At 71.3% G+C, this 112,354-nt stretch carries 106 protein-coding genes, 1 tRNA gene and 3 pseudogenes (2 of these 110 only partly in view); 62 read left to right on the top strand and 48 right to left on the bottom strand.

The genetic code is table 11. The annotated features are described in order from the left end of the window. Positions 1–845 carry the 5' portion of a chemotaxis protein gene (locus ACIQM0_RS20080; RefSeq protein WP_401288376.1) on the bottom strand. It extends 271 nt beyond the left edge of the window, so only the first 845 of its 1,116 coding nucleotides appear in the window; its start codon is at positions 843–845; the stop codon falls past the left edge of the window. Between the two features lie 221 nt (positions 846–1,066). Here ACIQM0_RS20080 and ACIQM0_RS20075 point away from each other — a divergent pair, with 221 nt between their 5' ends. Both ACIQM0_RS20075 and glsA read left to right on the top strand, forming a co-directional pair. Continuing rightward, entirely contained in the window at positions 1,067–1,633 is a 567-nt protein-coding gene (locus ACIQM0_RS20075) for a hypothetical protein (RefSeq protein WP_401288374.1), read from the top strand. 10 nt (positions 1,634–1,643) lie between these two features. Further along, positions 1,644–2,978, top strand: a complete 1,335-nt coding sequence (gene glsA, locus ACIQM0_RS20070; protein ID WP_401288371.1) for a glutaminase A — start codon at positions 1,644–1,646, stop codon at positions 2,976–2,978. A gap of 48 nt (positions 2,979–3,026) precedes the next feature. Here glsA and ACIQM0_RS20065 read toward each other — a convergent pair whose 3' ends face one another. After that, on the bottom strand, positions 3,027–3,848 hold the full coding sequence (locus tag ACIQM0_RS20065) for an endonuclease I family protein (protein ID WP_401288368.1): 822 nt from the start codon (positions 3,846–3,848) through the stop codon (positions 3,027–3,029). A gap of 252 nt (positions 3,849–4,100) precedes the next feature. Here ACIQM0_RS20065 and ACIQM0_RS20060 point away from each other — a divergent pair, with 252 nt between their 5' ends. From ACIQM0_RS20060 to ACIQM0_RS20000, 13 genes are all read left to right on the top strand, one after another. Next, entirely contained in the window at positions 4,101–4,295 is a 195-nt protein-coding gene (locus tag ACIQM0_RS20060; RefSeq protein ID WP_363021845.1) for a hypothetical protein, read from the top strand. Positions 4,296–4,398: 103 nt separating this feature from the next. Next, positions 4,399–5,556 carry a methyltransferase gene (locus tag ACIQM0_RS20055; protein ID WP_401288366.1) on the top strand — a complete coding sequence of 386 codons (1,158 nt, stop codon included), beginning with the start codon at positions 4,399–4,401 and terminating at the stop codon, positions 5,554–5,556. A gap of 104 nt (positions 5,557–5,660) precedes the next feature. After that, positions 5,661–6,839, top strand: a complete 1,179-nt coding sequence (locus tag ACIQM0_RS20050; RefSeq protein ID WP_401288363.1) for an acyl-CoA dehydrogenase family protein — start codon at positions 5,661–5,663, stop codon at positions 6,837–6,839. 150 nt (positions 6,840–6,989) lie between these two features. After that, positions 6,990–7,859 carry a helix-turn-helix domain-containing protein gene (locus ACIQM0_RS20045; RefSeq protein WP_401288360.1) on the top strand — a complete coding sequence of 290 codons (870 nt, stop codon included), beginning with the start codon at positions 6,990–6,992 and terminating at the stop codon, positions 7,857–7,859. 165 nt (positions 7,860–8,024) lie between these two features. Beyond that, on the top strand, positions 8,025–8,894 hold the full coding sequence (locus tag ACIQM0_RS20040) for an ABC transporter ATP-binding protein (RefSeq protein ID WP_401288357.1): 870 nt from the start codon (positions 8,025–8,027) through the stop codon (positions 8,892–8,894). A gap of 120 nt (positions 8,895–9,014) precedes the next feature. Further along, on the top strand, positions 9,015–10,079 hold the full coding sequence (locus ACIQM0_RS20035; RefSeq protein ID WP_401288354.1) for an iron-siderophore ABC transporter substrate-binding protein: 1,065 nt from the start codon (positions 9,015–9,017) through the stop codon (positions 10,077–10,079). Then, entirely contained in the window at positions 10,076–12,181 is a 2,106-nt protein-coding gene (locus ACIQM0_RS20030) for an iron ABC transporter permease (RefSeq protein WP_401288351.1), read from the top strand. Before ACIQM0_RS20035 ends, ACIQM0_RS20030 begins: the two co-directional genes overlap by 4 nt. A gap of 93 nt (positions 12,182–12,274) precedes the next feature. Next, complete coding sequence (locus tag ACIQM0_RS20025) at positions 12,275–13,399, top strand: peptidase C39 family protein (protein WP_401288348.1); 1,125 nt, start codon at positions 12,275–12,277, stop codon at positions 13,397–13,399. A 50-nt stretch (positions 13,400–13,449) separates the two neighbouring features. Then, complete coding sequence (locus tag ACIQM0_RS20020; protein WP_401288345.1) at positions 13,450–14,682, top strand: GNAT family N-acetyltransferase; 1,233 nt, start codon at positions 13,450–13,452, stop codon at positions 14,680–14,682. A gap of 183 nt (positions 14,683–14,865) precedes the next feature. After that, positions 14,866–15,471, top strand: a complete 606-nt coding sequence (locus ACIQM0_RS20015) for a GPP34 family phosphoprotein (protein ID WP_401288343.1) — start codon at positions 14,866–14,868, stop codon at positions 15,469–15,471. 71 nt (positions 15,472–15,542) lie between these two features. After that, on the top strand, positions 15,543–16,442 hold the full coding sequence (locus tag ACIQM0_RS20010) for an oxygenase MpaB family protein (protein ID WP_401288340.1): 900 nt from the start codon (positions 15,543–15,545) through the stop codon (positions 16,440–16,442). A gap of 17 nt (positions 16,443–16,459) precedes the next feature. Further along, positions 16,460–18,721: a tetratricopeptide repeat protein gene (locus ACIQM0_RS20005; protein WP_401288337.1), complete on the top strand. Its 2,262-nt coding sequence runs from the start codon at positions 16,460–16,462 to the stop codon at positions 18,719–18,721. Between the two features lie 57 nt (positions 18,722–18,778). Next, positions 18,779–20,323, top strand: a complete 1,545-nt coding sequence (locus tag ACIQM0_RS20000) for a phytoene desaturase family protein (RefSeq protein WP_401288334.1) — start codon at positions 18,779–18,781, stop codon at positions 20,321–20,323. Between the two features lie 9 nt (positions 20,324–20,332). On the opposite strand, the gene ACIQM0_RS19995 is transcribed toward ACIQM0_RS20000, so the two are convergent. From ACIQM0_RS19995 to ACIQM0_RS19945, 11 genes are all read right to left on the bottom strand, one after another. Then, entirely contained in the window at positions 20,333–21,307 is a 975-nt protein-coding gene (locus tag ACIQM0_RS19995) for an acetylxylan esterase (protein ID WP_401288331.1), read from the bottom strand. A 4-nt stretch (positions 21,308–21,311) separates the two neighbouring features. Further along, complete coding sequence (locus ACIQM0_RS19990; RefSeq protein ID WP_401288328.1) at positions 21,312–23,744, bottom strand: polysaccharide lyase 8 family protein; 2,433 nt, start codon at positions 23,742–23,744, stop codon at positions 21,312–21,314. 10 nt (positions 23,745–23,754) lie between these two features. Further along, on the bottom strand, positions 23,755–24,915 hold the full coding sequence (locus tag ACIQM0_RS19985; protein ID WP_401288326.1) for an SGNH/GDSL hydrolase family protein: 1,161 nt from the start codon (positions 24,913–24,915) through the stop codon (positions 23,755–23,757). Beyond that, on the bottom strand, positions 24,903–25,982 hold the full coding sequence (locus tag ACIQM0_RS19980) for a DUF1565 domain-containing protein (RefSeq protein ID WP_401288323.1): 1,080 nt from the start codon (positions 25,980–25,982) through the stop codon (positions 24,903–24,905). Before ACIQM0_RS19980 ends, ACIQM0_RS19985 begins: the two co-directional genes overlap by 13 nt. After that, positions 25,979–26,575, bottom strand: a complete 597-nt coding sequence (locus ACIQM0_RS19975; protein ID WP_401288320.1) for a hypothetical protein — start codon at positions 26,573–26,575, stop codon at positions 25,979–25,981. The genes ACIQM0_RS19980 and ACIQM0_RS19975 overlap by 4 nt, the downstream gene beginning before the upstream one ends. Positions 26,576–26,577: 2 nt before the next feature. Continuing rightward, positions 26,578–28,557 carry a hypothetical protein gene (locus ACIQM0_RS19970; protein ID WP_401288317.1) on the bottom strand — a complete coding sequence of 660 codons (1,980 nt, stop codon included), beginning with the start codon at positions 28,555–28,557 and terminating at the stop codon, positions 26,578–26,580. A gap of 3 nt (positions 28,558–28,560) precedes the next feature. Continuing rightward, positions 28,561–30,348 (bottom strand): heparinase II/III family protein, encoded by a 1,788-nt coding sequence (locus tag ACIQM0_RS19965; RefSeq protein ID WP_401288314.1) that lies wholly within the window; start codon positions 30,346–30,348, stop codon positions 28,561–28,563. Next, entirely contained in the window at positions 30,336–31,100 is a 765-nt protein-coding gene (locus ACIQM0_RS19960) for an SDR family NAD(P)-dependent oxidoreductase (RefSeq protein WP_401288311.1), read from the bottom strand. Before ACIQM0_RS19960 ends, ACIQM0_RS19965 begins: the two co-directional genes overlap by 13 nt. 45 nt (positions 31,101–31,145) lie before the next feature. Beyond that, entirely contained in the window at positions 31,146–32,069 is a 924-nt protein-coding gene (locus ACIQM0_RS19955) for a carbohydrate ABC transporter permease (RefSeq protein WP_401288308.1), read from the bottom strand. Next, entirely contained in the window at positions 32,056–32,898 is an 843-nt protein-coding gene (locus ACIQM0_RS19950) for a carbohydrate ABC transporter permease (RefSeq protein WP_401288305.1), read from the bottom strand. Before ACIQM0_RS19950 ends, ACIQM0_RS19955 begins: the two co-directional genes overlap by 14 nt. A gap of 138 nt (positions 32,899–33,036) precedes the next feature. Continuing rightward, positions 33,037–34,308: an ABC transporter substrate-binding protein gene (locus ACIQM0_RS19945; RefSeq protein WP_401288302.1), complete on the bottom strand. Its 1,272-nt coding sequence runs from the start codon at positions 34,306–34,308 to the stop codon at positions 33,037–33,039. Between the two features lie 225 nt (positions 34,309–34,533). Between ACIQM0_RS19945 and ACIQM0_RS19940 the strand changes: the two genes are divergently transcribed. Beyond that, entirely contained in the window at positions 34,534–35,646 is a 1,113-nt protein-coding gene (locus ACIQM0_RS19940) for a LacI family DNA-binding transcriptional regulator (RefSeq protein ID WP_363021890.1), read from the top strand. Between the two features lie 170 nt (positions 35,647–35,816). Beyond that, positions 35,817–36,463, top strand: a pseudogene (locus ACIQM0_RS19935) (aldo/keto reductase); the annotation flags it as partial. Between the two features lie 57 nt (positions 36,464–36,520). Here ACIQM0_RS19935 and ACIQM0_RS19930 read toward each other — a convergent pair. Beyond that, entirely contained in the window at positions 36,521–38,371 is a 1,851-nt protein-coding gene (locus tag ACIQM0_RS19930) for a serine hydrolase (RefSeq protein WP_401288298.1), read from the bottom strand. 182 nt (positions 38,372–38,553) lie between these two features. Between ACIQM0_RS19930 and ACIQM0_RS19925 the strand changes: the two genes are divergently transcribed. From ACIQM0_RS19925 to ACIQM0_RS19905, 5 genes and pseudogenes are all read left to right on the top strand, one after another. Continuing rightward, the gene (locus ACIQM0_RS19925) at positions 38,554–39,663 is read left to right on the top strand and encodes an NAD(P)H-dependent flavin oxidoreductase (RefSeq protein WP_401288295.1); all 1,110 of its coding nucleotides are present in this window, start codon (positions 38,554–38,556) and stop codon (positions 39,661–39,663) included. Further along, complete coding sequence (locus tag ACIQM0_RS19920; protein ID WP_401288293.1) at positions 39,660–41,201, top strand: acyl-CoA synthetase; 1,542 nt, start codon at positions 39,660–39,662, stop codon at positions 41,199–41,201. Before ACIQM0_RS19925 ends, ACIQM0_RS19920 begins: the two co-directional genes overlap by 4 nt. Before the next feature lie 60 nt (positions 41,202–41,261). Then, positions 41,262–41,540, top strand: a complete 279-nt coding sequence (locus ACIQM0_RS19915; protein ID WP_401288291.1) for a hypothetical protein — start codon at positions 41,262–41,264, stop codon at positions 41,538–41,540. Continuing rightward, positions 41,462–41,739, top strand: a pseudogene (locus ACIQM0_RS19910) (ionic transporter y4hA); the annotation flags it as partial. The gene ACIQM0_RS19915 and the pseudogene ACIQM0_RS19910, both read left to right, overlap by 79 nt. A gap of 91 nt (positions 41,740–41,830) precedes the next feature. Then, complete coding sequence (locus ACIQM0_RS19905; RefSeq protein ID WP_401288289.1) at positions 41,831–43,330, top strand: acyl-CoA synthetase; 1,500 nt, start codon at positions 41,831–41,833, stop codon at positions 43,328–43,330. A 5-nt stretch (positions 43,331–43,335) separates the two neighbouring features. Here the strand turns inward: ACIQM0_RS19905 and ACIQM0_RS19900 are convergent, their stop codons facing one another. Further along, complete coding sequence (locus tag ACIQM0_RS19900; RefSeq protein WP_401288286.1) at positions 43,336–44,130, bottom strand: SAM-dependent methyltransferase; 795 nt, start codon at positions 44,128–44,130, stop codon at positions 43,336–43,338. A 181-nt stretch (positions 44,131–44,311) separates the two neighbouring features. Continuing rightward, the gene (gene paaK / locus ACIQM0_RS19895) at positions 44,312–45,607 is read right to left on the bottom strand and encodes a phenylacetate--CoA ligase PaaK (RefSeq protein ID WP_401288283.1); all 1,296 of its coding nucleotides are present in this window, start codon (positions 45,605–45,607) and stop codon (positions 44,312–44,314) included. A 238-nt stretch (positions 45,608–45,845) separates the two neighbouring features. Here paaK and ACIQM0_RS19890 point away from each other — a divergent pair, with 238 nt between their 5' ends. Further along, a complete protein-coding gene (locus ACIQM0_RS19890) occupies positions 45,846–47,369 on the top strand; it encodes an alpha/beta fold hydrolase (RefSeq protein ID WP_401288280.1) in 1,524 nt (507 codons plus the stop codon). A 27-nt stretch (positions 47,370–47,396) separates the two neighbouring features. Here ACIQM0_RS19890 and ACIQM0_RS19885 read toward each other — a convergent pair whose 3' ends face one another. Continuing rightward, the gene (locus ACIQM0_RS19885) at positions 47,397–49,031 is read right to left on the bottom strand and encodes an FAD-dependent oxidoreductase (RefSeq protein ID WP_401288277.1); all 1,635 of its coding nucleotides are present in this window, start codon (positions 49,029–49,031) and stop codon (positions 47,397–47,399) included. Positions 49,032–49,295: 264 nt separating this feature from the next. Between ACIQM0_RS19885 and ACIQM0_RS19880 the strand changes: the two genes are divergently transcribed. From ACIQM0_RS19880 to ACIQM0_RS19850, 7 genes are all read left to right on the top strand, one after another. Then, on the top strand, positions 49,296–50,417 hold the full coding sequence (locus ACIQM0_RS19880; RefSeq protein ID WP_401288274.1) for a SchA/CurD-like domain-containing protein: 1,122 nt from the start codon (positions 49,296–49,298) through the stop codon (positions 50,415–50,417). A 76-nt stretch (positions 50,418–50,493) separates the two neighbouring features. After that, positions 50,494–50,928 carry a cupin domain-containing protein gene (locus tag ACIQM0_RS19875; RefSeq protein ID WP_363021907.1) on the top strand — a complete coding sequence of 145 codons (435 nt, stop codon included), beginning with the start codon at positions 50,494–50,496 and terminating at the stop codon, positions 50,926–50,928. Next, positions 50,925–52,193 carry a beta-ketoacyl-[acyl-carrier-protein] synthase family protein gene (locus ACIQM0_RS19870; RefSeq protein ID WP_401288271.1) on the top strand — a complete coding sequence of 423 codons (1,269 nt, stop codon included), beginning with the start codon at positions 50,925–50,927 and terminating at the stop codon, positions 52,191–52,193. The genes ACIQM0_RS19875 and ACIQM0_RS19870 overlap by 4 nt, the downstream gene beginning before the upstream one ends. Further along, a complete protein-coding gene (locus ACIQM0_RS19865; protein WP_401288269.1) occupies positions 52,190–53,440 on the top strand; it encodes a ketosynthase chain-length factor in 1,251 nt (416 codons plus the stop codon). The genes ACIQM0_RS19870 and ACIQM0_RS19865 overlap by 4 nt, the downstream gene beginning before the upstream one ends. 40 nt (positions 53,441–53,480) lie before the next feature. Beyond that, a complete protein-coding gene (locus ACIQM0_RS19860; protein WP_401288266.1) occupies positions 53,481–53,738 on the top strand; it encodes an acyl carrier protein in 258 nt (85 codons plus the stop codon). Between the two features lies 1 nt (position 53,739). Then, positions 53,740–54,219, top strand: a complete 480-nt coding sequence (locus ACIQM0_RS19855; protein ID WP_363021913.1) for an SRPBCC family protein — start codon at positions 53,740–53,742, stop codon at positions 54,217–54,219. Between the two features lie 76 nt (positions 54,220–54,295). Beyond that, the gene (locus tag ACIQM0_RS19850) at positions 54,296–54,628 is read left to right on the top strand and encodes a TcmI family type II polyketide cyclase (RefSeq protein ID WP_362959280.1); all 333 of its coding nucleotides are present in this window, start codon (positions 54,296–54,298) and stop codon (positions 54,626–54,628) included. Between the two features lie 73 nt (positions 54,629–54,701). Here the strand turns inward: ACIQM0_RS19850 and ACIQM0_RS19845 are convergent, their stop codons facing one another. From ACIQM0_RS19845 to ACIQM0_RS19835, 3 genes are all read right to left on the bottom strand, one after another. Continuing rightward, a complete protein-coding gene (locus ACIQM0_RS19845; protein ID WP_401288261.1) occupies positions 54,702–55,769 on the bottom strand; it encodes a methyltransferase in 1,068 nt (355 codons plus the stop codon). A 35-nt stretch (positions 55,770–55,804) separates the two neighbouring features. Then, on the bottom strand, positions 55,805–56,878 hold the full coding sequence (locus ACIQM0_RS19840) for a nitrous oxide reductase family maturation protein NosD (RefSeq protein ID WP_401288259.1): 1,074 nt from the start codon (positions 56,876–56,878) through the stop codon (positions 55,805–55,807). 158 nt (positions 56,879–57,036) lie between these two features. Then, on the bottom strand, positions 57,037–58,665 hold the full coding sequence (locus ACIQM0_RS19835) for an acyl-CoA synthetase (protein WP_401288256.1): 1,629 nt from the start codon (positions 58,663–58,665) through the stop codon (positions 57,037–57,039). A 234-nt stretch (positions 58,666–58,899) separates the two neighbouring features. Here ACIQM0_RS19835 and ACIQM0_RS19830 point away from each other — a divergent pair, with 234 nt between their 5' ends. From ACIQM0_RS19830 to ACIQM0_RS19790, 9 genes are all read left to right on the top strand, one after another. Next, a complete protein-coding gene (locus ACIQM0_RS19830) occupies positions 58,900–59,700 on the top strand; it encodes a crotonase/enoyl-CoA hydratase family protein (RefSeq protein ID WP_363021919.1) in 801 nt (266 codons plus the stop codon). A 15-nt stretch (positions 59,701–59,715) separates the two neighbouring features. Continuing rightward, the gene (locus ACIQM0_RS19825) at positions 59,716–60,666 is read left to right on the top strand and encodes a Zn-ribbon domain-containing OB-fold protein (protein WP_401288253.1); all 951 of its coding nucleotides are present in this window, start codon (positions 59,716–59,718) and stop codon (positions 60,664–60,666) included. Then, positions 60,667–61,719 (top strand): thiolase domain-containing protein, encoded by a 1,053-nt coding sequence (locus tag ACIQM0_RS19820; RefSeq protein WP_363021923.1) that lies wholly within the window; start codon positions 60,667–60,669, stop codon positions 61,717–61,719. It begins immediately after the preceding gene. Continuing rightward, complete coding sequence (locus tag ACIQM0_RS19815) at positions 61,712–62,878, top strand: thiolase domain-containing protein (protein WP_363021924.1); 1,167 nt, start codon at positions 61,712–61,714, stop codon at positions 62,876–62,878. The genes ACIQM0_RS19820 and ACIQM0_RS19815 overlap by 8 nt, the downstream gene beginning before the upstream one ends. Continuing rightward, positions 62,845–63,261: a CGNR zinc finger domain-containing protein gene (locus ACIQM0_RS19810; protein ID WP_401288250.1), complete on the top strand. Its 417-nt coding sequence runs from the start codon at positions 62,845–62,847 to the stop codon at positions 63,259–63,261. Before ACIQM0_RS19815 ends, ACIQM0_RS19810 begins: the two co-directional genes overlap by 34 nt. Positions 63,262–63,275: 14 nt before the next feature. Further along, positions 63,276–63,683, top strand: a complete 408-nt coding sequence (locus tag ACIQM0_RS19805; protein WP_401288247.1) for an ACT domain-containing protein — start codon at positions 63,276–63,278, stop codon at positions 63,681–63,683. A gap of 137 nt (positions 63,684–63,820) precedes the next feature. Next, entirely contained in the window at positions 63,821–64,321 is a 501-nt protein-coding gene (locus ACIQM0_RS19800; RefSeq protein WP_401288244.1) for a hypothetical protein, read from the top strand. Positions 64,322–64,597: 276 nt separating this feature from the next. Next, positions 64,598–64,789: a glycoside hydrolase N-terminal domain-containing protein gene (locus tag ACIQM0_RS19795; protein ID WP_401288242.1), complete on the top strand. Its 192-nt coding sequence runs from the start codon at positions 64,598–64,600 to the stop codon at positions 64,787–64,789. After that, positions 64,756–65,916 (top strand): glycosyl hydrolase family 95 catalytic domain-containing protein, encoded by a 1,161-nt coding sequence (locus tag ACIQM0_RS19790; protein ID WP_401288240.1) that lies wholly within the window; start codon positions 64,756–64,758, stop codon positions 65,914–65,916. Before ACIQM0_RS19795 ends, ACIQM0_RS19790 begins: the two co-directional genes overlap by 34 nt. Here the strand turns inward: ACIQM0_RS19790 and ACIQM0_RS19785 are convergent. Then, positions 65,892–68,105, bottom strand: a complete 2,214-nt coding sequence (locus tag ACIQM0_RS19785; protein ID WP_401288238.1) for a germacradienol/geosmin synthase — start codon at positions 68,103–68,105, stop codon at positions 65,892–65,894. The two genes, ACIQM0_RS19790 and ACIQM0_RS19785, sit on opposite strands and share 25 nt — an antisense overlap. Before the next feature lie 403 nt (positions 68,106–68,508). On the opposite strand from ACIQM0_RS19785, the gene ACIQM0_RS19780 reads away from it, so the two are divergent. Continuing rightward, positions 68,509–69,840: an N-acetylmuramoyl-L-alanine amidase gene (locus ACIQM0_RS19780; RefSeq protein WP_401288235.1), complete on the top strand. Its 1,332-nt coding sequence runs from the start codon at positions 68,509–68,511 to the stop codon at positions 69,838–69,840. A gap of 94 nt (positions 69,841–69,934) precedes the next feature. Here the strand turns inward: ACIQM0_RS19780 and ACIQM0_RS19775 are convergent, their stop codons facing one another. Then, positions 69,935–71,071, bottom strand: coding sequence for an aminoglycoside phosphotransferase family protein (locus tag ACIQM0_RS19775; protein ID WP_401288232.1), 1,137 nt, complete (start codon positions 71,069–71,071; stop codon positions 69,935–69,937). A 231-nt stretch (positions 71,072–71,302) separates the two neighbouring features. On the opposite strand from ACIQM0_RS19775, the gene ACIQM0_RS19770 reads away from it, so the two are divergent. Next, positions 71,303–72,802 (top strand): hypothetical protein, encoded by a 1,500-nt coding sequence (locus tag ACIQM0_RS19770; RefSeq protein WP_401288229.1) that lies wholly within the window; start codon positions 71,303–71,305, stop codon positions 72,800–72,802. Positions 72,803–72,911: 109 nt separating this feature from the next. Here ACIQM0_RS19770 and ACIQM0_RS19765 read toward each other — a convergent pair whose 3' ends face one another. Then, complete coding sequence (locus tag ACIQM0_RS19765; RefSeq protein ID WP_401288226.1) at positions 72,912–74,369, bottom strand: PP2C family protein-serine/threonine phosphatase; 1,458 nt, start codon at positions 74,367–74,369, stop codon at positions 72,912–72,914. Positions 74,370–74,887: 518 nt separating this feature from the next. On the opposite strand from ACIQM0_RS19765, the gene rpmG reads away from it, so the two are divergent. Next, complete coding sequence (gene rpmG / locus ACIQM0_RS19760; protein WP_362959235.1) at positions 74,888–75,052, top strand: 50S ribosomal protein L33; 165 nt, start codon at positions 74,888–74,890, stop codon at positions 75,050–75,052. Between the two features lie 83 nt (positions 75,053–75,135). Next, the gene (locus ACIQM0_RS19755; RefSeq protein ID WP_401288223.1) at positions 75,136–75,399 is read left to right on the top strand and encodes a type B 50S ribosomal protein L31; all 264 of its coding nucleotides are present in this window, start codon (positions 75,136–75,138) and stop codon (positions 75,397–75,399) included. Between the two features lie 207 nt (positions 75,400–75,606). Here the strand turns inward: ACIQM0_RS19755 and ACIQM0_RS19750 are convergent, their stop codons facing one another. The 4 genes from ACIQM0_RS19750 to ACIQM0_RS19735 all read right to left on the bottom strand — a co-directional run bounded on the left by ACIQM0_RS19750 (position 75,607) and on the right by ACIQM0_RS19735 (position 80,062). Further along, on the bottom strand, positions 75,607–76,275 hold the full coding sequence (locus ACIQM0_RS19750; protein WP_401288221.1) for a YoaK family protein: 669 nt from the start codon (positions 76,273–76,275) through the stop codon (positions 75,607–75,609). A gap of 95 nt (positions 76,276–76,370) precedes the next feature. After that, positions 76,371–77,744 (bottom strand): cryptochrome/photolyase family protein, encoded by a 1,374-nt coding sequence (locus ACIQM0_RS19745; RefSeq protein ID WP_401288218.1) that lies wholly within the window; start codon positions 77,742–77,744, stop codon positions 76,371–76,373. A gap of 69 nt (positions 77,745–77,813) precedes the next feature. Beyond that, positions 77,814–79,349: an SDR family oxidoreductase gene (locus ACIQM0_RS19740; protein WP_401288215.1), complete on the bottom strand. Its 1,536-nt coding sequence runs from the start codon at positions 79,347–79,349 to the stop codon at positions 77,814–77,816. Between the two features lie 95 nt (positions 79,350–79,444). After that, positions 79,445–80,062, bottom strand: a complete 618-nt coding sequence (locus ACIQM0_RS19735) for a sigma-70 family RNA polymerase sigma factor (RefSeq protein ID WP_401288213.1) — start codon at positions 80,060–80,062, stop codon at positions 79,445–79,447. 172 nt (positions 80,063–80,234) lie between these two features. On the opposite strand from ACIQM0_RS19735, the gene ACIQM0_RS19730 reads away from it, so the two are divergent. The 9 genes from ACIQM0_RS19730 (at position 80,235) to ACIQM0_RS19690 (ending at position 87,285) form a co-directional block, all read left to right on the top strand. Then, positions 80,235–81,206: a MerR family transcriptional regulator gene (locus tag ACIQM0_RS19730; RefSeq protein WP_401288211.1), complete on the top strand. Its 972-nt coding sequence runs from the start codon at positions 80,235–80,237 to the stop codon at positions 81,204–81,206. Between the two features lie 90 nt (positions 81,207–81,296). Next, positions 81,297–82,196: a VanZ family protein gene (locus ACIQM0_RS19725; RefSeq protein WP_401288209.1), complete on the top strand. Its 900-nt coding sequence runs from the start codon at positions 81,297–81,299 to the stop codon at positions 82,194–82,196. A 217-nt stretch (positions 82,197–82,413) separates the two neighbouring features. After that, positions 82,414–83,241, top strand: coding sequence for a DUF4389 domain-containing protein (locus tag ACIQM0_RS19720; protein WP_401288206.1), 828 nt, complete (start codon positions 82,414–82,416; stop codon positions 83,239–83,241). Next, a complete protein-coding gene (locus ACIQM0_RS19715; RefSeq protein WP_401288203.1) occupies positions 83,238–83,753 on the top strand; it encodes a DinB family protein in 516 nt (171 codons plus the stop codon). Before ACIQM0_RS19720 ends, ACIQM0_RS19715 begins: the two co-directional genes overlap by 4 nt. Positions 83,754–83,867: 114 nt before the next feature. After that, positions 83,868–84,590, top strand: coding sequence for a DUF4230 domain-containing protein (locus tag ACIQM0_RS19710; protein WP_401288201.1), 723 nt, complete (start codon positions 83,868–83,870; stop codon positions 84,588–84,590). Between the two features lie 293 nt (positions 84,591–84,883). Beyond that, positions 84,884–85,399, top strand: coding sequence for a lytic polysaccharide monooxygenase auxiliary activity family 9 protein (locus ACIQM0_RS19705; protein WP_363021953.1), 516 nt, complete (start codon positions 84,884–84,886; stop codon positions 85,397–85,399). A gap of 242 nt (positions 85,400–85,641) precedes the next feature. Continuing rightward, positions 85,642–86,025 carry a hypothetical protein gene (locus ACIQM0_RS19700; RefSeq protein ID WP_401288198.1) on the top strand — a complete coding sequence of 128 codons (384 nt, stop codon included), beginning with the start codon at positions 85,642–85,644 and terminating at the stop codon, positions 86,023–86,025. Between the two features lie 131 nt (positions 86,026–86,156). Next, on the top strand, positions 86,157–86,603 hold the full coding sequence (locus ACIQM0_RS19695; RefSeq protein ID WP_401288196.1) for a nitroreductase family deazaflavin-dependent oxidoreductase: 447 nt from the start codon (positions 86,157–86,159) through the stop codon (positions 86,601–86,603). A 283-nt stretch (positions 86,604–86,886) separates the two neighbouring features. After that, positions 86,887–87,285 (top strand): DUF6221 family protein, encoded by a 399-nt coding sequence (locus tag ACIQM0_RS19690; RefSeq protein WP_363021958.1) that lies wholly within the window; start codon positions 86,887–86,889, stop codon positions 87,283–87,285. A gap of 81 nt (positions 87,286–87,366) precedes the next feature. On the opposite strand, the gene ACIQM0_RS19685 is transcribed toward ACIQM0_RS19690, so the two are convergent. Further along, positions 87,367–87,555, bottom strand: coding sequence for a DUF6381 family protein (locus tag ACIQM0_RS19685; protein ID WP_073738889.1), 189 nt, complete (start codon positions 87,553–87,555; stop codon positions 87,367–87,369). A 236-nt stretch (positions 87,556–87,791) separates the two neighbouring features. On the opposite strand from ACIQM0_RS19685, the gene ACIQM0_RS19680 reads away from it, so the two are divergent. Beyond that, a tRNA-Met gene (locus ACIQM0_RS19680) sits at positions 87,792–87,865 on the top strand. Positions 87,866–87,968: 103 nt separating this feature from the next. Here ACIQM0_RS19680 and ACIQM0_RS19675 read toward each other — a convergent pair. The 3 genes from ACIQM0_RS19675 to ACIQM0_RS19665 form a co-directional block, all read right to left on the bottom strand. Further along, entirely contained in the window at positions 87,969–88,811 is an 843-nt protein-coding gene (locus ACIQM0_RS19675) for a helix-turn-helix transcriptional regulator (RefSeq protein ID WP_401288192.1), read from the bottom strand. A 178-nt stretch (positions 88,812–88,989) separates the two neighbouring features. After that, positions 88,990–89,751, bottom strand: a complete 762-nt coding sequence (locus tag ACIQM0_RS19670) for an SDR family NAD(P)-dependent oxidoreductase (protein ID WP_401288190.1) — start codon at positions 89,749–89,751, stop codon at positions 88,990–88,992. A gap of 258 nt (positions 89,752–90,009) precedes the next feature. After that, on the bottom strand, positions 90,010–90,456 hold the full coding sequence (locus ACIQM0_RS19665; RefSeq protein ID WP_401288187.1) for an anthrone oxygenase family protein: 447 nt from the start codon (positions 90,454–90,456) through the stop codon (positions 90,010–90,012). Positions 90,457–90,546: 90 nt separating this feature from the next. Between ACIQM0_RS19665 and ACIQM0_RS19660 the strand changes: the two genes are divergently transcribed. Continuing rightward, the gene (locus ACIQM0_RS19660; protein ID WP_401288184.1) at positions 90,547–91,125 is read left to right on the top strand and encodes a TetR/AcrR family transcriptional regulator; all 579 of its coding nucleotides are present in this window, start codon (positions 90,547–90,549) and stop codon (positions 91,123–91,125) included. A gap of 26 nt (positions 91,126–91,151) precedes the next feature. Here ACIQM0_RS19660 and ACIQM0_RS19655 read toward each other — a convergent pair whose 3' ends face one another. Then, on the bottom strand, positions 91,152–91,532 hold the full coding sequence (locus tag ACIQM0_RS19655) for a MerR family transcriptional regulator (protein ID WP_401288791.1): 381 nt from the start codon (positions 91,530–91,532) through the stop codon (positions 91,152–91,154). A gap of 63 nt (positions 91,533–91,595) precedes the next feature. Between ACIQM0_RS19655 and ACIQM0_RS19650 the strand changes: the two genes are divergently transcribed. Continuing rightward, complete coding sequence (locus ACIQM0_RS19650; protein WP_401288181.1) at positions 91,596–92,708, top strand: alkene reductase; 1,113 nt, start codon at positions 91,596–91,598, stop codon at positions 92,706–92,708. A gap of 74 nt (positions 92,709–92,782) precedes the next feature. Here ACIQM0_RS19650 and ACIQM0_RS19645 read toward each other — a convergent pair whose 3' ends face one another. Next, positions 92,783–93,355: a GNAT family N-acetyltransferase gene (locus tag ACIQM0_RS19645; protein ID WP_401288178.1), complete on the bottom strand. Its 573-nt coding sequence runs from the start codon at positions 93,353–93,355 to the stop codon at positions 92,783–92,785. Positions 93,356–93,443: 88 nt separating this feature from the next. Between ACIQM0_RS19645 and ACIQM0_RS19640 the strand changes: the two are divergent. Next, positions 93,444–93,737 (top strand): annotated as a pseudogene (locus ACIQM0_RS19640) (MFS transporter); the annotation flags it as partial. 15 nt (positions 93,738–93,752) lie between these two features. On the opposite strand, the gene ACIQM0_RS19635 reads toward ACIQM0_RS19640, so the two are convergent. Beyond that, positions 93,753–94,544 (bottom strand): AraC family transcriptional regulator, encoded by a 792-nt coding sequence (locus tag ACIQM0_RS19635; RefSeq protein WP_401288176.1) that lies wholly within the window; start codon positions 94,542–94,544, stop codon positions 93,753–93,755. 85 nt (positions 94,545–94,629) lie between these two features. Between ACIQM0_RS19635 and ACIQM0_RS19630 the strand changes: the two genes are divergently transcribed. Further along, positions 94,630–95,433 carry a sulfite exporter TauE/SafE family protein gene (locus tag ACIQM0_RS19630; protein ID WP_401288174.1) on the top strand — a complete coding sequence of 268 codons (804 nt, stop codon included), beginning with the start codon at positions 94,630–94,632 and terminating at the stop codon, positions 95,431–95,433. A 96-nt stretch (positions 95,434–95,529) separates the two neighbouring features. After that, entirely contained in the window at positions 95,530–96,228 is a 699-nt protein-coding gene (locus tag ACIQM0_RS19625) for an alpha/beta hydrolase (protein WP_401288172.1), read from the top strand. Between the two features lie 38 nt (positions 96,229–96,266). Here ACIQM0_RS19625 and ACIQM0_RS19620 read toward each other — a convergent pair whose 3' ends face one another. The 12 genes from ACIQM0_RS19620 to ACIQM0_RS19565 form a co-directional block, all read right to left on the bottom strand. Then, entirely contained in the window at positions 96,267–96,518 is a 252-nt protein-coding gene (locus ACIQM0_RS19620) for a hypothetical protein (protein ID WP_401288169.1), read from the bottom strand. A gap of 169 nt (positions 96,519–96,687) precedes the next feature. Further along, on the bottom strand, positions 96,688–97,479 hold the full coding sequence (locus ACIQM0_RS19615; RefSeq protein WP_401288166.1) for a class I SAM-dependent methyltransferase: 792 nt from the start codon (positions 97,477–97,479) through the stop codon (positions 96,688–96,690). 191 nt (positions 97,480–97,670) lie between these two features. Further along, the gene (locus tag ACIQM0_RS19610) at positions 97,671–98,912 is read right to left on the bottom strand and encodes a phosphopentomutase (protein WP_401288163.1); all 1,242 of its coding nucleotides are present in this window, start codon (positions 98,910–98,912) and stop codon (positions 97,671–97,673) included. A 10-nt stretch (positions 98,913–98,922) separates the two neighbouring features. After that, a complete protein-coding gene (locus ACIQM0_RS19605) occupies positions 98,923–100,086 on the bottom strand; it encodes a YhfX family PLP-dependent enzyme (protein WP_401288162.1) in 1,164 nt (387 codons plus the stop codon). A gap of 2 nt (positions 100,087–100,088) precedes the next feature. After that, on the bottom strand, positions 100,089–101,204 hold the full coding sequence (locus tag ACIQM0_RS19600) for an aminotransferase class V-fold PLP-dependent enzyme (protein ID WP_401288159.1): 1,116 nt from the start codon (positions 101,202–101,204) through the stop codon (positions 100,089–100,091). Position 101,205: 1 nt separating this feature from the next. Beyond that, positions 101,206–102,162, bottom strand: coding sequence for a phosphotriesterase (locus ACIQM0_RS19595; protein WP_401288156.1), 957 nt, complete (start codon positions 102,160–102,162; stop codon positions 101,206–101,208). A gap of 95 nt (positions 102,163–102,257) precedes the next feature. Further along, positions 102,258–103,592, bottom strand: coding sequence for a YhfT family protein (locus tag ACIQM0_RS19590; RefSeq protein ID WP_363021993.1), 1,335 nt, complete (start codon positions 103,590–103,592; stop codon positions 102,258–102,260). Positions 103,593–103,634: 42 nt separating this feature from the next. After that, positions 103,635–103,991, bottom strand: a complete 357-nt coding sequence (locus ACIQM0_RS19585) for a DUF2620 domain-containing protein (protein ID WP_207317689.1) — start codon at positions 103,989–103,991, stop codon at positions 103,635–103,637. Between the two features lie 97 nt (positions 103,992–104,088). Beyond that, positions 104,089–104,475 carry a transcriptional antiterminator gene (locus ACIQM0_RS19580; protein ID WP_385037002.1) on the bottom strand — a complete coding sequence of 129 codons (387 nt, stop codon included), beginning with the start codon at positions 104,473–104,475 and terminating at the stop codon, positions 104,089–104,091. A 96-nt stretch (positions 104,476–104,571) separates the two neighbouring features. Beyond that, a complete protein-coding gene (gene yhfZ, locus ACIQM0_RS19575) occupies positions 104,572–105,510 on the bottom strand; it encodes a GntR family transcriptional regulator YhfZ (RefSeq protein WP_401288152.1) in 939 nt (312 codons plus the stop codon). 3 nt (positions 105,511–105,513) lie between these two features. Beyond that, positions 105,514–106,242, bottom strand: coding sequence for a class I SAM-dependent methyltransferase (locus tag ACIQM0_RS19570; RefSeq protein WP_401288150.1), 729 nt, complete (start codon positions 106,240–106,242; stop codon positions 105,514–105,516). A gap of 107 nt (positions 106,243–106,349) precedes the next feature. Next, complete coding sequence (locus ACIQM0_RS19565; protein WP_401288149.1) at positions 106,350–107,879, bottom strand: FG-GAP-like repeat-containing protein; 1,530 nt, start codon at positions 107,877–107,879, stop codon at positions 106,350–106,352. Between the two features lie 457 nt (positions 107,880–108,336). Here ACIQM0_RS19565 and ACIQM0_RS19560 point away from each other — a divergent pair, with 457 nt between their 5' ends. From ACIQM0_RS19560 to ACIQM0_RS19550, 3 genes are read left to right on the top strand one after another with little or no spacing between them, the layout of a single operon-like run. Then, positions 108,337–108,498 (top strand): hypothetical protein, encoded by a 162-nt coding sequence (locus ACIQM0_RS19560; RefSeq protein WP_363031318.1) that lies wholly within the window; start codon positions 108,337–108,339, stop codon positions 108,496–108,498. After that, entirely contained in the window at positions 108,495–109,064 is a 570-nt protein-coding gene (locus ACIQM0_RS19555; protein WP_363031317.1) for a sigma-70 family RNA polymerase sigma factor, read from the top strand. Before ACIQM0_RS19560 ends, ACIQM0_RS19555 begins: the two co-directional genes overlap by 4 nt. Then, complete coding sequence (locus tag ACIQM0_RS19550) at positions 109,061–109,927, top strand: hypothetical protein (RefSeq protein ID WP_401288148.1); 867 nt, start codon at positions 109,061–109,063, stop codon at positions 109,925–109,927. The genes ACIQM0_RS19555 and ACIQM0_RS19550 overlap by 4 nt, the downstream gene beginning before the upstream one ends. A gap of 149 nt (positions 109,928–110,076) precedes the next feature. Here ACIQM0_RS19550 and ACIQM0_RS19545 read toward each other — a convergent pair whose 3' ends face one another. Beyond that, positions 110,077–111,249 carry an epoxide hydrolase gene (locus ACIQM0_RS19545; protein ID WP_401288147.1) on the bottom strand — a complete coding sequence of 391 codons (1,173 nt, stop codon included), beginning with the start codon at positions 111,247–111,249 and terminating at the stop codon, positions 110,077–110,079. 81 nt (positions 111,250–111,330) lie between these two features. Here ACIQM0_RS19545 and ACIQM0_RS19540 point away from each other — a divergent pair, with 81 nt between their 5' ends. After that, positions 111,331–111,906, top strand: a complete 576-nt coding sequence (locus tag ACIQM0_RS19540; protein ID WP_401288146.1) for a CGNR zinc finger domain-containing protein — start codon at positions 111,331–111,333, stop codon at positions 111,904–111,906. 290 nt (positions 111,907–112,196) lie between these two features. Here the strand turns inward: ACIQM0_RS19540 and ACIQM0_RS19535 are convergent, their stop codons facing one another. Continuing rightward, positions 112,197–112,354, bottom strand: partial view of an alpha/beta fold hydrolase gene (locus tag ACIQM0_RS19535; RefSeq protein ID WP_401288144.1) — the 3' portion only. It continues 145 nt past the right edge of the window; only the last 158 of its 303 coding nucleotides appear in the window; its start codon lies off the right edge, out of view; its stop codon occupies positions 112,197–112,199.

The raw sequence follows: 112,354 nt of genomic DNA, 5'->3' as shown, positions 1-112,354 counted from the left end.
GCGAAGGCGCGACGGCCGCGCGCCTCGTCCAGCTTGCCCTCGATCTCGGCGGCGAACCGCTTCTGGCGGGCCTCCAGCGCGGGCCGCAGCTCGGTGAGCAGATCGCTGGGCGTCGTGTCGGCCGGCGCGCCCTTGGTGACCCGCCCGACGGCCACGTCCGCGCTCTCGCCGACCTCGTCCAGCAGCGCCAGGGCGGGGGCGAGACCGACCAGGTACAGCGGCCGCGGATCCGTGGCCAGGACCGCGCGCAGCTTCTCGTCCACCGTGCGCAGGAACTGACGGGTCTCCTCGTCGGTGAAGGTGCTCGGGGTGTCGCCGATCCGCTCCTCGCGCTGCGGGTTGGGCGCCTCGTGCGGAGCCGTCAGCGGGAAGCCGCCGATGTGCTCCTCGTGCGTGGTGTCCGCCGTGCCGCTGAACAGCGACGCGTGGTCGGCGGAGACGGTGAGCGCCCAGAACGGCCGGGCCTGGGCCTTCGCGGCGACCAGGTTGCGGGTGAGGTAGCTGTCGCTGAGCACCACTCGTTCGGGTGCGGTGCGGGGGAGCTGCCAGATCTGGTACTCGTCCGCCGTCGCGAGGACGACCAGGGAGTCGAGGGCCCGGCGCGGATCGATCTCGTCGACCGCCCGGTCGAGCTGCTGCTTGATAGCGGCCCGGGTCTCGCGGTCGACCCGGGGGTCGGCATCGAGCCGATTGCCCGCCGCGGCGACGAGATTGCGCAGCCGGACGGCGTCCTGCGCGTTGTCGGGTGCGCGACGGTGGGTCGGCATGGTCAGGGACAGGGCGGGATAGGGCTTGGCCGCCCGGAGCTCCTGCAAGAGGCCGGCGGTCAGGGCATCCGTGTCCATCTGTTCCCTCCCGGGGACTTGGCGTACAGCCGCGCGAAGCGGGTGATTCGACGAGTCAATTCATACCTTTTGAACCTAATATGGGCGAGTTGGTGCTCCCGGCTCCAGGAGGCATGTGCGATGCCCGCGCCCACCGTGCGGAAACGGGGGCTTCGGCGCTCTTCTCCTCCCTTTCCCTCGTACCCCCGATTCCTTCGTACTTCCGAGCAGACGGAGCGTCCGTGAACCAGACCAGCCCCGTGCGGCGCGCCATCGGCGGCCGCACGGCCCGCAGCCTGACCCCCGCCGTCCTGGCCGCGGTGATCGTCGCCGGTTCCGCCGCCTGCGACAGCTCCGACACCTCCTCGCAGGGCACGGCCAGCAGCACCCGCACGGTGTCCGCGGAACCGGCCGCGTCCCCGAAGGCCTCGGAGAGCCGGCGCACCCAGCAGGAGTTCGCGGCCTCGGTCTCCGCGGAGGCGGAGCGCAACCGGCAGAAGGCCGTCTCCACGCTCAAGGATGTGGAGGGTAAGGGCGACGCGGTCCAGGACGTCTCCGTCAGCGGCATCGCGGTCGAGCCCTCCGAGCAGTTCCGCAGCGCCCTGGTGCGGGTGACCAACCCCAGCGGCAAGGCGGCCTTCTACGCGGTCAAGGTGGAGTTCGTCGACTCCTCGGACAAGGTCCTGGACTCCGTGGTCCTCGGCTTCGCCGATGCCCCGCCCGGCCGCACGGTCAGCCAGCACGCCAACAGCCGCAAGGCCGCGGGCGTCAAGACGTTCCCGCGGATCGCCCAGGCCGAGCGCGGCTGACGGCCGGTCGTTGAACGCCGCCGACGCGGTCACGGACGCCCTGCGCGAACTGCACACCCGGTTCGTCGGCCGGCGCGACGGGCGGCTCGCGGACTACATCCCGCAGCTGGCCCTGGCCGACCCCGAGGCGTTCGGTCTTGCCCTGGTCAGCATGGACGGCCACCGCTACAGCACCGGTGATGCCGAGGTGCCGTTCACCGTCCAGTCCGTGTCGAAACCGTTCGTCTACGCCCTGTCCCTGTCCGTCCTCGGGCTCGACGAGGTGGGCCGCTGGGTCGGCGCCGAGCCCAGCGGCGAGGCGTTCAACGCCATCAGCCTGGAGCCGGGCACCGGGCGTCCCGCCAACGCCATGGTCAACGCCGGTGCCATCGTCACCACCGCCCTGGTCCCCGACACCCGGGACGCCCCGAGGTTCGACCGGATCCTCGACTTCCTGAGCCGCTTCGCCGGCCGGCGGCTGGACGTCGACGAGCAGGTGTACGCCTCCGAGGCGCTCACCGGCGACCGCAACCGCGCCCTGGCCTACCTGATCCGCAGCGCGGGGCCGCTGCCCGTGGACCCGGTGGCGGCCGTGGAGACGTACTTCCGCCAGTGCTCGGTACGGGTCACGGCGCTGGACCTCGCCGCGATGGCGGCGACCCTGGCCAACGGAGGGGTCAACCCGGTCACCGGGGACGCGGTGGTGCCGGAACCCGTCGCCGCCCACGTCCTCGCCGTGATGGCGACCTGCGGGATGTACGACGCCTCTGGCGACTGGCTGCTCCGGGTGGGTCTGCCGGCCAAGAGCGGGGTGTCCGGCGGACTGATCGCCGCCGGACCCGCCCGGTTCGGGCTGGCGACGTACAGCCCGCTCCTCGACCCGGCCGGGACCTCCGTGCGGGGGCACCTCGCGCTGGGCGCGCTGTCGGAACGGTTCGGGCTGCACCTCATGCACAACCCGGCCCTGGCGGGTTCCACCGTCACCCTGGTCACCACGGCCGACGATCTGCCCTCCGCGCCGACCGGGGAGCGGGAACGCGCCCGCCGTGAGCGGGTGGCGGTGGTCGCGGCCCAGGGCGCCCTGGACTTCACCGCGGCCGAACGGGTGCTGTACGCCCTGGACGAGGCGGGCGTCCGGGAAACGGTCGCCGTGGTGCTGGACCTGGAGCGGGTGACGGACATCGACAGGGCGGCGCGAGCGATGCTGAACCGGGGGCTGGCCCGGCTCACGAGCGGCGGCCGGCGCGCCGCCGTGGCCGACCCGGCGGGCCGCCTCGCGGAGCGGGACGCCGCCGCCGGCGCTCCCCGGAACTTCGCCTCCCGCGACGACGCCGTGGACTGGTGCGCGACGGGGCGGACCGGCTGAGGCGCGCCGCACGGGCCGGAGGGTCGCACCGGCCCGTGCCCGGCCCGCCTACCAGATGGCGGCCACCCATTCGGGGTGGTCGACGAACGGATTCCGGTTGTGCTGGTACTGGTCGAATATGACGTCGTTGCGCCGCTTCTCGAAGGTGTCCGGCGGGTCCTCCTGGCTCCATGTCTTCAGCACGGAGAGCCGGCCGATGTTGGGGGCGGAGCCGTTGGACACCTTGTCGTTGGGTTCGAGATCGGCGAAGGAGTCGTCGCCCTCGTACCGCACCGCCATGTACAGGATCATGCGGGCGACGTCACCCTTGACGGCGTCGCGCGGTTCGAAGGAGTCGCTGTCGGTGTAGTTGCCGGGCGCCCCGCTTACCTCGCTGCCGCCGTCGTCGAAGTCCTTGTTGCCGCGGACGGAGTTCACCGACACGTCCTCCGGGCGCAGATGGTGGATGTCGGTGCCCGGTCCGGTGGCCGTGCCGAAGTCGCCGTGGGACTTGGCCCAGACGTGCTCCCGGTTCCACTGTCCGCTGCCGCCGCCGTTGTCGCTCTTGGGCTCGGAGAGGCCGGAGTAGAGAAGGATCACGTTCGAGGAGTTCGCCGGGTCCTCGTCCGTGTCCTTGAGCGCGTCCCAGACCTGGCTGTAGGTGAGGGTGGACTGGTCGCTGATGATCGTGTGCAGGGCGCCCTTGAGCGCGGTGCCGGTCTTGCCGAGCGCGTCCTGGTAGTACGTGTCGTCCAGCGCGCCGAGCGGGGTGGTGGCCACCGGGGCCCGCGGGGTGTCGGCCGGTGCGGCGGCCGCGGTGCCGGTGAGCACCGCGAAGGCGGCGAGAGTGGCCAGCAACGGGCGCCGGTAGGGAAGGTGACGACGGGACATGTGGGGTGTCCTCTCCGGAAATACGGGCACCGCGGCGCCGGCGCAGGGTGGGGGGCGGCTCCGCGGTGGTCGTGTGACAAGTGGTCAGCGGGAGCCTTCCACACGCACCGTGACCGGTGTGTGAACGCTGCGTACCTATCATGTGCAGGTCAAGTGAGGGGCCGGTCCGGGGTCGCCCGGACGGCGCTGCCGGGCATCGGATGCGCCTCCGTCGGCGAGGGGCGAGAATTGCCGCAAGGACGAGGAGGCGGCATGAGCGACGAAACCGTATCCGCATCGCGGGGAGTGACCCCCGACAGCCTCTTGCACACCGGCGCGAGCGACGATCCGTCGCCCGAGGACCTGGTGCTCGCCTCCGGGCGGGACCTGACGCCGCAGACCCTTGAGTGGGCGCGGCGCAGGCTGGCCAGGGAGGGCCGGGCGGCCATCGACAAGCAACTGCCGTAGCCGCCGTCGGGCGCCGCGCGAGGGGGAGCGCGGCCGCTCCTCGCCGTCACCGCGGCCGGAAGTGTTCGGGTGTCTCCCGCTGCTCGGTTAGCCTGAACGCACAATGAACCGTTTGACGACGTCAGGGGCCGGTTACGACCTCGCCCGATTCCCCGAGGACCCCCGCGACCCGTTCCGCGCCTGGGACGCGGCCGACGAATACCTGCTGCGGCACCTGGAGGGGATCGACGGAGCGAAACCGGTCGACCTGTCCGGCAGTGTCGTCGTGGTGGGCGACCGCTGGGGCGCCCTGAGCACGGTGCTGGCCGGCCACCGCCCCGTACAGATCACCGACTCCTACCTCGCGCAGCGGGCGACGGCGGCGAATCTGGAACGCAACGGCGCCGACGCGGACGCCGTACGCCTGCTCTCCGTGCGCGACACCCCGCCGGAACGGGTCGACGTCCTGATCGTACGGGTGCCCAAGAGCCTCGCGCTCCTGGAGGACCAGCTGTACCGGCTCGCGCCCGCCGTCCACCCCGGAACCGTCGTCATCGGCACCGGGATGGTGAAGGAGATCCACACCTCCACCCTCAAGCTGTTCGAGCGGATCCTCGGCCCGACCCGCACTTCGCTCGCGGTCAAGAAGGCCCGGCTCATCCACTGCACACCGGACCAGGCCCCGGTCCGCACGCCCAGCCCCTGGCCCCACCGCTACGAGCTCCCCGACGACGTCGGGGCCGTCGCGGGGCGGACCGTCACCAACCACGCCGGGATCTTCTGCGCGGAGCGGCTCGACATCGGCACCCGCTTCTTCCTGAAGCACCTGCCGGTGCGCGGCGGCCCCGAGCGGGTCGTCGACCTCGGCTGCGGGAACGGGGTCCTCGGGCTGTCCGCCGCACTCGCCAACCCCGAGGCCGAGGTCACCTTCATCGACGAGTCGTACCAGGCGGTCGCCTCGGCAGAGGCGACTTTCCGCGCCAATGCCGACGCCGGTGCCCAGGCCCGCTTCGTGGTCGGCGACGGCATGGCCGGCACCGAGCCGGCGAGCGTCGACCTGGTCCTCAACAATCCGCCGTTCCACTCGCACCAGGCCACCACCGACGCGACCGCCCGGAACATGTTCCACGCCGCGCGTGCCGCCCTGCGCCAGGGCGGCGAGCTGTGGGTCGTGGGCAACCGGCATCTCGGCTACCACACCCAGCTGCGCCGTACGTTCGGCAACTGCACCACGGTGGCGGGCGACCCCAAGTTCGTGGTGCTGCGCGCCGTCAAACGCTGACCCCGGCCACCGGAGCTCCGTGCCCCTTCCGGATTCTTGCAACACGTTCTACTGTGTGCGCCGCCGCACACGGGCGACGCGACCGCGAGACTCCTGGAGGGGCCGTGCACCTCGAATACACGCCTGAGCAGCAGCAGTTGCGTGCCGAACTGCGCACCTACTTCGCCACCCTGGTCCCCGACAACGCCTATGCGCGCTACGCCGACCCCGCGGCACAGAAGCGCTTCTACCGGGAGACCATCCGGCGCCTGGGCACCGACGGCTGGCTCGGCGTCGGCTGGCCCACGGAGTACGGCGGACGCGGCCTGTCGCCGATGGAGCAGTTCATCTTCTTCGACGAGGCCGCGCAGGCCGGCGTGCCGCTGCCGCTGATGGCCCTCAACACCGTCGGGCCGACGATCATGCAGTTCGGCACCGACGAACAGAAGGCCTACTTCCTGCCCAAGGTCCTCGCCGGGGAGATCGACTTCGCGATCGGCTACAGCGAGCCCGACGCGGGCACCGACCTCGCCGCCCTGAAGACCCGGGCGGTGCGCGACGGCGACACCTACGTCGTCAACGGACAGAAGATCTGGACGACCAACGGTGACACCGCCGACTGGGTCTGGCTCGCCGCCCGCACCGACCCGGACGCCCCGCCGCACAAGGGCATCACCATGCTCCTGGTCCCGACCTCCGACCCCGGCTACTCCTGCACCCTGATCAACACCCTCGCCTCGCACGACACCACCGCCAGCTACTACGAGGACATCCGTGTCCCCGTCTCCCGCCGGGTCGGCGAGGAGAACAAGGGCTGGCGGCTCATCACCAACCAGCTCAACCACGAACGCGTCACCCTCGCCGCCCACGGCACCATGGCCATCCGCGCCCTGCACAACGTCCGCCGCTGGGCCGCCGACACCACGCTCGCCGACGGCCGCCGCGTCATCGACCTCGGCTGGGTCCGCGCCCGCCTCGCCCGCACCCACACCCGGCTCGACGCCATGAAACTCCTCAACTGGCAGATGGTGTCCGCCGTCCAGCACAACACCCTCACCCCGCAGGACGCCTCCGCCGTCAAGGTCTACGGCTCCGAGGCGCGACGCGACGCCTACGCCTGGCTGATGGAGGTCGTCGGCTCGGCCGGACCGCTCAAGGAGGGCTCGGTCGGCGCGGTCCTGCACGGTGAACTCGAACGCGGATACCGGTCCGCCGTCATCTTCACGTTCGGCGGCGGGAACAACGAGATCCAGCGGGAGATCATCTCGTGGATCGGCCTCGGAATGCCGCGCGTACGGCGCTGAGCGGGTGGGGCGGCGGGGTTTCAGCTGTCACGGACCGGGGCCGGTCGGCATCTGAGACCGTTCCGCTTCGGCGGACACCGGGGTGTGTGTCCCGCCACGTGGGCCATGGCCCGGGATCCGGCGTGGGCCCGCACCGATAGACTCCTCGCCATGGTTCGAGTGTCCCGTGGTGCGGTGACTCCCGGGATGTGGCGGCGCGAGGCGGGCACTGTGGTGCGGCCGGCCGAGCCGCTCCCGGAGCCGGCGACGGGTGCCATCCTGGCCGGGTCCCGGATCGTTCCCGGCCCCACGGAGTGGTCGCCGCACTCGCATCCCCTGCACGAACTGGTCTGGGTGCGCGGGGGAACGCTGACGTCCCGCGTGGGGGACCGCGTTCTGACCGTGGTCGAGGGGCACGGGCTCTGGATGCCCGCGGGAATGGTCCACGGGGGCCGGGCTACGGCGGGCGCGGAGTTCTTCGACGCCTTCTTCGCTCCCGATCGCACACCGTTCGCGTTCGCGGACCCCATGGCGATCGCGATGACGCCGTTGCTGGAGTCACTGCTGACCCATCTGTCCTGCGCCGGCCTCGACGCGGAGGCCAGGGCGCGGGCGGAATCGGTCGTCTTCGACGTGATCCGGCCCTCGGAGCGTCAGTTCGCACTGCAGTTGCCGGGCGATCCGCGGATCGACGCCATCGCCGAAGCCTTGCTGGACGACCCCTCCGACGCACGCTCGCTGGAGGACTGGGCACAGCTGCTGGGGACCAGCGACCGCACGATCACCCGCGCCTTCCGTCAGACGACGGGTCTTTCCTTCGCGCAGTGGCGCCGGATGCTGCGTGTGCACCGGGCGCTGATGCTCCTCGCCGAGGGCTTCGAGGTGACCACGGTCTCCGAGGTGCTCGGCTACGCGCAGCCCAGTTCCTTCATCGTCGCCTTCCGGCGGGTCACGGGAATCACGCCGGGTGCGTTCTTCGACGCGGCGGCGGGCCCGTCGGGCGATGTCCGGAATTCCGTATCGCGTGACCAGAACTCCTGATTGTCCACGCGGCAAGCGGAATGCTACCTTCACGGAGTTAGGTAACCCTTAGTTGTTGCTCGCCGCGCACGGCGCTGTCCGTGCGTGGGCGAGCGCGCGCCCTGGCCGGTCGAACCGGACGGAGGTTACCGCGGCCCCCGTCCCTCCGATCGTCCGGACATCTTCATGTTCACACGCCCTTTCCGGTCTGCCGGAGAACCCATGGCCGCCCCGGCCGCCGTCGCCCCGGTGGCCGCGCTCATCGGGCACGACCTGGTGCTGCACTACAGCGGCAAGCCCGTCGTCCACGGTGTCTCTGTCGCCCTGGAACCCGGCCGTGCGACCGCCCTGGTGGGGCCGAACGGCAGCGGGAAATCCACTCTGCTGCGCGCGCTCTCCCGACTGCACAGGCTGGACGGCGGCCGGGTGACGCTCGGCACCCCCGATGGAGAACCCGAACGTGACGCGGCCCTGCTCAGCTCCCGTCGGTTCGCCCGGGAGGTCACGCTGTTCTCCCAGTCGAGGCCCGCTCCCCAAGGCCTGACGGTCGCGGAGGTCGTCGCGTTCGGGCGCCATCCCTACCGGCGTGGCTTCGCCGGACCGACCGCAGAGGACCGGGCCGCCGTCGACCACGCCCTGGGGGTCACCGGAGTGCGCGACATGGCCGGGCGGCAGGTCGGAGAACTCTCCGGCGGGGAGATGCAGCGTGTATGGCTCGCGGCCTGCCTGGCCCAGGACACCGGCGTCGTGCTGCTGGACGAGCCGACCAACCACCTCGACCTGCGTTACCAGTTCGAGACGCTCGACCTGGTACGGGATCTCGTCGAGGAACACGGCATCGCGGTCGGGATCGTGCTGCACGACCTCGACCAGGCCTCCCGCGTCGCGGACACACTCGTCCTCATGCGCTCGGGCCGGGTGTACGCGGCCGGCGCACCCGCCGACGTCCTCACCGCCGAGAACATCGGCGAGGTCTACGACATTCGCGTCGAGGTGGGCGCCGACCCCCGAACGGGGCGGCTCCGCATCGATCCACTCGGGCGCCACCTCTCCTGAACACGGCGGCACATCTCCCGGAGCGCCACATGGGCCGTTCCGTCGGTGATGGGCCGACTCGAAAACGCCGACGCACCGTCCCCGCGTCGCACACACATCACCTGTGAAAGAGGAACCTTCATGAACCGTGCCCGTCGCCTGGCGGCGTCAGCCACGACCGGGCTCGCCCTGCTCGCCGCAACGGCCTGCGGAACGACCGACGTCGACAAGGCAACGGCCGGCAGCAGCGCCGAAGCGTCCCCCGCGTCGAAGGACTGCGCCCAGGACACCACGGCCCCCTCGACGGGGGCCGTCTCCTTCAAGGACGGCGTCGGCCGACAGGTGAAGCTCGACAAGCCCGCCCAGCGGATCGCGGTCCTCGAATGGCAGCAGGTCGAAGACGCGCTGACGCTGTGCGTCACCCCCACCGCCGTCTCCGACGCCAAGGGATACCGCACCTGGACCAGCGCGGAGAAGCTGCCCAGTGGCGTGACGGACATCGGCACCCGCGAGGAGCCCGACCTCGACACCCTCTACGCGGCCAAGCCCGATCTCATCGTCGTGGAGGCCTTCGACGCCAAGGACGAGATGATCAAGAAGCTGGAGAAGAGGGGCGTCCCCGTGATGGCCACGCGCGGGGCGGACCCGAAGGACCCGATCGGGAACATGCGGAAGGTGTTCAGCATGATCGGCGAGGCGACGGGACGCACGGACCGGGCGGACCAGGTGCTCAAGGAGTTCGACCAGCACCTCGCGACGGCGAAACAGCAGGTCACCGACGCAGGCCTGCCGACGAAGGACTTCGTGTTCTTCGACGGCTGGCTCGAGGGCGGCAACCTGACCGTACGCCCCTACGCGAACGGCGCCCTGTTCACCGAGATAGGCAAGGAACTCGGCATGACCCCGGCGTGGACCAACGACGTCAACAAGAAGCACGGTGACGGAGGCGTGGACGCCGCCTACGGCCTCGCGCAGACCGACGTCGAGGGACTCACCGCGGTGGGCGACGCCAACCTCTTCTACGCGAACGACGACGGCGCCGGCGGGTACGTCGCGGCACTGGACAAGAACCCGATCTGGAAGAAGCTCCCGGCCGTGAAGGAAGGCCGCGCCCACGCGTTCCCGGCGCGGGTCTGGGGCGCCGGCGGTCCGCGCTCCTGCGCACAGGCGATCGACGCGTACGTCGACGTACTCGACAAGAAGTGAGCACTGTACGTACCGCGGCACCCGAGGCGGGGCCGCTGCCGGGCGCGGGGCGCGGCAGCGGCCCCGCTGCCGGGGCGGCCGTCCTGGCGCTCCTCCTCGTCGCCACCGTCCTGGTCGGCCTGTGGCACCTGACCCAGGGGACGTCGGGCGTCGGTGTCGGCGATCTGGTGCGCCATCTCGCCGGGGAACGCGAGAACGCCCGCGGGGCGCCCGTCGGCGAGATCCTCACCGGCTCGCGCCTGCCGCGCCTGTTCGCGGGCGTCGCGGTGGGCTTCGCCCTCGGCTGCGCCGGCGCACTGCTCCAGTCCGTCACCCACAACACGCTCGCCTCACCGGACACCCTCGCGGTCACGGCCGGGGCCTACTTCACCCTCACGCTCGTCGCCGCCTTCGGCCTTGCCGTCCCGCTGTGGGCGTCGGGCGCCGTCGCCTTCGCCGGCGGCCTCGTCGCGGCGGCACTCGTGCTGCTCCTCGCGGGCCGTGCCGCGGGCACCGCGGGCACCCGCCTCATCCTCGCCGGAACGGCGACGGCGATGGCGCTGGACGCGGCGACCGGCATGCTCCTCATCCTGTTCAACCAGAACACGACCGGCCTCTTCGCCTGGGGGAGCGGCTCCCTGGCGCAGCTGAACATCGACGCGTCGGTACGCGCCGTCCCCCTCGTCGTCGTGCTGCTGTGCGTCGCTCTGGCGCTGTCCCGGCGGCTGGACGTGATGAACCTCGGCGACGATGCCGCGTCCACCCTCGGCGTGCCGATCCGGACCACCCGCGTGACCGCCGTGCTCTGCGCGGTACTGCTGACCAGCACGGCGGTGACCCTCGCCGGCCCGATCGGCTTCGTCGGTCTCGGCGCGCCCGTAGTGGCCCGCCTGATCGCGGGGCGGGTTCCCGCGCTGCGCCGGCACCTGCTCCTGATCCCCGCGGCCGGACTGCTCGGCGCGCTGCTCGTCCTGTTGGCGGACGCGTCCCTGCGCGCCGTGCAGGGGGCGGACGGGGCCGCCGCCATCCCCACCGGCGTACCGACCGCGCTGCTCGGCTCCGTCGTGATCGTGGTCCTCGCACTGCGGCTGCGCGACACGGGCGGTGTCCGGAAGCCACCGCGCGCGCGGGTCGCCGTACGCTCACGCCGCGCCTTCCTCCTCGTCACGTCCGGCGCGGTGGCACTGCTGGCCGGAGCCGCCCTCATGGCGATCCTGGCGGGAAGCCTCTGGCTGCGGACCGGGGACATCGTGCTGTGGCTCCAGGGCGCCGCCCCGGACCTGATAGGCCAGGCACTCGACGACCGGGTCCCACGCGTGACCGCCGCGATCCTCGCCGGCGCGGCGCTCGGACTGGCCGGATGCGCCGTACAGAGCTCGGTGCGCAACCCGTTGGCGGAGCCCGGGGTGCTCGGCATCACGGCCGGGGCCGGCCTCGGTGCGGCGAGCGTCGCCACCTCTGGCCTGCCCGGTGGCCGGCCCGTGCTCATCGCGGTAGCGGTCACGGCGGGGCTGGCCACGTTCGCGGTGATCGTCCTGCTGGCCCGGCGCGGCGGCTTCCTGCCCGACCGGTTCGTACTGATCGGCATCGGCACGGGGTACGGCCTCAGCGCCGTCACCACCTTCCTCCTGCTGCGCGCGGACCCGTACAACACGCCCCGGATCTTCACCTGGCTCTCCGGCACGACCTACGGCCGCACGTTCCCCGATGTCGTCCCGGTCGCGGTGGCCCTGGCTCTCGCCCTGCCCGCACTGCTGTTCATGCGCCACCGGCTCGACCTGCTCGCCGTCGACGAGGACACCCCGCGCATCGTCGGTGTCCGGGTGGAACGCACCCGCTTCACCGCCCTGTCGATCGCAGCGGTGCTCGCGGCCCTCAGCGTGATCGCCGTCGGCGTCGTCGGTTTCGTGGGGCTAGTAGCCCCGCACCTCGCCCGTTCCCTGGTGGGCGCCCGGCACGCCCGCGCGATCCCGGTCTCGATGGTGCTCGGCGGACTGCTGGTGTGCGTGGCGGACGCGCTCGGCCGCACGCTCGTCGCCCCCGCCCAGGTGCCGGCGGGCCTCATGATCGCGCTGGTCGGCGCACCGTACTTCGTGTGGGTGCTCCGGAAGTCCCGCGCATGACCCCGGGGAGGGGCTGGGGTCCACGCCCACAGGTTCGGACTCCAGCCCCTCTCCCCTTCCCCTCGTCCTCTCCGACCCGCCAGGAGCACCGGAATGCTGCCCCGTCAGGAAACGCCCGCGCGGCCCGCCGAGCCCTTGCGGCCCGCGAAGAGCATCGTCGTCCCCTATGAGCCCGACACCCCGCCCGCTCAGCTGGCGGGCCTCGTCGGCCACGACGTGTCGGAGCGCTGGCGTGCGGTCGACCGCTCCGCCCACGCCCCTCACCTCGTGGCCGTTCCCGGAGACGACGGCGAGGGCTGGACCGCCGCGGCGCTCGTGACGGCACGCCCGAACACGGCCTATCTGAAAATCGTCGATGCCGTCGGCGACGTGCGCGCGGCCGTCAGGGCCGTCGTCGCCCACGCGGACAGCCGGGAGCTCGTGCAGGTCAAGTGGGAAGGATGGACGGCACACCCCGACGACGTCGCTGCCACCGGCTTCGCCGCCCTGCGCCCTCCGCTCACGCGGCCGGAGGGCGCGGCCGGGCCGGCTGCCGGTCACATCCGCTGGCTGCGCGACGGCGTCACGAGCGCACCCGCGTACTACGGGCAGACCACGCACTTCACCTGCGGCGCCGTCACCGCTCTGGTCGCACAGGCGCACGCGGGCGCACTGGCGTGGGAGGCACTCGACCGGCAGCGGGAGCTGACGCTGTGGCGCGACGCCACCAACTTCCTCGCGTGCGAGCCCGTCGGGCTGGGCGTGGCCGTGCGCCGGGCCTGGCCCTCGTCCCCGGTCACGATCCATCTGGACAACGACCGGCCGGTGTTGCTCGACCACCTCCCTTCGAGCGACCAGGAGTGGCGTGCCCTGCTCCAGCGGGCCTCCCGGACGGAGGCGGAGCGCACCGGTGTCCCCATTGACCCGAGCCGCCTCTCCCTGACCGCGATCCGGGACGCGATCGGCCGACACGAACACGTGCTGCTCCTGCTCTCGCTCGCCGGGATGCAGGGATTCGACGTGCCGCACTGGGTGCTCTGCCACGGCGCCGTACCCGGCGCCGTCGTGATCGAGGATCCCTGGACCAACGCGACTACAGGGGACACCTGGGTCGACGCCCACCTCCTGCCGGTCTCCGACCCGTCGCTCGACACGATGTCGGTCATCTCGCCGGAGGGCTTCCGCGGCGCGGTGACCATCGGCCGCCCACAAGGGCGGGACGCGGCGCCATCCTTGTGAACGAACACCATGACTCACCGTGCCGGTACTTCGAGAGGGAAGCGACAGCGATGGAGATTCGACCCACGACCGATGAGGACCTGGACGTCTTCGTCGACACGGTCCACACCGCGTTCGGGCACTTTCCGGAACCCCCGGTCGCGGGGGGCGGACGCTGGTGGTCCGCGCTCGAAATGGACCGCGGCCTGCTCGCCCTGACAGCGGACGGCCGGCCCGTGGGCACCGCCGCCGCGTACTCCTTCGAACTCACCCTGCCCGGCCAGGTCCTCGCACCGGTCGCCGGGGTGACTGCGGTCGGCGTCCTGCCCTCGCACCGGCGGCGCGGTGTGCTCAGCGAGATGATGCGACGGCAGCTCTCCGAGGTGCGGTCCCGGGGTGAGTTCCTCTCGGTGCTGCTGGCTTCCGAGTCCTCGATCTACGGCAGGTTCGGCTACGGACCGGCGACCTTCACCACCCGGCTGACCGTGCCGCGCCACCGGGCCGCCCTCGCGGTTCCCCGGGCTCGTGCGACGGCCGGCGCACCGGTGACCGGAGCGGACAGCGGAACGGTCGAGGTCCTGCGGCGTGCCGACTGCGGCAAGATCCTCGAAGAGGTCTACGACCGGTACCGCCGCGCCCAGCCCGGCGCGCTGTCCCGGCCGCACCGCTGGTGGGCCCTGGGAGCAGGGCAGTCGCCGGTCTCCTCCGCACCGCGCTACGTCGCCGTCCACCGGGACGCCGACGGAGCGGCGGACGGGTACGCCAGCTACTCGCTCGGCGAGGCCGGCACCCTGACGGTCGACGAGACCATCGCCACCGACGACGCGGTCTTCATGGCCCTCGCCCGGTTCGCACTCGGACACGACCTGGTCTCACAGGTCGTGTTCCGGCACGTCCCGCCCGAGCACCCGCTGCGCTGGCACCTCGCCGACATCCGCGCCGGCGAGGTCGGCGGACACGCCGACTGGCTGTGGGTGCGTCTCCTCGACGTCCCGCGCGCCCTGACCGCACGCCGCTGGTTCGCGGACGGTGAGCTGGTCCTCGACGTGGACGACCCGTTCCTCGGCGAGCACGGCCGCTACCTGCTGACCGTCCGCGACGGCGCGGCCGGCTGCGTCCCCACGGACCGGCACCCCGACCTGTCGCTGGACGTCCGCGATCTGAGCTCGCTCTACCTGGGAGGCGTCGCCCCGAGCACGCTCGTGCGCGCGGGACACATCCGGGCCTGCCGTCCGGGCGCCGCCGCCCTCGCGGACGCGCTTTTCCGCACAGAGCGCGCCCCGCACTGCCTGCACTGGTTCTAGCGGCGCTTCGTCACCTTGGGTGCGACGTCGAGGCGGAATCTGACACCGCCCCGCGAAAGAGGTCCGGATCGCGAGGGCGGGAGCGATACTGATCGTGACAGCCGCTCCGCTGCCGGGCCGGTCCCGGACGCGGGCCGGCCCGGTGGGGCGCACCACCGGCCATGTCTCCGAGAGGAGCCGTTCATGACCACGGCGAAGGACCTGTTCACGATCGCCACGGACCCTGGGGCGAAGAACTCCGTGGGACAGGGGGACCTCTCGCTCGCGCTCGCGGGAGCCGAGCTGATCGATCTCATCGGGGCGGAGGCGGTCGGTGTGGACGGCGACCGCATCGTGCCGGGTGTGCCGCCGGCGCAGGACGACCAGCTCATGGGAGCGGCCACCGCGGCGCTCGTTCGACAGGCGCCCTACGAGCGGATCGAGGACTGGCTGTGGCGCCGGGGCCGAGACCTCTCGGCCGCGTACCAGAGCGCCCTGGAGGAGGCCGGTGAGCTGACGCCGAAGCGCGGCGGTCGCCTGTCCTTCGGCTCCGAGCGCGTGGAACCGGCTGATACGCCCGCGCGCCGCCGGGCAGCCGAGCGCTGGGAGCGGAAGGAACCCGTCCTGACCGCCCTCGCCTCCGTCGTGGGCATCGACGGCGAATACCCCGACGACGAGCCCGGCTTCGACGACGAGGCGGTGACGACCGTCGTGGCCATCGTCCACGACGCGGTGATGGAGCTGGAAGCCGTACGCCAGCGGAGGTCCATCGAGAACGCGGCGTTCGCCAACGTCTGGCGGGGACCGTGAGCCGAGCGGTGGCGGGCGCCCGGTAGAACCTGGTGGCGAGGGGCGAAGGGCCGAGCGGGAGGCAGGACGAGATGACGGAAGCCGACCCCGGGCTCTTCGGGCCCGAATCGGTCACCTGGCAGATACACGGCGACCCGATGATGTGGGTGGCGGGCGTGCGCGCCCTGTACCTCCAGGCGCTGCACCCGCGCGCCGTGCGCGGCGTCATGCAGAACTCCGACTTCCGCAAGGACGCCTGGGGCCGGCTGATGCGCACAGCCGGCTTCGTCGGAACCATCACCTACGGCACCACAGAGGCCGCCGAGAAGGCGGGCGCCCGGGTCCGCAGGATCCACCGGCTCCTCAAGGTCACCGACCCGCGCACCGGCGAGACGTACGGCGTCGACGACCCCGCGCTGCTGCTCTGGGTCCACTGTGCCGAGGCCGACTCCTACCTCCAGGTCGAACGGCGCTCCGGCTTCCCCCTCACCGACGCGCAGGCCGACCGGTACATCGACGAACACCGCCGCGGCGCCCGGCTCGTCGGCCTCGACCCGGCCGACGTACCCGCCACCACCGCACAGCTGGCCGCCTACTTCGAGCGGGTGCGGCCCCAACTGGCCTCCTCAGACGATGCGCTGGACGTCGACGACTTCCTGCGGAAGCCACCGGTCCACCCCCTGCTGGTGCCTGCCCGCGCCCTGCTGTGGCGGCGCGTCGCGACGCTCGCCTACCAGTCGCTGCCCCCGTACGCCCACGAGCTGTACGGCAGACCCGCACCACCGGCGGCCACCGTCGACCGCCGGCTGCGCACCGCCGGAACCCTCCTGCGGGCTGTCCCGTCGCGGCTGCGCTGGCAGCTCCCGCCGGGTCATATCCTGAAGGCGATGGCGCGTCTGGGGCCCGGCAGCCGCCCCACCCCGTACAAACTGAAGAGGCAGGCGGCCATACTGGAAGGGCCGGGGAGGGCGCAGCAACAGCAGGCGGAATAACGGGGGCGACAGCAGGGATGGCGGAAACCAGGCTGATCCAGAGCCGGTACCGACTGCTCGATCTGATCGGGCGCGGCGGCATGGGCGAGGTGTGGCGTGCCCGCGATGAATCTCTCGGCCGCCAGGTCGCCGTCAAGTGCCTGAAGCCGATGGGTCCCCAGCACGACCCGGACTTCACCCGCATCCTGCGCGAACGCTTCCGCCGGGAGGCCCGGGTCGCGGCCGCGCTCCAGCACCGCGGCGTCACCGTCGTCCACGACTTCGGCGAGCACGAGGGCGTGCTCTACCTGGTGATGGAGCTGCTGGACGGCCGCAATCTCAGCCAGCTCCTGGAGGACAACGAGCAGCATCCGCTGCCCGTCGACGACGTCGTCGACATCGCGGAACAGGTCGCCGACGCGCTCGGGTACACCCACCAGCAGGGCATCGTCCACCGTGACCTCAAGCCCGCCAACATCATGAGGCTGGCCGACGGGACGGTGAAGATCTGCGACTTCGGCATCGCCAGGCTCGGCCACGACATCAGCGTCACCTCACGCCTCACCGGTGTCGGCATCGCCATGGGCACCCCCCACTACATGTCGCCCGAGCAGATCAGCGGCGGCCAGATCGACCACCGCAGCGACCTCTACTCGCTGGGCTGCGTGCTGTACGAGATCGCCACCGGAGCGCCGCCGTTCGACCTCGACGACGCCTGGGGCGTCCTCGTCGGACACCGGGACACCCAGCCGGAGCCACTCCGTTCCCACCGGGCCGAACTCCCCGGATTCTTCGACCGCGTCGTCCTGGAACTGCTCGCCAAGACCCCGGAGCAGCGGCCCGCCGACGCGGGTGACCTGCGCCGCCGCATCGCCGTCGGCCGCACCGGCGCGCAGCCGCACCTGGAGCCGACCGGCCGGGTACTGCTCGCGCCCCCCGTCCCGGTCGAGCGCCCCGGCGGACACACCGGATCCGGACCGCGGCTGCCCGACTGGACCCACGGGATGACGAGCGGAATCAAGGCGACGGGCGCCGCGACGCCGGGACTCCCGCCGCCCGACCACTCGGCGGGCCTGACCGGCCAGTGGACCACCGGCACCGACCCGCGGGCCGGATCCGCGCCGCCCGCCGGGTCCGGACGGCCCACGCCCTCGCCCGAACTCCTCGCGATACTCGCCAGCCGCCACAGCGCCGGCCTCAACCTGAGCCGCCTCGGCCACTGGGACGAGGCGGGCGAGGTGCACCGGGCGGTCGCCGCCGAACGCGAGCACGCGCTGGGCCCCGACCACCCCGACACGCTCTCCAGCCGCTACGAGGTCGGGTTCACCCTCAGCCGCACCGGGCGCGCGGCGGACGCGCTGCGGGAGTTCGGCCGGGTCGCGGAGGGCCGCGAGAGGACCCTGGGCCCCGACCACGCGGAGACCCTCGCGGCCCGCCAGGAAGTGGCGTACGTACTGGGCCGGCTCGGCCGCCACTTCGAGGCCCACCAGGTCTACGCCGCCGTCCTCGCCTCCCGGGAACGCTCGATGGGCCCCGATCACCCCGACACCCTGCGCTGCCGCCACAACCTGGCGTTCAACCTCAGCCGGCTCGGGCGCCTGGAGGACTCGTACCGCATGGCCAGTGACGTGGCGTCGGCCCGCGCCCGGCTGCTGGGCGCCGCCCACCCCGACACCCTGGTCACCCGCTACGAGGTCGGCTACACCCTCGGCCGGCTCGGCCGGTGGACGGAGGCCCTGCAGACCTACCGGGAGATCGTCCAGGCCCGGTCGCACGTGCTGGGCGCCGACCACCCCGACACCCTCGCGGCCCGCTACGAGGTCGGCATCAGCCTCGGCCGGCTGGGCCGCAGCACCGAGGCGCTGGAGCTGTACCGGCTGCTCGTCGACGACCGGACCCGGGTCAGCGGCCCCGCCGACCCCGAGACCCTCCGCGCCCGCCACGGACTGGGCGTCAACCTGGGCCGGCTGGCCCGCTGGGAGGAGGCGCTGGCCGAGTCGCGCGAGGTGTGCGCGACCCGCGAACGCGTCCTGGGCGCCGACCACGCCGACACCCTCGTCAGCCGCCGCGAGGTCGCCGTCGGCCTCGGCTGGCTCGGCCGCTGGGCCGAGGCGCTCACCGTCTACCGCAAGGTCGCCGAGGTACGGACCAGGCTGCTCGGCGCCGATCACCCCGACGCACTCGCCAGCCGCAACGACGAGGCGCACTGCCTCGAACAGCTCGGCCGGGGGACGGAAGCGGTCGAGCTGTACCGGCAGGTCGCGGCGCTGCGACAGCAACGGGGCATCCCGTCGTCCTGACCGGCGCACCCCGGCACCGGCTCTGGCCAGGGGCCGCCGTCCGTGTTACCAAGAGCCATGCCCGTACCCGACAGCTATGACGCAGTCATCGTGGGCGGCGGCCACAACGGACTCGTCGCCGCCGCCTACCTCGCCCGAGCCGGGCAGTCCGTCCTGGTCCTGGAACGCCTGGGCACCACCGGGGGAGCGGCCGTCTCGACCCGGCCCTTCGCCGGCGTCGACGCCCGGCTCTCGCGCTACTCGTACCTGGTGTCCCTGCTGCCGCACAAGATCGTCCGGGAACTCGGCCTCGACTTCGCCGTACGCAAGCGGACCGTCTCCTCGTACACCCCGGCGGTGCGCGACGGGCGCGCCACCGGGCTGCTCGTCGGCGGCGACGGCACCCGCGCCTCCTTCGCCGCGCTCACCGGCTCGGACCGGGAGTACGAGGCCTGGCAGCGCTTCTACCGCCGTACCGGGAAGGTCGCCGAGCGGGTCTTCCCCACCCTCACAGAGCCCCTGCCCACGCGCGAGGCGCTGCGCGAGCGGATCGGTGACACGGACGCCTGGCGGATGCTCTTCGAGGAGCCCATCGGCGTCGCCGTCGAGGAGAACTTCGACGACGACCTCGTACGCGGCGTCGTGCTCACCGACGCGCTGATCGGCACCTTCGCCGACGCGCACGATCCCTCGCTGCTCCAGAACCGCTGTTTCCTCTACCACGTCATCGGCGGCGGCACCGGCGACTGGGACGTGCCGGTCGGCGGGATGGGCGCGCTCACCGACGCCCTCGCCGGGGCCGCGCGTGCGGCCGGTGCGCACATCCGCACCGGGCACGAGGCGATCCGCGTCGACACCGACGGGACACAGGCCGAGGTGACGGTACGGGCGGACGGCGCCGAGCGGACCATCGGTGCGCGCCGCGTCCTGGTCAACGCCTCGCCCCAGGCACTCGCCGCGCTCCTCGGGGACGAACCGCCGGCACCCGCAGAGGGGGCGCAGCTGAAGGTGAACATGCTGCTCACCCGGCTGCCCCGGCTGCGCGACCGCTCCGTGGACCCGCGCGAGGCGTTCGCCGGTACCTTCCACATCGCCGAGGGCTACGGGCAATTGGCCGACGCCTACCGGGACGCGGCGGCGGGCCGGCTGCCGGCCGCCCCGCCGTCCGAGATCTACTGCCACTCGCTGACGGACCCCTCGATCCTCGGCCCGGATCTCGCCGCCCGCGGCTACCAGACCCTGACGCTGTTCGGCCTGCATACCCCGGCCCGGCTCTTCGCCGCGGACAACGCGGCGACGCGCACGGCCCTGCTCGAGGCCACGCTCGCCGAGCTCGACACCCATCTGGAGGAACCGATCGCGGACTGCCTGGCCCTCGACGGGAACGGCGAGCCCTGCATCGAGGCGAAGACACCGCTCGACCTGGAGCACGACCTGCGGCTGCCCGGCGGCCACATCTTCCACCGTGACCTCGCCTTCCCGTACGCCACCGGGACGACAGGCCGCTGGGGTGTGGAGACCGCGCACCCCAACATCCTGCTGTGCGGGGCCGGCGCGGTGCGCGGCGGTGGTGTCAGCGGGGTCCCCGGCCACAACGCCGCGATGGCGGCGCTGGGCCGGTGACCGGTGGCGCTACTGCCCGAACGCGCCGCGCAGGGCTCCGATCTTGCGCGGCAGGTCGTACTCCGCGCCGCCCTCGTGGCCGTTGTACGTGAACACCTCGATCCGCGCCGGTCCCGCGTAGCGGTGGTAGGCGGCGAACACCGTGGACGAGGGGCAGATCCTGTCCATCAGCCCCACCGAGAACCAGGCCGGAGCGGTGGCCCGTGCCGCGAAGTTCACCCCGTCGAAGTAGGACAGGGTCTCCATCGCCTCGTCGATCCGGAACCGGTGCCCCGACAGCCAGCGGGCGATCTCCGCGTACGGCCCCGCGTCCGTGATCTGCGAGGCACGCCGGTAGTGGCAGAGGAACGGCACATCGGCGACGGTCGCCACGACGTCGTCGCGCAGCCCCGCCACGGCGAGCGCGAGCCCGCCGCCCTGGCTGCCGCCGAGCACCGCCACCCGTGAGGCGTCCACCGCGTCGTGCGCCTTCACGGCGTCGACGGCCCGCACCGCGTCCGTGATCAGCCGGCGGTAGTAGTGCCGGTAGGGGTCCTCGATGCCCCGGGTCAGGAAGCCGGGGGAGGAGGAGCCGTTTCCGTCGGGGCCGATGTCCACCGTGTCGGCTGTGTTCTTGCCGCCGCCGCCCTGACCGCGGTTGTCCATGATGAGGTGCGCGTAGCCCAGGGCGCTCCAGGTGAGCCAGGAGTACGGGATGCCCCGGCCGCCGTTGTACCCGATGTACTGCACGACGGCGGGCAGCGGACCCGAGCGGACCCGGGGCAGCATCAGCCACGCCTTCACCGGCTGTCCGCCCCAGCCGCGGAACGTCACGTCGAAGACGTCGACGGTGGCGAACCCGGCGTCGTACGGGACGAACTCGGCGTCCAGGCCGTGGAGGGACGTCTCGGTGAGGGTCTTCTCCCAGAAGGCGTCGAAGTCGGCCGGCTCCTCCGGCTCCGGCCGGTAGTCGCGCAGCCGGTCCAGTGGCATGTCGAACAGCAAGGGTCTAGCTCCTCTTCAGGGTGAGGTTGAGGGTTGCGCCGTGGCGTCCGGCGGTGTCGGCGGTGATCCGGATGCCGCTGCCGGCCGGCGCGGCGCTCACACCCGGGTCGGCGGAGACGACGGTCAGCCCCCGCAGCGCCAGGTCCAGGACGACGGAGAACCGCAGCTGCGTCGGGTCCGACAGCGACACGGTCACCGTCTTTCCGTCGGGCCTCACCAGGACCGAGGCCGGGCCGTCCGCGGTGAGCTCCTGCGCGGTTCCCGCGGTCCAGAAGTTCGCGGCGAGCAGGCCGTCCGCGCAGCGGCGTACCGCGTGCACGGCGGTGGAGCCGGCGACCAGTTTCACCGGGGGTGCGGACGACCACTGCTTCGTGCGCTCGGCGGATGCCGCCGGGGCCTGCAGCCAGAAGTAGCCCGCCCCGCTCGGCGCGGTCCCGTGGTCCTGCCACAGCGTCAGATAGGGGCGGGTGACGGAGGTGTCCGTGCCGTACTTGAGGTTGATCTCCCGCCAGGTCGCGGTCCGGTCCTCGCGCAGGCCGTTCAGCGTGACGGGCTCCGGGAAGACGTAGCCGCCGGTTCCGGCGACATGCAGCCACCGCACCGCGTCCAGCCGCGCCGACCAGCCGGTGTCCGCCGGGGCGGCCTCGCCGTTGACGAGCAGTGCCGCCCGCGGGTCCCGCAGCTTCCGGTTCTCCACGACCGTCTCGGCCGTACCGGCGTCGGCGGTGATGCCCGAGCCGACGCAGGCGATGACGTCGTCCAGGCAGAACCAGCTCTTCAGGCCGTGCAGCGAACTGCCGAACGCCCGGAGCTCCATGCCGTACGCGCCGAGTGTCGTCCCCGGCAGCGCGGCGCCGCCCGCCCAGTCGGCGGTGCTGGTGGTGCGCTGCCCCGCGGCGTCGTCGGGCTGGCCGGCGATGACCGTGGTGCCGGGCAGCCGTGCCGGGTCGACGGTCGGCCAGTAGTCCTCGCTGTAGTGGCCGAGGTCGTCGGTGTAGAGGAGGACCATGCCGTCTGAGAGGTGCCAGGCGTGCAGGTTCTCGTTCTGTATCGACTCGTAGTTGTAGATCCGGGACGAGTACGCGGAGATGCCGAGGGCGAACGAGGGCCGGTGGTGGGCCGCCTTGTCCATCCTGGGGTGCTGCTTGTGGGCGACCAGCGGACCGCGCGCGGGCACCGGCGAGGCGATGACCTGCCGGGCGGCGACGAGCGAGGCGAGGTCGGTGACGGCGAGGAAGTCCCGGTAGGTGTCCTCGGCGATCCACTGCTTGACCAGGGCGGTGAACCGGTCGGCGGTCTCGCCGGGGAAGCCCGGGATCAGCCGGACCACCGCCTCGATGACCGTCTGCGCCGAGACGTGTCCCTGCTTGCTCGGGCGGGCGATCTCGCGCCCGCACACCGACGCCATCACGTCGCCGCGTGCCAGCAGCGGGTCGAAGCCCTCGTCGACCCAGCCGCGCACGTTGTCCAGGTCCGGATCGGTGACCGTCCACGTCGTACCGGCGAGGAGGTTGAGCAGCCGCGAGAGGTTGTTGAGCAGTTCCTTGCCGTAGCCGCCGTTGTACGGGTGCTTGTAGTGCTGGAGGAACGAGCCGTCGGAGTAGAAGCCCTCGCCGGTCCCTTCGGCCGCCGCGCTCGCGTCGTTGTGGGCGAGGACGCTGTTGGCGCCCGAACCCTCGACGTCCGAAAGAGCGTCACGGACGCGGGCCAGATCGTCCCCGTTGCCGCGGAGCACGGCGTTCACGGCGACGACGGTGGAGATCCACACCCGGTTGGCGCCGGTCGCGATCTGCCGGTCGGCCCGCCACAGGTTCGGGTCGGGCGTGTAGTGCCGGACGGCCGCGGTGATCCGGGCGAGCCGCTCGTCGCCGAGCGCGTCGTGGAGCAGCACCGTCGCGTCGTTGAGCGCGAGCGCGGAGCCGATCTCCCAGTCCCAGTCGTTGTCGAACCGGGTGTGGCCGGGGCCGTAGCGGTTGGCCAGCATCCAGTCGACGCCGGCCAGCAGCAGATCGCGCAGCGCGGTGTCGCCGTACTGCGGGGTGCCGGGTACGGCCCACGCGGTGGCGACCGTGGCGAGCCGCTTGAACGACGTCGTGACGTGGTTGGAGAGCGTGGTGCTGGTCAGGTCCGGGAACAGTCCGTCGGTACGTGACGGGTCCATGCCCTTGACGGAGGTCGTCGCGGCCTTGCCGGCCCTGGCCACGGCCGAGGCGATCTGCGGGTCCGTGAGGTCGAGACCGGGGCCGCCGGTGAGCAGGGTGTGCCACCGGGTGCGCAGGGACGCGGCGTCGTCGACGGCGGTGTCCCCGGCGGCGGCCTGCGCGGTGCCGGCCGGGAGGACGAGCGGCAGGGCGGCGGCCGCGCCGAGCGCCGCCGCACCGGCGAGGACGGTGCGGCGGGTGGTGCCGTTGGTGCTCCGGGTGGTGCCTGGGTTCATGGCGCTGCCCTCACAGGAGGTGTCGGCGGTCGACGGCCGCGGCGAGCGCCGCATGGCCGGAAGGGTTGGGGTGGAGCCCGTCGCCGCTGTCGTACGCGGGCCGCAGCCGCTCCGGGTGGTCCGGGTCGCGCAGGGCCGCGTCGAAGTCGGCCACGGCGTCGAAGACCCGGCCGGTCCGCACCGCCGCGTTGATCCGCAGCCGCGCCTTCTCCAGCTCGGGCGTCCAGCGGGTCCACCCCCCGAACGGGGCGATGGTCGCGCCGACCGCCCGCAGTCCGGCGTCACGGGCGCGCAGCACCAGCTGCCGGTAGCCGGCGAGGACGAGTGCGGGGTCGGTCTGGCTCGGCGGCTGCTGGAGGTCGTTGACGCCGAGGTGGACCAGGACGGTCCGCAGCCCGGGGAGCGACAGCACGTCGCGGTCGAAGCGGGCCTGTCCGCCGGGGCCGAACCGGGCGTCGTCCAGCAGTACCCGGTTGCCGCTGATCCCGAGATCGGCGACCGCCGAACCGGGCAGCCGCTTGGCCAGCTGGTCGGGCCAGCGCAGACCGGAGTCGTCGGGCGTGCCGACGCCCTCCGCGATGGAGTCGCCGAGCACCGCGACCACCGGTCCGTGCGCGCCCGTCACCTCGACGCCCGTCAGCAGGTACACCGAGGTGGTGCGCTCCCCGTCGACGTCGTGCGAGGCATGGGTGTTGCGGTGGAAGGACAGCGGCCCGGTGGGGCCGGGCAGTTCGGTCCGCACGGTCAGCAGGGACGCCTCTGCGGCCCGCAGGCCGGCGACCGCGTCACTGGTCAGCGAGGCGCCGGCGGCGAGCCATGCCTGCCGCTGCCCGCCGAACGTCACGGGCCTGCCGCCCGCGGTCACCGGGCCGATCAGCACGGGCGCCGTACCGAAGGCGTGCCCGTAGCGCAGCCGGAGCTGCCCGCCGGCCGACAGCCGTACGTTCGCCGTGAACGTCGCGTCGGTCAGTCCGGCGCTCGCCACCGGGTCGGTGTCGGTCGGCGCGGTCTGCGCGGTCGCCCAGGAGGTCGTCCAGCGCGAGCGGCGCGCATCGCCGGCCGGTCCGTCGGCGGCCTGGGCGCCGGGCGCCACCACCGCGACGGCTGCCAGACCGGCCGCCGCCGTCAGTACCCCGCGTCTCGCGGGCCCCCGCCCGCTCACTGCGGGCACGCGCCGGTCGGGGCGTACTCGCTGCCGTAGGTGCCCACCGCGTCGCCGCCGGTGTTCCCGCTCATCGTGTTGGTGCAGACGGGGCCCTGCGGGGTGCGCATGAACTTGATGCCGCCGCCCGCGTTGCCCGTGATGGTGTTGCCGTAGACGCTGGTGGCGGTGCCGTCGGTGGCGGTGTCACCGCCGAGCCGGATGCCCGAGCCGACGTTGTCGTGAATGGTGTTGTAGCGGAAGATGTTGCCGCTGCCCCGGGCGTCGAGCCCGCCCGAGCTCGCGTCCCGCTGGCCGCTGCAGTCGTTGTACTCGACGTAGTTGTTGGTCGAGTTCTCCTTCACGTCGACGCACTCGTTGCCCTGGGTGGCGATCGTGTTGTGGTGGATGCGGTTGTTCCGGCTGATGTCGGGGACCGCGTCCGGAGCGCCGTTCGCGCCCTGCTGCTCAGGGGCCGTGCCGAGGTAGATGCCCTCGCCGTTCTTGCCGCCGCCGCCGAACTTGAAGTCCGCGACGCCGCAGTTGGTGATGGTGTTGCCGGAGATGTCGGCGCCCGTCACCAGGCAGCGCACCCGCAGACACTCGTCCGCGGCGTTCTTGAGGGTCATATCGGTGATGTGCAGATCGCCCACCCCGTTGCCGGGAGTCGTGCTCATGACATATATGAGCTTGAGGCGGTACCCGGACACCTCGGTGGACGACCCGTGCAGCCCGTCCACCGTGAAGCCGCTCAGCGTGGTCGAGTCGTGCCGCACCTGAATGATCCGGGTGTCACCGGCGCCCTTCACCACTGCGTTCGACGGGCCCGTGACGGTGACTCCGGCGCGCTTGGTCACCACATCCTGCTTGTACGTACCGGCGGCGAGGTTCACCACCGCGCCCGTCGGCGCCAGATCGACCGCCTTCTGGATCGTGGCGAACGGGGCCCCCGCCGACGTACCGGAGTTCGTGTCGCTGCCGGAAGGCGACACGTAGTACGCGGTGGCGGTGGCGGCGGCCACCGAAGGCGGGGGGAAGACGAGCGGGGCGCCGACGGCGAGCGCGGCGACGAGGGTGGTGCGCAGTGCGTGGCTCATGGGGTGTGCCTCCTGGGATCAGCGAAGGACAGAGCGAGCAGTACGGGAACGCTGGGGCCGAGAAGCAGTGGCCCCAGCGGTACGACGAGAGAGAGCAGTACGGCGGAGACCACCGCGCCGAGCAGGGCGGTGCCCCGGGCGGCCGAGCCGAAGCCGAGCGCCAGCGCGCCGCGGGTCCAGCTCCGGACGGTGCCGCCGGGCGCCCGTCCGGCCTCGGCCGCGAGCGCCACATGGTGGATGACCAGGGCGGCCGCGATGCCCGCCTGGGCGGCGAGCAGCACGAACGCCCACGGCTCGGAACGGCCGAGCAGATAGACGATGTTGGCGGTCAGGACGGCCGCGGCCGCCGTGGAGGCGAGTGCGTGCCGCCACAGGGAGCGCCAGTACCGGGGGAAGGACGCGAAGGTGTTGGCGAAGCAACCGCTGTCGCCCTCGGCCCGCCACCGCTGGAGCCCGTGCGCCATCGCGGCGAGCGCGGGCAGCCAGGTCACCACACCCAGCGACAGCACGACGAACGCGGCCCCGGCGGCTGCCGGGTAGGCCACGAACTCCAGCCGCCGCAGCAGCGTCGGCCACGAGAGGGTTGCCCGCATGGTCAGCCGACCTTTCCTGTGTACGGTTCCGGCACGTCGAGGAGCACCGTGCCGTCCCGTTCGAGCCGGGTCGCCGCCACCACGTACGGGTCGCCGTCCGAGGTGAGCAGTACGGCCGCGGCGTCCGCGCTGATGCCTTCGGTACGGATCCGGCGGGCGACGGGGGAGAGCAGCACGGTCTCCGTACCGAAGCTCACCCCCTGCCCCTGCGCGCACGGGACCCGCACGGCGTCCGCCTCCGTGCCCGGACCGATCGCCGTGAGGAACAGCCCCTCCGTGGAGCGCGCGGTCGTCGAACGCAGCGTGTGCAGGGTGCGGGTGAGGCTCAGCTCCGGCGTGCTGGACGTCGGGTTGGCCACCACCTCGGTGACCTCGCAGACGAAACGGCCGTCGGTGGGCGCGAACTGCCGCACCCGGGCCGTGGCCGCCCCGGACCGGATCAGCCGGCTGCCGTCGGACAGGGCCTCGGTCGGCCGGTCGGTCTGGAGCAGGAACGTCCACTCACGTGCCGCTTCCGCCTCGGCGAGGTCCAGCAGCACCAGCCGCCCCGACGGGGTGAACACCAGCGTCCGGTCCAGCCGCCGCACCCCGAGCGCGGGGTCGTACATCGCGGCGATCTCCGCCGTGGCGTGCGCCCACCCGCAGTCGGGGGAGACCAGCACATCGCGCTGGCGGGCCTGCCGCTCGAACGGGATGTCCCGGTACACGTGGTACCGGCCCTCGTCCGCGTACCCCTGCCCGTCCACCAGCAGCAGATTGTGATGGGCGGCGCGCTTGCGGTTGCTGTAGCCCTCGTCCACCGCGAGGAACGCACCCTGCGAGACCAGCACGAAGGAGCCAGAATCGGGGTGGTGGTGGCCCTGGTTGAGGGTCTCCCAGCCCTGTTCGGCCCGGTGCTTCGCGGCCGTCTTCCAGGCCCGGTGGCCACCGCCGGGGCTGGCCTTGAACGAGACCAGGGTGGCGTCGTCGTCCCATCCGGTACGCGCGGCCAGCAGCCCGAGGTCCGGGAAGAACGCCCGGGTCTCGGTGGGCCGGGCCGCGGGTACCGACGGGTCGTACCAGAGGTACTCGAGGTAGGCCTCCGGCAGGATTCCCGGCCGCACCCCGCTCTCGGCCGCCTCCTTCCACAGCAGCTCGCCCGATGCCAGATCACCCAACCACTGGGCCTCCGGGATGCCGTACTGCGCGCCGAGGCGGTAGTACAGACCCGCGCTGTGGCCGCTGCGCCGGTCGTGGCAGTCGCCGTGGTCGACGTTGAACGCGAAACCGGGCGCCGTCTGGTGCAGCCGGTAGCGGAACGTCTGGGACATGAATCCGCCCCGGTCCCACCAGTCGATGCCCTCCGCCTCCTGGAGGAGGTCCAGGTGGACGGCGAGGAAGGGCACGCCGTAGCGCCAGTACACGACGCCCTCCGCGTGCGAGCCGTCCTCCGGCATCAGGTCGAGGACGGTCCCGAGGTTGCCCTTGGCGCGCTCGGTCCACTCCTCCTTGCCCAGCACGTACCCGGCCGTCGCCAGGCCCGCGTAGCAGATCCAGTTGTGGTTCTGCCAGTACGACGAGGACCACCAACGGCCCTCGCTCGCCACCGCGAACTCGTACATCCGCCGCCCCTGGAGCAGCAGCTTGTACCGCAGCAGCGCCCGTACCCCGTCCGGCAGGTCGTCGCCGATCCACTTGTGGGCCAGGGCCAGATGGTGCAGCAGCCAGCCGGCGTCCAGGTCGTGGTCCGGCATGTGGGCCTTGCCCCAGTGGGGCAGCCGCACCGCGGCCTCGATCCAGCGCCGGCTCTCCGCCAGATGGGCCGGATCGCCGCCGACCCGGTAGGCCAGCGCCGGGTTGGAGGCCGCGGGCCCCAGCCAGGTGATGCTGGCCAGGGGGTGCGTACGGGGCGGGGTCAGCCCGCGGTGACGGGTGGCCTCCTCGTACAGCCGCACCTCCTGCGCGGGGCGCGGTCCGGGCGGCGGGGTCGCCGAGAGCAACAAGGGTCAGTCCTCCGATCGGAACCGTGCGGTGCTGCCGTCGGCCAGCCGGACCGTCAGCGCGTCGTCCTCCAGCCGCACGTCCGTGACGGCGGGCCCGGCCGAGCCGGCCTGGTACACCGAGGCGAAGACGACCCGGTCGGTGACGGCGGTGAAGTCGACCCGGGTCCGCACCCGCTGGGGATCGTCGGCGGGGCCGGGACCCGGAGTGCTCACCGGGCGCACCGGGACCCCGGCGCGGTGCGTGTGCCAGCCGTGCAGGGTCTGGTCGCCGTACCAGGTGGTGCGCACCGGACCGGTGGCCTGGACCTGGACGTCCAGCGCGGTACCCGGCCGCAGCTGCGAGGTGATGCGCCGGTCCGTGCCGGCGGTCACGCTCAGCAGGTCCACCAGGAAGCCTTCGCCCGCGACGATCCGCCGGACCGCGCGCACGCCCTCGTACGCGGTGGTCACCTCGGCGGTCACCGAGCGGTCGTCCGAGCCCAGCAGCGTTCCCGTGCACTCGGCCTGCTCGGCGCCGTCCACCCGGAACGCCGGATGCGCCTCGGTCGACGCGTACAGATCACGGAACTCGGCGTGCGCGTAGGGAACCTGTCCCGGATCGGGCTGCCACGGGGTGGTGTCGCCGTAGAGATAAAGGGACAACTTGTCACGATGGCCGTGCGAGCCGCCGTGCGGACCGAAGTCCAGCACCGCGTGGATGCCCGCGACACGCAGCACCGCGTAGCCCGCGGCTCCGAACACGGTCAGCGCACCGGACTCGGGGCGGGCCGGCAGCGCCGGGCCGGCGAACCAGCCGCCCAGCTCCCGGTCGAGGCCGTCGTCCGCGTCACCGAGCTCCGCACGGGCCCGTCCGGCCACCGCTTCCAGCGCGGCGGACGGCACCAACTGCTCTGCCAGTGACACCAGTTCGAGCCACTCCAGAGCCAGCGGACCGCGCAGATACGGGCCGTCGTGCAGTGCGGGCAGAATGCCGCCCGGCGTCGCGATCGTCGCCAGCACATCCGTCATCCCGGCCAGCACACCCACCACATCGGCCGGAACGGCCGCCGGATCGGTGCCCCGCAGCGCCAGCAGCGCCGCCCGCAGCACGAACCCGTGGTAGTAGGTGCTGCCCTCCCACTCCCAGCCGTCCTCGGCGACCGCGACCCGCAGATGCGCGTACAGACCGTGCTCGCCCTCCAGCCACTCCTTGCCGCCGTCCCACTCCCGGCCGCGCGCCGCGGCGGCGGCGCGGCCGGCGGCCACCCCCGCGGCATTGAGCCACGCGGTGTAGTTCGAGGCGAGCTGTCCCTTCCCGGCCAGCACGTCCCGGGCGTCCTGAGCCGCCCGCTCCAGCGCGTCGAGGAGCGGCAGTACGCCGGCCAGATCATCCGTGCCCTGCTCGGCGAGCGTGATCACGGCGTGGCCGATGTTCACCGCCCAGATCGCGTCGGTCAGCGCCTGGTGGAAGAGCCGGCCGCGCAGCATCCAGCCCTGCGCCTCGCCGTGCTGCGCGGTGGCGAGTTCCTCGTACAGACCCGCGTACTCGACGAGCCGCGCCACTGCCTCCGCGCGCTCGCCGCGATGGGCGAGCACCCGCAGATGCCGCGCCCACGCCTGGTGCGACAGCACCAGCCAGGCGCCGCGCACCGCCTCGTTGTCCACCCGGCAGCCGTACGCACACCGCGCTCCGCCCTCGGGGTACACCCCGCCCAGCACATCGCCGTGATCCAGCTCCACACCGTGCGCCGGGCACACGTACGCGTGCCACCAGCCGCCCCGCTCCCGGGCGATCCGCCTCAACGCGGCCACACGCCACCGTCGATGTCCACCGTGGTGGCGGTCAGGAAGCCGGACGCGGGCGACGCCAGGTGGACGACGGCCGAGGCGACGTCCTGCGGGGTGCCTGCCCGGCCCACCGGGATGCCCGCCTCCATCGCCTGCTGTGCCTCGGGCGCGGTGAACGTCTCGTGGAAGGCGGTGCCCTTGATGAAACCGGGGGCCACGGTGTTCACCGTGATGCCCGTGCCGCCCAGCTCCTTGGCGAGGCCCTTGGTGAATCCCCGGATGCCCGCCTTGGCGGCCGCGTAGGCGACCGAGCCGGGGCCGCCGCCGTTGTGCGCGGCCAGCGAGGACATGGTGATGATGCGCCCGGCCGACGACTTGACCAGATGCGGCAGGGCGGCCCGCACGGTGCGGAACGTCGAGGTCAGATTGGTCGAGATGACCTGGTCGAAGTGGTCGTCCGACATCTCGGCGATCTTCTCCCGGCCGATCAGATGGCCCGCGTTGCAGACCAGGACGTCCAGGCCGCCGAGGAATCCGGTCGCCTCCTCGACAAAGCGGTCCACCTCGGCCGTCACCGTCACATCGGCCTGGAACGCCTTGGCCCGCCGGCCCAGCGCCTCGATCTCGGAGACCGTCTTCGCGGCCTCCTCGGCGGAGGAGTGGTAGTGGACGGCGACATCGGCGCCGGCCTCGGCGAGGGCGACGGCGATGGCACGGCCGATGCCGTGGCCCGCTCCGGTCACCAGCGCGCGGGAACCTTGGAGATCAGCAGACATGGGGGGTAAACCTTTCGATAACCGGTCGCTCACGACCGGGACCGGTCACTTGAGACCGGCGGTTGCGAAGCCCTGCACGAAATAGCGCTGGCCGATGAGGAAGAGGACGACCATGGGCAGGGTGGCGAGCGTGGTGCCCGCCATCAGGAAGTGCCACTGGGTGCCGTTCTCGGTCTTGAAGACGGAGAGCCCGACCTGGATCACCCGGAGGTTGTCCGAATGGGTCACCAGCAGTGGCCAGAGGAAGTTGTTCCAGGAGGATTCGAAGGTCAGCAGCGCCACCGTGATGAACGCCGGCTTGACCTGCGGAGACATGATCCTGGAGTAGATCCGGAACTCCCCGAGCCCGTCGAGGCGGGCCGCCTCCTCCAGCTCCACCGGCAGATCCAGGTAGAACTGCCGGAAGAGGAAGACCGCGAACGGGGTGACCGCGCCGGGCACGATGAGCGCCCACCAGGAGTCCAGCCAGCCGCTGCCGCCCTGGCCGAAGAGGTCGTTCCCGCCGGCCAGCGGCATGAAGCGGACGATCAGGAACTCCGGCAGCACCTTGGTGTACGTGGGGATCATCAGCGCCGCGATGAACAGGTAGAAGATGACCTCGCTGCCCCGGAACCTGATCCGGGCCAGTGCGTACCCCGCCATCGACGCCACCAGGACGTTGATGGCGGTGTGACTGACCGCGATGACGAGGCTGTTGCGGGCGTACGTCGCGAAGGGCGCGGCCTTCAGCGCGTCGACGTAGTTGCCGAACTCCCAGTGCTCCGGCAGGAGTCCGGCGTCCTGCGACGCGATCTCCACGGGCGTCTTGAGCGAGGTCAGCACCATCCAGACGAACGGCACCACCATCAGCAGCGAGACGACGCAGAGCGCCAGGAAGAGCGCGATCCGGCCGGTCGAGCGGCGCCTGCCCTTCGCGACGGGCCGGGGCGGACGCACGGCCCCGGGCTTGTGCAGCTCAGCTGTGGCCACGGGTGCCTCCCATGATCCGCCGGTTGACCAGGGTGAAGCCCATCAGCAGGACGAACAGCACCAGGGACTGGGCGCAGGCGTAGCCGACGCGGAACTCCCGGAAGGCGGATTTGTAGATCTCATACGTCATCATCGTGGTGCTGTTGGCCGGTCCGCCGTCGGTCAGGATGTAGATCTGGTCGAACGACTGGAACGCGTTGATCATCGAGGTGATCAGCACGAAGAACGTCGCCGGTTTCAGCAGCGGCAGCGTGATCGAGAAGAACTGCCGCACCTTCGAGGCGCCGTCCACCGAGGCCGCTTCGTACAGTTCCTTCGGCAGGGACTGCAGGGCGGCCAAGTAGATGAGCATCTTCATGCCGATGCCCTGCCAGATGCCGACCAGGATCACCGAGGGCATCGCCCATGAGGTCGAGGCGAGCCAGGCCGGTCCCTGGATGCCGAGAGACGACAGCAGGGTGTTGAACAGCCCGTTGCCCGGGTTGTAGATCCACAGCCAGACCAGGGCGATGGCCACCGTCGCGGTGACCTGGGGCAGGAAGATCGCGGTGCGGAAGATGCCCCGCGCCTTCAGGCCCGTGTGCAGCGCCAGCGCCACCAGCAGCCCCAGCATCATGCCGAACGGCACGGTGAAGAAGGTGTAGATGACGGTGTTCACGATGGACTTGCGGAACACCGCGTCGTCCAGCATGTCCCGGAAGTTGTCGAGCCCCACGAACTGCGGCGCCGTCAGCACGTCGTACTTCGTGAAGGCCAGCGCCACCGCGGCCACGACCGGCAGCCCGATCCAGAGGGAGGCGTGCAGCAGGGCGGGCGCCACCATCAGCATGCCGGCCCGTCGCCTGCGGCGCCCCGGGCCTGTCGGGGTCCTGCCGGTGCGCCGTTTACCGGGCGCGTACGGCTCAGTCGGGGAAGGCGGCCGCGCGGGCCGCGCCTTCACTACGGATGTTGCTGCCACAGTGACGCCTCACATCCGGCCGATGGCGGCCTCGGCCAGCCGGCCGAGTTCCGCGATGGCATCCTTCGCGGACTGATTGCCCACGATCGCGGGCTCCAGCGTCGGCTTGATCTTCTCGCGGATCTCCATCCAGGCCGCGGTGCCGCCCTCCGAGAAGGCGTCGCCCATGCTGCGCAAGGAGAGGTCGACGAACTTGTTCTCCTTCACGTAGCCGGTGTCGCTGAGGTCCTTGAGCCCCGGCACGGAACCGCGCTGCTTGGCCGCACCCAGAACCGAATCGGGGGTCGCGAGGTACTCGACCAGCGCACGGGCCGCCGCGGGGTGCTTTGAGCTCGCCGACTGGGTGACCAGCGTGCCGCCCTGGAGCATCGCCGGACGGCGGTTGGCCAGGACGAAGGCGCCGAGCTTGTCGTCCTTCAGCAGCTCCGGGTTCTGCTGGCCGACCTGCACCCACATGGCGCTGCTCGTCATCATCATCGACGCCTTGCCCGTCTGGACGTTGGACGGGGCACCGAGTTCCGTCTTCTTCGCGTAGGAGGCGGAGCCGTCCTCGATCAGGTCTTTGAAGAACTGGAGCGCCTCGACACCGCGGTTGTCGTTGAAGAGCACCTTCTTGCCGTCGGCGCTGAAGAGCTGACCGCCGTTGGCGAAGAGGAAGGTCTCCCAGCACTGGCGCAGTTCGATCGAGAACGGGTCGAACCCGATCCGCCCGGCCCGCGTCAGCTGCTTCGCCACGGCCCGCAGCTCGGCCCAGTTGGCGGGGGTCTTCTTGATCCCCGCCTCGGCGAAGTGGTCCTTGCGGTAGACGACGATGCGGGTGTCGAGGACCACCGGCAGCGCGTACAGCTTGCCGTCGTAGCGAGACGGCTCCAGGACCCGCTTCTCGTAGTCGTGCGCGGTGGCGAACCTCTCCGGGAGCGGGGCGATCGCCTTCTTGGCCGCGAACGGCGGGATCCAGCCGACCCCGATCATCAGTACGTCGGGCAGCAGACCACCCGCGAGACCTGTGGTGATCTTCTCGTTGAGCTGCGCGTACGTGGTGTAGTCCACGTTCACCTTGACGTCCGGATACTTCTTCCGGAAGCCGCCGAGGATCTTCTTCTCCAACAGCGTCTTGCCGTCAGCCTTTTCGTAGATCGGGGTGAGCAGCGTGATCTCGCCCTCGGCGGGACCGTCGGCGGAGCCGCCGGCAGCCGAGGACCCGGTGCCGCAGCCGGAGAGTGCGGCCGCAGCGGTACCGGCGCCGATGGCGGCGAGCAGCGACCGTCGTTTGAGTTCCATGGGCACCCCTTTTGAGGTGGAGGCAGTGGATCGATCCAGCGATGGCAACCCGGCCATGGCTGGGAAGCGCTGGTAAATCGATGCACTGAGACTAGGAACGCTCTGAGACGCACGTCAACAGCTGATGCACAACAATTTTCAGGGAAGTTAACTGGTATACCGGTGAAGCGAGTTCAGTAAATCGGTACACTAGTCTGGCTGAACGCGTTCCGAACCGGAGGTGGCATGAGCGGGGTAACGATCCATCAGGTCGCGGAGGCCGCGGGAGTATCCGCGAGCACCGTGTCGAACGTCCTCAACGGGCGTACGGACCGTATGCAGGCGGCCACCCTGGCCCGCGTGGAGCGGGTGATCGAGCAGCTCAGCTACCGGCCCAACCGCGCCGCGCGAATGCTGCGCACCGGCCGGATCAAGGTCATCGGCCTGATCGTGCCGTCCGTCGCCAACCCTTTCTGGGGGGCGCTCGCCCGGGAGCTGGAGGCCATCGCGCTCGCCGACGGCTACCACGTGCTGCTCTGCAACAGCGAGCGCGACCCGGCCCGCGAGCTCAAGTACAGCGAGGAACTGCTGGCCGACGGGGTGAGCGGAGTGGTGCTCTGCTCCTCGCTGCCCTCGCTCGACCACGTCGCCCCGCTGCTCGGTCGCGGTCTGAAGATGGTCGCCTTCGACCGCACCGCCCAGGCGGGCGACCCGCCGTCACTGTCCTCCATCAGCGTCGACAACGCGATGGGCGCCGAGCTCGCCACCCGTCACCTGCTTGAGCTGGGACACCGCAGGCTGGCGTTCGTCTCGGGCTCGGTCAACAGCGTCAACCGCCGCGAGCGGCTGCGCGGCTTCCGGGCCGCCCTGGAGTCGGCCGGCCTCGACCCGGCCGACGCGATCGTCTGGCCCGGCGCCGACACCGCCGAGTTCGGCGACAAGGACGCCGCCGAGCTCGGGCGCAACGCCGCCCGCGAACTCCTCGGCCGGCCGCGCCCGCCCACCGCGTTCGTCGCCATCAACGACATGTGCGCGATCGGGATCTGCCGGGGTGCGAAGGACGCCGGGCGCAGCGCCGGGCAGGACGTCTCCGTGGTCGGGTTCGACGACATCCTGCTCGCCGACCTCTTCGAGCCGCCGCTCACCACGGTCCGCCAGCCGCTGCCGGAGATGGCCGCCGAGACGTTTCAGCAGTTGCGTGCCCGTATCGACTCGGCCCCGGTCGCGGGGCGTTCGCTCCTGATCAGGCCGAGGCTCGTCGTACGGGAGTCGACCGCGCCCGCACCCGCCGGGGCGACGGTCCCGGCGAGCCGTGCGCGCGTCGGCGAGCCGGCCGCCCCGACGGGAGTACGCGGGTGACCGGGGTACGGCAGGCGCGAGGGCGCCGCCACCGGGGCGCGCTCCCGGGGCGGTGACCGGGCGGGCTCCCGGGGCGCGGTCATCGAGTGGCCGCGCCCCGGCCGCGCGGATCAGGAGGCGGCGCAGGCACCGGTGGCGGGCGCCGAGGTGTTGCCGTTCGTCATGACGGTGTCCACCGGCCCGCGCCGGACACCGACGTGGAGGAGACCCTCTCCGCCCTCACCGATCTGGTGCGTGCGGGGAAGGTCCGGGCCATCGGTGCCTCCACGTTCCCGGCCTCTGACATCGTCGAGGCGCAGTGGGTCGCCGAGCGGCGCGGCCTGGAGCGGTTCCGTACCGAGCAGCCCCCGTGCTCGATCCTCAACCGGGGGATCGAGCGCGAGGTACTGTGCCCGTCTGCGAGCGCTACGGCATGGGCGCCATGGTCCGGAGCCCGCTCGCACAGGGTCTGCTCACCGGCCGCTTCCGCGAGGGCCAGGCCACCGACAGCCTCAGGGCGGGCCGCGGCTACCGGCACCTGACCGACGAGCGCCGGCTCGACACGGTCGAACAGCTCATCCCGGTGGCCCGGGGCGCCGGGATGTCGCTGACCCACCTGGCGATGGCGTTCGCCGTCGCTCACCCCGGCGTCACCCCGGCGATCATCGGCCCGCGCACCATGGAGCACCTCGACGACCTCCTCGCGGGCGTGGGGGCCGTGCTGACCGACGAGGTCTTCGACCGGATCGACGCCCTCGTGCCTCCCGGCGCCGACGTCGGGAGGCTCGACATGGCCTACGACCCGCCCGCCGTCGGGCAGGCCGGACTGCGCCGCCGCCTGATCCGGCCCGTCGGCGATCGGTCCGGATCAGGCGGCGGTCCGCGTCGGTTCACGTCAGTTCGCCGAGGGGGACCATCCGTCCGCCTCGATGCGGCGGGCGTCGCCCGGCCGGCTCTCGTCGAAGGCCGTGCGGCCGCCGTCCTCGACCCGGATCGCGTCGACGTAGACCCCGCGGCCGACGTACAGCTGGTCCGTGGCGTACCGCCAGCGCAGCCGCACCTCGGTGCCGTGCCACGCCGACAGGTCCGCGTCCAGCCGGTGCCAGACGCGGCCCGACCAGCCGGAGACGGAGCCGGCCGGATGGGGTTCGGGCCGCGGCCGCTGGTCCTGCGACGTCGGGACGGTGGTGAAGGGCACCGGCTGCCAGCTCGCCCCGGCGTCCGCCGAAACCTCCAGGAGGAGGAAGTCGGAGTCCGGTTCGGTGTCCCACCACAGGGCGCAGCACAGCCGGGCGCGCGAGGACGCGAGAGTCAGCGGCGGCAGTGCCAGTGTGGCCGATGACGCACTGGCGAGGCCGGAGAACCATGCCGTACGGCCTCGGGCCGGCGGGACCGCGACGGCGCGCGCCATCTGGTTGGCGGTGGCGACGCGCGGCGCACTGCCGGAGCGCCAGTTGCGCACCGGGTGGACCGAGTTGCCCAGCACGATCAGGAACGAGTCGGTCGTCGGGTCCAGGACCAGACTGGTGCCGGTGAATCCGGTGTGGCCCGCGGTGCGCGGGGTGGCCATCGCTCCCATGTACCAGTGCTGGTAGAGCTCGAAGCCGAGGCCGTGCGCGTCACCGGGGAACGCCGTGTTGAAGTCGGTGAACAGCAGGTCCACCGAGTGGGCGGAGAGGATTCTCGCGCGCCCGTACACCCCGCCGTTGAGGAGCGTGCGGGCGAGGATCGCCAGGTCCCAGGCGCACGAGAAGACTCCGGCGTGACCGGCGACGCCGCCGAGGCTGTACGCGTTCTCGTCGTGCACCTCGCCCCAGACCAGCCCGCGGTCCAGTCCCGACCACGGCGGTCGCGCGTCCTCGGTCGCGGCGATCTTCGGCTTCCAGGAAGCCGGCGGGTTGTAGCGGGTGCGGTGCATCCCGAGCGGAGCGGTGATCTGCTCGCGGAGCAGTACGTCCTCGGTGCGGCCGGTGATCTTCTCCAGTACCAGCTGGAGCGAGATCAGGTTGAGGTCGGAGTAGAGGTACACCGTGCCGGGCGGGCTCGCCGGCGCCTCGTTCCAGATCAGCGCGAGCTTTCCTTCCCGGGTGGGCGCCGAGTAGAGCGGAATCCAGGCGCGGAAGCCCGAGGTGTGCGTGAGCAGCTGACGGATCGTGATGTCCTGCTTGCCGCCCCCGGCGAAGTCGGGGAGGTACGAGGCGACGGTCGCCTCCAGCTCCAGCCTGCCGCGCTCGATCTGCTGCACGGCCAGGATCGAGGTGAACAGCTTCGACACCGACGCCAGGTCGAAGACCGTGTCCTCTGCCATGGGAATCTGCTGCTCCGGCGGGAACTCCACACCGGTGTCGGTCTTCTCGTCGTACGCCGCGTAGCGCAGCGCCTTGCCGATCGGCCGCTGGAGCGCGACCGTCCCGCCCCGCCCGGCGAGCAGCACCGCGCCCGCGTACCAGGGGTGCCCGGGGGAGTCGGCGAGATATCTCTCGGCCTCCGTGACCAACTGGTCGAGGGGCTCCTGAAGCAGTCCGGCGCGGGCGGCGGACCCGCGCCGCAGCGTCGGCCGGTTCTGCCCGGACGGCGAACCCGCCGCGGTTCCTGTGCGCATGTCCGACGACCCCGCCCCCGACTCCGTGGCAGACGCCCGCTCCGCGAACGGAATCGGCGCCAGGGCGAGTGCACCGCCCAGGGCCAGCATCCCACCGCCCAGCCTCCGTCGGCTGATGCCCGCACCCGCCGTGTCCTCGGTCATCCGGAACCCCTTCCCACCGCGTGAAAGTAACTTTCGAAATCTCTTCCGGTCCTGAAACTTCCTGCCGAACCAGAGGGTACTGTCACCCCCGCCGCCCCGGAGGCCCCTGGAGCCACAAAGAATCTGACACTGCATCAGGAAATCTCTTCCTTCGGCTGTCCGACTGCGGCATCCTGCCGCCCATGGAGACGGAGCTGAGCAAGAAACTGGGGATCGAGCACGCCATCTTCGGCTTCACGCCGTTCCCCGAGGTGGCCGCGGCCATCACCCGGGCCGGCGGATTCGGCGTGCTCGGTGCGGTCCGCTACACCGCCCCCGACGACCTCGCACGCGACCTCGACTGGATGCAGGAACACACCGACGGCAAGCCCTACGGCCTCGACGTCGTCATGCCCGCGAAGAAGGTGGAGGGCGTGAGCGAGGCCGATGTCGAGGCGATGATCCCGCCCGGACACCGGCAGTTCGTCCAGGACACCCTCACCAAGCACGGAGTCCCCGAACTCGCCGAGGGCGAGGCCTCCGGCTGGCGCATCACCGGCTGGATGGAGGAGGTCGCCCGCAACCAGCTCGACGTCGCGTTCGGCTACCCCATCAAGCTGCTCGCCAACGCGCTGGGCTCACCGCCCGCCGACGTCATCGCCCGCGCCCACGGCCAGGACGTCCTCGTCGCCGCCCTCGCCGGCAGTGCCCGGCACGCCCGGCACCACGCGGACGCGGGCATCGACGTCGTCGTCGCCCAGGGCTATGAAGCGGGCGGCCACACCGGGGAGATCGCCTCCATGGTGCTGGTCCCGGACGTCGTCGACGCGGTCGGCCCGCTCCCCGTCCTCGCCGCGGGCGGCATCGGCAGCGGTGAACAGGTCGCCGCCGGGCTCGCCCTCGGCGCCCAGGGCGTCTGGCTCGGCTCCCTCTGGCTCACCACGGAGGAGGCCGACATGCACTCCCGGGCCCTGACCGCCAAACTCCTCGCCGCGGGCTCCGGCGACACCGTCCGCTCCCGCGCCCTCACCGGTAAACCCGCGCGCCAGCTGCGTACCGAGTGGACGGACGCCTGGGACGACCCGTCGGGTCCCGGCCCGCTGCCCATGCCGCTCCAGGGCCTCCTGGTCGCCGAGGCCGTCTCCCGTATCCAGAAGTACGAGACGGGCGCCCTGCTCGGCACCCCCGTCGGCCAGATCGTCGGCCGGATGAACACCGAACGCAGCGTGCAGGCCGTCTTCGACGACCTGACCCGCGGCTTCGAACGCGCCGTGGACCGGATCAACCGCATCGCCGGACGGAGCACCGCATGAACCAGCCGCCCAACGGCTTCTGGGCCCAGGCCACCGCCGACCCCGACCGTACGGTCCTGATCGCACCCGACGGCGAGGAGTGGACGGCCGGACGGCTGCACGCCGATGCCAACCGGATGGTCCACGGACTGCGCGCGGCCGGCCTGGAGGAGGGCGACGCCTTCGCCGTCGTCCTGCCCAACGGGGTCGAGTTCCTCACCGCCTACCTCGCCGCCTCGCAGGCCGGCTTCTACCTCGTCCCGGTCAACCACCACCTCGTCGGCCCCGAGATCGCCTGGATCGTCTCCGACTCGGGCGCCAAGGTGCTCATCGCCCACGAACGCTTCACGGACGCCGCGACCGCCGCCGCCGACGAGGCGAAACTGCCGGCGAGCCACCGCTACGGCGTCGGCACGGCCGAAGGCTTCCGCCCGTACACCGAACTGCTGGAGAACCGGCCGGTATCGCCCCCGGAGGGACGCACCCTCGGCTGGGTCATGAACTACACGTCCGGTACCACCGGCCGGCCGCGCGGCATCCGGCGCCCGCTGCCCGGAAAGCTTCCCGAGGAGACCTACCTCGGCGGCTTCCTCGGCATCTTCGGCATCAAACCGTTCGACGGCAACGTCCATCTGGTCTGCTCACCGCTCTACCACACAGCGGTCCTCCAGTTCGCGGGAGCCGCCCTGCACATCGGCCACCCGCTGGTCCTGATGGACAAGTGGTCGCCCGAGGAGATGCTGCGGGCGATGGACACCCACCGCTGCACCCACACGCACATGGTCCCCACCCAGTTCCACCGCCTCCTCGCCCTCCCCGAGGAGGCGAAGCAGAGGTACGACGTCACGGCGATGCGCCATGCCATCCACGGGGCGGCCCCCTGCCCCGACCACGTCAAACGGGCGATGATCGACTGGTGGGGCCAGTGCGTCGAGGAGTACTACGCGGCCAGCGAGGGCGGCGGCGCCTTCGCCACCGCAGAGGACTGGCTGCGGAAGCCGGGCACCGTCGGCCGGGCCTGGCCGATCAGCGAACTCGCGGTCTTCGACGACGAGGGCAACCGCCTCGCGCCCGGCGAGCTCGGCACCGTCTACATGAAGATGAGCACCGGCGGTTTCAGCTACCACAAGGACGAGGGCAAGACGAGGAAGAACCGCATCGGGGACTTCTTCACCGTGGGCGACCTCGGCATCCTCGACGAGGACGGCTACCTCTTCCTCCGCGACCGCAAGATCGACATGATCATCTCGGGCGGGGTCAACATCTACCCCGCCGAGATCGAGAGCGCGCTGCTCACCCACCCCGCGGTCGCCGACGCCGCCGTCTTCGGCATTCCGCACGCCGACTGGGGCGAGGAGGTCAGAGCGGTCGTCGAGGCCGCGGAGGGGCACGAGGCGGGTGACGCGCTCGCCGCCGAGATCCTCGGCCACTGCGACGGGCAGCTCGCCGGGTACAAACGCCCCAAGACCCTCGGCTTCATCACGACGATGCCCCGCGACCCCAACGGCAAGCTGTACAAACGGCGTCTGCGCGAGCCCTACTGGGAGGGACACGCCTGACGTCTTTGCCGGGGCCCGCCCACCGCGCGGGCCCCGGCCACCTCTGGCAGCGTATGGCCCATGAACACGAGCGCGACGATCCGGTCACTGGCGACCCGGTGGACCGTGGTCGTGCCGCTCGTCGCAGCCGTCGCACTGATCCTCAGCTGGGGGCGCGAGCCGTCGCCGTTCGCCGTCGCCGTGATGGCGCTCTGCCTCGCGGGCGCCGTCCTGGCCGCCGTGCACCACTCCGAGGTGATCGCCCACCGGGTCGGTGAACCGTCCGGGCCGCGCGCCGCGAGCGCGTCCAGACCAGCCTCAACCTCGCACTCGGCTCCGCGATGGCCAGCATCGGCCTGACCATCCCGGCCATCGCACTCGCCTCGATCTGGCCACCGGCCCACTCCACCTCGGACTGAGCGCCACCCATATGGTGCTGCTCGCGCTGACGGTGGTGGTGGGCGCGCTGACCGTCGTACCGGGACGCGCCACCCTCCTCCAGGGCGGCGTCCACCTCTCGATCTTCGCCGCGTTCGTCTTCCTCGCGATCAGCCCCTGAACCTCCGGGCGGACCCGGCCGCACCTCCCGCGACGTCCCGGCCGGTATCCCGGCCCTTGACCACCGGGCCCCGCCCGCACAGGATCACGCCATGACAGGTGTACGAAGCAGCACAGTGGACGGCGTCGTGACCCGCAGCGCACGGCGCACCCCCGAGCGGACCGCCCTGCGGTACGCCGACCGGACCTGGTCCTATCGCGGGCTCGACGAGGCGGTCGGTACCGCGGCCGCCGTCCTCATGGACGGACACGGGCTGCGGCCGGGGGACCGGGTGGCCTCCTACGCCCACAACTCCGACGCGTACCTGATCGGCTTCCTCGCCTGTGCCCGCGCCGGACTCGTCCACGTCCCCGTCAACCAGAACCTCACGGGCGAGGACCTGGCGTACATCCTGAGCCAGTCCGGCAGCTCCCTGGTCCTCACCGACCCGGACCTCGCCGGCCGCGTCCCCGACGGCTACCCCGTACGGGCGCTGCGCGACGCCCCGAACTCCCTCCTGGACGAACTGGCCACGCCGCGCGCCTTCACGGCCGGCCACGAACCGGCCGCGGGCGACCTGGCCCAGCTGCTGTACACCTCGGGGACCACCGCGCTCCCCAAGGGCGCGATGATGACGCACGGCGCCCTCGTCCACGAGTACGTCAGCGCCGTCACCGCCCTCGACCTGCGCGCCGGCGACCGGCCCGTCCACGCCCTGCCGCTCTACCACTCGGCGCAGATGCACGTGTTCCTGCTGCCCTACCTCGCGGTCGGCGCCGAGAACACGGTCCTGGACTCCCCGGACGCGGGCCGGATCTTCGACCTCGTCGAGTCCGGACAGGCCGACAGTCTCTTCGCCCCGCCGACCGTCTGGATCGGTCTCGCCAACCACCCGGACTTCGCCCGGCGCGACCTCGGCGGGCTGCGCAAGGCGTACTACGGCGCGTCGATCATGCCCGTGCCCGTGCTGGAACGACTCCGCGACCGGCTGCCCGGACTCGCCTTCTACAACTGCTTCGGGCAGAGCGAGATCGGCCCGCTCGCCACCGTCCTGGGACCCGACGAGCACGAGGGCCGGATGGACTCCTGCGGCCGGCCCGTCCTCTTCGTGGAGGCCAGGGTGGTCGACGAGAACGGCAAGGACGTCCCCGACGGCACGGCCGGCGAAGTGGTCTACCGCTCACCCCAGCTGTGCGACGGCTACTGGGACAAGCCGCAGGAGAGCGCCGAGGCGTTCCGCGACGGCTGGTTCCACTCCGGCGACCTCGCCGTACGCGATCCGGAGGGCTACCTCACCGTCGTCGACCGGGTGAAGGACGTCATCAACTCCGGCGGCGTCCTCGTCGCCTCCCGCCAGGTCGAGGACGCCCTCTACACCCACCCCGCGGTCGCCGAGGCAGCCGTCGTCGGGCTGCCCGACGAACGCTGGATCGAGGCCGTCACCGCCGTCGTCGTGCTGCGCGGGGAGGCGACGGAGGCCGAACTGATCGGCCACGCCCGCGAGAGGCTCGCCCACTTCAAGGCCCCGAAGAGGATCCTTTTCGTGGACGGACTCCCGCGCAACGCCAGCGGCAAGATCCTCAAGCGGGAACTGCGCGACCGCTTCGCCTGAGACGCCTACCGCAGGACGCGGGCGACTCCGACGTGGAAGCTGTCGGTGACCCCGCTGTCCTGCGGGAGCGGAGTGTCCTTGTGCCACCGGGGGGCCGTGACCAGGCCCGGGTCGACGAGGTCGAGTCCGTCGAAGAACCGCGCGACCTCGGAGCGCGTCCGGGGCCGCAGGCTGATCCCGCTCGACCGGTACTCCTCGGTCTTGTCCTGCTCGACGGAGAGGAAGTCATCGGTGAAGTGCGAAAGCACCAGGCAACTGCCGGAGGGCAGTGCGTCGAGGAGGGTACGGGTGATGCCGTAGGGGTCGTCCTCGTCGGGAACGAAGTGCATCAGGGCGATGAGGGACAGCGCGATGGGCCGGTCGAAGTCGAGCAGTGTTCGCGCGTGGTCGAGGATCTTCCCCGGCTCGCGCACATCGGCGTCGAGGTAGCCGGTGGCGCCCTCCGGGGTGCTGATGAGCAGCGCCTCGGCGTGACGCAGGACGATCGGGTCGTTGTCCGTGTAGACGATCCTGGCCGCCGGGTTGATCTCCTGGACTATCTGATGGAGGTTCGGCTGGGTGGGAATCCCCGTCCCGATGTCGAGGAACTGGTCGATGCCCGTGCGCGCGGCCCAGCCGGCCGCCCGTTGCATGAACGCCCGGTTCTGCGCGACACCGACCTTCGCCACGGGCGGCATCCGCTCGCCGAGTTCCTGGTCGACGGGGTAGTTGTCCTTGCCGCCCAGAAGGTAGTCGTAGACGCGCGCCGGGTGCGGCCTGCTGGTGTCGACGATCGAGGAGTGGGCCGGACCTGGCGTCATGGAGCGCTCCAGAGTGCTTCGGCGCGCAGTGTGCGAGGAGTACGCAGGGTGCGCGAACAGGCGGGACGAGGTGGCGCGGGCCGGACAATCCCCCTGCGGGCCGTCGCCACATCGACGCATACTGCCACAGCAACCACGGGGGGCCCATGGCACGTTGCACCGGAACTTCCGGGGCCCCCGGTCAACTGCCCGGCCGGTCCCGCTCGTCCATGATCCGCCTGAACTTGCCGACCGACCTCTCCAGCGTCTCCGGGTCGAGGATCTCCACCCCGACCGAGACCCCGATCCCGTCCTTGACGGCCGCGGCGACCGACGCGGCGGCGGCCGCCCGCTGCCCCGGTGTCGCCCCCGCCCGCGCCTCCGCCCGCACCGTCAGCACGTCGAGGCGGCCCTCGCGGGTCAGCCGCAGCTGGAAGTGCGGCGACACCGCCGGCGTACGGAGCACGATCTCCTCGATCTGGGTCGGGAAGAGGTTCACCCCGCGCAGGATCACCAGGTCGTCGCTCCGCCCGGTGACCTTCTCCATCCGCCGGAAGACCCGTGCCGTCCCCGGCAGCAGCCGGGTCAGGTCCCGGGTCCGGTAGCGGATCACCGGCATGGCCTCCTTGGTGAGCGAGGTGAACACCAGCTCGCCCTCCGCGCCCTCGGGCAGCACCTCGCCGGTGAACGGGTCGACCACCTCCGGATAGAAGTGGTCCTCCCAGATGTGCAGCCCGTCCTTCGTCTCCACGCACTCCTGGGCGACACCCGGCCCCATCACCTCGGACAGCCCGTAGATGTCGACCGCGTCGATCGCGAACCGCTCCTCGATCTCGCGCCGCATCTCCTGCGTCCACGGCTCGGCGCCGAAGATCCCCGTCCTCAGCGACGTCGTCCGCGGATCGACGCCCTGCCGCTCGAACTCGTCCAGGAGCGTCAGCATGTACGACGGCGTCACCATGATGATGTCGGGCCGGAAGTCCTGGATCAGCTGGACCTGCCGGGCCGTCATGCCGCCGGACGCGGGAATGACCGTGCAGCCGAGCCGTTCCGCCCCGTAGTGTGCGCCGAGCCCGCCGGTGAACAGCCCGTATCCGTAGGCGACATGGACTTTCTGTCCCGGGCGGCCGCCCGCTGCCCGGATCGAGCGGGCGACCACGTCCGCCCAGGTGTCCAGATCGCCCTGCGTGTAGCCGACGACGGTCGGGCGGCCCGTCGTGCCGCTTGAGGCGTGGATCCTGCGCACCTGCTCCTCGGGCACCGCGAACATCCCGAACGGATAGTTGTCCCGCAGATCGGCCTTGGTGGTGAACGGGAACCGGGCGAGATCGGCGAGCGAGCGGCAGTCGTCAGGGAGCAGCCCCGCCCGGTCGAACGCCGCTCTGTAGTGGCCGACATGGGCGTAGGCGTGGTGCAGGGTCGCCCGCAGCCGTTCGAGCTGGAGCGCCCGCAGCTCCTCGCGGTCCATCCCTTCCGCCGCGTCCAGCAGAGCCGTCATGCGGATCTCCCTCTTCCGTGCGCCGTGCAGACGACCGATCATTCGGTCGTTCCTCCCGGGAGCAGTAATTCAGGATCTTCGGCCCGCTGGCAAGAGGTGGGACGCGACGCATGTCGCGCGACCGCGTCCGAACCGGCCGGACCGCCGCGCCGTACCGGTCAGCGGCCGTGCCCGTACCGCGGATACGCTCGTACCGAACAGGGCCGCATCACGAGGTCGGCCCTGTTTGGATGGTTCCATGCCGACTTTCCACACGTACGACGGAACCGAGCTCGCTTACCACATCGAGGGGCAGGGCACCCCCCTGATCTGCCTGCCGGGCGGGGCCATGCGGGCCAGTGCCTATCTCGGACGCCTGGGCGGACTCGACGACCGGCGGCAGCTGGTGCTGCTCGACCTGCGGGGCACCGGGGACTCCGCGGTACCGGACGACCCCGCCACCTACCGCTGCGACCGGATGGTCGACGACGTCGAGGCACTGCGCGAACACCTGGGGCTGGAACACATCGACCTCCTCGCCCACTCGGCCGCGGGCGACCTCGCCGCGCTCTACGCCGCGCGGTACCCACGGGCGCTGCGCAGCCTGCTCCTCATCGCACCCGGAACACGCGCCGCCGGATTCGGGTTCGCCGAACGCGAGGCCCGGGAGGCCGCCGAGCTGCGCCGCACGGAACCGTGGTACGAGGAAGCGCTCCCGGCCCTGGAGGAGATCTGGGCGGGACGCCTCACGGACGAACTCCGTTCTGCCGCACGGCCGTTCCTCTACGGACGCTGGGACGACGCCGCGCAGGACCACGCCGCGTCGTCCTCGGCGCAGATCAACGCCCTTGCCGCCCAGGGCTATTACGGGCAGGGCGCGTTCGATGCGGCCACGACGGTCGCCGCCCTGCGCGAACTGCCCGCCCCGGTGCTCGTCCTCGCCGGAGAGTACGACGGTGTGACGACCCCCGACCGCGCCGCCGAACTGGCCGCGCTCTTCCCGAACGCCGAGTTCGCCGTACAGCGCGGCGCCGGACACTTCCCGTGGCTCGACGACCCGGGGGCCTTCACCCGTACCGTCACCGCCTTCCTGGACCCGGACGTGCACAGCGTGCAGGCCGGCGGGATACGGCTCGCCTACCGGGTGTGGGGAGACCCGTCCGCGCCGCCGGTCGTCCTGGTCCACGGACGCTGCGGCGACAGCCGCACCTGGACATCGATCGCCGCGGAGCTGGCAGCCCAACACCGCGTGTACGCCTTCGACTTCCGCGGCCACGGACTCAGCGACTGGCCGGGCCGCTACTCCTTCGAGCTGTTCCGCGACGATCTGCACGCGTTCCTGGAGGCCCGCAACCTCTCCGGCGCCACGGTCGTCGGGCACTCCATGGGCGGCGCCGCGGCCTGCCTGCTCGCTGCGCGGCAGCCCGGACTCATCGGCCGGCTCGTCCTGGAGGAGGCCCCGCCGCCCTTCCCCCTCGACCCGCCCCGCGGCCCCGCCGAACGCCCCGAAGGGGAGCTCGACTTCGACTGGCCCGTGGTGCCGGCCATCAACGCCCAGCTCAACGACCCCGATCCGGCGAGCCGTGAACGCCTCGGCGGCATCACCGCGCCCACCCTGGTCATCGGAGGCGGTCCGAGCAGCCAGATCGACCAGGAGGACCTCGCCCGGGCGGCCCGGTGGATCCCCGGCTGCACGCTCGTCACCATCGACGCCGGCCATCTCGTGCACACCGAACGGCCGGAGGAGTACCTCGCGGCCCTCCGGTCGTTCGGCCTGGCCTGACGGCGCGGCACAGGGCCGCCCGCCGCGTCAGCCCCGGCGCAGCAGCGACACCATGACGTCGAGCAGCGTCGCCTCCGCGTCCTCGACGCCCGACTCCGAGCGCCAGGCGACGAACCCGTCGGGGCGGACCAGCACAGCGCCCTCGGCGCTCGTTCCGTGCGCCCCGGCCCAGTCGGCACCGGCCTCCGGCTCCAGATCGCCGCCGGGACCGGTGCCGATGCCGAACGCGTCCAGACGCACGCCCAGTTGGTCACCGACCCGCGCCGCCGCCCGCCGCCACGCCACGTCCGCGCCATCGGCGAGCAGCACGAACGACCGCTCGTAGAGATCCAGGGTGGAGATCCGCTCACCCGCCCGTCGGACCCACAAGTGCGGTGCGCGGCTGCCCGGTTCCCCCGTCAGCTGCATCCCCTGCGGCACCACCGGCTGATCCGGGGCGACGCCCAGCACCGCGCCGTCCACGTAGCGGTAGCCCAGCGCCACGTTCAGCATTCCGCCGCGCTTGCCGCCGCCCACGGTCGGCGGCGGCGCGTACCCGGGGTGGCTGTGCTCGCCGGAACGCGCCGAGGCCCGCTCGCTCGTCGCCCGCGCCACCGGCAGCCGCTCCGCCCCGTACGTGTCCAGCAGACCCGGCCCCGCCTCGCCGCGCAGCACGGCGGCGAGCTTCCACGCCAGGTTGTGCGCGTCCTGGATGCCGGTGTTGGAGCCGAACGCCCCGGTGGGCGACATCTCGTGCGCCGAGTCACCGGCGAGGAACACCCGGCCCCGTGAGTAGCGGTCCGCCACCCGCTCCGCCGCGTGCCACGGCGCCTTTCCGGTGATCTCCACGTCGATGTCCGGGTCGCCGACCGCCTTGCGGATGTGCTCGGCGCACCGCTCGTCCGTGAAGTCCTCCAGCGTCTCGCCCCGGTCGGGCTGCCACGGGGCGTGGAACACCCACTGCTCCACGTTGTCCACCGGCAGCAGGGCGCCGTCCGCCTCCGGACCCGTCAGGTAGCACACGATGAAGCGCCGGTCACCGAGCACCTCGGCGAGCCGGCGGGAACGGAAGGTGATACTCACGTTGTGGAACAGGTCTCCGGCCCCCGAACGGCCGATGCGCAGCTGCTCGCGGACCGGGCTGCGCGGGCCGTCGGCGGCGATGAGATAGTCCGCCCGCACCGTGGTGTGCTCCCCGGTCTCCCGGTTCTTCAGGACCGCCCCGACCCCTGAGCCGTCCGGGTCGAACGAGAGCAGCTCGGTGGAGAACCGCAGGTCGCCGCCCTGCTCCCGGGCCCGGTCCAGCAGCACCGGCTCCAGGTCGTTCTGGCTGCACAGGCACCAGCCCGTCGGACTGAAGCGGGCCAGGGCGCCCCCCGGGTCGATCTCCTTGAACAGCCACTCCTGGTCGTCACCGGTCAGCGACCCGGCCTGCAGGATGCCGTGATTCTCCGCCAGCACCGACGCGGCCGCCCGGATCCGCTCCTCCACCCCCGCCCGGCGGAAGACCTCCATCGTGCGCACGTTGTTGCCGCGACCGCGTGGGTGTGTCGAGGTGGCGGCGTGCTTCTCGACCAGCAGATGCTCGACGCCGAGCCGACCGAGAAAAAGGGACGCGGACAGGCCCACCAGGGAGCCGCCCACGATGAGGACCGGTACATGGAGGTCGACGTTCTCATTCATCAGTTGCTCCAGCTCGGACGCCGTACAGATGCAATGTCCATGCCCTGGTGCGAGCGGTTCGGACGCCCGCTCACCTGAACGGTTCATAAATCTCGCGTCAGGCGGACCAGCGTTTCACGATCGGTGACGGAGACGACGCCCGCGGTCCGGGCGGACCGTGCGCATCCGCCGGGAGACTCCCCGCTCCGATCCGACTCGACAGCCACCGGTTACCCAGCGAACCGGAAGGCCGGGCCGCCCCACCGTCTCGAAGGAGTTCGCAAGATGACCACCACCCTCTCGGAACGGACCTCCCAGTCCGCCTTCGACGGATCAAGGCTGCGGGTCATCCTGCTGCTTGACCTGCACGACGGCGCCCAGAAGCAGTTCCTGGAGGCCTACGAGCACATGCGCAACCAGGTGGCCTCCATCCCCGGCCACATCAGCGACCAGCTGTGCCAGTCCATCGAGAACCCGTCCCAGTGGCTCATCACCAGCGAGTGGGAGAGCGCGCCGCCCTTCCTCGCCTGGGTCAACAGCGAGGACCACGTCGCCACCGTCCAGCCCCTGCACAGCTGCGTGCGCGACACCCGGTCGCTGCGCTTCAGCGTCCTGCGGGAGACCGGCGCCGCCTTCGAGGAGAGCTTCGCGCCGCTCAAGGGCGGCCTCCAGTCCGCGCCCCGCCTCGGCGACGGAGTGGTGCGCCACGCGCTGACCTTCACGGTCCGGCCGGGCACCGAGGAGATCGTCGCGAAGCTCCTCGCCGAGTACGACTCCCCGAAGGCGCGGGTCGACGAGCACACCCGGCTGCGCCGCACCTCGCTGTTCATGCACGGCAATCGGGTGGTGCGCGCGGTCGAGGTCGAGGGCGACCTCCTCGCGGCCCTGCGCCACGTCTCCCGGCAGCCGGAGGTCCGGGCCGTCGAGGAGGCGATCAACCCGTACCTGGAGCAGGACCGCGACCTGTCCGACCCCGACTCCGCCCGGATGTTCTTCACCCGGGCGGCGCTGCCCACCGTCCACCACGTGACGACGGGCCGTCACCCCGACCGGGACCTCAAGCGCCACGCGTTGTTCTACCAGGCCAAGGAGGGCTGCGGCATGGCCCTGGCCCGGCTGCTGGCGGAGCACGACGAGGAGGAGGCCGACGACGCCGGCAGCCCCATCGACAGCAGCACGATCTTCCAGCGCGACGACATCGTCGTCCGCCTCCTGGAGGTGGACGGACCGCTCGACGCACAGCCCGACCGCTCGCTCGGCATCCACGGCCCCGGCAAGGCCGCCAGGCTCGCCCGACTCCTCGACGGGGAGGCGAACGCCGTGCCGACCAGCGACCAGGACGCCGCGCGCTTCCTCGCCCGCGCCGAGATGCACCTGATCACCGACCGCCGGGCCGCGGAGTCCTGAACCGCGGATCGGCACCCCGGGGGGTTCTCGCCCGACCCGTCGACACCACGCGCAACGCGCCAGGAGGAAAACAGTCATGACCATGCACCGGCCACGCATCGTGGACCTCAGCGAAACCCAGCCCAACCGCAGGCGCGGAGGTGACCTGCGCGCTCTGCTCACCCCCACGGCGGTGGGCGCCACCAGCGGCTTCATGGGGCTGGCCATTGTTCAGCCCGGAGACCGCATCGGCGAGCACTACCACCCGTACTCGGAGGAGTTCGTGTACGTCGTGAACGGGCTCCTGGAGGTCGACCTGGACGGTGAACCGCACGCGATGCGGCCCGACCAGGGGCTGCTCATCCCCCCGAACGTCCGGCACCGTTTCCGCAACGTCGGCGACATCGAGGCGCGCATGGTCTTCCACCTGGGGCCGCTCGCCCCCCGCCCGGAGCTCGGCCACGTCGACACCGAGCACACCGAATGCGCCGAGCGGGGCGCGCCGCCAGAACGAACCGAGGCAGCATCATGACCCGGCGCGTGGCGGTCACCGGTGTCGGGGTCGTCGCGCCGGGCGGGATCGGCACACGGGCCTTCTGGGACCTCCTCGCCAACGGCCGCACGGCGACACGTGGCATCACGCTCTTCGACCCGGCGGGCTTCCGGTCCCGGATCGCGGCCGAGTGCGACTTCGACCCGGCCGCGTACGGACTGGACGAGGAGGAGGTGGCCCGCGCGGACCGGTACGTCCAGTTCGCGATGGTCGCCGCCCGCGAGGCACTCGCCGACGCGGGCCTGGACCAGGAGCGCACCGACCCCTGGCGGATGGGTGTCTCGCTCGGCACCGCGGTCGGCGGAACCACCCGGCTGGAGCACGACTACGTCGCCGTCAGCGGCAGCGGCGCACGCTGGGACGTCGACCACCGCCCGGCCGGGCCGCATCTGGAGCGGGCCTTCTCACCCAGTTCGCTGGCCTCCGCCGTCGCCGAGCAGGTGGGGGCGCACGGTCCGGTGCAGACCGTCTCGACGGGCTGCACCTCTGGCCTCGACGCGATCGGCTACGCCTTCCACTCCATCGAGGAAGGCCGCGTCGACGTCTGCATCGCCGGGGCGTCGGACTCCCCGATCACCCCGATCACGGTGGCGTGCTTCGACGCGATCAAGGCGACCTCGGCCAACAACGAGGACCCGGAACACGCCTCCCGGCCCTTCGACTCCCGCCGCGACGGGTTCGTGATGGGTGAGGGCGGCGCCGTGCTCGTCCTGGAGGAGCTGGAGCACGCCCGCGCCCGCGGGGCGACGGTGTACTGCGAGATCGCGGGCTACGCGACCTTCGGCAACGCCTACCACATGACCGGCCTGACCCCGGAGGGCCTGGAGATGGCCGAGGCCATCAACCGGGCGCTCGGCCACGCCGGGATCGCCGCCTCTGACATCGACTACGTCAACGCGCACGGCTCGGGCACCAAGCAGAACGACCGGCACGAGACCGCCGCGGTGAAGCGGGCCCTCGGCGCGCACGCCCACGACGTACCGATGAGCTCCATCAAGTCGATGGTCGGCCACTCCCTCGGGGCGATCGGGGCGATAGAGATCGCGGCCTGCGTACTCGCGCTGGTCCACCAGACGGTCCCGCCGACGGCGAACTACGAGTCCCCGGACCCCGAGTGCGACCTCGACTACGTCCCGCGCACCGCACGCCAGCTGAAGCTGCGCAGCGTCCTGTCCGTAGGCAGCGGCTTCGGTGGCTTCCAGTCCGCGGTGGCCCTGACCAGAACCGGTGGGAGGACACCATGAGAACCCGAGAGGACCGGCGCACCGTCGTCACCGGCATCGGCGTCGTCGCCCCCAACGGCACGAACGCCGGGACCTTCTGGAAGCGGACGCAGGAGGGCATGAGCGTGCTCGACCGCGTCACCCGCGAAGGGTGCGAGCAGCTGCCGCTGCACATCGCGGGCGAGGTCAGGGGCTTCGACCCGGTCAGCCTGATCGAGGAGCGCTACCTCGTCCAGACCGACCGGTTCACGCACTTCGCGATGGCCGCGGCCGACATGGCCCTGGACGACGCCCGGCTGGGCCGCGCGGACTACGAGGACGCGCCGTTCAGCGTGGGCGTGGTGACCGCCGCGGGCTCCGGCGGCGGCGAGTTCGGCCAGCGCGAGCTGCAACGGCTGTGGGGCCAGGGTTCCAAGTACGTCGGCCCCTACCAGTCGATCGCCTGGTTCTACGCCGCGAGCACCGGCCAGATCTCCATCCGCGGCGGCTTCAAGGGGCCGTGCGCGGTGGTGGCCAGCGACGAGGCCGGCGGCCTGGACGCACTGGCCCACGCCGCCCGGTCCGTCCGGCGCGGCACCCAGGCGGTGGTGGTCGGCGCGGCGGAGGCCCCGCTCGCGCCCTACTCCGTCGTCTGCCAGCTCGGCTACCGGGACCTGAGCACCGGCGAGGACCCGACGCGCGCCTACCGCCCGTTCACCAAGGACGCCTGCGGATTCGTGCCCGCGGAGGGCGGCGCGATGTTCGTGGTCGAGGAGGAGAACGCGGCCCGGGAGCGCGGCGCCCGGGTCAGGGCCGAGATCGCCGGTCACGCCGCCACCTTCACCACCGCGATGCGCTGGGAGGAGTCCCGCGAGGGGCTCGCCCACGCGATCGAGGGTGCGCTGCGGGAGGCCGGCTGTGCGCCCGAGGAGATCGACGTGGTCTTCGCGGACGCCCTCGGCGTACCCGCCGCGGACCGGGCCGAGGCGCTGGCGCTGGCCGACGCGCTCGGCCCGCACGGCAGGCGGGTACCGGTGACCGCGCCCAAGACGGGCATCGGACGGGCGTACTGCGGTGCGCCCGTACTGGACACGGCCGCTGCCGTGCTCGCCATGGAGAACGGTCTGATCCCGCCCACGCCCAACGTCTTCGAGGTGTGCCACGACCTCGATGTCGTCACCGGACGGGCCCGCACCGCCGAACTGCGGACGGCGCTCGTGCTCAGCCGCGGCCTCATGGGCTCGAACGCGGCGATGGTGCTGCGGCACCCCGCCGGCCGCGGCGCGTGAGCGCCCCACCGACACCCCTCGTGAGAAGGAGAAGTCCCTCATGACCGACCGACTGACCTACGACGAACTCGCCGTGCTGATGAAGAAGGGCGCCGGACTGACCGTCGACCCCCGGGACATGGAGGACCGCCCCGGCACCGCCTTCGACGAGTTCGGCCTCGACTCGCTGGGCCTCCTCGGCATCGTCGGCGTACTGGAGAACCGGCACGGACAGCCGCTGCCGGCCGAAGCCGACCGGTGCAAGACGCCCCGTGAGTTCCTCGACCTCGTCAACAACAGCCTCGTGACAGGAGCCTGACGTGTCCGGACACACCGAGAACGAGATCGTCATCGCCGCCCCCCTGGACCTCGTCTGGGACATGACCAACGACCTCGCGAACTGGCCCGACCTGTTCAGTGAGTACGCCGCGGTCGAGATCATCGAGCGCGACGGCGAGCGGACCACCTTCCGCCTGACCATGCATCCCGACGACAACGACAAGGTGTGGAGCTGGGTCTCGGAGCGCACCACGGACCGGCCCGGCCGCACCGTGCGGGCCCGTCGCGTCGAGCCGGGCCCGTTCCAGCACATGGACATCCACTGGGAGTACTCAGAGGTCCCCGGTGGCACCCGCATGCACTGGACGCAGGACTTCGCGATGCGCCCGGACGCCCCGGTCGACGACGCCTGGATGACCGACAACATCAACCGCAACTCGCGCGTCCAGATGGAGCTCATCCGGGACAAGATCGAGCAGCGCGACCGTGAGCGCCGTTCGGCGTCCGTCACGGCCGGCTGACGCCCCCTCCGCCGACGGTCCGGCCACCCGGCCTCCCGGCCGGGTCCCGGGCCCGGTACCAGAAAGGCACCCCCCGATGCACCACGCCCTGATCGTCGCCCGGATGGCGCCGGAGTCGGCGCCGGACATCGCCGAACTGTTCGCCGCCTCCGACAGCAGCGAGCTGCCGCACCTGGTCGGCGTCACCCGGCGCAAGCTGTTCCAGTTCGGCGACGTCTACCTGCACATGATCGAGTCAGAGCGCCCGCCGGGTCCGGAGATCGCTAAGGTGACCGAGCACCCGGAGTTCAGGGGTCTCAGCGACCGGCTCACCGCCTTCATCAGCCCGTACGACCCGCAGACCTGGCGGGGGCCGAAGGACGCGATGGCCCAGGAGTTCTACCGCTGGGAGCGCGACACCTCCGCGTGACGACGACGATCGCCCCGGGTCCGGCCTTTCGGCCGGACCCGGGGCGATTCGCGTGCCGCCCGGGACAGGGAGGTCAGTCCGGGACCACGCACTCGAACGCGTGGAGGTAGGGGTTGACCGGCCGGATCTCTCCGATCAGCAGCCCGGCCTCCGACAGCCGGTCGACCAGGCTCTGCCGGGTGTGCTTGGCACCGCCGACGTTGAGGAGCAGCAGCAGGTCCATGGCGGTGGTGAACCGCATCGAGGGGGTGTCGTCGACGAGGTTCTCGATGACGACGAGCCGGGCCCCCGGACGCGCCGCGGCGACGACGCTCCGCAACGCCCGGCGGGTGCTGTCGTCGTCCCACTCCAGGATGTTCTTGATGATGTAGAGATCGGCCGCCACCGGGATGCCCTCACGGCAGTCCCCGGACACGATGGCCGCCCGGCCGGCGAGCGAGCCGCCGTCCCGCAGCCGTTCGTCGGCCCGCGCCACCACCCCCGGCAGATCCATCAGGGTGCCGCTCACCGACGGGTGCTTCTCCAGCAGGCTCGCCAGTACGTGCCCCTGGCCGCCGCCGATGTCGGCGACCGAGGACACCCCGGTGAGGTCGAGGAGCGCGGCGACGTCCAGCGCGGACTGCACGCTGGACGTCGTCATGGCCCGGTTGAACACCTGGGCCGACTCGTGGGCGTCCTGGTGGAGGTAGTCGAAGAACTCCTTGCCGTGGACGTCCTCGAAGACGTTGCCGCCGGAGCGCACCGCGTCGTCCAGCCGGGGCCAGACGTCCCAGGTCCAGGGCTCGGTGCACCACAGCGAGATGTACCGGAGGCTGTTCGGGTCGTCCTCGCGCAGCAGCCGCGACATCTCGGTGTGGGCGAACGCGCCGTCCGCGGTCTCGGTGAAGACGCCGTAGCAGGACAGGGCGCGCAGCAGCCGCCGCAGCGGCTCGGGTTCGGCCTTCACCACCGCGGCCAGCTCGGCGGCGGTGGCGGGCGTCTCGCCCAGCGCGTCGGCGACACCGAGCCGGGCCGCGGCACGCACGGCCGCGGCGCAGGCGGCGCCGAACACGATCTCGCGCAGCCGCATCGCGGGCTGCGGGCCGGCCACGGGCCGGAGGGGAGTGCCGGCGGGGGTGGGGGTGGTACTCACGGTGGTCATGCCGTCTCGCTTCTCCTCGTACGGGGGTGCAACGGTCAGCACATTCCGGCCGGTGCGGATGTCGTGCAGACGTTGCCGGTGAAGTCGTTGCCCGTGCCGGTGTCCTCGTCGGCCAGGTCGGCCGGCTGGTTGCCCGTGACCACGTTGCCGCTGATGGTGTTGTCGGTGTTCTTCGCTCCGACGAAGCTCTTGAACAGCACGACGCCGCCCGAGAGCGGTGTGGTGCCCACGTTGTCGCGGATCACGTTGGACCGCACCTGGGTGGTCTCGGTGCCGGTGAGGACGATTCCGGAGCCCTGGATCGCGGGCAGCCGGTCGGTTGCGGCGCAGAACTTGTTGTTCCCGGTGATCCGGTTGGACCGGATGGTCATGGCGCCGGCCTTCGGCGTCCCCTCGTCGCCCACGACGAACACGCCGCTGCAGTTGGCGGTGAAGGTGTTGTCGCTGACGGTCAGATTCCGCACGCGCCGCGCGGTGAACCCGATCCGGTTGTCGGTCAGTGTGTTGCCCCGGACCCGGGTGCCCAGGGTGTCGGTGGCGCCGCCCTCCTCGTCGATACTGTTGGCGACGAAGATGCCCGCGTCGCCGTTGGAGCGGGCGGTGTTGTCGCGGATGTCGGACCGGGTGGAGCGCTGCTGGGCGATGCCCCAGGTGCCGTTGGACCCGGCGGTCACCCCCCGGACCTCCAGCCCGTCGGTCCAGGAGGCCCAGACGCCGTTCGAGGCGAACCCCGTGACGGTCAGGGACCGGACGGACACGTTGTCCACGGTGTGCTGGGCCGTCCCCAGGACACAGATGCCGTTCCCGGCCTTCGCGCACGCGTTGTCCGGCTGTGCGCGGCTCGTGCCCGGCACGATGACCGTACGGTCACCGGAGCCGCGCAGGGTCAGGCCGGGCGTGCTGATCAGCACGCTCTCGCGGTAGGTGCCGGGCCGGACGACGATGGTGTCACCGGGCTGTGCGGCGTCCACCGCTGCCTGGATCGACTGGCCCGGATACACCACATGGCCGCCGGCGGCAGTGGCCGACGCGGACGGCACGGCCATGCCCAGTCCGGCGGCCGAGACGGCCGCGATGCTCACGAGACATGTCAAGTGTCGTTTCCTCATGAGCCGAAGCTATGGGCGATCACCCCCCGATGCCACGCAGGGTGAGCGGTTGAGTACGGGACGTGCCCGAATGGCTTACGCCGCCGCCCGTGCCCCGCGTCCGCCATGGACGCGGGGCCGCGCACTCGGGTGATTCGGTGCCGGGCCCGTACAAGCCGTCAGGCGTCGGCCGGACGCGCGGGCGCGACGACCGAGCGGGCCCACCGGTAGTCGGCCTTGCCGCTGGGGGAGCGCCGGATCTGCGGGGCGATCACCAGGTGCCGCGGGATCTTGTAGCCGGCCAGCCGTGACCGGCAGTGTGCCTGGATGTCGTCGAGCGAGGGGGCCTCCGCGCCCTCGCGCAGCTGCACCACGGCGGCGACCTGGCTGCCCCAGCGCGCGTCGGGCGCACCGGCGACCAGCGCGTCGTACACGTCCGGATGGGCCTTGAGCGCCTGCTCGACCTCCTCCGGGTACACCTTCTCGCCCCCGGTGTTGATGCACTGCGAACCCCGGCCGAGCACCGTGACGATGCCGTCGGCGTCGACCGTCGCCATGTCGCCGAGCAGCACCCACCGCTCCTCGCCCTTGCGGAAGAACGTCTCCGCGGTCTTGCGCGGGTCGTTGTAATAGCCGAGCGGCACATGGCCGCGCTGCGCGATCCGCCCCGGCACGCCCGGCTCCACCGGCTCGTACGTCGCCGGGTCGACGACCGCCGTACGTGAGTTCATCCGCAGCCGGAAGCCGTTCTCCGGCCCGGAGTCGGCCGTCGCGGTGCCGTTGAAACCCGACTCGGAGGAGCCGAAGTTGTTCAGCAGCATCACCGTGGGCACCAGTGCCTGGAACTCCGCCCGGACCGAGTCCGACATCACCGCGCCCGAGCTGGAGACGGAGAACATCGACGAGCAGTCGGTGCCCTTCAGCGGCCCGTTCAGTGCGTCGATCAGCGGGCGCAGCATCGCGTCGCCGACCAGCGACACGCTGGTGACCTTCTCCTTCTCGATCGTGCGAAGCACCTCGTGCGGTACGAACTTGCGGTGCACCACGACCCGCTGCCCGAAGTTGAAGCCGATGAACGCCGTGAGCGTCGAGGTGCCGTGCATCAGCGGGGGAGTGGGGAAGAAGGTGATGCCGTCCCCGCCCGCGGCCACCCGCTCGGCCAGCTCCTGCGGGGTCTTCACCGGCTCGCCGGTCGGCGCGCCGCCGCCGAGGCCGGAGAAGAAGAGGTCCTCCTGGCGCCACATCACCCCCTTGGGCATGCCCGTGGTGCCGCCCGTGTAGATGATGAACTGGTCGTCGGGTGAGCGGGGTGCGAAGCCGCGCCCCGGGTCCCCGGCGGCCTCGGCCGCCGCGAACGCGACGGCGTCCGGGCCCGGTGCCCCCTTCGCGTGAGCGCCCACCCGGACGAGATGGCGGAGCTTCGGCGCCTGCGGCGCGGCGGCCGCGACGCGTTCGTCGAACTCGGCGTCGAAGACGAGCGCCGCCAGGTCCGCGTCCCGGTAGAGGTAGACCAGCTCTTCCTCCACGTACCGGTAGTTGACGTTGACCGGCACGATGCGCGCCTTCAGGCAGGCCAGGACTGTCTGGAGGTACTCGACGCCGTTGTACAGGTGCAGGCCCAGGTGCTCGCCGGGACCGATCCCGGCCTCGATCAGGTGATGCGCGACGCGGTTCGCGGCGGCGTCGAGCTCCGCGTAGGTGAGCCTGCGCTCGGCGCCCGTCCCGGGATGATCGAGGTAGACGAGCGCCTCGCGTTCCGGGACAGCGTCGACGACCGATTCGAACAGGTCGGCAAGGTTGTACTCCACCGTTCCTCCTGACCCCGGTTGCTGAGTGGCTCGGCGTCATTAGAGCGCCGACCGCCACAAGTGGGAAGGGGGCCCGTGAAGAAAACTGACTACCTGTCAGAAAACTATTGAACTGCCTCCCCAACTACTGCAACCTGTTCTAGGTCGTGTTCGAGGAGTCCGTCCGTCTCGCGTTGTCCGGGCGGCCGACGCTGCTTCTCGGACACTCCCCAGCCTTGAGACGGGAGACGGACCATGGGTGGTACGGAACACCTCACCGTGCGGCGCGAAGGCGCCACACTGGTGCTCACCTTGAACAGGCCGGAGAGCAAGAACGCGCTCTCGCTGCCGATGCTGGTCGGCCTGTACGACGGCTGGCTGGCCGCCGACGCGGACGAGGAGATCCGCTCCGTCGTCCTCACCGGCGCGGGCGGCTGCTTCTGCGCCGGCATGGACCTCAAGGCCCTCGCCGGGGACGGCATGGACGGCGAGCAGTACCGGGACCGGATGACGGCCGACCCCGACCTGCACTGGAAGGCCATGCTGCGCCACCACCGCCCCCGCAAACCGGTCATCGCCGCCGTCGAGGGGCACTGCGTGGCGGGCGGCACCGAGATACTCCAGGGCACTGACATCCGCATCGCCGGCGAGAGCGCCACCTTCGGCCTCTTCGAGGTCAGGCGCGGCCTCTTCCCCATCGGCGGCTCGACCGTACGGCTGCCCCGCCAGATCGCCAGGACCCACGCACTCGAGATGCTCCTCACCGGCCGTCCGTACGACGCCGCGGAAGCGGCCCGGATCGGACTGATCGGCCGGGTCGTCCCCGACGGCACCGCTCTGGAAGCGGCCCTCGCCGTGGCCGAACAGATCAACGCCTGCGGCCCGCTCGCCGTCGAAGAGGTCAAGGCGTCGGTGTACGAGACCGCGGAGATGACGGAGACCGAGGGCCTCGCCGCCGAACTGAAACGCGGCTGGCCCGTCTTCGCCACCGCCGACGCCAAGGAGGGCGCCCGCGCCTTCGCCGAGAAGCGCCCGCCCGTCTACCGGCGAGCCTGAATCAAGGAGGCAACCGTGCCCGAAGTCCTCAGCGCACCGCTGGTGGTCGAATTCCCCTTCACCCGCTCTCTCGGCCCGGTCCAGAGCGCCTTCCTCACCGGACTGCGCGAACGCACCGTGCTCGGCGTACGGACCGGCGACGGCAGGGTGTTGGTCCCGCCCGTCGAGTACGACCCCGTCACCGCGGAGGAGATCCACGACCTGGTGGAGGTCGCCGCCGCCGGCACGGTCACCACCTGGGCCTGGAACCCGCGGCCCCGCCGCGACCAGCCCCTGGACACCCCCTTCGCCTGGGTGCTCGTACGGCTCGACGGAGCCGACACCGCACTCCTGCACGTCCTGGACGCGCCCGGACCCGAAGCCGTCCGCACCGGAATGCGCGTCCGCGTCCGCTGGGCCGCGACCCGCACCGGTGCCATCACGGACATCGCCTGCTTCGAACCGTACGCGGGTGAAGCCGGTGAACCCGGCGAACCCGTGCCGCACAACGGCGAGTTCACCGAACCGGTCACCGGCATCGTCACCCCCGCCCGCCTCGACTACACCTACAGCCCGGGCCGCGCCCAGAGCGCCTACCTCGAAGCGCTGGAGAGCCGACGCGTCGTCGGCGAGCGCTGCCCGTCCTGCCGCAAGGTGTACGTCCCGCCCCGCGGCGCCTGCCCCACCTGCGGCGTCGCCACCGACGAACGGGTCGAGGTCGGACCGCGCGGCACGGTCACCACCTACTGCGTCGTCAACATCAAGGCGAAGAACCTCGACATCGAGGTTCCCTACGTCTACGCGCACATCGCCCTGGACGGCGCCGACCTCGCCCTGCACGCACGGATCGGCGGCATCCCGTACGACCAGGTGCGGATGGGCCTGCGCGTCGAGCCCGTATGGACCGAGGGCAGCCGCCATCCCGACCACTACCGGCCGACCGGCGAACCGGACGCCGACTACGACGCGTACAAGGAGCTGGTCTAGATGCGGGACGTAGCGATCGTCGCCTTCGCCCAGACCGACCACCTGCGGCGCACCGACGAACTCTCCGAAGTCGAGATGCTGATGCCCGTCCTGCACCAGGTCCTCGACGCGACCGGCCTCAGGACCAGCGACATCGGCTTCACCTGCTCGGGCTCCAGCGACTACCTCGCGGGCCGCGCCTTCTCCTTCACGATGGCGCTCGACGGCGTGGGAGCGCACCCGCCGATCTCCGAGTCCCACGTGGAGATGGACGGGGCCTGGGCCCTGTACGAGGCCTGGGTGAAGATCCAGACCGGCGAGGCCGACACCGCACTCGTCTACGCGTACGGGAAGTCCTCGCCCGGCCAGGTGCGCGACGTCCTCACCCGGCAGCTCGACCCGTACTACACCGCACCGCTGTGGCCCGACTCCGTCGCGCTCGCCGCGCTCCAGGCCCAGGCGCTCATCGACGCGGGCGACACCGACGAGGCCGCGCTCGCGGCCATCGCCACCCGCAGCCGCGAGGCCGCGTCGGACAACCCGCACGCCCAGCTCAGCGGTTCCGTGCCGGCCGGCGACTACCTCGTGCGGCCGCTGCGCACCGGCGACTGCCCGCCCATCGGCGACGGCGCCGCCGCCGTCGTCCTCGCCGCCGGGGACACCGCGCGGGCGCTGTGCGAGCGGCCCGCCTGGATCCGCGGCATCGACCACCGCATCGAGGCCCACGGTCTCGGGGTGCGCGAGCTGACCGAGTCACCGTCGACCCGGCTCGCCGCCGAACGGGCCGGGGTCTTCGAACGGCCCGTCGACACCGCCGAGCTGCACGCCCCGTTCAGCTCCCAGGAAGTGGTGCTGCGCAAGGCGCTCGGCCTCGGCGACGAGGTCAGCGTCAACCCGTCCGGCGGCGCGCTCGCCGCGAACCCGCTCATGGCCGCCGGGCTGATCCGCCTCGGCGAGGCCGCCGCCCGCATCCACCGCGGTGAGTCCGACCGGGCGCTCGCCCACGCCACGTCGGGCCCCTGCCTCCAGCAGAACCTGGTCGCCGTCCTCGAAGGGGAGAGCACCCATGCCTAAGGAGCCCGTGGCCGTCGTCGGCATCGGCCAGACCAAGCACGTCGCCGCCCGCCACGACGTCTCGCTCGCCGGACTCGTCCGCGAGGCCGCCGTGGCCGCCCTCCGGGACGCCGGCCTGACCTGGGCGGACATCGACGCCGTGGTCATCGGAAAGGCCCCCGACTTCTTCGAGGGCGTGATGATGCCGGAGCTCTACCTCGCCGATGCCCTCGGCGCGGTCGGCAAACCGATGCTGCGGGTCCACACCGCGGGATCGGTCGGCGGCTCGACGGCACTCGTCGCCGCGAACCTCGTGGCCGCACGCGTGCACCGCACCGTGCTCACCCTCGCCTTCGAGAAGCAGTCGGAGTCCAACGCGATGTGGGGCCTCTCGCTGCCCATCCCGTTCCAGCAGCCGCTGCTGGCCGGCGCGGGCGGATTCTTCGCCCCGCACGTGCGCGCCTACATGCGGCGCACCGGGGCGCCCGACACCGTCGGCTCCCTCGTCGCCTACAAGGACCGGCGCAACGCGCTGAAGAACCCGTACGCGCACATCCACGACCCGGACATCACCCTGGAGAAGGTCCAGTCCGCACCGATGCTCTGGGACCCCATCCGCTACTCGGAGACCTGCCCGTCCTCCGACGGGGCCTGCGCGATGATCCTCACCGACCGCACCGGCGCGGACCGTTCACCGCACCCGCCCGCCTGGGTGCACGGGGGCGCGATGCGCAGCGAACCGACCCTCTTCGCGGGCAAGGACTTCGTCTCGCCGCAGGCCGGCAAGGACTGCGCGGCCGACGTCTACCGGCAGGCCGGGATCAGCGACCCGCGCCGGGAGATCGACGCGGTCGAGATGTACGTCCCGTTCTCCTGGTACGAGCCGATGTGGCTGGAGAACCTCGGCTTCGCGGACGAGGGCGAGGGCTGGAAGCTCACCGAGGCCGGAGTCACCGAACTCGACGGCGACCTGCCGGTGAACCCCTCGGGCGGGGTGCTCTCCACCAATCCCATCGGCGCCTCCGGAATGATCCGCTTCGCGGAGGCCGCCCTCCAGGTGCGGGGACAGGCGGGGGAGCACCAGGTGGACGGCGCGCGCCGGGCGCTCGGCCACGCCTACGGCGGCGGGGCGCAGTTCTTCTCGATGTGGCTGGTCGGGGCCGAACCGCCCACGCGCTGACCGCACCCCTTCCCGGACGGACCGCACCACCGCGCCCCGCGGCCTGTCCGGGAAGGAACGCCGGCGATGACCGGGCCGGCCCGGCCCGGTCATCGCCGGCGTTCCTTCCCGCCGCGCCGCGCCTGGAGTGGCCGCAGGACGGCGAACCCGTCGCCCGCGACCACCCGGCCGGGGGTTGTGCCGCGGACGCGCTCCCCGCCGCGCTCGCCCGCGCCGTCATCGGATTCCTGGCCGGCCCCGACCGTACGGCCCTGCGCGCCTGCCACGCCCCCCGCTGCGTGCGCTACTTCGTCAAGGAGCACCCGCGCCAGGAGTGGTGCAAGCCCTCCTGCGGCAACCGCGCCCGTGTCGCCCGCCATCACGAGCGACACCGCACGCCATAGGTAGCGTGGCGGGTGTGACCGCCGAGAGTGATCTTCGAACCCTGCTGAGCGACCTGCGCCCGGAGCTGCACCGCGGCCGCTACGTCTTCGCGACCGTGACCGACGGTGTGGTGCCCGCCGGAGTCGCCCCCGTCGTCACGGTCAGTGAGGCCGAGGGGCTCACGCTGGTGCTCCTTGAGGCACAGGCCGTGGCGGCCGGACTGGACCACTCCTATCCGGCGGGGTGGATCACCCTCCGTGTGCACTCCTCGCTGGACGCCGTGGGGCTGACCGCGGCGGTCGCCCTCGCCCTCACGGACGCGGGGATCAGCTGCAACGTGGTGGCCGGATTCCACCATGACCACCTCTTCGTCCCGCACGGCCGGGCCGCCGAGGCCGTCGCGGTGCTGGGGGCGCTGGCCTCGGAGTCGGACGCGGGGTGACAGGATGCGCTGGACCGGCCTCCCCGGCGGCGTCCGCGCACTCGGCCCGGGGCAGCGGGACATCCGGGCGGGCGTGTGCCTCCGGTGCCGTCCGGGCCCGGCTCCGCGACGTGAGCCCGGCCACGTAACATGTCCGCATGTCCTTCCTCCGCCGCCGTAGCGCCGCCACACCCGCGGGCCCCGACTTCGACGTCCTGGCCATGGACCCGGGGGACTGGCCCGGAAACCTCGGCGCCGGTCTGCTGCCCGCCCCCGACGGGAGCTGTCAGGGCGTCTTCCTCCGTTACGACCTGTTCGGCGGCCGCGGCCCCGCGATGATCATCGGCAACCTCCCGGAGGGTTCGCCCGCCCGCGAGACCGAGGAGGGCCAGGTCCCCTTCGAGGTGGCCCAGCTGCTGCTCGCGCTGGAGAACGACGAGCCGGTCGAGGTCACCGGGACCGAGGACATGCCCGTGATGCAGGGCGACAACCTGCTGATCGTCCGCCGCGTCAAGCTCTCCGAGAGCCGGATCGCCTGTGTCCAGTTCGACCGCAGCGACGGCGTGCTCGTCACCATCGCCAGCTGGGACCGCCCGATCACCGACGATCTGTACACCCTCCTGAAGCCGCTGCCCGCGGAACTCTTCCAGCAGAGCTGAGTCCGCACTCGCGGGCCCGTCGCGCGGCCCGCGCCGTCCGGTCCTTTGACGGCACTTCCGTCCAGGTACACACGGCCTCCGTCCGAGAGGCTGTTCTGTCATGCGTCTTGTCCTGGCAGTCATCGGACCTCTAGCGTCGTCGGGCATGACATCCGGGGTGACGCGACGCACCACAGTGACGACAATGATCGGCGCAACAGGGGCTCTGGCACTCGGAGTTCCCGCTCTCGCCGGTACGGCAGCGGCAGTCGGAGCACGTCCGATGAATCCGCCAAGGTGAGAGGCAAGGAGGAGCTACCGAACCCGGTCCTCCACTACCTCGCACCCGCCGCCGACTGGGAGAGCGAATCCCTGCCCATCGGGGGCGGGGCCCTCGGCGCGAGCGTCCACGGCGCGCTCGCCACCGAACGTCTCACCCTCAACGAGAAAACCCTGTGGTCCGGCGGACCCGGCTCGGCCGGCGGGTAGGGCGGCACGGTCACCGCCGGCGCCGACGGCAGCCTCACCGTCGTCGGCGCCGACAGCGCCTGGTTCTTCCTCGCCGCGGGCACCGACTGCGCCGACACCTATCCCGCCTACCGGGGCGACGATCCGCACGACGCGGTCACCGCGGCTTCACCGGTGTCCACGACTACTCCACCTCGTTCTGGTTCCCCGAGGCCGCAGCGTGGCTCACCCAGCAGATGTACGAGCACTACCGGTTCAACGGCTCCACCGCCTATCTGCGCTCCACCGCCTACCCGGCGATGAAGGAAGCCGCCGAATTCTGGCTGGCCAACCTGCGCACCGACCCGCGTGACGGGCTCCTCGTCGTCACCCCGAGCTACTCGCCCGAGCACGGGGACTTCACCGCCGGTGCCGCGATGTCCCAGCAGATCGTCCACGACCTCCTCACCAACACCCTGGAGGCCGCCCGCACCCTCGGTGACGCGGCAGGCTTCCGCGGCAGGCTGGAGACCGCCCTGGACCAGCTCGATCCCGGCCTGCGGACCGGCTCCTGGGGCCAGCTCCAGGAGTGGAAGGCCGACCGGGACGACCTGGCCGACGACCACCGCCACGTCTCCCACCTCTTCGGTCTCCACCCCGGCCGGCAGATCGAGGCCGGGAGCGGCTGGGCCGAAGAGGCCAAGGTCTCCCTCGGCGCCCGTGGCGACGGCGGAACCGGCTGGTCCAAGGCCTGGAAGAGCAACTTCTGGGCGCGGCTGCGCGACGGCGACCACGCCCACAAAATGCTCTCCGAGCAGCTCAGGAACTCCACCCTGCCCAACCTCTGGGACACCCACCCGCCGTTCCGGATCGACGGGAACTTCGGTGCCGCGTCGGGCGTCGCGGAGATGCTGCTGCAGAGCCGGCACGACACCGTCGAGATCCTCCCCGCCCTCCCGGCCGGCTGGCCGGACGGATCGGTACGCGGCCTGCGCGCCCGGGGCGGATTCACCGTCGACATCGAATGGGCCGCGGGGACGGCCCGCCGTGTGGTGATCACGGCGAGCCGCACCCGCGAGGTGACCGTCAGAGGCACCCCGTTCACCAGCGGCGAGAAGACCTTCAGAGCGAGTGCCGGACAGAGCTACACACTGACCCCCGAGAGCTGAGCGAAGAGCGAGGTCACCCGAGCCGCAGAGGTACCGGGCCCCGTGGGACCACTCAGGTGCCACGGGGCCGCCGTGCCCTGCCGCAGATCCTCCTCGCGGTAGCGCCGGCAGCCCCGGTGCCAGATCAGGATGCCCGCGATCCAGTGCTTCAACTCCTGCACATAGCCGGCGAGGATCTCCCGCTGCTCGTCGTCCAGGTCGAAGTCGTCGTACAGCACCGGGAGTTCATGCTCGGCGACATGCAGGAACTGCCGCAGGCGCGACTTCATCAGGTCGTAGACGAGCCGCATCCCGGTCGGATAGTCGACCCCGAAGAAGTTCTGCACCACCAGGACGCCGTTGTGCACCTCACCCTCGTACTCGATCTCCTTCTGGTACGAGAACAGGTCGTTGAGCAGCGCCGCGTAGTCCGCCGCGGCGTTCTCCAGGGAGCGCAGCGGGCCGCTGTCGTAGATCTCCGCAGGAACCTTCCTGCCATGCGCGAGCCGGCACAGGCTCATCGTCAGATCCGAACCGAAGGTCATGCGCCGCATCTCGACGTAGTCCACCGGGTCGGGGATCCGGTTCTGCGCCTGGTTCGCCAGCTCCCACACCCAGCTCGCCGTCATGTCCTCGATGCACGTACGGAAGGCGCGCCGGCCGCTGTCGTCCAGGGGCGCCGCCGTGCGCTCCCACAGATCGGCCAGCCCGCGCTCCAGCGCGTTGACCGGCTCGGGCACCGCCGTGCCGTCCAGCGGCATGAACTGCGAGAGACGCGCGTTGGCCGTCTTGGCCCCCGAGAGGTCACGGGCCCGCCCGTGCACCACCGGGAACCAGTCGTCGCCGTAGGTCCCCCAGGCCAGCCACTGCGAGGACAGATCGAGCTCGTCCGGGGTGGCGTCAGGGTGGATCCCGGCCGCGCACAGCGGAAGGTCGATCGCCAGCAGCCGTGCCTCGTCCCAGATGTGCGAGCCAGGCACCCCTGGCTGCGCCTCCAGGATGCCCACGCGGGACGACCACTCGACGAGCCGCAGCCGGGCCCCGTCCAGATGCGGACTGAGCGTCGTGCCGAACGGCAGGTCGAAGTCGGGCAGCAGGGACGGCCCGACGTGCTGGTAGGGCAGATAGGTGAGGCTTCGCAGCCTGGCCGACTCCGAACGGGGAGTGAACCGGATCGACGCGGCCGCCATCCCGAAGCCCGGCGTCGCCCGTTCGGCCCCTCCGCCGTTCATGTAGCGGCTGGAGCGCATGTGCCACTCATGGCCGCCGGACTGCCAGTCCTGGAGGCCCTTGATGTAGGCCAGGACCGTCGCGGTCTGCGCGGGATCCAGCCCCTTCTCGGCGCAGAGCGGGCCGAGTTCGGTCAGCGCGGTGTTCTCGAACTGCTGAAGCCGCGACGTCAGGAGATCGTTCACCGCCTCTGCGGCCTCCTGCGTCGAACAGCCCAGGAAGTGCTCAAGGACCAGTACACCGTTGCTGTTCTCGCCCTCGTCCTCGACCTCACGCTGGTACGAGAAGAGGTCGTTGCGCAGATGGACACCGTCGGAGAAGGCGTCCCGCAGCACGCGCAGCGCCCGTTCGCCGGCCACCGCGTCGGGCACCTCGGCGCCGGCCGCGTACTCGACCAGTCCCGCCGACCACGGGGCACCGCCCACTTTGCGGCGCATCTCGATGTACTCGACGGGGTTCGCGATGCGGCCCTCGTTGATGTTCGAGAGCTCCCACAGCGACTCGTTGAGCAGGTTCTTCGTCGACTCGGCGAACCGCACCCGCCAGGCGTCGGACATGCCCGGCACGGTCCGCGCCCACAGGTCGGCCAGCCCCGCCTCCACCGGGTTCGTCGGCTCGGGCGTCGGGGTGCCGCGCTCCATCGGCATGAAGGCGGGCAGCCGGTCCAGATACCGTTTGCCGCCCTCCCGGTCCGGGGTGCGCTTGAACAGCTCGAGGAAGTGGTCGTCGAAGAAGAAGACCCAGACATACCAGTCGGTCACCAGCGACAACGCCTCGGCCGAGCAGTCCGGGTGGGTGTACGCGCACAGGAGCGCGTAGTCGTGGGAGTCGAGGTCCTTCTCCTCCCAGATGCCCGATCCCTCCAGCATCCCTATGGCCCGTGCCCACACTTTGGTGTGCTGTCGGGCCTCCTCGACATGAGGATTGAGCCGCGCCGGATACGGAACATAGAAGTCCGGCAGGGTGAAGGGCTGAGCCATGTGCGTCCGGCCTTTCCGAGAGCCTTCGCGTGAGCGTCACGCGGTTCGGTCGTGTCCGCGCGAGCACTACCCTTCGGCCGTTCGGGGCACACACAACGGCGATTAGTCACACAAGAAGTGCGCTCGTTCGAGGGATGATCCGCCTTTCGCCGGCAAGCCGGCCGCTCCGTAAAACTCAGGTAACGCGGCACTGCCAGAAAGGCGTTGCCCATTTACCCTTCGCAGGTCAGCGGCCCTGCCACTGGTCTGGTCCACTGGCTCGACCCGCGGCCCCCGCCGCGCTCTTGACGTGCTCTCGCCTCAGGTCACAGAGTGTGCGCGCACAACGGAACAGAGAGATCGGAACACGAACACCTCTCGATACGAACAGCTCGGAAAACGCACAGCTCCAAGAAGGGTTGTCATGACGTCCAAGCAGAGGACCGGACTCGCGGTCGCGTTCACCACCGTCGGCGCGCTGAGTCTCGCGCTGCTCAGTCCCGCGGCGCAGGCCGGTGCGGACGGGGTGCGGCCGGAGTGTCCGCGCGGCCTGGAGTGCGACTGGGTCCCGGCGGCCTACCAGCAGACCGGCGACCCGGCCGACAAGGCGACGTACGGCAACTACGACACTTCGGACCGCCCGCACACCAACAAGATCAAATTCATCGTCCTCCACGACACCGAGGAGGACTACGCCACCACCCTGAACATCTTCCAGAACCCGCTGAAGCAGACCTCGGCCCACTACGTGGTGCGCTCCGGCGACGGCCACGTCACCCAGATGGTGAAGAACAAGGACGTCGCCTGGCAGGCCGGGAACTGGTACCTCAACTCCAACTCCATCGGCATCGAGCAGGAGGGCGTCGCCGTCGACGGCGCCAAGTGGTACACCCCCGAGATGTACCGCTCGACGGCCGCACTGGTGCGCTACCTCGCCGCCAAGTACGACATCCCGCTCGATCGCCAGCACATCATCGGCCACGACGGGGTACCGCCCACCAGCGCCTCCGGCGCCGCGAGCATGCACTGGGACCCGGGCACCTACTGGGACTGGAACCGCTTCATGGCGCTCCTCGGCAGGCCCACCGTGCCGACCGCCCGCAAGAACAGCGAACTCATCACCGTCAGCCCGCGGTTCAAGGACAACAAGCAGGCGTTCCGCGACTGCGAGAAGGGCGTCGATCTGCCCGTGCAGGGCTCCGGCGCCGTCCCGCTCCACACGGAGCCGTCCGCCGACGCACCGCTCTTCTCCGACCCCGGACTGCACCCGGACGGTTCGCCCGGCACCAACTGCGCCGCCGACTGGGGCAGCAAGATCAGCGCCACCCAGCAGGCCGTCGTCGCCGGCCACGCGCCCGGCTGGACGGCGATCTGGTGGTCCGGCCAGAAGGCCTGGTTCGAGACCCCGGCCCGCACCCGCACCACCACCCCCACCGCGGGCTACGTCGTGAGGCCGAAGGCGGGCAGGGCCGAGGTACCGGTGTACGGCGTGGCATACCCGGAGAAGTCCGAGTACCCCGCCGGATTCGCGGACCAGCGCGTGGGCACGCCGCTCCAGTACACGATCAAGGCGGGGCAGTCCTACCCCGGCGGCGGCGTGGCCCCCACCGGCTTCTTCTACGCTCCGACGATCGACGCCTCGTACCCGCTGGACCACTCGTTCTTCCCGGGCAAGGAGAAGTACGTGACCGTACAGATCGGCCACCGCATCGCCTTCGTGAAGGCCGCCGACGTGGACATCGTCCGCGCGCACTGAAGGTGCGCCCGTCCGGCGGCGGGCGCACCGAAGAGCGCTGCGGGCCCGGTGTGTCGGCACCGGACCCGCAGCGCGCATCCCTTGGGGAGGAAGGTCAGCGAGTGCCGACCGCGGCTCGTACGGCCCGCCTGGCCATCGCGCAGTCGTCGTGCAGCCGGCGCAGCAGCAGACGCTGCTCCTCGCCCGACGACAGCGCGCCCGGCCGGTCCTGACCGGCCCGAGGGCCCGAGGTGTCCCGCATGGCCCGCTGCACGGCCGTCTCGTAGGTACGGATCTCCCGTGTCAGCACGAGCATCAGATTGACCAGGAACGCGTCCCGCGCCGCCGGACCCGCGACCTGGGCGAGCTGGCTGATCTGACGCCGGGCCACCGGCGCGTCACCCAGTACCGCCCACAGCGTCGCCAGGTCGTATCCCGGCAGGTACCAGCCGGCATGCTCCCAGTCGACCAGCACCGGACCGGTGGGCGACAGCAGGATGTTGGAGAGCAGCGCGTCACCGTGACAGAACTGGCCCGCCCCCTGGCGGCCGCCCGCGTGGGCCACACCGTGGAGGAGCTTCTGCAGGTCACCCAGATCGCGGTCGGTGAACAGTCCCAGCTCGTGGTAGCGCGAGATGCGCGCCGCGTAGTCCAGCGGGGCGTCGAAGAGACCGGACGGCGGCCGCCAGGCGTTGACCCGGCTGACCGCGCCGAGCACCGCCCGCAGATCGGCGCGCGGTGGCGCCTCCGACGGATGCCTGGTCAGCGCCGCCACCCGGCCGGGCATCCGTTCGATGACCAGGGTGCAGTTCTCCGGGTCCGCCGCGATGAGCCGGGGGACCCGTACCGGCGGGCGGTGCCGGACGAACGCCCGGTATGCCGCTATTTCGTGACGGAACCGCTCCGACCACTCCGGGGAGTGGTCAAGTAAGCACTTCGCGACCGCGGTCGTCCGTCCGGTGGAACCGACGAGCAGTACAGAACGGCCGCTGCGCCGCAGCACCTGGACCGGGTTGAACTCCGGACAGATCCGGTGCACCGAGGCGATGGCCATCCTCAGCTGCGCACCCTGGGGACCGGACAGGTCCAGTCTCCCGCTGAGCGATTGACTGCCCGGTCCCGCCATGCGCCGGGCCCGACCCATGCCGGGCGCGGTTCCAGCGGCGCGGGGGTCGAGATACGGCCCGCCGCCCGCCCCGAGGGGACGGAGCGGCCGGGGCGGGGCAGACACGGAGGACGATGCTGTGTACATGGGCGAGACAGATCCCTTCGTGCGCCGACAAGTTGCGTGCGCCGCCCCGGCCGGCGGCCGTTCGGCACCCTGGGGAGTACCTAGGGCTGCCGGGCGGGGTGGCGCTTTCCTACCTGACACCGGATCGCGGGTGGCAGACCATGTGGCGGACCCTGGCGAACCCTGGCGAATAGTCGCAGGGCATCTGACAGGGGGTTACTGTCAACACAGCCGAGAACCTGGGGGCTTGACGTGACCGGAGAACCCAACACCCGTCTGTCGGACCTGTTCGGCCTTGCCGGCTGGTCCAAGGGCGAACTCGCGAGAATGGTGAACAGGCAGGCGGCGGCCATGGGCCACCCTCAGCTCGCCACCGACACCTCGCGGGTGAGGCGCTGGATCGACATGGGGGAGTCCCCCCGTGATCCCGTGCCCGAAGTGCTGGCAGCCCTGTTCACCGAGCGGCTCGGTCGTGTCGTGACCATCGAGGACCTCGGGTTCGGCCGACGCGGGCGTGTGGGGAAACGGCGAGAGACAGGAACGGAGAGCAATCCCGACCAACTCCCCTGGGCGCCCGAGCGGACGGCAGCGGTCCTCACCGAATTCACGGGAATGGACCTCATGCTCAACCGACGCGGCTTGGTGAGCGCGGGCGCCGCGCTCACCGCCGGCTCCACCATCGCCGGCCCCATGCACGACTGGCTGCACACCGACCCCGTACTGGCGGCCGACGCCCCACGCACCGACGACCCCGTGCACGCGGACCCGGCCGGTTTCGACCGGTACGAGGCCGCGCCCATCGGTTCGGAGGAGATCGAGGCGCTGGAGCGGTCCGTGGAGGTGTTCCGCGCCTGGGACGCCTCGCGCGGCGGCGGCCTCCAGCGCAAGGCCGTGGTGGGCCAGCTCAACGAGGTGGGAGGCATGCTCTCCTACCGCCACCCCGACCATCTGCAGCGCCGGCTCTGGGGCGTTGCTGCCAACCTCGCCGTACTCGCGGGGTGGATGTCCCATGACATCGGCCTCGAACAGACGGCCCAGAAGTACTTCGTCATCGCGGCGCACGCGGCGCGCGAGGGCGGCGACCGGCCGCGCGCGGGAGAGGCCCTGTCCAGGGCGGCCCGCCAGATGGTCCACCTGGGCCGCCCCGACGACGCGCTCGACCTCATGAAGCTCGCCAAGTCCGGCTCGGGCGACATGGTCCTGCCGCGCACCCAGGCGATGCTGCACACCATCGAGGCCTGGGCACAGGCCTCCATGGGACAGGGCCAGGCCATGCGGCGCAGCCTCGGCATGGCCGAGGAACTGTTCATCTCGGACAAGGGCGATGTCGCACCGCCCAGTTGGATGCAGATGTTCGACGAGGCGGATCTGCACGGGATGCAGGCACTGGCGTTCCGCACCCTGGCCGAGCACGAGCCCTCGGCGGCCGTCATGGCCCAGCGCCACGCGAAGCGGGCGCTCGAACTGCGGGTCGACGGACGCCAGCGGTCCAAGATCTTCGACTACATCTCGCTCGCCTCGGCATGTTTCATCGCCGACGACCCGGAGCAGGCCGACCGCTATGCCCGGCTCGCCCTGGTGACGATGGGGGAGACCTCCTCGCACCGCACCTGGGACCGGCTGCGCGAGATGTACCGGCTGACGGGCCAGTTCGCGGGCTACGCGAAGATCGAGGACCTGCGCCAGGAGATCGAGCGCTCACTGCCGCGGAACTCCCTCATCAAGCAGCGGACGAGGAGTTCCGAGGTCTGACCCCAGGGCGCCACAGGGAAGAGGCGCCGTCCCTCACATCTCCCGGACACCGCACCACGGGCAGCCGGGTGTATTCCGTATGCCCTTGCCTCTGCGTGCGATGGGTGCCCTACGTCCCGATACGGGCGATCAGCACACATGCGTCGTCCAGTCGCCGGGTGCCGCCGAACTTCTCGGCGACGGTCCGTACACAGTCCTGCGCCGTACGGGCCTCGGCGAAGCGCGGCGCAAGTCCGAGCAGCGCCTCGGTGCCCGGACGGAGGCCGCCCGGTCCGTTCTTGGTCCGGGCCAGTCCGTCGGTGTGGAGCACCAGCACGTCACCGGGCAGCAGGTGCGCCTCGTCCTGCTCGTAGGCGACCCCGGAGGCCGCTCCGAGCAGGACGCCGTCGGGCTGCGGGAGCGGGCGCCCGGTTCCGTCGCGGAAGAGGAGCGGAGCGGGGTGTCCGGCCTGCGCCCAGTCCAGGGTGCGGGTCACGGGGTCGAACCGGCAGCACACCGCGCTGCCCAGGGCGGGCTGGATCGATGTCTCCAGCAACTGGTTCAGATGCCCCATCAGGGCCCCGGGGTCGATGCCGGCCACCGCCATGCCGCGCAGCGCACCGAGGATCATCGCCATGGCCGAGGTGGCCTGGATGCCTCGACCGGTCAGATCGCCGACCGTGAGCAGCATCCTGCCGTCCGGCAGCTCCATCGCGTCGTACCAGCCGCCACCGATCAGGTCGCTGGACTCGGAGGGCAGGTAGTGGGCCGCGATGTCCAGCGCTCCGGGTCCCTGGTCCGGGAGGCGCAGTGAACCCCGCCACGGCGGGAGCACGGCCTCCTGGAGCTCGACCGCGATGCGGCGTTCCGTCCGGTCGATGTGCTGCTGGCGACGGAGCGACTCATGGGTGCGGCGCACCACCTGCTGGTTGCGCCGCAGTTCGCTGACGTCGCGCAGGACCGCCCACATGGAAGCGGTGCAGCCGTCCGCGTCGAGCACGGGCTCGCCCGTCATGTGCAGTGTCCGTGTCCCGCCGTCGGCGCGCTGGATCCGGAACTCGCCGTCTATCGGCTTTCCGTCGACCAGGCAGTCCGTCACCAGAGCGGTGAGCACGGGCTGGTCCTCGGGGAACAGCACGGAAGGGAGATCGTCCAGGGAGAGCGGTCCGGCCTCCGCGGTCCGTCCGAAGATCTGGAGCAACTCGTCGGACCAGCTGACCGCGTCCGTCAGCAGATTCCACTCGGCGCTGCCCGCCCGGCCGGTCAGTGAATCCGCCCGCTCCTCAACGGCGGTCCTGCGAATTGCTCCCAGCGACAGTTCGGCCGCGAGCTGTTCAGCGGCCTCCGGCGGCAGGCCGTCCTTGAGCTGTCCCAGGTGTGAGCCGAGATCGTCCAGGTGATGGACCGCCAGATCACAGAGAGCGCGCTGCCAGCGCATCTGCGGATCGTCCTCGTCGACCAGGACGGAGTCGCGCCGCACCGCGTCCACATCGCCGCGCAGCCGGCGCGTCCGGTTGATCAACGAGTCGACCGCATCGCGCTCGGGCGGCTGGGGGGCGGGGCGGTCCGCGGACAGATGGGACGGCATGACGTACTCCGATACAGGCGCGGTACAACCAGGTCTGAGGGTGGACCGAATACGACTGTTGCACAGCCGACTGGGGCCCGTAAGCGGTTTGGCAACACTCGATGTGTTCTTGCACCTGGCATATGCCAGCGGCTGAGTGTCGCCACGATCTTTCGAACAGCCTTGCTTTTGGCGGGTGTTGACGCGGCTGATCCGGCGCGCGGAAGCCTTCGACGCGCCTGCTCACGCCGGTACAGCGCGGCGTGGACGGAGCGCGCCGGAGAGTGCGCGGGCCGGGGGTTCAGATGGGTCACGTTCCTGGGGTGGTCGTTCGCTGGGCGGGGCACTGCGGTCAACGAGCGTGACGGCCTCGCGTGACGGCGCGGGCGAAGAGTGCCGGACGGGTGCCGGGCTGCTCCGGAGTCCCGGCCGGGACCTGGCGGGAATGCGGCCGGACGGACCGGCGTTGCACGAGCAGAACGAAAACGAATCCCGTTCCCATCAAGGAGCGGGTTCGGTTCACGAGTACGGAGGTACCCATGGCCCGAAGTGAAGCCCGTCCCGTCGTCACGCTCCGTTCCACCGCGGGAACGGGGCAGAGCTACGTGACGCGCAAGAGCCGTCGCAACAGCCCCGACCGGCTGGTCCTGCGCAAGTACGACCCCGCTGCCGGGCAGCACGTCCTCTTCCGCGAGGAGCGCTGACCCGTCCCGCGGTTCGCGGTTCCGCGGTTGGAGGGACGCTCACCTGACCCCTCTCCGCCCCCAGTGACAAGGAAGGTACGCACATGAAGTCCCGCATTCACCCCGTCTCCCGTCCGGTGGTCTTCCGTGACCGTGCCGCGGGGGCGGCCTTCCTCACCCGCTCGACCGTCGAATCCGAGCGGCGAGTGGTGTGGGGGGACGGCCGGAGCTATCCCGTCATCGACGTGGAGACCTCGTCGGCGAGCCACCCGTTCTACACCGGGGCGCGGCAGGTGCTGGACACCGCCGGCCGGATCGAGCGGTTCAACCGTCGCTACGGCACCGGGGCGTCCGTCGGCGGGAGGTGACGCGTATCGCCCGGCCCGCGCGTCCGTGCCCTGGATCACAGTCCGGGGCGTGGATTCCAGGGAACACGCGGTGATGGTTTATCGTTCACCTATATGTGATGGCGCTCTCGGCGTCCACACCAAGAACCGCCCCGGCTGGATTCCCCCGATCCGGCCGGGGCTTCCCTCTGCCCGGACGCGTGCCCGTTCCGGCCCACGTGCGAAGGCTCACCGACGCCGTGGTGCGGCCTCCACCAGCAGCGCCGCGGCCGCGAGCACGGCCGCCGCCACGGCCCCGGTGTCGGGCCGGCCCCGCAGGGACAGCGCGGTCACCGCGGCGCCCGCCACCACGGCGGCCAGCCGGCCGACCACCCAGCCGTCACCCCGCCGCCACGAGCCCACGGCCAGCCGGCCGACGAGTGAGGTCAGCGTTCCGGTGAAGTAGTTCGTCGGCGTGGCACGGATACGGCCCTGGATTCCCATCGCGAGCCCCATGAGGGCCAGCAGACCCAGCCGGTCCGCGTCCGACGTGATCAGACCCAGCCCCCACAGCACCGCGCCCGCGGCGAGCAGCAGCACCTCGACCGCCAGCATGACCGGCAGGCGCCGCCAGACCCGCTCGCCCGTCACCGCGCCCCAGGCCACCCCGAAGCCGTACGAGACGAGCGCCGTGACCACGCGCAGTGCCACTCCCTGCTCGCCCGCCCCGGCGGCCGAGGCTCCCAGCAGGACCAGGTTCCCCGTCATCACCCCGGCGAAGACCTGGCCGACGCAGATGAACACGAACGCGTCCGCCGCCCCGGACGCCGCCGACAGGAGCAGCAGGGCCGCATGGCCGCGCGGCTCGTCCACGGTGTCACGGCCGGACGGGTCGGTGGATGCGGTGGAAGTCGGCATGGCCGCATCTTCGCTGGCGTCCGGCCCGGCGGGGTGCGTTGTCCCCGGTGCGGCGTGCCGCGCCCGCCCTCACGTCCGGCGAGGGGCCGCGAAGCTCACTCCAGGCCGCGCGCCTGCCTGAACCGCGCCAGCCCGTCGGCCAGTTCCACCAGCGGGTCCGGATACCCCAGCCGGGCGCGCTCCGCACCGCGCAGCTTCCACGGCTCGTGTACGGCGGGTCCGGCCAGTGCCGCCAGCTCCGGGACCCACCGTCGGACGTAGTCGCCGTCCGGGTCGTAGCGCTTGGCCTGGAGCACGGGATTGAGCACCCGGTTGGGGCGGCTGTCCGTCCCCGTCCCGGCCATCCACTGCCAGTTGAGCTGATTGTTCGCGACGTCGCCGTCCACCAGCAGATCCAGGAAGTGCCGGGCGCCGACACGCCAGTCCACGTACAGCGTCTTGGTGAGGAAGCCCGCTGTGAGCAGCCGTCCGCGGTTGTGCATCCAGCCCTCGTGGCGCAGCTGGCGCATGGCGGCGTCGACCACCGGGTATCCGGTGCGCCCCTGCCGCCACGCCTCGATCTCCTCGGCGGCCCCTGCCTCGGACCGCCAGTGATCGTGCCGGGTGCGGTAGTCCAGCCGGGCCGCCCCGGGCCTGGCCGCGAGGACCTGGTGATGGAACTCGCGCCAGCACAGCTGCCGGACGAACGCGTCGGCGCCGTCACCACCTGCCGCGCGGGCCCGGTGGATCAGTTCCACGGGGGACAGGGTGCCGAAGTGCAGATGCGGCGAGAGCCGGGACGTGGCGTCTCCCGGCAGGTCGTCGTGGCGGGCCTCGTACGCCGCGAGCCCTTGGCGCCGCCAGGCCGTGAACCGCTTGCGGGCCTCCAGCTCACCGCCCTCGGCGAGCCCCGCCGAGACGCCTCGCACGGCGGACCGGAGCGGCACGTCCTGCGACCCCGGACCGTCCGGCACCCGCACCGTACGCGGCGCACCGAAGGGATCACGCACCCGCTCCCCGGACCAGCGCCTGAAGTACGGGGTGAACACCGCGAAGTGGTCCGAGCCGGCGGGGGTCACGGCACCGGGCGCGACCGCGGTGACCACGCCGTCGTGGACGTGCAGCCGTCCCCCGCCGGACTCCAGCGCCGTCCGCAGCCGCTCCTCGCGGCGGCGGGCGTAGGCACTCACCCCCGCGGCCAGATGGACGTCGCCCGCACCGGTCTCGGCGACGACCCGGCACACCTCGGCGACCACGTCGCCCGAGCGGATCACCAGCCGGCCGCCCCGCTCACGCAGCCCCGCGTCGAGATCCCGCAGACAGTCGGCGAGGAAGGCGCGGCGGTTGGGGGCGCCGAACCCCGCCGCGTCGATCCCCGTGTCGCGGACGAACAGGGGCACGATCTCGTCCGAGGACGCGAGCGCGGCCCGCAACGGCGGATGGTCGTGCAGGCGGAGATCGGCGGTGAAGAGGACGACCGCTACGGTCATGGCGCAACTCCTGGTCGGGGGCGTGGACGTGCCCCTGTTCCGTCCGGAGGCCCTCTGCGGATGCAGCGGTCACCGGGACAGCGCGCCGCGTTCCTTCGCTCCCGGCGAGGACGGCACCGCCGCCGCAGCCCGTGCGATGTTGCGGGCCATCCCGCCGAACACGATCGCGTGGAACGGCGACACGCTCCACCAGTACGCGTGGCCGAGCAGCCCGCGCGGATGGAACAGGGCGCGCTGCCGGTAGTGCGCCCGGCCGCGCTCGTCCCGTTCCGCGTACATCTCCAGCCACGCCAGGCCGGGCAGCCGCATCTCCGCGCGCAGCCTCAGCAGGCGACCGGGCTCGATCTCCTCGACCCGCCAGAAGTCCAGGGAGTCACCCACCCTGAGCCGGTCGGTGTCCCGCCGCCCGCGGCGCAGACCCACCCCGCCCACCAGCCGGTCGAGCCAGCCGCGCACGGCCCAGGCCAGCGGGAACGAGTACCAGCCGTGATCGCCGCCGATTCCCTCGATGACCTTCCAGAGGGCCTCCGGCGACGCGTCGACGTCGAGTTCCCGCACATCCGTGTACAGACTGCCGCCGGCCCAGTCGGGGTCGGTGGGCAGCGGGTCGCTCGGTACCCCGGGCACCGACGCGGAGGACCACCGGGTGGTGACCCGGGCCTCGCGCACCCGCTGGAGGGCGAGGCGCAGGGCCCGCTCGAACGTGAAGGGCTGCCCCGCCCCGTCGGGCACGTACCGCGCGATGTCGTGCTCCTGGCACACCACCTCGTAGCGCAGCGACTCGGCGAGCGGCCGCGCGATCGACCGGGGAACCGGCGTGACCAGCCCGATCCAGTGGCTGGACAGCCGTGGTGTCAGCATCGGGACGGGCACGATCAGCCGGCGCGGGAGGTCAGCGATCTCCGCGTACCGCTGCATCATCTCGCGGTACGTGATGATGTCCGGCCCTCCGATGTCGAAGGCACGGCTCACCTCCCTCGGCATCCCGGCGCTGCCGACCAGATAGCGCAGCACGTCCCGGACCGCGATCGGCTGGATCCGGGTCGACACCCAGCTCGGCGTCACCATGACCGGCAGCCGTTCCGTGAGATAGCGCAGCATCTCGAAGGACGCCGAACCGGATCCGATGATGACCGCGGCCCGCAGGGCGGTGGTCGGGACCCCGGAATCCAGCAGAATCCTGCCGACCTCGGCCCGCGAGCGCAGATGCGGCGAGAGCTCCCGCTCGGGTACGCCGGGCGGTGTGAGGCCACCGAGGTAGACGATCCGGCCGATTCCCCGAGCGCGGGCCGACTCGGCGAAGACCGTGGCCGACGTCCGGTCGGTGTCCTCGAAGTCCGCACCGGTCGTCAGCGCGTGCACCAGGTAGTAGGCCACGTCGATGTCCGCCATGGCCGACGCCACCGAGGCCGCGTCGGTGACGTCTCCCCGGACGACCTCCACGTCCCCGGCCCACGGGTAGTCCCGCAGTTTCTCCGGGCTGCGTGCCATGCAGCGGACCCGGTGCCCGGCCTTCAGGAGTTCCGGCACCAGCCGGCCCCCGATGTATCCGGTGGCCCCGGTCACCAGGCAGTGCAGGGGCTTCTCCGTGCTGTTGCTCCTCATGGGACCTCCGCATCGGCTGGGGTACTCCTCGGTTCACCGTGCCTCGTCGTCGCGCATCACGCTCTCCGGGTGGAGGGGACACTCCGCCGTTTCGGCTACCGTTCCGTGTCGCCGCCCGACATCGAACGCCGGATCCGGTGCAGGGCGCGGCGCACGTGGCTCTTGACCGTGCCGAGCGGGAGCCCCGTCAGCTCGGCGATACGGGTCTGGGGGAGGCCGTCGTAGTAGGCCATGTGCAGGATGCGGCGCTGTACATGGGGCAGCTTCCCCAGCTCCGTACCGACCAGGACGCGGTCCAGCGCCGACTCCGGACGTCCGGCCGTGCCGGTCTCGGTGAGCTGCAGCCGCGCCGCTGTCGCGGCGGCCAGTTCGCCGCGCCGGGTGCGGGCGGACAGCGCGTCGGCGATCTTGCGACGGGTGATGCCGACCAGCCAGCCGGGCAGCGGGCCGCGCTCGGGGCGGTAGCCGAGCCGGCCGTTCCAGGCGGCCATGAACACCTGCTGGGTGACGTCCTCGGCCTCACGGCTGTCGCCCAGGGACCGGGCCGCCAGGGAGTGCACGAGCGCGCCCCACCTCCGGTAGGCGGCGGCGAAGCAGTCCTCGCTGCCGCGCAGCAGACCGGCGGCGAGCTCCTCGTCGGCGAGGTCCTGCGCGGCGCACGGTCGCGGGCCCGGCCCGCCGGCCAGCGTGTCCTCCGGTGCGAGCGCGGTCATGGCTGTCCTTCCTCCGGGCGGCCCGGCCCAGGAGCTGCGTCCCCCTTGCGTCCGGCCGGAGTCGTCGGTGTGTCCTCCGGGGCCCCTCCGACGGACGCCCCTGACCGGAAGCGTTCCAACCGGGGACCCGCCGGGACAACCTGCGTCGATTCTGCGTCGTATGATCAAACGCATGGCGTCCTCCACGGAACGGGCTCGGGTGGGCACCGCCGACCACGGCCTGACCACCGGCACAGTGGCACGTCAGCTCGGCGTCGCGCCGACGACACTCCGGACCTGGGACCGCCGCTACGGCATCGGCCCCGCGCGCAGGCACGGTGGCAGACACCGGCGGTGGACGCCCGAGGACATTGCCGTACTGGAACGCATGTGCGAGCTGACGAGCTCCGGCGTGCCCCCGGCGGAGGCCGCCCGTACGGCACTGAACAGGACTCCCGGAACTCGGGCCCCGGCTGTCGCACCCCACGTCCTCCCGTCCGGCACCGAGCCGGACGGGCTTCCCGTGGACGTCGCACGCCAGGAACGCCGAGGACTGACGAGCGCGGCACTCCGGCTGGACGCGTGGACCATCGACGACCGGCTGACCGCCGCGATCGACCGTTACGGACTGCTGGCGGCCTGGGACCAGGTGATCATGCCGACGCTGCACGCGGTCGGACGCAAGTGGCAGACGTCGGGCGAGCGCTACGTCGAGGTCGAGCACCTGCTGTCCTGGCACGTCTCCAGTGCTCTGCGGCGGGTGGCGGCAAAGCCTGCCGCCACCGACGGCGCCGGGCTCGCGCTGCTGGCCTGCACACCGGGCGAGACGCACACGCTCCCCCTGGAGGCGCTCGCCGCGGGTCTCGCCGAACGGGGCCTGGGAGTGCGGATGTTCGGCGCGTCGGTGCCCGGCGAGGCACTGAGTGAGGCGGTGCGCCGGATCGGCCCGTCGGCCGTGGTGCTGTGGTCCCAGTCGCGGAACACGGCGGCGCGCCCGCTGGCGCACCACGTGGCCTCCGCCGAGTGGGGAGTGCGGGGCGCGAGGACCGGCCCGGCCGTACTGATCGCCGGGCCGGGCTGGGCCGGCACCCCGCTGCCCGGCACCCACCGCCCGCGAGGGCTCGGCGAGGCGATCAGGATGCTCAGCGGTTTCTGCGAACGGTGAGAGGCGCGCCCGCCGGCTGCCCTGACGCCCGTGCTCGGCTTTGGCACCCCGGGCAGGTGTGCTCCGACCGGACGGGGGAACTCGTCGCCCATGAGAGCAGAGGCTGAGAGTGGGACGCAGAACGGAACGCGGCGCAGGACATGGGGAAGTGTTCTCCTGCAGGTGACCTTTCTGGTGCTGGCCTTCCTGGCCATGGTCGGTTTCTCGGTTGTGCTGGCGAAGGTGACGCTCACACCGTCGCCCGCCTCGGAGGAACTGGTGAAGTCGAACCTGCGGCCCGGCCGCTCGCTCCGGCAGTACGCCGAGGACTACACGTTCCTCGCCGCATGCAAGCAGGCGGGCGGAAACCTGGTGCTGGGCATGCCGTTCGGCATACTCCTGCCCATCCTCGTGCCGCGCCGACTGCGGATGATCCGCATGGTCCTGCTGACCGTCCTGGTCATCGCGATCGTGGAACTGGTGCAGGGAGCGCTCGTCGCGGGACGCGCCTTCGACGTCGACGACGTCATCCTCAACACCGCCGGAGCGCTCCTCGGCTATCTGGTGCTGGGCCGTCGGCTGAGCCACCGCTACCACGTGCTCGCGGACGGAACGGAGCCGGAGCCGGAGCCCGCTCCCGTGCGGACCCGTGCTCCGAAACCCGCCGCGTCCGGCACGGTGTCACGCCGGCGCCCGTGGCAGGGGACATGGGCGAAGGTCACGGAACGGACGAATCCGCCGACGAAGGACGGGGCAGCCACGAAGTCCCGGCCCACATCGAAGCCCAAGCCGAAGTCCGCTACGACGCCCAAGCCGAGGCCCGAGGCCACCGCCGATACGGAGCCGAAGCAGAAGCCCGAGCCGAAGGCCGGCGCGAAGGCCAGGACCGCTGCGAAGCCCGAGGCCGCGGCGAAGGCCAAGTCCTCGGCCGCGAGCGGCGGGACCCCACGCGGCGACCGGAGCCGCAACGGTCCGGGCCGTGCGCTGCTGGACCGGTTCCGCAACCGCTGACCGGGTCCGCCCCTCCGGGAGGTGCCGGCCGCGTCATGGCTTCGGCCGGCACCTCCGGATCGTTGTGCGCTCATCGCCTGCGGGAGTGCCCGGCCGGTCCCGGAACGGCGGCACCCGATCGGCCCGCGGCCGTTTGCGGGCCGCTTCCCCCGGCCCGAGCGTGAGGGGACGCCGAGTGCGCAGAGGGCGTACCGATCACCTGCCGAAGGGGAGCACCATGGCCGACGCCCAGTGGAGCCCGGGGCGAAGGGCGGGGGACGCGGCGGAATTCCTGCCCTTGCTGGACCTCGTCGAGCCCGTACGTCAGCGCCGGCTCACCGTCTTCTTCCGGCTGCTCCTGCTGATTCCGCATCTCGTCGTGCTGTTCTTCCTGGAGATCGCGGCCTTCTTCACCGTCGTGTTCGGCTGGTTCGCCGCCCTCGTCCTGGGCCGGCTGCCCGAGCCCGTCTTCCGCTTCCTCGCCGGAGTGCTCGGCTACCGCACGAGGGTCGCGGCGAGCGGCATGCTGCTCATCGACCGCTATCCGCCCTTCGCGCTGAACCCGCCACCCGACTACCCGGTCCAGATCGACGTCCGTCCGTCCAGGCTGAACCGGCTGGCCGTGTTCTTCCGGCTCATCCTGGTGATTCCCGCCGCCGTCGTGCAGAGCCTCGCCACATCCGGCTGGTGCGTCCTGGCGATCCTGTGGTGGCTGATCACGCTGATCCTCGGCCGGATGCCCCGCCCCCTCTTCGAGGCCACGGCGGCCACACTGCGCTACGAGATGCGCGTGTCCGCCTACGTGTCGATGCTCAGCCCCGCCTACCCCAAGGGCTTCTTCGGCGAGGACGCGCTCTCCGTTCCGGAGCGGCAGAGGCGCTCCGCCACCCGGCCGCTGGTCATGACCAGCGCGGGCAAGGCGCTTCTGGTGCTCTTCCTGGTCCTCGGGCTCGTCAGCGCCCTCACGACATCCGTCACCAGGTCGTCGTCCGACGACTCGGATATGTGGATGCGCCAACAAACGGGTCGCGTGGTGCACACGTCAACCGGCATGATCGCGCGATGACATGGACAGCACCTGAGGCAACACGCACCGGCGGATCGTACGTCGCGGGTGAGCGCGAGATGCTCACCGGATATCTCGGATGGTTCCGAAGCACCCTCCTGCAGAAGTGCGCCGGTCTGACCGGCGAGCAGCTCGCCGAGCGGACCGTGGAGCCGTCGAACCTGTCGCTCCTCGGACTCGTACGCCACATGGCCAAGGTCGAACGCACCTGGTTCAGGCAACGCTTCGCCGGGCAGTCGATGGAGCCGATGTACGACCTGAGGAACGGCAAGGACGCGGACTTCGAGGAGCTCGACCCGGCCCGCGCCGCCGAGGACTACGCCCGGCTGGTGGAGGAATGCCGGCTGGCGGACGAGATCGTCGCCGGTGTCTCGTTCGACGAGACCTTCACCCATGACGGCGAGGTCTACTCCCTGCGGATGGTGCACATCCACATGATCGGCGAATACGCCCGCCACATCGGCCACGCCGATCTGGTGCGCGAGCGGCTCGACGGCGTCACCGGGGCGTGAGAGCCGGTCCGGAACCCGCCCGGCGCGGTCGGGCCGTCTGTATCAACGTACGGAATCGGGCGGAACCGCGGTGGACGGCGGCGTGAATCCGCGCGGTCGGGTCACACGGGGAGTATGACCTCCACCGACTTACCGACAGACGCACCGGGCAAGCCCGACGAACCGGCGGGCGGTGGCCACGGCAACCGCTCCCGCCGCACCCGACGATGGGGGAGGGCAGCCGCGATCTGCGCGGGCGCCGTCGTCCTGCTGCTCCTCGGAACGCGGCTCAGCCTGCTGCCCGGGCTGGGCGACATCTTCGGCGAGAAGACCCACGACCGATCGGGTCCCGCCGTGCTCAAGTCGATCCGTGACATGAGCAGGTACGAGGCGGCGGCGGGAAATTTCCAGGTCGTCGTCGATCTGGAGAAGGACACGAAATTCCTCCCGGACGCCATCCGCGGCTCCCGCACCCTGTACGTCGGCGCGGGCACGGTCGGCGCCTCCGTCGACCTGGGCGAGGTCGGGGACAGCGGAGTCGTGGTCAACGAGGACCGGACGACGGCGGAGCTCCGGCTGCCGCACGCCGTGCTCGGGAAGCCCGCACTCGACCCCGACCGCTCCTACGCGGTGTCCAAGCAGCGCGGTCTCCTCGACCGGATCGGGGACTTCTTCTCCGACAACCCCGGCAGCGAGCAGGCGGTGAACAAGCTGGCGGCACAGCACATCGGCGAGGCGGCCAAGGAGAGCGGCCTGACACAGCGCGCCGAGAAGAACACCACCGCCATGCTCCAGGGGCTGCTCGGCTCGCTCGGCTTCAAGGAGGTCACGGTCCACTACGGTGACGCCGGCCGGTAGGCACGGCCGTCGAGCCTGCTCAACGCCCTTCCCCGGGCTCCTCTCCTCGCCTCCCTCGGCTTCTCTCCCCAACTCCCTTTCAACGCGACACCCTTGACGGCTCCGCCTCGGTAGGTATGGTCTAGTCCAAGTGCAGGGACGGCGCCGGACACCCGTATTCCCGGGGTGGATCCGGTCATGGATCCTGCCGTTCCCTTCGCGCCTCTTGGCCCCACACTCGAGAGGCTGGACTGCCGCTACCGGGCTCCCCACAGTCCGCCCGCGTGCAGCGATGCCTCATGTGAAGGAGAAGCATGCACACGAAGAGGAAGACCGCCCTGGCCCTCGGTGCCGTGCTCGCACCGGTACTCGCCCTGACGCTTCCGGCAGGTTCGGCCAGCGCCCACGGCTACATCTCGTCACCCCCGAGCAGGCAGGCGCAGTGTGCCGCCGGAACGGTCAGCTGCGGTTCCATCACGTACGAGCCCCAGAGCGTGGAAGGCCCCAAGGGGCTGACCAGCTGCAGTGGCGGCAACAGCGGGTTCGCCGAGCTCGATGACGACTCCAAGGGCTGGAAGGTCACTCCGGTGAGCGCCAGCACCTCGTTCCAGTGGGTGCTGACGGCACGTCATGCCACCAGCACGTGGCAGTACTTCGCGAGCGGTCAGAAGATCGCCGAGTTCAACGACAACGGCGCCCAGCCCGGTGCGACCGTCACCCACCAGGTGAACTTCGGCAACCTCAAGGGCCAGCAGAAGGTCCTCGCGGTCTGGAACATCGCCGACACGTCCAACGCCTTCTACGCGTGCATCGACGTCAATGTCAGCTGACCCCGCACGCGCTTCCCCGTAGGAGTGGGACCCCTGCCCCGCACCGGGTGGGGGTCCCTGCCGTGGCACCGCGATCCGGCCCCGTCGGACCGTGGTGCGGGACGCGGCGGGCCGGTGCGGTGCACCGGCCCAGCGACACCCGGATGGTCGGCTCCGTCACCCGCCTGCTGTCCGGGCCGCGCCGATTCGGCCGGGCACGGCAACGCTGAGTCCGGCAGCGTGTCTGCAGAATCGGGATCAGCATGCTCATATCGAACCTCCTCGGTGTCGGAGACGGCTCGCGGAGCCGTCGGCGTCACGGATACGTCCTCGCGGCCGCGCTCACCGCGGCGGTGTGCGGGGGAGTGGTGCCGGCCGCGGCAGAGGAGGGTGTGTCACCCGCCGCCGACCGGCCCACGGCCTCGGCCGCAGCCATGGCAGCCTCCCAACTCCCCGCGCCGGAAAGCCTTGAGGCCAGGCGTCCCCACGCGCACACCACGGAGGCGCACTCCTCGCACAGGGTGCTCGCCCCGACGCGAACCAGGACACTGGTGCTCGCGGTGACCGGAAGCGCCGCCGGGCTGGCGGTGTTCGTGGGCGGCGGCCTGGCGGCGGCCGCCCGCAGCCGCAACGGCTTCGGACGCTGACCCCCCGGCCGGCCCGGCGCGACACGTCGGCCGTTGCGGGATTTCTGGGCGGCCGATGTTGTTGAAGCCATGATGAGGAACCGCGGCCGATGAAGTGTCACGGCCGGATCGTCGACGATGGGACAGAAGTCATGCCTCTCCAGGGTGAGTACGAGCCGAGCCCCGCCCAGTGGGTCCGGGACCAGGTCGAGCAGTACGAGAGTTCAGGCGGTACGGAAGGGACGACGATGCGGGACATGCCCGTCATCATTCTGACCACCCGGGGAGCCAAGAGCGGAAAGATCCGCAAGACGCCGCTCATGCGCGTCGAGCACAACGGTGCGTACGCGGTGGTCGCCTCCCAGGGCGGCGCCCCGAAGCACCCGGTCTGGTACCACAACCTGAAGGCCGACCCCCGGGCCGAACTGCAGGACGGGCCGGTCCGCCAGGACATGAAGGTCCGGGAGGTGACCGGGGACGAGAAGGCGCTCTGGTGGGAGCGCGCCGTCGAGGCGTTTCCCGACTACGCCGACTACCAGAAGAAGACCGACCGGCAGATCCCGGTCCTCGTCCTGGAACCGGCGGAGAGCGACCACTGATCAGCACGGAACGGCAGCGCACGGCTCGGTACGGGCACCGGGGCGTCGCGTACTGCTGAGCGCGCTCCGGAGGCCCCACCGGCTCCCTCGGAACCGGTGGGGCCTCCGGCTGTCGCCCCGGCACTCTTCCTCGGGCGGGCCGGGACGACCTGCCCAGCAGCCCCGCACGCGACAGCGGACACACGGGCGGGCGATGAGCTGCTACGGGATGCGGGGCGCGGCGGGATATTCTCCACCACGGCCCCTTGAGGTGCGGGGCCGAGTGGGAAGGATTCAGGACCTGATGGCAGACAATTCCTACCTGGTCGCGTTCGTCCGGGCGCGTCTCGACGAGGAAGAGGAGCTCGCACGAGCGGCCGGCGGCGAGGGGTGGCGGTGTCCGGCCGAGGCGCCGGGCGAAATCCACGACCGGACCGGCGCGATCGCGTTCAGTCTGAGGACGCACGGCTACAACCACCACATCGCCCGGCAGGATCCCGCGCGGACCCTCCAGCGCATCGAGACGAGCCGCGTCCTCCTGGACGAGTACGCCGAGGTGGCCAAGCTGGACACCGACCGGCCCGACCGGGACTTCGCCTCGGGGCGTGCCTTCGGGCTGGGCTTCGTGGTCCGGCAGATGGCCGCGGAGCACGCGGGGCACCCCGACTACCAGGTGAAGTGGCTCCCGAGGTTCACGCAGTAGCGGCGCGGCCCGCGTTCCCGCGGCTTTCGGGCCCGGCCGTCGCACGCCGGCCGGGCCGCCGACCGGATCTCACCAGGGCGCTCAGAGGGGGTTCATGCCCCCGTCGCCCTTGGTGCTCACCTGATCACTCCGCTCCTGGAGGCGGCGCGCCTTGTCCTTGAGGCGCTCCCGCTCCTGTGGATCGGAGGCCCGCTCGGCGGCCTCCTGCATCTCCTGCGCCTTGGCGCGAATACGCTCGGCGCGGCCTCCGGATTCATCCGCAACGCTCATGATCACTCCTGGAGCTCGGGGGGAGCCGACGCCACCAGCGAATCAGCGCTCCCGCGCACCTGCATCTCGAACGGTGACCGACTGCTACGAGTACGCGGCGCACGAGTACGCAGCCAGGGAGAATCCGCGGCCCGGTATCGCGGGTGTTCAGGACGGCCCTGAGGCCAGAGAGGCACGCGCGGGCGGGAGGTGGTCGGGGAGCCCGCCGGAATGCCGTACCGTGGGGATCACAACGACGCGGGGTGGAGCAGCTCGGTAGCTCGCTGGGCTCATAACCCAGAGGTCGCAGGTTCAAATCCTGTCCCCGCTACTTTCGAAGCAGGGCCCGGAACCATACGGTTCCGGGCCCTGCTTTTTTCTGCCCGGCCGCCGGTCCGGCCGCCCGGAGCCTCCCGTCCGGTGGCCCTGCCCGGTCATTGCTGGGACGACCGCTCTCCGACGACGGAGAGGAGCTGGAGCTTGTCGTGGCTCTCGCTGCCGGGGGTGGCGGTGTAGACGAGGAGGGCTTGTGCCTGGTTGGCGTCGTAGAGGACCTGGCACTGGAGTTCCAGAACACCGAGGTCGGGGTGCTGGATGCGTTTGTGGTCCCCCTCACGACGCACGCCGATCTCGTGGGCGCTCCACAGGGCGGTGAACTCCTCGCTCTCCATGTGCAGTGCGTCCACCACCTCGGCGACTCGGGAGTCGGCGCCGTGGCGTGAGTAGGCGGTGCGCAGTTCGGAGGTGAAGATCCGGCTGTGGGCCGGGTGGTCGGCCTCGGGGTAGATCCGGCGGGCGTGGGGGTGGGTGAACCAGCGGTAGACGAGGCTGCGGTCAAGACCGGTGTAGACGGTCTCGTCCCCGAGAAGGGCCACGGCGAGGCGGGTCTGTACCAAGGTCTCGGCGATGGTGCTGATGACCTGCGCGGGAGTGTCGGCCAGTCGGTCCAGAATGCGCATCATGCCGGGGGAGACGTGGTCGATACCGGGGCGGCGGCCGGGGGTGTTGTGGCCGGCCATGCGGAACAGGTGATCGCGTTCGTCCAGGGACAGGTGCAGGCCCCGCGCGAGGGCGGCGAGCATCGGCTCCGAGGGAATCGGGCCGCGCTGCTGCTCGACGCGGGCGTAGTAGTCGGTGGACATGCCGCACAGGGCGGCGACCTCCTCGCGGCGCAGGCCCCGGGTGCGGCGGCGGGGACCGCGAGGCAGGCCGACGTCCTCGGGCTGCAGGGCCTCGCGGCGGGTGCGCAGGAAATCGGCCAGCTGTGTTCGGTCCATGATGGTGATTCTCTCCTCGGCACGGCGGCGGTGGGAGCCTGGTGGGCCGGGCGAGCCGGTGGGGGAGTCCCTGCTGCCGCCGCGTGAGGGGCCGGGCGGCCGGGAAACGGACCACCGTTGCGTTCCTCCGACAGGTCCCGGATCCCCTCGCTCGCCACCGGCGTTGTCCTGGACCTCGTCAGAGCAGGAGGCCGCCGGACGCCTCGATGCGCTGGCCGGTGATCCAGCCCGTGCCCGGGGCCAGGAGAGCGGCGATCACGGCGCCGATGTCCTCGGGGTTGCCGACCCGGCCCAGGGCGGCCTGGCCGGCGAAGTGCTCGCGGATCTGCTCGTCGTCGCGGATCGCGCCACCGCCGAAGTCGGTGGCGATCGGGCCGGGGGCCACGGCGTTCACACTGATGCCGCGCCCTCCCAGTTCCTTGGCCAGGTACTTGCTCCAGGTCTCGATCGCGCTCTTGACGGAGGCGTACACCGACCAGCCCTCCCCGGCGAAGCGCGTCAGGCCGGTGGACAGGTTCACGATGCGGCCGCCGTCGGCCAGCAGCGGCAGCAGCGTCTGGGTGAGGAAGAGCACGCCCTTGAAGTGCACGTTCACCAGCAGGTCGAATGCCTCGACGGTGGTCTGGCCGAGCGGGGTGAACGCGGCCACGCCGGCGTTGTTGACGAGGAAGTCGAAGCTGTCGCGCCCCCACGTGGTGCCCAGCGCGTCCCGGACCTCGGCCGCGAAGGCGGGGAAGGTGTCGAACGCGGTGGTGTCCAGTTCCAGCGCGACCGCCCTGCGCCCCAGAGCGGTGACCGCGTCCACCACCGCGGCGGCCTCGTCCTTGTTCGAACGGTAGGTCACGATGACATCGGTGCCCGCCTCGGCGAGCGCGATTGCCGCGGCCCGGCCCAGTCCCCGGTTCCCGCCGGTGATCAGTGCGATCGTGTTCTGGCTCATCCCGGACTCCTTGCTGCGCGGAGGGCCGTCGTGCGGTGCACACGAACGGGAAGCCCGCCTCCACCCAAGATCGGTCCGCCGGACCCGGGGATGAAGGCACAACTCATCCAGGGACAACTGATCCCCCCATGACCGGCCCGACCGCACGTGCCGGCGGTTGGCCGGCCTGCCGAACGCCTGGGGTGATGCCCCCTACGGTCCGCCGCCCGGTGGGCCTCCACAAGGCGCCTTCGACGTAAGGTCGTTGGGCCCGCGAGCTCAGGCGAGGGCGACGACCAGCAGGGCGAAGGCGGCGATGATGACGGCGACGCGGACGTAGTGGAAGCGGTCCCAGCGGTTCATCTGCTGCTTCCAGTCGGCGGGCCGGTTGTCAGGGGTCCACTTCTTGCCCCGGTTGTTGATCGGGACGAGCAGCAGAACCGACATGATCACGCTGAGGAGCAGCAGCGCGCCGGCGGTGACGACGAGGCCGGTGCCGTGGTGGTGCCATCCTGCGATGGCCCAGACCGCGACGAGGACGAGCGAGGTGATGTACCAGACCGGCATCACGGCGCCGAGCATCCGGCCCCCGTGGGCGCGGCCGAGTTGGCCACTGTCATCGGGGAGTGCGTTGAAGATCGGGTTGAGGACGAAGGCGACGGAGAACTCCACCCCCACCATCACGCCGACGACCACAGTGGTGAACACCTCAAGTGCGTTGAACACGATGACCTCCTCGGTATCTAGTGTTGCTAGCTGACGATGCAACGCTAGTACTGCTGCCGCTTGCTTGTCTAGCGGTGCTAGAATCGAATCATGTCGGTACAAGAACGCAAGGAGCGCGAACGGGCGGAGCGTGAGCGCCTCATCGTGGCGACAGCCCGCGAACTCGCCGAGCAGCAGGGCTGGGACGCGGTCACGACCCGTCGGCTCGCCGAACGCATCGAATACAGTCAGCCCGTCCTCTACAGCCACTTCCGCGGCAAGCGCGAGATCATCGGCGCCGTCGCCCTCGAAGGCGCTGCCGAGATGGCCGCCGGGCTGCGGGCCGCGACCTCCGCCGCGGACGGACCTCGCGCCAGGGTCGCCACTCTCGCCCGCACCTACCTCGACTTCGCCGCACGCCACCCGGCGGTCTACGACGCCATGTTCCAGCTGGACGGTGGCCTGGCGTTCGCGGACGAGGACACCCCGGAGCCTCTCAAGGACGCCTTCGCCGCGCTGCTGGAGAGCCTGGGCGAGGTCGCCGGGGACGGTGTCCACCCGGGGCTGTTCACCGAGGTCTTCTGGGCGTCCCTGCACGGCCTGGCGACCCTGACCCGGGCGGGACGGCTCCCGCCGGAGGACACCGAGTCGCGAGTGGAGCTGCTGGTGGACCGGCTCGCCGTGGTCTGACGCACCGGGCCGGATCGGGCCGGGCTTCAGTCCGGAGGGCCGGGAACGGTCCCGCCCGCCGCTGTGTCGATGACCTGCTCCAGAACTTCACGGGAGCGGAGCAGGTCATCGACGGTCCGGTCGATCCGGTCCCGCTCGGCGGTGAGTTCGGCGACCAGCTCCGGGGTGGCGCGCACCGACGGCCCACCGTCCTCGTCCCGCATGCAGGGCAGGATCCGCGCGATGCCCGAGCTGTGCAGCCCGGCCGCGTAGAGCTCCTGGATGCGGATCACGCGATCGACCGCGGTGTCGGGAAAGTCCCGGTGGCCGCCGGGCGTCCGATTCGCCGCCAGCAGGCCCTGTTCCTCGTAGTACCGCAGCGAACGCTCGCTGACACCTGTGCGCGACGCCAGCTCCCCGATGCGCACGTCCCAGCCCACCCCACCTCACGACTTGAACTTCACATCAATGTCAGGTTTTACGTTACCGGCATGACGAACACAGAGCAGGCACCCGCCGGTTCCCGGCTCTTCGAACCCACCCGCCTCGGCACCCTCGAGCTGTCCAGCCGACTGGTGATGGCGCCGCTGACCCGCAACCGCGCCGGGGCCGACGGAGTCCCGGGCGAGCTGATGGCAACCCACTACGCGCAGCGCGCCGCGGCCGGTCTGATCATCGCCGAGGCCACGACACCCAACGCCGTCGGCCAGACCTACCCCCACATCCCCGGCATCCACACCCCCGCGCAGGTCTCCGGCTGGCGTCGGGTCACCGAGGCGGTGCACGCGGCTTCCGGCAGCCGGATGTTCCTCCAGCTGCAGCACGGCGGCCGGGTCGGCCATCCCGACACCAGCGGCCACATCCCGCTCGCCCCGTCCGCCGTACGGTTCCCCGAGGCACTGCACACCCCCAGCGGACCGCAGAACGCCGTCGTGCCCCGTGAGATGACCGTCCGGGACATCAGGTCCACCATCGCCGACTTCGCCACCGCCGCCCGCAACGCCGTCCGTGCCGGCTTCGCCGGGGTGGAGGTGCATTCCGCCAATGGCCATCTCCTCCACCAGTTCCTGGCGAAGAACACCAACCGCCGGACCGACGGGTGGGGCGGACCGGCGGAGGGGCGGATCCGGTTCACCACCGAGGTGGTCCGGGCCGTCGCCGAAGCCATCGGCCCGGACCGGGTCGGCGTACGGATCTCCCCCGGACTGGGCGTCAACAGCGTCGAGGAGGGCGACACCGAGGACATCTACCGGGCGCTTCTGCCCGCGCTCGCGGGCATCGGCCCGGTCTATCTGCACCTGATCTACGCCGACCCGGACAGCACGCTCTTCGCGGAGATCCGCAAGGCCTGGCCCGGCACGCTGATGGCCAACCCGGCGCTCTCCCGCGAGGAGGTCGCGGCCGACGGCGGCAAGCGGCGCGGTGAGCGCCTGCTCGCCGAGGGTGCCGACCTGATCGCGCTGGGCCGGGGTTTCCTCGCCAACCCCGACCTCGTCGAGAGGCTGCGCACGGGCGCGCCGCTCAACGAAGTCCGCCCGGAGTTCCTGATGCACGTGCACGGGGCTGAGGGATACACCGACTACCCCTCCCTGGGCCGGCCGTGAACCGTGCGGAGCCACGACCGCCGGGCGCGGGCGACCGCGTCGGGCGCCGGAGAGCCGCGCCCGGCGATGATCCGTCAGCGCAGGTCGAGCCGCATCAGGATCCGGGGATGACCGGCGAGCACCGAGGTGGTGTCGGCGGTATGGGTGAACCCGGCGCGCTCGAAGTTCTTCCGGATCCCGGCGTACGCCATCGTCAGGTCGACCTTGGCGTCGCCGTTGTCCAGGGGATACGCCTCGATCGCCGGTGCGCCCTGGGCGCGGGCGAACTCCACCGCACCCGCGATGAGGGCGTGCGAGATCCCCTTCTTGCGGTGACCTGGGCGCACCCGGATGCACCAGAGGGACCAGACGGGCAGATCGTCGACGTGCGGAATCTTCCGGCTGTGAGCGAAGGAGGTGTCCGAGCGCGGGGCCACGGCGGCCCAGCCGACCGCTTCGTCACCGTCGTGGGCCAGCACCCCCGGAGGGCGTCGCTCGCGGCACAACTCGGCGACGTACTCGCCTCGGGCCGGCCCCCGGAGCTCGTTGTTGAGCTTCGAGGAGATCCGGTGGCTCAGGCACCAGCAGACGTTGGAATCGGGTGACTTCGGGCCGAGCAGCGTACGGACGTCCCCGAAGATTGAAGCCGGGCGAACTTCAACGGTCATGGCACCACAGTGCCACGGGCGGTGTGACGAGGGTGCCGTGTGTGACGCCGGGGCTCAGAACTCCGGGGGCACGGACTCACATCCGCCGGTCACGCTGGGCCAGGACTACCTGCCCTCCCGCGTCGGCACAGCCAGCGGGATCACCCTCGGGCTGACCGTCAGCATCGGCGGCCTGGCCAGCCCCCTCATCGGCAGCGTCGCCGAAGCGACGTCCCCGCGTACCGCCCTGACCCCGCTAATCCTGATGCCCGCTCTGAGCTGGCTGCTGTTCCGCACACTGCCCGAACCCACCGCGCCGAAGCTCATGGCGCCGGCGCGGCAGACCGGGGACGGTACGGATGCCGCCGCGTCGTGGCGAGCGGACGGAGCGCCTGGACGTTGAAGTACCGCGGACCGCTCAGGAGTCGCGACTGCGGCCGACGCCCTGGCGGCCCGCCGTGAAGCGGGACGGGGGCAGGCCGAAGGTGCGGGTGAAGGCAGCGGTGAAGGCGGCGGGGGAGGCGTAGCCGAGGCGGCCGCCGACCTCGCTCACCGACGCGGTCCGCAGCAGCGGAACGGCCGCGAGCAGACGGGCGCGGGCCCGCCAGACGGCGGGGCTGTCGCCGGTCTCGGAGCGGAAGCGACGCGTGAAGGCCCGTTCGCTCATGGCCGTCCGCGTGGCCCACGCGGCATTGGTGACACCGGCGTCCGGGGCGGCCAGGTACTCACGGCAGAGCCTCGCGAGGTGGGCGGAGGCGGGAAGCCCGACGTGGAACGGGAGCGGGGCGCGCTCGGCGATCTCGTACAGGAGGAGCGCGGCGACGGCCCCCTCCCGCCCGGACAGGGTGTAGTCGACCTCGAACCCGACAGCTACCAGGAGCATCTCGCGCAGCAGCGGCGAAACATCCACGACCATGCAGGTATCGGGCCACCACGGGACGGCGCCCGGCTCGATGTACAGACTCGCGGTGCTCACTCCCGGCATGTGGACGCGGTGCCGGGTGGCGGCCGGGATCAGTACGGCGCGTTCGGGCGGGACGGTCCAGGTGCCCTCGGCGGTGTCGACGACCATGACCCCGGTGGCGCCGTAGAGGAACTGCGCGCGCCGGTGTTCGTGCCAGTCCAGCACATGGCCGGGCGGGTAGTCGGTGCCGATCGGCAGGACAGCCCGCCCGACGTGGTCGACGTCGGCGAGAGGGACGTTCTTCACCCGCCCACCCTACTGGCCGGGACGCGAAGGAATGGTGCCGACCATCGCATGCGAGAACCCCCTACGCGCTGGTGGAGTGGGACCCATGGACGTTGTGGCACTGACAGGGATCGGGCTCCTCACCGGCATGACGACGGTGTTGTTCGGCTTCGGCGGCGGGTTCGTCGCCGTGCCAGTCGTGGTGTGGGCGGACGCCGCACTCGGCGCGGACGCGATGCGGGTGGCGACCGCCACCTCGGCCCTGGTGATGGTGGTGAACGCGGGGTTCGCGACGGCCGTCACCCCGCGGCGGGTGCTCCTCGCACTCCGGGGCAGCGGCCCGCTGCTCCTCCTGCTGACGGTCGGCGCCGCGGCCGGATCGGCCGCCACACGGCTCGTCCCGGCCGATCCGGCCCGGTGGGCCTTCGTCGCGTACGTCGCTCTCACCATCGCCGACCTGCTCCTGCGCCCGGGATTCCTGCGCCCGGGTACGCGGGACGAGGCGGCCCCCGACGCTCCGCGTCCGCTGCCCGCCGCCCTCGGCGCGCCGGTCGGCGCGGTCGCGGCGTTCCTCGGCGTCGGAGGCAGCGTCATGACCGTCCCCACGATGCGGCGGGCGGGGCACCCGATGCGGGTGGCGACCGCCCTGGCCAACCCCCTCACCCTCGCCATCGCGCTCCCGGCAACCGTGGTGTCCCTGTGCGGCGCCGCGGTCCCCGCCGCCGTGGACGCGCACGTGCGCCTGGTCGGCCTCGTCGACCTCCGCGCCGCCTCGGCACTGCTGCTCGGGGCTCTGCCGGTGATCGCGGTGCTGCGCAGGCGTCCGCCGCGGATCCCCGACCGTGCCCATGCCTGGGCGTACATCGGGCTGCTCGCCATGGTGACGGTCGCGATGCCGCTCGCGGCCTGAGGGCTTCCCGTACGTACGCGCGGAGTCGGTCCGTCCGTTGTTCGCCGTCGGCCGAGCCGGTCGCGGCCGACGGCGGGGCAGCGCCAGGATGCTCACATGCAGCCGATCATCGTACTCGCGCACAGCCCGTCCGTGGGCCCCTCCACGTGGAACCCGGTCGCCGAACACCTGACCGCCAGGGGGTACCAGGTGCGCGTACCTTCCCTGCTGCACGTGGGCGCCGGTGAAGCACCGTTCTGGCCACGGGCCGCCGAAGCCGTCCGGGCCGACCTCCGCGACATCCCGACGGGCCACCCCCTCGTCCTGGCCGCGCACAGCAACGCGGGTCTGCTGCTCCCGGCCATCCGCTCGGGGCTCGACCATCCGGTGACCGGCTCGGTCTTCGTCGACGCCGCGCTGCCGGCCCGCACCGGACCGACACCCGTCGCCCCGCCCGAACTGCTGCAGTTCCTCCGGCCGATGGCGGTGAACGGCACACTGCCGCGCTGGACCGACTGGTGGGACGAGGCCGACATCGCGCCCATGTTCTCCGGTCCGGCGATGCGCCGAAAGGTCGTCGCCGAGCAGCCCAGGCTTCCGCTCGCCTACTACGAGCAGCGCATCCCGGTCCCCGACGGCTGGGACGACCACCCCTGTTCGTACCTTCTGTTCAGCCCTCCGTACGAGGATGTGGCCACCGACGCCCGTGAACGCGGCTGGCGGACCGCGCACCTGCCCGGAGAGCACCTGCACCAGATCGTCGACCCGGTCGGCACCGCACAGCAGCTTCTCGAACTCACCGTCGGAGCAGCCTGAGATCCGCACGGGCGCATCGCCGCCGGCGGGCTTCTGGCTCAGGCGCTCCGGGACGGGTCCGGGAGCCAGGGGCCGGGCAGGAGCGGCACAAGGTCGTACTGGTAACACGGCACCGTGAAGCACTGCTTGGGCGCCGGGACACAGGCGTAGCCGAGCGGCGCGATGACGGTGGAGCACGGGTTCGGGCGCGGCCTCCCGGGGCCCTCCAGGGCGTGGGCGGGGCCGGTCGGGGTGAGAGGCAGGGCGGCGAGAACGACCGTCGCCCCGGCGCACAGCAGGTTCTTGATCACGAGCAACAGGCATAGCCGCTCTGGCAACCCGGAAGAAGGCTCAGGAGGGCCAGGTCACCCGTACGGCCCGATTGATTCACCGTAGAAGTACGAGTTCGAGGCGATCCTGGCACAGCGCTCCACTCGGCCATGCGGAGACACGGCCGTCTCGGCCGGCGCCGCGGCTGGGTCAGCCCGGCTTGACCGCCAGCGTCGCGAAATAGTTCGACATGTACGGGGCGGATGCGCTGGATCGGTCCGGTGCCTCTGTGAATCCGGTGAGGACGAACCCCGCGGCGAGTTGCCCGCCGATCTGGTCGGTGAGGGTGTGGCTGTATTCAAGCGCGGCATCCGCGCCGAACTTCGTGGCGCGTTCCTCGGCGGAGTAGTGCGTGACATCGCTGTAGGGCAGCTTGTGCACGACGATCAGCTCGCCGCGCTCGTCGAGGGCCTCGTGGTCGAACAAGTACACATCAGGGTTGAGGCAGCCCACGAGCAGGGTTCCGCCCGGTCGCAGGACGCGGAAGCACTCACGCCACACCGGTACCACGTCGGGTACGAACAGGTTCGAGACCGGGTGGAACACCACATCGAATGCCGCGTCGCCGAAGGCGCTGAGGTCGCGCATGTCGCCCAGGACGGTGCGCAGGTCGAGTCCGTCGCGTGCCGCCACCATCCGGTCCTGGCCGAGCTGGCGGGGCGAGTTGTCGAACACGGTGACCCGGGCCCCCGCGGCGGCGAGGATCGGGCCCTGCTGGCCACCGCCGGAGGCCAGGCACAGCACGTCCTTGCCGGTCAGGTCCGTCGGCAGCCAGGAGCGGTCGACCGGCTCACGCCCGATGAGAACGATCGACCAGTCGCCCGTGCGGGCGCGCTCGACCTCCTCGGCACTCACCGGCCTCGTCCACTCGTTGCCCTCCTGGACAAACCTGTCCCAGGCGGCCCGATTACGGGCACCGGGGTCGACGACGAAGTCCTGCACGTCTCACTCCCTGCTACAGCCGAGCGGGCACCAGCGGTACCGACAGTTCGGGGCCGCCAGCCAACACGATCACGGGTGCGGGCTCAACGGAATTAGCGGGCATCGAGGTGTCCACGGGCTCGACGGACGGTCGCGAGCGGCTGCGCAAGCTTTGGTTGCCCGCGTCACGTCGTCTGTCCTGTGCGCCGCAGTCAGGCCGCGCGGCGACCCGTGTGGAGCGGGGTGCCGCCCGCGAGGCCCTCCGGGTCCAGCGCCAGCGACAGGGCGGCGGTTGCGCCGACGTCCGCCAAGGTGTGCGCGTCCGGGAGGAGTTCCACGCCGTCCGCGCCGGGCCGGTGGATCAGCACCGGGACGTACTCGCGGGTGTGGTGCGCGTGGCCGATCGTGGGGTCGTTGCCGTGGTCCCCGGTGACGATCAACCGGTCACCGGGGGCCGCGAGCAGCGCCACGAGTCCGGCGAGCCCGGCATCCACCTGCTCCAGCAGGTGCCCGTACCGTTCCGTGTCCTGCTGGTGCCCTGCCAGGTCCGTCTCCTGGACGTTCGCGACCACGAGGGCGTCGCCCTCTGCGCGCACCGCGTCCAGCGTGTGCGACAGGACGTCGGCGGTGGCGACGGCCGGATGACGTGTCGCCGCCTCGCACACCAGGATGTCGGCGGCCTTCCCCACCAGGGCCACCGGGATCCCGGCCCGTGCCGCCAGCTCGGGAAGCTGGCGGGTGTGGTCGAGCGGGGCGCCCAGGTGCTGCACCTGGAGTCCGCCGTTGCGGTAGAAGCCGGTGGCGGGGGTGTCCAGACCCACCGTCCCCCCGTCGCCGGGGCGGACGAAGTCGCCGAGCGGGCCGTCCGCGTGGCCGCCGACCGCGATGACCCGTGCGACCGGGGCGACGGCGCGCACGGTACGGGCGATGGCGAGGATTCCGCCGGGCCCCTCGAACGGGAGGTCGTCGAGGCGGCCGGAGGCGTTCCAGTTGATCCCGGGATCGGCCTCCAGGTTGTCGTGGACCAGGACCGTTCCGTCGACGACGAGCAGCGGCTGTCCGTCCAGCCGCTCGACCCGGTGACCGGCCGCCGTGAGCGCGCCGGACACCTCGTCGAGGTGGTCGGCGAGCCGGGCCACCGTCACGCGGCTGAAGTCGGCGCCCATCATGGTCTGGTGGCCCGCGAAGGTGTCCGCGCCCGGATAGCCGAGCGCGGCCCTGCCCGCGGCCACGGGCAGATGGGTGCGCCGTGCCAGGTCAGGGTGCGGGTGGACCAGCCCGAGCCCCAGCGCACCCAGCACCGGCAGGCGCAACGGGCGGCCGAACGCGGCGCGGCAGTGGTCGAGTACGTGTCCGCAGGTGTCGGCGCTGAGGTCGCCGGGGCGCAGGGTGCCCGCGTCGGGCATGGCGCCGACGCCGAATCCGTCGATGACGACGATGACGGTCTTGGCCATGAGGTGCTCCTTACAGGGCTCGGCCATGGGCGTCGTACAGGCCGTTCAGCCGGGGGTTGCCGGAGGCGAGCCCGGACACGACGGCGACGGTCGAGCGGGTGACGAAGATCTGGGTGCGGAAGGCCAGCAGGGCGGTGTCCCCGATGCGGACGTCCGCATCGCGGGTGGGGGCGTCGAGCAGGCGGTAGTAGTCGATGTTCTCGGCGGGTGCGTGCTGAACGCCCAGCCGGGTGCCGGTGCGTGGCAGGAGGGCGCTGCGGATGTGCGAACGGGTGTAGAAGCCGCCGCCGAATATCGCCGGACGGCCGTCGTCGAGCGTGTGGGCGACCTCGCTGACGTACACGTACGCGGGCATCTCCGGCTGGGCCGGATCGAGGGCGTGCAGGGGGGTGGTGCCGGTGAGGGCGTGGCCCGGCTCGCCGTGGGTGGCTCCCCGTTCGGCGAGCAGCGGGAGGGAGGCCATCGAGGTGGCGCTCGGAGCGCTGAGCTTGAGGTCGTGGTGTCCGCGTGCGGCCAGGAGTTCGCGGGCCCTGAGCGCCAGGCCGAAGTTGGGGGTCGCGGCCGGGACGCCCGTCTCGGGGTCGCACAGGACGCAGGGGAAGGCGGTGACGCCCGCGATCCGGATGCCGTCCAGCGCTTCGGCCTCCTTGGCGAAGGCGTCCAGACGGCCGAGCGGTACGCCGCCCTCCTGGCCGGGGTAGACGGCGCCGTCGGCGCCTTCGAGCCGGATCAGGACGTCCTGGACGATGCCCAGTTCGCGCGCGGCGTCGGAAACGGCGCGGGCGTTTGCCAGGTCGAAGACCGTGACGGTCTCCGGGCGCCAGGCCAGCATCTCCGGCAGCGCGCGCCGGGGAATCTGGACGAGGTGCCCGAGGTTGCCGGGCTGTGCCCCGGCGGCGTGCAGGGTGCGGGCCTCCGCCGGGTCGATCGCGGCGGAGCGGGGGATGTGCCGGGCGATGGCCCTGATCAGTTCGGGGTTGCGGCCGAGCTGCTTGACGACGAACCAGAGACTGATGCCGAGGCGGTCGGCCTCGGCCGCCAGCAGCGCGGCATTGGCCTCGACGGCGTCCAGGTCCACGACATAGGTGTCGGGCGGGATCTCGCCGTTGCGGTGCAGCGCGGCCGCGGCGTCGACGAGCCCGGGGTTGCGGGTGAGCACGGTGTCGAGAAACACGGTCAGTCGTCCTTCGAATCGTCCAGGGCGGCGAGCGAGCGGCGCAGGATGTCGATGACGAGATCCGCGCCCGCCCGCATCGGGTTGATGCGTACGATCCAGTCGGCCAGCTCGGGGGAGTCGTCCAGCGCGGAGCTGGACATCCGGTAGAAGAGCGGGGCGATCTCGTAGCGGGAGTTGGAGCCGACGGGGTAGGGGGCGGCTCCGAAGCGGGCGGCGACGGCGGGCAGTGCCGCGGCGACGGGCCGGTCGAGCCGGACGAGCAGACAGCGGTCCTGGGCGTTGGCGATGCGGACCTCCGCCACCCCGTCGACCTCGCCGGCCGTGAGCCGTTCCGCGACCTCTGCGCCCACCCGGGACTGCACGGACCACATGACGGGAACGTGGGTGAGGGCGCGCAGGGCGTCGAGGGCCTGGTGGCCCTGGACCTGACCGCCGCCGGAGTAGTTGTCGCGGCGGATGTGCTCGACCAGATCGCGGGCGCCGACGACGATACCGACGCCCTCCGGCCCGTGGAGCTTGAAGAGGGAGAAGCAGGAGGCGTCGGCCCCGAGTTCCACACCGGCGGCGGGCGTGCGCATCACGGCGTAGTTGTCGTCGACGATCGTGCGGACCCCGGCCGCCCGGCAGGCGGCGATGACGTCGGCCGGATCGTAGGAGTCCGCGAGGCGCTGGCGGGTGTGCTGGATGTACGCCCACCGGAACCGCCCGGACGCCAGGGCCTCGCGGAGTGCCGGGGCGTCGTTGAAGTCGACCTCGGCCGTCTCCACGCCGATACCGCGCAGCGTGACCTCCGTGGTGCGGTAGACCGGGGCCCGGTGGATGAGCAGCGGATCGCCCGCCCGGACAGCGGCGTTGAGGGCGGCCCGGATCGCTCCGGTGCCCGCGCCCTGGACGAAGGCGGCGTCCTGGGCCCCGAAGAAGTCCGCGAGCACGGCCTCGACGCGGGCGGTGGTGCGGGGCCGGCCGAGACCGGGGACGACTCCTGCGTCGGACGAGAAGAGCTGCTGTCCCTCGAAGTGGGCCGCGGTGGCCTCCAGCAGCCGGAACTGCGTGGCGACGGCTTCGTCCAGACCGACGGTCGCCAGCGGGAACGTGGCGGGCAGTACGGGGTTCATGTCAGTTCTCCTCCACGCTCGCGCCGGTCAGGAAGCGCAGCGGATTGCGGCGGGTCAGCAGGTCGATCAGGTCGTCGTCGGCGCCTGCCGCCCGGAGCTCGGGCAGGAAGCTCCGGAACAGGTGCCCGTAGCCCTGGCCGCCTTCGTCCAGCAGGTAGCCGTGGCGGGAGATGTCGCAGCTGAGCAGGACCCGGTCGGCGTGCCCGGCCTCCACCAGGGCGAGCAGCAGCCGCAGCCGGGTCCGGTCGCTCTGGTAGGACGACTTGCCCACGGTGTCGAAGGCGACGTACGCCCCGCGTGCCGCGAGCTCCCGGTGGACGCCCGGGGCGTCCAGCAGGTCCTGGTGGCCGATGCTGACGCGGTGGGCGGGGAGCCCCTCACCGGTGAGCAGGTCCAGCTGGGCGAGCCCGCCCCGGCCCAGCTGCGCGTGGGTGGCGAGGGAGAGGCCGGTGGCCCGCGCGGCCCGCGCACCGGCGCGCAGCACCTTGGCCTCGGGAGCTGTGGGGACATCCCCGTGACTGCCGATCTCACCGAGGACGCCGGGCCGGATGCCGGTCGTGCCGATGCCCTCCTGGATCTCGCGGAGAAGGACCGCGGTGAGCTGTTCCACGTCGGAGGCGTCGATCTCCGGGGTGTGGAACGGCTCGTAGTACCAGCCGGTCGCGGCGACCACCGCGACCTGTGCGTCCCGGGCGATGGCCGCCAGGGCGCGGACGTCGCGTCCCATGCCCCGGCAGGTCAGCTCGACGACGAGGGAGAGCCCGAACTCCTCCCGCAGCCCGCTCAGCTCGGCGGTCACGGCCGCCGCGTGGCGTCGCGGGTCGAGAACGGCCGCGCCGTCGCCCCGTTGATCCAGGTCGAGGACGAGGTGCTCGTGAGCGAGGGCGGGGCCGCGTACCGAAGAGGCCGGAACATCGCCGGTGACGGTGCGCAGGGTGCGCGGCTCGTGGTGGTTCATCGTGGAGGCTCCTTCTTCGCGTACGGGCCCGGTCCGGTCCGGGGACGTGCCGGCCCCGGTATCGGGGCGGACAGGTCCCCGGACCGGGGGGTGTGTCAGCCCTTGACGGGGGTGAACAGATCGAGCCAGTACAGGACGTTGAGCAGAATGCCGCCGACGATCACGGCCGCGGGTGCGGCGGCCATCTTCACGATCGGCCGGCCCATCGCCTCGTTCAGCAGGTAGAGCCCGCCGACGACGAGGATGCCGAGTCCGCCGCCCATGGCGTTGGCGGCCATCAGCGAGCCGAAGAGGATCGCGAGCTGAAGGGTGTCGCCGATGGCGCTGCGCAGGTGCTCCGAGGAGTCCCGGACGCTGGGCAGCTTGCCGAGGACCTTGCCGATCCAGGAGAGGGCCAGCACCTCGGCGGCGAACACGACCGCACCGACGACAGCCGCCAGGAACGGGTTCGGCATGAGGTAGCCGATCGGGTACACCAGCGTGAATCCGGCGATGCCGTACGCGCCGGAGGCGAGCGCGGTCGTCGCGATCAGCGGGATGAAGCCGAACACCCGGTAGAAGTCGACCTGGGCGGCCTCGGAGTACTGCCCCTTGGCGATCAGGAAGCTGGTCGCCTCACCGCCGCCGAATATGTGCATCTGGGCGAGCACACAGACCCCGGCCCCGAGCACCATGAACAGCGGCAGGTACTTGCGTAGACGGGCCGCGCTGGCGCTGAACAGCGACGCCATCGGGTCGTCCTCCAGGACGACCTCCTCGACGCCCGCCGCCCGGTCGGCCCGGCGCTGCCGGACGTCCTTGGCGACCGCCAGCCCGATGAGCATCAGCACACCGACGGCCATGGCCAGTGCTCCGGCGAACATGTTCGGCCACAGCTTCATGGTCATGACGACGAGGGCCAGTTCGAGGACGCCCGCGATACCGCCCCACTTGCGGCCGAACTGCTTGGTGATGGCGAGCACGGGGAACAGCGAGAAGAGGAACAGGATCGGCGTCGACATCTGCTGCATCGCCGTCAGGAAGTCGACCGGCAGATCGTGCGCGACGTTGTTCGCGCCGTTCAGACCGAACACGACGACCGCGCCCCAGGCACCGCCGAGGATGGGGGCGAGCCACCTCCTGGGCGCCAGCATCCCGAGGATGTCCGTGGGCAGGAAGAGCAGCCACGGGTTCAGCACACCCGTGGACAGAGCCATCGGCGCACCGAGTCCGAAGATGAATCCGGCGGAGAGACCGAACGAGACAGCCGTTGTCGCGCTGCGGGTGGTGCGTCCCTGGATGAAGTCCAGCATGAAGGGGCGTACCCCGTCATTGAAGACGGCCAGGGCCATGTGCGAGATGTAGGCGGTCAGCGCACACAGGGCTATCACGGTCAGTTGCTGGGCCAGCGTGAAGTCAAGGCTGGCGCCGGCGGCGAGTGTGGTGCTCACGAGTCACTCCTTGGTGCCCGGGATGATCAGAACAGGCTGGGTTCAGCCGCGGGCGGCGATGGCGCGCGCCATGAGGGGGGCGATGACGTCGATCTGGTCCATCGAGAAGCCGAAGACCTTCTTGCCGTCGGCGAGCAGTTCGGCGACCTTCTCCTCCGTCGGAACACTCCGGCCGAAGGTGTGGCAGGCGGCGCTGCCCATGAGGCCGACGAGCACGCCCAGCGAGGCGCCGGCGCCCGTGTGACAGGTGCCCAGGTAGTAGTCGGCCTGGCCGACCCGGAGCTTCATCGCGGCGTCCATGTCGCTGGAGGCGACGACGTCGAGCGAGTCGATGCCGAGCTTGCCGATGGCCTCGGTGACCTCGACCTTGCCGACTCCACCGGTGAGGATCTTCGTCATGGCTGTACTTCTCTCTGTGTTCTCTGTGTCTCGGTACGGGGGGCGTTCTCTGCGTCGGTACGGGGGCGGAGGGGGCCGGGGTGCCTGCCGTGACCGGTCAGGACGTGGGCGCGGAGGGGGACTGCTGGGCCAGTACCGCCAGGTGCATGCCGAGGAAGTTGACCTCGGACTCGGGGAGCGGGGCCCCGAGCTCCCGTTCGGCGCGAGCCGATACGGCACGGGCACGGGCCACCGCGTCGGGATGCCCGGCCAGCTCGGCGGCGATCTGGTCGTCGGTGAGGAACTGCTCGATCGCCTCGCCGTCCAGGATCCGGCCGAGCGCCATCATCAGATGGCTGGTCAGCATTCCCGCCGTCGCTTCGGTGACCGTGCGGCCCTCGGCCTCCAGAGAGGTCAGCTCGGTGGTGACGAAGTCGGCCACCTCGGGCCTGACCTGGCCGCCTTCGCGAAAGAGCTGGATCCGCAGTGCGAGCTGGTCGTCCATGATTGATCCTCCTAAAATCAACAGTAACCAGGATTTTGTATTTTCAGGGCGAGTGACGCCCCGGAGTTATGAGACCCCGGTCACTGAACCCGCTGGTCAGTACGAGGGGACGCGCTCACCGCGCAGTACCTCGCTCTGCAGCCGGGTCACCAGCGACAGGTCCAGCGAGTCGCGGACCGCGGCGAGCGCCTTGGCCCCCTCCGACCGGCCGATCACCGCGGCGGTGGAGTTGCGTAGCGCCAGCTCCCGGTTGACCTCGTCCCCGAGCGGAAGCACGTCGACGCCGACCCCGAGCCGGTCCTGTGCCTCGTCAAGGTTCCAGACCGTCGCATCCACCTCGTTCCGCGCGAACAGGTCGCTCAACTGCATGTACGACGCCTCGCGCCACTCGACGTCCTCCCGGCCGGCGAAGACCCGCTCCACGAGCATCCGCAGATCCTCCGAAGCGTGGTCGACCGCCACCCGCAGTCCGGGCGCGTCCAGGTCGACGCCGTGGCGCACCAGCATGCCGTGAGCGCCGACGTAGGTGGCGGGGCCGAGATCTGCCACCAGCTCCACCGGGTGCTCGGCGATCAGCTGGTCGGCGGCGAACCGCGACAGGACGACCAGGTCGACCTTGCCCTCCAGCAGTGCGGCGGTCCGGGCTCCGGCGCCTCGCATGAACGTGATCGCGAACGGTGCGCCGGCCTCCTCGAACGCGCTGCGCAGCCCGGTCGCCAGACCTTCGTACCGTCGTGAGTAGGGGAGCGGCATCGCCGCGAGCAGCGTCCCCAGCCCGGACAGCCGCCACAGGATGGTGCGGTCCGAGTGGACGAGGAACGTGCCGAGATGGCCGCGCGCGGTCGTGGAGATCGCTCCGGCCTCCTCCAGCAGGTGGAGGGCGGCCTGGACGGTACCGTTTCCGCAGCCCAGCTCCTCCGCGAAGTCGCGCACGCGGGGCAGTCGGGTGTCCGGCTCGTGATGCAGGAGCAGGACGGCGAGCTGCCGCGCGGCGAGGCCGTTGCGCGTGAGGAAGCGGTCGTCGAAATCGTTCACGAATCAAACAGTAACCAGGATTCTGGATACTGACAAGGGTCCGGCTTCCGCCCGGCGTGCGCAGCGGGGTGGCGGCGGACAGCATTGGCCCATGAGCAACTCGGCTTCGCAGACTCGTCGGCGGAGCCGCGCACCGGGCAGCACGTTCCGGGCATCACGAACGATGTCGGCGAAGCTCATCGCCGCCGGTCGCGCGGGGGCGGTCATCGATTCCGGCCGTGCCGCCCTGCGCCCCCGGTTCTTGATCCAGGCCATCACGACATTCAGCGCAACGGCGGCCGTGCCGATCAGGCGATCGCCGGGTGACTGTGCTCGGGCGAGCCCTACGACGACCAGAGTCCCGCCCGGTGCCAGGTGCCGGCGAAACAGGGCGAGAGCTTCGGAGAACGGCAGATGGTGGATCGCGGCGACACACGTGATCACGTCGTAGGAACCGGGCGGTATGTCGGTCAGCGCGTCTCCGGCGGTGAAGGTGACGGGCGAGGCCGGCGCCGTGAGCTCCCGTGCCCGGACAACGATCGTGGGATCGGCGTCCAGACCCTGTACGGATGTGGCGCGTGTACCCACCAACCGGGCCAGGTCCCCGCTGCCCGACCCGACATCGAGAGCTGTCCCGATGCGCCTCGGGAGTTGCCGCATGATCCAGCGGTGGTAATGGGCGTTGTGGTCCCACGGACGGGCGGCGTGGAATTGTTCCAGCGCCTTGAGGACGCGGGGTGGCAGTGTCTTCATGGCACGAGTCCATCATCCGCGATCCGCAGCCGGCACCACCGTGCGCCGCGGCGACCGGCCGGGCGGTCCTTACCGCCCGGCCGGTCGCCAGAAGCAACACGGTGCCGTCAGCGCAGGAAGCTGCCGAACAGTGCCTTGGTCACCGGACCCCCGACATCGCCCGGACCGAAGGCCGTCGCGAGCTTCGTGGTCAGGCCGTCGGCGGTGCCGTTGAGGGTCCACACCGCTCCGGCCGAGGCGTTCTCCGCAGTCGAGGAGACCGCGAGGTCGCGATGGCCGTCGCCGTTGATGTCGAGGAGCGCGCAGGCAGCCCCGAACTGGTCGTTCGTCTCTGCGACACCGGGCACGCCTTCGGTGTTCTGGTGCATCACCTGGCTGCCCTCACCGGTGACACCGGAAGCGGTGCCGTGAAGCAGCGCGAACGAGCCTGCGTCGGTCAGACTGCCGAAGTCCTCACCGTCGATACCGAGGGCGATCTCCGCGCGGCCGTCCCCGGTCACGTCGGCGACCGAGACGCACGAGCCGACGTGGTCGCCTTCCTCCTCGGCGCCGTAGAACCCGGGCAGGGACTGGTCGAAGCTCTGCACCCGGTCGTACGACGGGCCGGAGGCCGAGCCGTACAGGACGGTGACCTTGCTGGTCTCGCCGCCGCTGCCGATCACCACGTCGCCGTAGCCGTCGCCGTCCACGTCACCGATGTCGGTGGCCCTGTCGTCGCCCTCGGAGCCGATGTCCCCGAGCGTGCTGGACTCCGTGAATCCGCCGGCGCCGCCGAACAGGACATGGGTGGCCCAGACTCCGTCGCCCTCATAAGCCCAGATGGCGATGTCGTCGCGGTGGTCGCCGTTGACGTCACCGACCGACGTGGCTGTGTTGGGCCCGCTGAGCGAGTGGGGGCCATTCACGCACGAGTCGTCGGCCGCGCAGCCCGCACCGGAGCCGTTGTCGCCCCACCACTCCGACTTGTCCAGGAAGTTGAGCCGGGCGGCCGGCTTTCCCGCGCGTGAGATGGGGCCCTTCCACAGGTTCGCCGCCTGCGGTACGGAGTCATCGCCTTCGGTCTCTGCGGCACCGAACAGCGCCAGATCGGCCTTTCCGTCACCGTTGAAGTCGCCCACCTGCGGGGTCAGCCCGTAGTCGGCGATGGCGGTGCCGCCGGTGAGTCCCGAGGCCGAACCCCATACGACGACGCTGCCCGCAGACCCCTTGGCCGAGCCGATCACGAGGTCGCTGTAGCCGTCGCCGTCGAGGTCGCCCTTGCTGAAGGTGTCCCCGAACCCCTGCTTTGCGGTGGCAGATCCGGGCACTCCGCTCGTCGAGCGGTTCAAGAGCGTCTTGCGCGTGGGATCAATGCCGGTCGCCGAGCCGTACGTCACCGCCACATAGCCCGCCTGCGCCTTGCCGGAGACAGTCGCGCCAGGGGCTGCCGTGACGAGGTCCGCGTAGCCGTCGCCGTTGAAATCCTCCGCCGGGGCCGCGCGGCCCCCGGCAGCGTGGGCTACCCCCGGGGTGAGCGATACAACGGTCAGACCGCCCGAGACCAGGAGCGCTGCGGCCAGCGGCGCTGCCGCACGGGCGCCGTGCCGTCTGCCGGTCCGTCGCGCATGGTGGGTGTCAGGGCGTCGTATCCAGAGCATGAAATCTTCTTTCGGTCGCCTGTTCACATCCACTGCGTATGACGGCGATCCCACGTAGATGGTTGTGTCCCACAGGACATCCAACGTTTCGTGTACGGGAGTTGTGGCCGTGGACACCGTGAGGTACAGCTGCGCCGCAACGCGATGAGCCAGAGCGTGTGATGTGAGTCACCGTCAATGTTTGCTGGATTCGCGCAAATTTATGCAGAGTGCTGCTCGTGGAGCGTGTGCGCTGGTGACGGTGCCGACGTGCGCGTGGCGTGGGGTGGCTAAGGGTGCCGGATGAGCAGGAGGGAACATCTGTGCGTCACAAAGGCTGTCGCTCCGTAACTTCCTTGAATTGCCCCTGCACACTTGTTCGTTCTCAGGTGTTGTTGAGAGTGAAGGGCGCACAACCCGCGCACTTCCCGGGCTCGAAGAAGCGCCCGGCTCTTCGCACGAACAGAGGCTCTCGCCTGTGACGACCCACCTCGTAGGTGACCTGATGATCCTGGCGGTCACGATCCGCGTCTTCGGCAAGGACGCCCACACCCTGCTGCGCCATCTGGCGGCCGCGGGAGTCCGGGCCGGGGTGAGCGAGATGAGCCGCCGTCCCCACGAAGGGAAGGAAGGCCGGTGACCGAGTACCGAAGCCGCACCCGTCAGGGCACCGATCCGATGACCCAGCAGCTCCCCGACCTCTCCTTCACCGCCTTCCACCAGATGAACCGCCCGCGCTACATCCACTACGCCGAGACGTTCCTCCACAACCGCCACGACGCCGAGGAAGCGATCGACAGCGCCTTCGAGCAGCTGCTGCGCACCTGGGACAGAGTCCTGCTCGTCGAGAACCCCGCCGGCTACGCCTGGACCGTCATGCGGAACAAGGTCAACGACCACAGCCGCGCGCGCAGGCGCCGGCCCCCGCTGCTCGACGACGAGGCCTTCAACACCTTCGCCCTGCGCGACGCCGTGGACCCGTACGGGCAGATCACCGAGTCCCTCGCCCTCATGAGGGCCATGCGTCAGCTCACCGAACGTCAGCTCGACGTCATGGTGATGACCTACCTCCACGGACTGAACGCACCCGCGGTCGCCGACGTCCTCGGCATCACCAGCGCCACCGTCCGCTCCACGGTCCGCCACGCGACACGCCGGCTGCGGGACATCCTGGGACCCGACCGCGCCATGGAAGGACGGCGATGACACGCCACATCACGGAGTTCCTCTCCCGCGCACGCCTCGTCACCACCCCTTACACCCAGGACGACATCAACGCCGCCGAGACCCGCCTCCTCGCCCGGCTCCACACCACCGGCCCGTCCTACGCCCCACCGCCGCCGTCCGCCCCCGTACCGGAGGAACCGACGGAGCACGCAGCGGCCCAGAACCTGCAGACCCTCTGCGAAACCGTCGTCACCCGCAACACCGCCCTCAGCACCCTGGACACCTTCCTCACCCCGCAACTCCCCGAACCCTCGGGCGCACGGGTCCTCGGCTGCATCCTCCAGCTCGCCGAATCCGAGGAGAACGCCCGCTTCTGGTGGCAGTACGCGGCCGGCGCCGGCGACCCCGCGGCCTCCTACTGCCTCTACCTCCACCACCTCGCGCTCGGAGAGCACGGTGAGGCCCGCTGGTGGTACGAACAGACCGAGCAGATCCAGAGCGCTCCGCCCTCCACCGACGACTTCACCGACGCCGTGCCCGACGTCACCGCTGACGACGTGCCAGGAATAGTCAGCGACGCGCTCAACGCCGTGACGACCACCGACGCGAGCCTGCTGCCCACGGCGCTGCGCATTCTCGGCGCGCTCAAGACGGATCCGGCCCCGGTGCCCGCCATGGTCGGTGCCGTGCTCGATTACGTTCCCGCGGCCGTCGGCCACATCGGCGACTTCGAGCTGCCCCTGCCCGCCCCGGGCTTCACCGACCACATCCGCACCCTCACCGCCGTCAGCGCGCCCGCCCCCGGGCGGCCTTCCGCACGCAACCGCCTCCAGCCCCGCCCCAAGCCCACCCGGCCGCTCATCGCCGCCGCCCGCCGGGACCCCAAGTGGTGCTGGGGATAGACCGCGGAGCACCGGCGCGGCACGTTCTGCTCGCGCGGCTCCTACCTGCGGGCGTGCTGGTGGCCGTCGCGGTCATGGGCCCGGAAGGCGCGGGGCAACGCCTTGAGCCGGATCACGCGGTGATCGAGTGCCGATAGCCCAGCCGCGTTTCACCGATGGGCGGCCAGCACCGCCGCGAGGCCTTCTTGAACATCCTTGACGAAGTACTCGGGAACCTCCAGCGACGGAAAATGTCCACCGGTTTCGGGCGAACTCCATCGGACGATCTGTCGGAACCGCTTCTGTGCCCAGGGGCGCGGACACTTCTCGATGTCGCGGGGATACGTACTGATTGCTGACGGGACGTCGACGCGAAGTCCGGGGTCGAGCGAGTTGTGGCTTTCGTAGTAGATGCGGGCTGCCGAAGCGCCGGTCCTGGTCAGCCAGTACAGGGTGACGTTGTCAAGAACGGTGTCCATGGAAATCGCCTCGAACGGGCTGTCCTCGGTATCTGTCCACTCAGCGAACTTGTCAAGGATCCAGGCGAGAAGCCCGACGGGGGAGTCGACGAGGGAGTACCCGATGGTCTGCGGTCGGGTCGCCTGCTGCTTCGCGTACGCCGCGTGGTGGCGCCAGAAATCGCGGGTCTCTTCGGCCCATGCGCGCTCGGCTGCCGTCAGCCCGTCCGTTGTCAACCCGGGCGGTGACTGCGCGGTCGTTGTGTGGATGCCGAGAACGTGCGCCGGGAACCTGCCGCCGAGGACCGTGGTGATTACACCACCCCAGTCGCCGCCCTGCGCCACGAACTTGTCGTAGCCGAGCCGCGCCATCAGTTCCACCCATGCGGCCGCGATCTTTTCGGTTCCCCATCCGGTGGTGGCCGGCTTGTCGCTGTAACCAAAGCCTGGCAGCGACGGGGTCACCACGTGGAACGCCGGCGCGTCTGCATCCTTCGGATCTGCCAGCTCGTCCACTACATCGATGAACTCGGCGATGCTGCCTGGCCAGCCGTGCGTCAAGACCAGAGGAGTGGCCTCTGCGCGCGTGGACCGGCGGTGCAGGAAGTGGATTCCCAGACCATCGATGGTCGTGCGGAACTGGCCGATCCGGTTCAGGCGCTCTTCGAACGACCGCCAGTCGTACCCGGTGCGCCAGTAGTGCACGACCTCGACGAGGTCGGCGAGAGGAACACCCTGTTCCCATCGGCGAGGGCCGGGCGCGGCCCGATGGACCGTCTCGGCCTCCGGTAGTCGCGCCGCGGCCAGTCGCGCGCGCAGATCGTCGAGGTCGGCGTCAGTTGCGTGGGCTTCGAATGCTTGCACGTCGCTGGTCGGACGGGGCATGAGACCTCCTGGCCATCGTGGAACCGGCTAAGACGGTTCTACCTGCCTTCCTGTCGGCGTGCAACCGGCTAAGGTGGTTCCATGCGTGATGGGTTCCCTGATTTCCGCCTCGGCAGCGTGCTGGCGACCAGCTTCACGGGGACTCTGTCGGAGCGTCATGGTGACGCCGTGGAGCGCATTCCCGTGCCGCACCGACTCGTCGACTGGCTGACGGTGAGCGGCCTCGCCGTTGAGTCCTGCACCACTGCTCAGCTCGACCTCGCTCGGGAACTGAGGGAGTCGATTCACGCCGCCGCGACAGCGGCCGCGATCCATGACGTTCTTCCCGCGTCTGCTGTTCAAGCCATCAATGGCTTCAGCGCTCAGGGCCGGGCCGCGGCCATCCTGACGCCCGAGGGCAAGCGGCGATGGCTCCTTGGCTCGGCTTCCTGCGTGGAGGATGCCCTCGGCGTGATCGCCGCCGACGCGATCAGCGTCATCGCGGGCGAACGAGACGGAAAACTGGCCTTGTGCGCATCACCAACCTGCCAAGCCGCCTTCTTCGACACCAGCCAAAGTCGCACCCGCAAATGGTGCGACATGAACACATGTGGAAATCGTCAGAAGAAAGCGCGCTTCAACGCCAACCTGCGCAAAAGCTCCAGATCGGCGGATTGATCGTTACCTCGACCGGCCGGGCCGGGCCGGGCTGGGGCGGGCTGGGGCGGGGCGAGGCGAGGCCCCGGCCCGGCCGGAGGTCAACTACAGGCGCCGATCGTTCCGGAGACCTGCAGCCGTGGCGGCAGAGTATTCATCTTGCCGTCGGCTGCTGCCTCAGCGCGTAGGCGCTCGATCTCCAGGTGCTGGGCCGCTGTCCGGGACGGGGCTGGAAACGCACAACTCACTGTTCAGACCGGCTCGCAGGCGGGATTTTTCTGCAGCGGGCCGAAGGATTCTGCCCTTGCGATTCAGTCGGCCCGCACGGCATGGAGCGCGGTGAAGGCCAGGAGAAGTGCGGCGGTGCGCGACGGGTCCTCCATTATCGGCGTGTGGCCGGCACCGGCCAGCAACTCGACTTGCGCACCCGGAACAGCCCGGTAGTCGGCGGCGGACGAAGGCCGCCACC

Origin of the sequence: Streptomyces sp. NPDC091387 (genome assembly GCF_044756945.1) — a bacterium.
Classification (GTDB): domain Bacteria; phylum Actinomycetota; class Actinomycetes; order Streptomycetales; family Streptomycetaceae; genus Streptomyces.
Note: the sequence above shows the minus strand (reverse complement) of the source record. Positions and strands in the feature narration are given on the sequence as shown.

Bases quoted from the DNA above. Each gene is read 5' to 3' on its own strand.
- ACIQM0_RS20015 (WP_401288343.1), top strand. From the start codon at position 14,866: ATGACCACGGCGAAGGACCTGTTCACGATCGCCACGGACCCTGGGGCG.
- ACIQM0_RS19950 (WP_401288305.1), bottom strand. From the start codon at position 32,898: ATGCTGATGGTGGCGCCCGCCCTGCTGCACGCCTCCCTCTGGATCGGG.
- ACIQM0_RS19585 (WP_207317689.1), bottom strand. From the start codon at position 103,991: ATGACGAAGATCCTCACCGGTGGAGTCGGCAAGGTCGAGGTCACCGAG.
- paaK (WP_401288283.1), bottom strand. From the start codon at position 45,607: ATGACGGCTCTGCTGGACGCGGCGGAAGGGATGGACCGCGAGGAGCTG.
- ACIQM0_RS19545 (WP_401288147.1), bottom strand. From the start codon at position 111,249: ATGCCCCGTCCGACCAGCGACGTGCAAGCATTCGAAGCCCACGCAACT.
- ACIQM0_RS19625 (WP_401288172.1), top strand. From the start codon at position 95,530: ATGCAGCCGATCATCGTACTCGCGCACAGCCCGTCCGTGGGCCCCTCC.
- ACIQM0_RS19650 (WP_401288181.1), top strand. From the start codon at position 91,596: ATGACGAACACAGAGCAGGCACCCGCCGGTTCCCGGCTCTTCGAACCC.
- ACIQM0_RS19800 (WP_401288244.1), top strand. From the start codon at position 63,821: ATGTCCTTCCTCCGCCGCCGTAGCGCCGCCACACCCGCGGGCCCCGAC.
- ACIQM0_RS19890 (WP_401288280.1), top strand. From the start codon at position 45,846: ATGCCGACTTTCCACACGTACGACGGAACCGAGCTCGCTTACCACATC.
- ACIQM0_RS19710 (WP_401288201.1), top strand. From the start codon at position 83,868: ATGACCTCCACCGACTTACCGACAGACGCACCGGGCAAGCCCGACGAA.
- ACIQM0_RS19580 (WP_385037002.1), bottom strand. From the start codon at position 104,475: ATGGACGACCAGCTCGCACTGCGGATCCAGCTCTTTCGCGAAGGCGGC.
- ACIQM0_RS19660 (WP_401288184.1), top strand. From the start codon at position 90,547: ATGTCGGTACAAGAACGCAAGGAGCGCGAACGGGCGGAGCGTGAGCGC.
- ACIQM0_RS19960 (WP_401288311.1), bottom strand. From the start codon at position 31,100: ATGTCTGCTGATCTCCAAGGTTCCCGCGCGCTGGTGACCGGAGCGGGC.
- ACIQM0_RS19600 (WP_401288159.1), bottom strand. From the start codon at position 101,204: ATGAACCCCGTACTGCCCGCCACGTTCCCGCTGGCGACCGTCGGTCTG.
- ACIQM0_RS19945 (WP_401288302.1), bottom strand. From the start codon at position 34,308: ATGGAACTCAAACGACGGTCGCTGCTCGCCGCCATCGGCGCCGGTACC.
- ACIQM0_RS20065 (WP_401288368.1), bottom strand. From the start codon at position 3,848: ATGTCCCGTCGTCACCTTCCCTACCGGCGCCCGTTGCTGGCCACTCTC.
- ACIQM0_RS19705 (WP_363021953.1), top strand. From the start codon at position 84,884: ATGCACACGAAGAGGAAGACCGCCCTGGCCCTCGGTGCCGTGCTCGCA.
- ACIQM0_RS19750 (WP_401288221.1), bottom strand. From the start codon at position 76,275: ATGCCGACTTCCACCGCATCCACCGACCCGTCCGGCCGTGACACCGTG.
- ACIQM0_RS19715 (WP_401288203.1), top strand. From the start codon at position 83,238: ATGACATGGACAGCACCTGAGGCAACACGCACCGGCGGATCGTACGTC.
- ACIQM0_RS19975 (WP_401288320.1), bottom strand. From the start codon at position 26,575: ATGCGGGCAACCCTCTCGTGGCCGACGCTGCTGCGGCGGCTGGAGTTC.
- ACIQM0_RS19780 (WP_401288235.1), top strand. From the start codon at position 68,509: ATGACGTCCAAGCAGAGGACCGGACTCGCGGTCGCGTTCACCACCGTC.
- ACIQM0_RS20060 (WP_363021845.1), top strand. From the start codon at position 4,101: ATGAGCGACGAAACCGTATCCGCATCGCGGGGAGTGACCCCCGACAGC.
- ACIQM0_RS19700 (WP_401288198.1), top strand. From the start codon at position 85,642: ATGCTCATATCGAACCTCCTCGGTGTCGGAGACGGCTCGCGGAGCCGT.
- ACIQM0_RS19785 (WP_401288238.1), bottom strand. From the start codon at position 68,105: ATGGCTCAGCCCTTCACCCTGCCGGACTTCTATGTTCCGTATCCGGCG.
- ACIQM0_RS19570 (WP_401288150.1), bottom strand. From the start codon at position 106,242: ATGAAGACACTGCCACCCCGCGTCCTCAAGGCGCTGGAACAATTCCAC.
- ACIQM0_RS19905 (WP_401288289.1), top strand. From the start codon at position 41,831: ATGACAGGTGTACGAAGCAGCACAGTGGACGGCGTCGTGACCCGCAGC.
- ACIQM0_RS19745 (WP_401288218.1), bottom strand. From the start codon at position 77,744: ATGACCGTAGCGGTCGTCCTCTTCACCGCCGATCTCCGCCTGCACGAC.
- ACIQM0_RS20045 (WP_401288360.1), top strand. From the start codon at position 6,990: ATGGTTCGAGTGTCCCGTGGTGCGGTGACTCCCGGGATGTGGCGGCGC.
- ACIQM0_RS19870 (WP_401288271.1), top strand. From the start codon at position 50,925: ATGACCCGGCGCGTGGCGGTCACCGGTGTCGGGGTCGTCGCGCCGGGC.
- ACIQM0_RS19725 (WP_401288209.1), top strand. From the start codon at position 81,297: ATGAGAGCAGAGGCTGAGAGTGGGACGCAGAACGGAACGCGGCGCAGG.
- ACIQM0_RS19820 (WP_363021923.1), top strand. From the start codon at position 60,667: ATGCGGGACGTAGCGATCGTCGCCTTCGCCCAGACCGACCACCTGCGG.
- ACIQM0_RS19675 (WP_401288192.1), bottom strand. From the start codon at position 88,811: ATGGACCGAACACAGCTGGCCGATTTCCTGCGCACCCGCCGCGAGGCC.
- ACIQM0_RS19695 (WP_401288196.1), top strand. From the start codon at position 86,157: ATGCCTCTCCAGGGTGAGTACGAGCCGAGCCCCGCCCAGTGGGTCCGG.
- ACIQM0_RS19880 (WP_401288274.1), top strand. From the start codon at position 49,296: ATGACCACCACCCTCTCGGAACGGACCTCCCAGTCCGCCTTCGACGGA.
- ACIQM0_RS20040 (WP_401288357.1), top strand. From the start codon at position 8,025: ATGTTCACACGCCCTTTCCGGTCTGCCGGAGAACCCATGGCCGCCCCG.
- ACIQM0_RS19735 (WP_401288213.1), bottom strand. From the start codon at position 80,062: ATGACCGCGCTCGCACCGGAGGACACGCTGGCCGGCGGGCCGGGCCCG.
- ACIQM0_RS19885 (WP_401288277.1), bottom strand. From the start codon at position 49,031: ATGAATGAGAACGTCGACCTCCATGTACCGGTCCTCATCGTGGGCGGC.
- ACIQM0_RS19610 (WP_401288163.1), bottom strand. From the start codon at position 98,912: ATGGCCAAGACCGTCATCGTCGTCATCGACGGATTCGGCGTCGGCGCC.
- ACIQM0_RS19830 (WP_363021919.1), top strand. From the start codon at position 58,900: ATGGGTGGTACGGAACACCTCACCGTGCGGCGCGAAGGCGCCACACTG.
- ACIQM0_RS19720 (WP_401288206.1), top strand. From the start codon at position 82,414: ATGGCCGACGCCCAGTGGAGCCCGGGGCGAAGGGCGGGGGACGCGGCG.
- ACIQM0_RS19915 (WP_401288291.1), top strand. From the start codon at position 41,262: ATGAACACGAGCGCGACGATCCGGTCACTGGCGACCCGGTGGACCGTG.
- ACIQM0_RS19925 (WP_401288295.1), top strand. From the start codon at position 38,554: ATGGAGACGGAGCTGAGCAAGAAACTGGGGATCGAGCACGCCATCTTC.
- ACIQM0_RS19920 (WP_401288293.1), top strand. From the start codon at position 39,660: ATGAACCAGCCGCCCAACGGCTTCTGGGCCCAGGCCACCGCCGACCCC.
- ACIQM0_RS19940 (WP_363021890.1), top strand. From the start codon at position 34,534: ATGAGCGGGGTAACGATCCATCAGGTCGCGGAGGCCGCGGGAGTATCC.
- ACIQM0_RS19670 (WP_401288190.1), bottom strand. From the start codon at position 89,751: ATGAGCCAGAACACGATCGCACTGATCACCGGCGGGAACCGGGGACTG.
- ACIQM0_RS19930 (WP_401288298.1), bottom strand. From the start codon at position 38,371: ATGACCGAGGACACGGCGGGTGCGGGCATCAGCCGACGGAGGCTGGGC.
- ACIQM0_RS19845 (WP_401288261.1), bottom strand. From the start codon at position 55,769: ATGACCACCGTGAGTACCACCCCCACCCCCGCCGGCACTCCCCTCCGG.
- ACIQM0_RS19850 (WP_362959280.1), top strand. From the start codon at position 54,296: ATGCACCACGCCCTGATCGTCGCCCGGATGGCGCCGGAGTCGGCGCCG.
- ACIQM0_RS19865 (WP_401288269.1), top strand. From the start codon at position 52,190: ATGAGAACCCGAGAGGACCGGCGCACCGTCGTCACCGGCATCGGCGTC.
- ACIQM0_RS19685 (WP_073738889.1), bottom strand. From the start codon at position 87,555: ATGAGCGTTGCGGATGAATCCGGAGGCCGCGCCGAGCGTATTCGCGCC.
- ACIQM0_RS19765 (WP_401288226.1), bottom strand. From the start codon at position 74,369: ATGCCGTCCCATCTGTCCGCGGACCGCCCCGCCCCCCAGCCGCCCGAG.
- ACIQM0_RS19565 (WP_401288149.1), bottom strand. From the start codon at position 107,879: ATGCTCTGGATACGACGCCCTGACACCCACCATGCGCGACGGACCGGC.
- ACIQM0_RS19550 (WP_401288148.1), top strand. From the start codon at position 109,061: ATGACACGCCACATCACGGAGTTCCTCTCCCGCGCACGCCTCGTCACC.
- ACIQM0_RS19540 (WP_401288146.1), top strand. From the start codon at position 111,331: ATGCGTGATGGGTTCCCTGATTTCCGCCTCGGCAGCGTGCTGGCGACC.
- ACIQM0_RS19815 (WP_363021924.1), top strand. From the start codon at position 61,712: ATGCCTAAGGAGCCCGTGGCCGTCGTCGGCATCGGCCAGACCAAGCAC.
- ACIQM0_RS19595 (WP_401288156.1), bottom strand. From the start codon at position 102,162: ATGAACCACCACGAGCCGCGCACCCTGCGCACCGTCACCGGCGATGTT.
- rpmG (WP_362959235.1), top strand. From the start codon at position 74,888: ATGGCCCGAAGTGAAGCCCGTCCCGTCGTCACGCTCCGTTCCACCGCG.
- ACIQM0_RS20005 (WP_401288337.1), top strand. From the start codon at position 16,460: ATGGCGGAAACCAGGCTGATCCAGAGCCGGTACCGACTGCTCGATCTG.
- ACIQM0_RS19630 (WP_401288174.1), top strand. From the start codon at position 94,630: ATGGACGTTGTGGCACTGACAGGGATCGGGCTCCTCACCGGCATGACG.
- ACIQM0_RS19980 (WP_401288323.1), bottom strand. From the start codon at position 25,982: ATGAGCCACGCACTGCGCACCACCCTCGTCGCCGCGCTCGCCGTCGGC.
- ACIQM0_RS20000 (WP_401288334.1), top strand. From the start codon at position 18,779: ATGCCCGTACCCGACAGCTATGACGCAGTCATCGTGGGCGGCGGCCAC.
- ACIQM0_RS19755 (WP_401288223.1), top strand. From the start codon at position 75,136: ATGAAGTCCCGCATTCACCCCGTCTCCCGTCCGGTGGTCTTCCGTGAC.
- ACIQM0_RS19645 (WP_401288178.1), bottom strand. From the start codon at position 93,355: ATGACCGTTGAAGTTCGCCCGGCTTCAATCTTCGGGGACGTCCGTACG.
- ACIQM0_RS19900 (WP_401288286.1), bottom strand. From the start codon at position 44,130: ATGACGCCAGGTCCGGCCCACTCCTCGATCGTCGACACCAGCAGGCCG.
- ACIQM0_RS19690 (WP_363021958.1), top strand. From the start codon at position 86,887: ATGGCAGACAATTCCTACCTGGTCGCGTTCGTCCGGGCGCGTCTCGAC.
- ACIQM0_RS20035 (WP_401288354.1), top strand. From the start codon at position 9,015: ATGAACCGTGCCCGTCGCCTGGCGGCGTCAGCCACGACCGGGCTCGCC.
- ACIQM0_RS19990 (WP_401288328.1), bottom strand. From the start codon at position 23,744: ATGAACCCAGGCACCACCCGGAGCACCAACGGCACCACCCGCCGCACC.
- ACIQM0_RS19730 (WP_401288211.1), top strand. From the start codon at position 80,235: ATGGCGTCCTCCACGGAACGGGCTCGGGTGGGCACCGCCGACCACGGC.
- ACIQM0_RS19875 (WP_363021907.1), top strand. From the start codon at position 50,494: ATGACCATGCACCGGCCACGCATCGTGGACCTCAGCGAAACCCAGCCC.
- ACIQM0_RS19840 (WP_401288259.1), bottom strand. From the start codon at position 56,878: ATGAGGAAACGACACTTGACATGTCTCGTGAGCATCGCGGCCGTCTCG.
- ACIQM0_RS20010 (WP_401288340.1), top strand. From the start codon at position 15,543: ATGACGGAAGCCGACCCCGGGCTCTTCGGGCCCGAATCGGTCACCTGG.
- ACIQM0_RS19860 (WP_401288266.1), top strand. From the start codon at position 53,481: ATGACCGACCGACTGACCTACGACGAACTCGCCGTGCTGATGAAGAAG.
- ACIQM0_RS20055 (WP_401288366.1), top strand. From the start codon at position 4,399: ATGAACCGTTTGACGACGTCAGGGGCCGGTTACGACCTCGCCCGATTC.
- ACIQM0_RS19775 (WP_401288232.1), bottom strand. From the start codon at position 71,071: ATGTACACAGCATCGTCCTCCGTGTCTGCCCCGCCCCGGCCGCTCCGT.
- ACIQM0_RS20025 (WP_401288348.1), top strand. From the start codon at position 12,275: ATGCTGCCCCGTCAGGAAACGCCCGCGCGGCCCGCCGAGCCCTTGCGG.
- ACIQM0_RS19740 (WP_401288215.1), bottom strand. From the start codon at position 79,349: ATGAGGAGCAACAGCACGGAGAAGCCCCTGCACTGCCTGGTGACCGGG.
- ACIQM0_RS20020 (WP_401288345.1), top strand. From the start codon at position 13,450: ATGGAGATTCGACCCACGACCGATGAGGACCTGGACGTCTTCGTCGAC.